Annotated in this window: 105 protein-coding genes, 1 tRNA gene and 2 pseudogenes (2 of these 108 cut by a window edge); 38 read left to right on the forward strand and 70 right to left on the reverse strand. The window is 68.4% G+C overall.

Annotated elements, in window-relative coordinates; genetic code table 11:
• The 3 genes from ABD156_RS27810 to ABD156_RS27820 all read right to left on the reverse strand — a co-directional run.
• Positions 1-347: the 5' end (the start) of a family 1 encapsulin nanocompartment shell protein gene (locus ABD156_RS27810; RefSeq protein WP_344279959.1), read on the reverse strand. It extends 451 nt beyond the left edge of the window; 347 of the gene's 798 nt are visible here — the first part of the coding sequence; the start codon lies at positions 345-347; its stop codon lies beyond the left edge, outside the window.
• Complete coding sequence (locus ABD156_RS27815; RefSeq protein ID WP_344279962.1) at positions 344-1,375, reverse strand: Dyp-type peroxidase; 1,032 nt, start codon at positions 1,373-1,375, stop codon at positions 344-346. The genes ABD156_RS27810 and ABD156_RS27815 overlap by 4 nt, the downstream gene beginning before the upstream one ends.
• A 95-nt stretch (positions 1,376-1,470) precedes the next feature.
• Positions 1,471-2,085, reverse strand: coding sequence for a TetR/AcrR family transcriptional regulator (locus ABD156_RS27820; RefSeq protein ID WP_344279965.1), 615 nt, complete (start codon positions 2,083-2,085; stop codon positions 1,471-1,473).
• Positions 2,086-2,208: 123 nt separating this feature from the next.
• Between ABD156_RS27820 and ABD156_RS27825 the strand changes: the two genes are divergently transcribed.
• The 3 genes from ABD156_RS27825 to ABD156_RS27835 are packed head-to-tail and all read left to right on the forward strand — an operon-like array spanning position 2,209 to position 5,729.
• Positions 2,209-3,012 (forward strand): SDR family NAD(P)-dependent oxidoreductase, encoded by an 804-nt coding sequence (locus ABD156_RS27825; protein ID WP_344279968.1) that lies wholly within the window; start codon positions 2,209-2,211, stop codon positions 3,010-3,012.
• A gap of 40 nt (positions 3,013-3,052) precedes the next feature.
• Positions 3,053-4,174 carry a DUF5938 domain-containing protein gene (locus ABD156_RS27830; RefSeq protein WP_344279971.1) on the forward strand — a complete coding sequence of 374 codons (1,122 nt, stop codon included), beginning with the start codon at positions 3,053-3,055 and terminating at the stop codon, positions 4,172-4,174.
• Positions 4,175-4,190: 16 nt separating this feature from the next.
• Positions 4,191-5,729 (forward strand): acyl-CoA synthetase, encoded by a 1,539-nt coding sequence (locus ABD156_RS27835; protein WP_344279974.1) that lies wholly within the window; start codon positions 4,191-4,193, stop codon positions 5,727-5,729.
• On the opposite strand, the gene ABD156_RS27840 is transcribed toward ABD156_RS27835, so the two are convergent.
• The 4 genes from ABD156_RS27840 to ABD156_RS27855 are packed head-to-tail and all read right to left on the reverse strand — an operon-like array spanning position 5,726 to position 8,003.
• Positions 5,726-6,463: an SDR family oxidoreductase gene (locus ABD156_RS27840; RefSeq protein WP_344279977.1), complete on the reverse strand. Its 738-nt coding sequence runs from the start codon at positions 6,461-6,463 to the stop codon at positions 5,726-5,728. The genes ABD156_RS27835 and ABD156_RS27840 overlap by 4 nt on opposite strands.
• Before the next feature lie 9 nt (positions 6,464-6,472).
• Positions 6,473-6,838 (reverse strand): DUF1707 SHOCT-like domain-containing protein, encoded by a 366-nt coding sequence (locus ABD156_RS27845; RefSeq protein ID WP_344279981.1) that lies wholly within the window; start codon positions 6,836-6,838, stop codon positions 6,473-6,475.
• Entirely contained in the window at positions 6,835-7,404 is a 570-nt protein-coding gene (locus ABD156_RS27850; RefSeq protein ID WP_344279984.1) for a phosphatase PAP2 family protein, read from the reverse strand. Before ABD156_RS27850 ends, ABD156_RS27845 begins: the two co-directional genes overlap by 4 nt.
• On the reverse strand, positions 7,401-8,003 hold the full coding sequence (locus ABD156_RS27855) for a DedA family protein (RefSeq protein ID WP_344279987.1): 603 nt from the start codon (positions 8,001-8,003) through the stop codon (positions 7,401-7,403). The genes ABD156_RS27850 and ABD156_RS27855 overlap by 4 nt, the downstream gene beginning before the upstream one ends.
• Positions 8,004-8,093: 90 nt before the next feature.
• Between ABD156_RS27855 and ABD156_RS27860 the strand changes: the two genes are divergently transcribed.
• Entirely contained in the window at positions 8,094-8,471 is a 378-nt protein-coding gene (locus ABD156_RS27860) for a BlaI/MecI/CopY family transcriptional regulator (RefSeq protein ID WP_116203718.1), read from the forward strand.
• Position 8,472: 1 nt separating this feature from the next.
• Positions 8,473-9,471, forward strand: coding sequence for a M56 family metallopeptidase (locus tag ABD156_RS27865; protein WP_344279991.1), 999 nt, complete (start codon positions 8,473-8,475; stop codon positions 9,469-9,471).
• Positions 9,472-9,627: 156 nt separating this feature from the next.
• Here ABD156_RS27865 and ABD156_RS27870 read toward each other — a convergent pair.
• Together ABD156_RS27870 and ABD156_RS27875 are read right to left on the reverse strand one after the other, a co-directional pair.
• Positions 9,628-10,071 (reverse strand): annotated as a pseudogene (locus ABD156_RS27870) (polysaccharide deacetylase family protein); the annotation flags it as partial.
• Positions 10,068-11,078, reverse strand: a complete 1,011-nt coding sequence (locus ABD156_RS27875) for a glycosyltransferase (RefSeq protein ID WP_344279994.1) — start codon at positions 11,076-11,078, stop codon at positions 10,068-10,070. The gene ABD156_RS27875 and the pseudogene ABD156_RS27870, both read right to left, overlap by 4 nt.
• Before the next feature lie 209 nt (positions 11,079-11,287).
• Here ABD156_RS27875 and ABD156_RS27880 point away from each other — a divergent pair, with 209 nt between their 5' ends.
• Positions 11,288-12,763, forward strand: coding sequence for an LCP family protein (locus ABD156_RS27880; RefSeq protein ID WP_344279998.1), 1,476 nt, complete (start codon positions 11,288-11,290; stop codon positions 12,761-12,763).
• A 490-nt stretch (positions 12,764-13,253) separates the two neighbouring features.
• Here the strand turns inward: ABD156_RS27880 and ABD156_RS27885 are convergent, their stop codons facing one another.
• Complete coding sequence (locus ABD156_RS27885; RefSeq protein ID WP_344280001.1) at positions 13,254-14,387, reverse strand: thioester domain-containing protein; 1,134 nt, start codon at positions 14,385-14,387, stop codon at positions 13,254-13,256.
• A gap of 308 nt (positions 14,388-14,695) precedes the next feature.
• Here ABD156_RS27885 and ABD156_RS27890 point away from each other — a divergent pair, with 308 nt between their 5' ends.
• Positions 14,696-15,532 carry a TIGR02569 family protein gene (locus tag ABD156_RS27890; protein ID WP_344280004.1) on the forward strand — a complete coding sequence of 279 codons (837 nt, stop codon included), beginning with the start codon at positions 14,696-14,698 and terminating at the stop codon, positions 15,530-15,532.
• Here the strand turns inward: ABD156_RS27890 and ABD156_RS27895 are convergent.
• Both ABD156_RS27895 and ABD156_RS27900 read right to left on the reverse strand, forming a co-directional pair.
• Entirely contained in the window at positions 15,525-16,418 is an 894-nt protein-coding gene (locus ABD156_RS27895; protein WP_344280006.1) for a 2-hydroxyacid dehydrogenase, read from the reverse strand. The two genes, ABD156_RS27890 and ABD156_RS27895, sit on opposite strands and share 8 nt — an antisense overlap.
• Positions 16,415-17,692, reverse strand: coding sequence for an MFS transporter (locus ABD156_RS27900; protein ID WP_344280008.1), 1,278 nt, complete (start codon positions 17,690-17,692; stop codon positions 16,415-16,417). The genes ABD156_RS27895 and ABD156_RS27900 overlap by 4 nt, the downstream gene beginning before the upstream one ends.
• 120 nt (positions 17,693-17,812) lie before the next feature.
• Between ABD156_RS27900 and ABD156_RS27905 the strand changes: the two genes are divergently transcribed.
• On the forward strand, positions 17,813-18,553 hold the full coding sequence (locus ABD156_RS27905; RefSeq protein WP_344280011.1) for an IclR family transcriptional regulator: 741 nt from the start codon (positions 17,813-17,815) through the stop codon (positions 18,551-18,553).
• Positions 18,554-18,556: 3 nt separating this feature from the next.
• Here the strand turns inward: ABD156_RS27905 and ABD156_RS27910 are convergent, their stop codons facing one another.
• Together ABD156_RS27910 and ABD156_RS27915 are read right to left on the reverse strand one after the other, a co-directional pair.
• A complete protein-coding gene (locus tag ABD156_RS27910; RefSeq protein WP_344280014.1) occupies positions 18,557-19,426 on the reverse strand; it encodes a S1 family peptidase in 870 nt (289 codons plus the stop codon).
• Positions 19,427-20,113: 687 nt separating this feature from the next.
• Positions 20,114-20,737 carry a TetR/AcrR family transcriptional regulator gene (locus ABD156_RS27915; RefSeq protein ID WP_344280017.1) on the reverse strand — a complete coding sequence of 208 codons (624 nt, stop codon included), beginning with the start codon at positions 20,735-20,737 and terminating at the stop codon, positions 20,114-20,116.
• Between the two features lie 96 nt (positions 20,738-20,833).
• Here ABD156_RS27915 and ABD156_RS27920 point away from each other — a divergent pair, with 96 nt between their 5' ends.
• Complete coding sequence (locus ABD156_RS27920; protein WP_344280020.1) at positions 20,834-21,355, forward strand: nuclear transport factor 2 family protein; 522 nt, start codon at positions 20,834-20,836, stop codon at positions 21,353-21,355.
• Between the two features lie 4 nt (positions 21,356-21,359).
• Here ABD156_RS27920 and ABD156_RS27925 read toward each other — a convergent pair whose 3' ends face one another.
• From ABD156_RS27925 to ABD156_RS27935, 3 genes are read right to left on the reverse strand one after another with little or no spacing between them, the layout of a single operon-like run.
• Positions 21,360-22,898: an amidase gene (locus ABD156_RS27925; RefSeq protein ID WP_344281212.1), complete on the reverse strand. Its 1,539-nt coding sequence runs from the start codon at positions 22,896-22,898 to the stop codon at positions 21,360-21,362.
• Between the two features lie 14 nt (positions 22,899-22,912).
• Positions 22,913-25,483: an ABC transporter permease gene (locus ABD156_RS27930; RefSeq protein WP_344281215.1), complete on the reverse strand. Its 2,571-nt coding sequence runs from the start codon at positions 25,481-25,483 to the stop codon at positions 22,913-22,915.
• A gap of 5 nt (positions 25,484-25,488) precedes the next feature.
• Complete coding sequence (locus ABD156_RS27935) at positions 25,489-26,229, reverse strand: ABC transporter ATP-binding protein (RefSeq protein ID WP_344280023.1); 741 nt, start codon at positions 26,227-26,229, stop codon at positions 25,489-25,491.
• A 149-nt stretch (positions 26,230-26,378) separates the two neighbouring features.
• Between ABD156_RS27935 and ABD156_RS27940 the strand changes: the two genes are divergently transcribed.
• The 3 genes from ABD156_RS27940 (at position 26,379) to ABD156_RS27950 (ending at position 28,479) form a co-directional block, all read left to right on the forward strand.
• The gene (locus ABD156_RS27940; RefSeq protein WP_344280026.1) at positions 26,379-27,578 is read left to right on the forward strand and encodes a sensor histidine kinase; all 1,200 of its coding nucleotides are present in this window, start codon (positions 26,379-26,381) and stop codon (positions 27,576-27,578) included.
• Positions 27,566-28,207, forward strand: a complete 642-nt coding sequence (locus ABD156_RS27945; RefSeq protein WP_344280028.1) for a response regulator — start codon at positions 27,566-27,568, stop codon at positions 28,205-28,207. Before ABD156_RS27940 ends, ABD156_RS27945 begins: the two co-directional genes overlap by 13 nt.
• Before the next feature lie 71 nt (positions 28,208-28,278).
• Complete coding sequence (locus tag ABD156_RS27950) at positions 28,279-28,479, forward strand: hypothetical protein (protein WP_344280031.1); 201 nt, start codon at positions 28,279-28,281, stop codon at positions 28,477-28,479.
• Here ABD156_RS27950 and ABD156_RS27955 read toward each other — a convergent pair whose 3' ends face one another.
• The 15 genes and pseudogenes from ABD156_RS27955 to ABD156_RS28025 form a co-directional block, all read right to left on the reverse strand.
• On the reverse strand, positions 28,480-29,643 hold the full coding sequence (locus tag ABD156_RS27955; protein ID WP_344280034.1) for a 4-hydroxybenzoate 3-monooxygenase: 1,164 nt from the start codon (positions 29,641-29,643) through the stop codon (positions 28,480-28,482).
• A 75-nt stretch (positions 29,644-29,718) separates the two neighbouring features.
• On the reverse strand, positions 29,719-30,492 hold the full coding sequence (locus ABD156_RS27960; protein ID WP_344280037.1) for an AraC family transcriptional regulator: 774 nt from the start codon (positions 30,490-30,492) through the stop codon (positions 29,719-29,721).
• Positions 30,493-30,743: 251 nt separating this feature from the next.
• Positions 30,744-34,052, reverse strand: a complete 3,309-nt coding sequence (locus tag ABD156_RS27965) for a serine hydrolase (protein ID WP_344280040.1) — start codon at positions 34,050-34,052, stop codon at positions 30,744-30,746.
• Positions 34,049-35,026, reverse strand: a complete 978-nt coding sequence (locus tag ABD156_RS27970; RefSeq protein ID WP_344280043.1) for an ABC transporter ATP-binding protein — start codon at positions 35,024-35,026, stop codon at positions 34,049-34,051. Before ABD156_RS27970 ends, ABD156_RS27965 begins: the two co-directional genes overlap by 4 nt.
• Positions 35,027-35,150: 124 nt before the next feature.
• A pseudogene (locus ABD156_RS27975) lies at positions 35,151-37,055 on the reverse strand (dipeptide/oligopeptide/nickel ABC transporter permease/ATP-binding protein); the annotation flags it as partial.
• Between the two features lies 1 nt (position 37,056).
• Positions 37,057-38,037 (reverse strand): ABC transporter permease, encoded by a 981-nt coding sequence (locus tag ABD156_RS27980; RefSeq protein ID WP_344280046.1) that lies wholly within the window; start codon positions 38,035-38,037, stop codon positions 37,057-37,059.
• Positions 38,037-39,629: an ABC transporter substrate-binding protein gene (locus tag ABD156_RS27985; RefSeq protein ID WP_344280049.1), complete on the reverse strand. Its 1,593-nt coding sequence runs from the start codon at positions 39,627-39,629 to the stop codon at positions 38,037-38,039. The genes ABD156_RS27980 and ABD156_RS27985 overlap by 1 nt, the downstream gene beginning before the upstream one ends.
• 10 nt (positions 39,630-39,639) lie before the next feature.
• On the reverse strand, positions 39,640-40,533 hold the full coding sequence (locus ABD156_RS27990) for a serine hydrolase (RefSeq protein ID WP_344280052.1): 894 nt from the start codon (positions 40,531-40,533) through the stop codon (positions 39,640-39,642).
• Positions 40,530-41,915, reverse strand: a complete 1,386-nt coding sequence (locus ABD156_RS27995) for a serine hydrolase (RefSeq protein WP_344280055.1) — start codon at positions 41,913-41,915, stop codon at positions 40,530-40,532. Before ABD156_RS27995 ends, ABD156_RS27990 begins: the two co-directional genes overlap by 4 nt.
• A gap of 119 nt (positions 41,916-42,034) precedes the next feature.
• Positions 42,035-42,922: a serine hydrolase gene (locus tag ABD156_RS28000; protein WP_344280058.1), complete on the reverse strand. Its 888-nt coding sequence runs from the start codon at positions 42,920-42,922 to the stop codon at positions 42,035-42,037.
• 172 nt (positions 42,923-43,094) lie between these two features.
• On the reverse strand, positions 43,095-44,747 hold the full coding sequence (locus ABD156_RS28005) for a PucR family transcriptional regulator (protein WP_344280061.1): 1,653 nt from the start codon (positions 44,745-44,747) through the stop codon (positions 43,095-43,097).
• Between the two features lie 77 nt (positions 44,748-44,824).
• Positions 44,825-45,931, reverse strand: coding sequence for an o-succinylbenzoate synthase (menC, locus tag ABD156_RS28010; protein WP_344280064.1), 1,107 nt, complete (start codon positions 45,929-45,931; stop codon positions 44,825-44,827).
• Positions 45,928-46,806: a GNAT family N-acetyltransferase gene (locus tag ABD156_RS28015; protein ID WP_344281218.1), complete on the reverse strand. Its 879-nt coding sequence runs from the start codon at positions 46,804-46,806 to the stop codon at positions 45,928-45,930. The genes menC and ABD156_RS28015 overlap by 4 nt, the downstream gene beginning before the upstream one ends.
• Positions 46,807-46,853: 47 nt before the next feature.
• Positions 46,854-48,011, reverse strand: coding sequence for a M20 family metallopeptidase (locus ABD156_RS28020; RefSeq protein WP_344280067.1), 1,158 nt, complete (start codon positions 48,009-48,011; stop codon positions 46,854-46,856).
• Positions 48,008-49,483, reverse strand: coding sequence for an amidohydrolase family protein (locus ABD156_RS28025; RefSeq protein ID WP_344280070.1), 1,476 nt, complete (start codon positions 49,481-49,483; stop codon positions 48,008-48,010). The genes ABD156_RS28020 and ABD156_RS28025 overlap by 4 nt, the downstream gene beginning before the upstream one ends.
• Before the next feature lie 151 nt (positions 49,484-49,634).
• Between ABD156_RS28025 and ABD156_RS28030 the strand changes: the two genes are divergently transcribed.
• The gene (locus tag ABD156_RS28030) at positions 49,635-50,027 is read left to right on the forward strand and encodes a VOC family protein (RefSeq protein WP_344280073.1); all 393 of its coding nucleotides are present in this window, start codon (positions 49,635-49,637) and stop codon (positions 50,025-50,027) included.
• Positions 50,028-50,083: 56 nt separating this feature from the next.
• Here the strand turns inward: ABD156_RS28030 and ABD156_RS28035 are convergent, their stop codons facing one another.
• The 7 genes from ABD156_RS28035 to ABD156_RS28065 all read right to left on the reverse strand — a co-directional run bounded on the left by ABD156_RS28035 (position 50,084) and on the right by ABD156_RS28065 (position 55,895).
• Positions 50,084-50,980, reverse strand: coding sequence for an MBL fold metallo-hydrolase (locus ABD156_RS28035; RefSeq protein WP_344280076.1), 897 nt, complete (start codon positions 50,978-50,980; stop codon positions 50,084-50,086).
• Positions 50,955-52,181: an MFS transporter gene (locus ABD156_RS28040; RefSeq protein WP_344280079.1), complete on the reverse strand. Its 1,227-nt coding sequence runs from the start codon at positions 52,179-52,181 to the stop codon at positions 50,955-50,957. Before ABD156_RS28040 ends, ABD156_RS28035 begins: the two co-directional genes overlap by 26 nt.
• Complete coding sequence (locus ABD156_RS28045) at positions 52,178-53,428, reverse strand: carboxylesterase family protein (protein ID WP_344280082.1); 1,251 nt, start codon at positions 53,426-53,428, stop codon at positions 52,178-52,180. Before ABD156_RS28045 ends, ABD156_RS28040 begins: the two co-directional genes overlap by 4 nt.
• A 115-nt stretch (positions 53,429-53,543) precedes the next feature.
• Positions 53,544-53,741, reverse strand: a complete 198-nt coding sequence (locus ABD156_RS28050) for a hypothetical protein (RefSeq protein WP_344280085.1) — start codon at positions 53,739-53,741, stop codon at positions 53,544-53,546.
• Positions 53,742-53,748: 7 nt separating this feature from the next.
• Positions 53,749-54,291 (reverse strand): RNA polymerase sigma factor, encoded by a 543-nt coding sequence (locus tag ABD156_RS28055; RefSeq protein ID WP_344280088.1) that lies wholly within the window; start codon positions 54,289-54,291, stop codon positions 53,749-53,751.
• A gap of 6 nt (positions 54,292-54,297) precedes the next feature.
• Complete coding sequence (locus ABD156_RS28060; protein WP_344280091.1) at positions 54,298-54,489, reverse strand: ferredoxin; 192 nt, start codon at positions 54,487-54,489, stop codon at positions 54,298-54,300.
• On the reverse strand, positions 54,489-55,895 hold the full coding sequence (locus tag ABD156_RS28065) for a fatty acid desaturase (RefSeq protein ID WP_344280094.1): 1,407 nt from the start codon (positions 55,893-55,895) through the stop codon (positions 54,489-54,491). Before ABD156_RS28065 ends, ABD156_RS28060 begins: the two co-directional genes overlap by 1 nt.
• A gap of 127 nt (positions 55,896-56,022) precedes the next feature.
• On the opposite strand from ABD156_RS28065, the gene ABD156_RS28070 reads away from it, so the two are divergent.
• The 8 genes from ABD156_RS28070 (at position 56,023) to ABD156_RS28105 (ending at position 65,454) form a co-directional block, all read left to right on the forward strand.
• Positions 56,023-57,264 (forward strand): PucR family transcriptional regulator, encoded by a 1,242-nt coding sequence (locus tag ABD156_RS28070; protein ID WP_344280097.1) that lies wholly within the window; start codon positions 56,023-56,025, stop codon positions 57,262-57,264.
• A 152-nt stretch (positions 57,265-57,416) separates the two neighbouring features.
• The gene (locus ABD156_RS28075) at positions 57,417-58,574 is read left to right on the forward strand and encodes an NAD(P)/FAD-dependent oxidoreductase (RefSeq protein ID WP_344280099.1); all 1,158 of its coding nucleotides are present in this window, start codon (positions 57,417-57,419) and stop codon (positions 58,572-58,574) included.
• Between the two features lie 17 nt (positions 58,575-58,591).
• Positions 58,592-60,295 carry a GMC oxidoreductase gene (locus ABD156_RS28080; protein WP_344280101.1) on the forward strand — a complete coding sequence of 568 codons (1,704 nt, stop codon included), beginning with the start codon at positions 58,592-58,594 and terminating at the stop codon, positions 60,293-60,295.
• A gap of 704 nt (positions 60,296-60,999) precedes the next feature.
• A complete protein-coding gene (locus ABD156_RS28085; protein ID WP_344280104.1) occupies positions 61,000-61,137 on the forward strand; it encodes a hypothetical protein in 138 nt (45 codons plus the stop codon).
• Positions 61,138-61,243: 106 nt separating this feature from the next.
• Entirely contained in the window at positions 61,244-63,082 is a 1,839-nt protein-coding gene (locus tag ABD156_RS28090) for an asparagine synthase-related protein (RefSeq protein WP_344280107.1), read from the forward strand.
• On the forward strand, positions 63,066-63,320 hold the full coding sequence (locus ABD156_RS28095) for a lasso peptide biosynthesis PqqD family chaperone (RefSeq protein WP_344280111.1): 255 nt from the start codon (positions 63,066-63,068) through the stop codon (positions 63,318-63,320). Before ABD156_RS28090 ends, ABD156_RS28095 begins: the two co-directional genes overlap by 17 nt.
• 53 nt (positions 63,321-63,373) lie before the next feature.
• Positions 63,374-63,751: a lasso peptide biosynthesis B2 protein gene (locus ABD156_RS28100; protein WP_344280114.1), complete on the forward strand. Its 378-nt coding sequence runs from the start codon at positions 63,374-63,376 to the stop codon at positions 63,749-63,751.
• Complete coding sequence (locus ABD156_RS28105) at positions 63,748-65,454, forward strand: ABC transporter ATP-binding protein (protein WP_344280117.1); 1,707 nt, start codon at positions 63,748-63,750, stop codon at positions 65,452-65,454. The genes ABD156_RS28100 and ABD156_RS28105 overlap by 4 nt, the downstream gene beginning before the upstream one ends.
• A gap of 91 nt (positions 65,455-65,545) precedes the next feature.
• Here ABD156_RS28105 and ABD156_RS28110 read toward each other — a convergent pair whose 3' ends face one another.
• Genes ABD156_RS28110 through ABD156_RS28125 form a run of 4 tightly spaced genes read right to left on the reverse strand, consistent with a single transcriptional unit; the run spans position 65,546 to position 69,094 of the window.
• Positions 65,546-66,181, reverse strand: coding sequence for a response regulator (locus ABD156_RS28110; protein ID WP_344280120.1), 636 nt, complete (start codon positions 66,179-66,181; stop codon positions 65,546-65,548).
• Positions 66,178-67,422, reverse strand: coding sequence for a sensor histidine kinase (locus ABD156_RS28115; protein ID WP_344280123.1), 1,245 nt, complete (start codon positions 67,420-67,422; stop codon positions 66,178-66,180). Before ABD156_RS28115 ends, ABD156_RS28110 begins: the two co-directional genes overlap by 4 nt.
• Complete coding sequence (locus ABD156_RS28120) at positions 67,380-68,222, reverse strand: ABC transporter permease (protein WP_344280126.1); 843 nt, start codon at positions 68,220-68,222, stop codon at positions 67,380-67,382. Before ABD156_RS28120 ends, ABD156_RS28115 begins: the two co-directional genes overlap by 43 nt.
• Positions 68,219-69,094, reverse strand: coding sequence for an ABC transporter ATP-binding protein (locus tag ABD156_RS28125; RefSeq protein ID WP_344280129.1), 876 nt, complete (start codon positions 69,092-69,094; stop codon positions 68,219-68,221). The genes ABD156_RS28120 and ABD156_RS28125 overlap by 4 nt, the downstream gene beginning before the upstream one ends.
• A gap of 845 nt (positions 69,095-69,939) precedes the next feature.
• On the opposite strand from ABD156_RS28125, the gene ABD156_RS28130 reads away from it, so the two are divergent.
• A complete protein-coding gene (locus ABD156_RS28130) occupies positions 69,940-70,902 on the forward strand; it encodes a hypothetical protein (RefSeq protein WP_344280132.1) in 963 nt (320 codons plus the stop codon).
• A gap of 432 nt (positions 70,903-71,334) precedes the next feature.
• Positions 71,335-72,018 carry a site-specific integrase gene (locus tag ABD156_RS28135; protein WP_344280135.1) on the forward strand — a complete coding sequence of 228 codons (684 nt, stop codon included), beginning with the start codon at positions 71,335-71,337 and terminating at the stop codon, positions 72,016-72,018.
• A 13-nt stretch (positions 72,019-72,031) separates the two neighbouring features.
• Here the strand turns inward: ABD156_RS28135 and ABD156_RS28140 are convergent.
• From ABD156_RS28140 to ABD156_RS28150, 3 genes are all read right to left on the reverse strand, one after another.
• Positions 72,032-72,105, reverse strand: a tRNA-Leu gene (locus ABD156_RS28140).
• Between the two features lie 80 nt (positions 72,106-72,185).
• Positions 72,186-73,514 carry an NAD(P)/FAD-dependent oxidoreductase gene (locus ABD156_RS28145; protein ID WP_344280138.1) on the reverse strand — a complete coding sequence of 443 codons (1,329 nt, stop codon included), beginning with the start codon at positions 73,512-73,514 and terminating at the stop codon, positions 72,186-72,188.
• A gap of 84 nt (positions 73,515-73,598) precedes the next feature.
• Positions 73,599-74,282, reverse strand: a complete 684-nt coding sequence (locus tag ABD156_RS28150) for a uracil-DNA glycosylase (protein ID WP_344280141.1) — start codon at positions 74,280-74,282, stop codon at positions 73,599-73,601.
• A 53-nt stretch (positions 74,283-74,335) separates the two neighbouring features.
• On the opposite strand from ABD156_RS28150, the gene ABD156_RS28155 reads away from it, so the two are divergent.
• On the forward strand, positions 74,336-75,826 hold the full coding sequence (locus ABD156_RS28155; RefSeq protein ID WP_344280144.1) for a S10 family peptidase: 1,491 nt from the start codon (positions 74,336-74,338) through the stop codon (positions 75,824-75,826).
• Positions 75,827-75,866: 40 nt separating this feature from the next.
• Here ABD156_RS28155 and ABD156_RS28160 read toward each other — a convergent pair whose 3' ends face one another.
• Together ABD156_RS28160 and ABD156_RS28165 are read right to left on the reverse strand one after the other, a co-directional pair.
• The gene (locus ABD156_RS28160) at positions 75,867-76,469 is read right to left on the reverse strand and encodes a response regulator transcription factor (RefSeq protein WP_344280147.1); all 603 of its coding nucleotides are present in this window, start codon (positions 76,467-76,469) and stop codon (positions 75,867-75,869) included.
• Complete coding sequence (locus ABD156_RS28165; RefSeq protein ID WP_344280150.1) at positions 76,466-77,605, reverse strand: sensor histidine kinase; 1,140 nt, start codon at positions 77,603-77,605, stop codon at positions 76,466-76,468. Before ABD156_RS28165 ends, ABD156_RS28160 begins: the two co-directional genes overlap by 4 nt.
• Before the next feature lie 136 nt (positions 77,606-77,741).
• Here ABD156_RS28165 and ABD156_RS28170 point away from each other — a divergent pair, with 136 nt between their 5' ends.
• From ABD156_RS28170 to ABD156_RS28190, 5 genes are all read left to right on the forward strand, one after another.
• Entirely contained in the window at positions 77,742-78,626 is an 885-nt protein-coding gene (locus ABD156_RS28170) for an ABC transporter ATP-binding protein (RefSeq protein WP_344280153.1), read from the forward strand.
• A gap of 22 nt (positions 78,627-78,648) precedes the next feature.
• Positions 78,649-79,368 carry an ABC transporter permease gene (locus ABD156_RS28175; RefSeq protein ID WP_344280156.1) on the forward strand — a complete coding sequence of 240 codons (720 nt, stop codon included), beginning with the start codon at positions 78,649-78,651 and terminating at the stop codon, positions 79,366-79,368.
• Positions 79,369-79,558: 190 nt separating this feature from the next.
• A complete protein-coding gene (locus ABD156_RS28180) occupies positions 79,559-81,082 on the forward strand; it encodes an alpha/beta hydrolase (RefSeq protein WP_344280158.1) in 1,524 nt (507 codons plus the stop codon).
• A gap of 124 nt (positions 81,083-81,206) precedes the next feature.
• The gene (locus ABD156_RS28185; RefSeq protein ID WP_344280160.1) at positions 81,207-82,724 is read left to right on the forward strand and encodes an alpha/beta hydrolase; all 1,518 of its coding nucleotides are present in this window, start codon (positions 81,207-81,209) and stop codon (positions 82,722-82,724) included.
• A gap of 27 nt (positions 82,725-82,751) precedes the next feature.
• Positions 82,752-84,269, forward strand: a complete 1,518-nt coding sequence (locus tag ABD156_RS28190; protein ID WP_344280162.1) for an alpha/beta hydrolase — start codon at positions 82,752-82,754, stop codon at positions 84,267-84,269.
• A 41-nt stretch (positions 84,270-84,310) separates the two neighbouring features.
• Here ABD156_RS28190 and ABD156_RS28195 read toward each other — a convergent pair whose 3' ends face one another.
• From ABD156_RS28195 to ABD156_RS28225, 7 genes are all read right to left on the reverse strand, one after another.
• Positions 84,311-86,026 (reverse strand): S8 family serine peptidase, encoded by a 1,716-nt coding sequence (locus tag ABD156_RS28195; RefSeq protein ID WP_344280164.1) that lies wholly within the window; start codon positions 86,024-86,026, stop codon positions 84,311-84,313.
• A gap of 83 nt (positions 86,027-86,109) precedes the next feature.
• The gene (locus ABD156_RS28200; protein ID WP_344280166.1) at positions 86,110-87,108 is read right to left on the reverse strand and encodes an ABC transporter ATP-binding protein; all 999 of its coding nucleotides are present in this window, start codon (positions 87,106-87,108) and stop codon (positions 86,110-86,112) included.
• Positions 87,101-88,126 (reverse strand): ABC transporter ATP-binding protein, encoded by a 1,026-nt coding sequence (locus ABD156_RS28205; protein WP_344280168.1) that lies wholly within the window; start codon positions 88,124-88,126, stop codon positions 87,101-87,103. Before ABD156_RS28205 ends, ABD156_RS28200 begins: the two co-directional genes overlap by 8 nt.
• A gap of 5 nt (positions 88,127-88,131) precedes the next feature.
• Positions 88,132-89,088, reverse strand: a complete 957-nt coding sequence (locus ABD156_RS28210) for an ABC transporter permease (protein WP_344280170.1) — start codon at positions 89,086-89,088, stop codon at positions 88,132-88,134.
• A complete protein-coding gene (locus tag ABD156_RS28215) occupies positions 89,081-90,007 on the reverse strand; it encodes an ABC transporter permease (RefSeq protein ID WP_344280172.1) in 927 nt (308 codons plus the stop codon). The genes ABD156_RS28210 and ABD156_RS28215 overlap by 8 nt, the downstream gene beginning before the upstream one ends.
• A 104-nt stretch (positions 90,008-90,111) precedes the next feature.
• Positions 90,112-91,740 carry a peptide ABC transporter substrate-binding protein gene (locus ABD156_RS28220; protein ID WP_344280174.1) on the reverse strand — a complete coding sequence of 543 codons (1,629 nt, stop codon included), beginning with the start codon at positions 91,738-91,740 and terminating at the stop codon, positions 90,112-90,114.
• A gap of 205 nt (positions 91,741-91,945) precedes the next feature.
• A complete protein-coding gene (locus ABD156_RS28225; RefSeq protein WP_344280177.1) occupies positions 91,946-92,899 on the reverse strand; it encodes a Ppx/GppA phosphatase family protein in 954 nt (317 codons plus the stop codon).
• Positions 92,900-93,077: 178 nt separating this feature from the next.
• Between ABD156_RS28225 and ABD156_RS28230 the strand changes: the two genes are divergently transcribed.
• Both ABD156_RS28230 and ABD156_RS28235 read left to right on the forward strand, forming a co-directional pair.
• Positions 93,078-93,818 carry an oxidoreductase gene (locus ABD156_RS28230; protein WP_344280180.1) on the forward strand — a complete coding sequence of 247 codons (741 nt, stop codon included), beginning with the start codon at positions 93,078-93,080 and terminating at the stop codon, positions 93,816-93,818.
• Positions 93,815-94,549: an SDR family oxidoreductase gene (locus tag ABD156_RS28235; RefSeq protein ID WP_344280184.1), complete on the forward strand. Its 735-nt coding sequence runs from the start codon at positions 93,815-93,817 to the stop codon at positions 94,547-94,549. The genes ABD156_RS28230 and ABD156_RS28235 overlap by 4 nt, the downstream gene beginning before the upstream one ends.
• Before the next feature lie 4 nt (positions 94,550-94,553).
• On the opposite strand, the gene ABD156_RS28240 is transcribed toward ABD156_RS28235, so the two are convergent.
• The 7 genes from ABD156_RS28240 to ABD156_RS28270 form a co-directional block, all read right to left on the reverse strand.
• Positions 94,554-95,447 carry a LysR family transcriptional regulator gene (locus ABD156_RS28240; RefSeq protein WP_344280187.1) on the reverse strand — a complete coding sequence of 298 codons (894 nt, stop codon included), beginning with the start codon at positions 95,445-95,447 and terminating at the stop codon, positions 94,554-94,556.
• Between the two features lie 75 nt (positions 95,448-95,522).
• Positions 95,523-96,662 (reverse strand): lytic transglycosylase domain-containing protein, encoded by a 1,140-nt coding sequence (locus ABD156_RS28245; protein WP_344280190.1) that lies wholly within the window; start codon positions 96,660-96,662, stop codon positions 95,523-95,525.
• Positions 96,663-96,751: 89 nt separating this feature from the next.
• Complete coding sequence (locus ABD156_RS28250) at positions 96,752-97,219, reverse strand: hypothetical protein (RefSeq protein ID WP_344280193.1); 468 nt, start codon at positions 97,217-97,219, stop codon at positions 96,752-96,754.
• Between the two features lie 441 nt (positions 97,220-97,660).
• Positions 97,661-98,182 (reverse strand): DUF501 domain-containing protein, encoded by a 522-nt coding sequence (locus ABD156_RS28255; protein WP_344281221.1) that lies wholly within the window; start codon positions 98,180-98,182, stop codon positions 97,661-97,663.
• 685 nt (positions 98,183-98,867) lie between these two features.
• Entirely contained in the window at positions 98,868-99,233 is a 366-nt protein-coding gene (locus ABD156_RS28260) for a septum formation initiator family protein (RefSeq protein WP_078870811.1), read from the reverse strand.
• A gap of 193 nt (positions 99,234-99,426) precedes the next feature.
• The gene (gene eno / locus ABD156_RS28265) at positions 99,427-100,713 is read right to left on the reverse strand and encodes a phosphopyruvate hydratase (RefSeq protein WP_344280197.1); all 1,287 of its coding nucleotides are present in this window, start codon (positions 100,711-100,713) and stop codon (positions 99,427-99,429) included.
• 115 nt (positions 100,714-100,828) lie between these two features.
• Positions 100,829-101,320 carry a VOC family protein gene (locus ABD156_RS28270; protein WP_344280200.1) on the reverse strand — a complete coding sequence of 164 codons (492 nt, stop codon included), beginning with the start codon at positions 101,318-101,320 and terminating at the stop codon, positions 100,829-100,831.
• Positions 101,321-101,390: 70 nt separating this feature from the next.
• Between ABD156_RS28270 and ABD156_RS28275 the strand changes: the two genes are divergently transcribed.
• Both ABD156_RS28275 and ABD156_RS28280 read left to right on the forward strand, forming a co-directional pair.
• Positions 101,391-101,795, forward strand: coding sequence for a tetratricopeptide repeat protein (locus ABD156_RS28275; RefSeq protein ID WP_067575623.1), 405 nt, complete (start codon positions 101,391-101,393; stop codon positions 101,793-101,795).
• A 206-nt stretch (positions 101,796-102,001) separates the two neighbouring features.
• Positions 102,002-102,184 (forward strand): hypothetical protein, encoded by a 183-nt coding sequence (locus ABD156_RS28280; RefSeq protein ID WP_344280206.1) that lies wholly within the window; start codon positions 102,002-102,004, stop codon positions 102,182-102,184.
• 637 nt (positions 102,185-102,821) lie between these two features.
• Here ABD156_RS28280 and ABD156_RS28285 read toward each other — a convergent pair.
• Positions 102,822-103,622, reverse strand: coding sequence for a lysozyme family protein (locus ABD156_RS28285; RefSeq protein WP_344280209.1), 801 nt, complete (start codon positions 103,620-103,622; stop codon positions 102,822-102,824).
• Positions 103,623-103,890: 268 nt separating this feature from the next.
• Here ABD156_RS28285 and efeU point away from each other — a divergent pair, with 268 nt between their 5' ends.
• The 5 genes from efeU (at position 103,891) to ABD156_RS28310 (ending at position 108,752) form a co-directional block, all read left to right on the forward strand.
• Positions 103,891-104,742 carry an iron uptake transporter permease EfeU gene (gene efeU, locus ABD156_RS28290; protein WP_344280212.1) on the forward strand — a complete coding sequence of 284 codons (852 nt, stop codon included), beginning with the start codon at positions 103,891-103,893 and terminating at the stop codon, positions 104,740-104,742.
• 2 nt (positions 104,743-104,744) lie between these two features.
• The gene (gene efeO, locus ABD156_RS28295; RefSeq protein WP_344280215.1) at positions 104,745-105,896 is read left to right on the forward strand and encodes an iron uptake system protein EfeO; all 1,152 of its coding nucleotides are present in this window, start codon (positions 104,745-104,747) and stop codon (positions 105,894-105,896) included.
• Entirely contained in the window at positions 105,893-107,167 is a 1,275-nt protein-coding gene (efeB, locus tag ABD156_RS28300; RefSeq protein WP_344280218.1) for an iron uptake transporter deferrochelatase/peroxidase subunit, read from the forward strand. The genes efeO and efeB overlap by 4 nt, the downstream gene beginning before the upstream one ends.
• 105 nt (positions 107,168-107,272) lie before the next feature.
• Complete coding sequence (locus tag ABD156_RS28305) at positions 107,273-108,337, forward strand: LLM class flavin-dependent oxidoreductase (RefSeq protein WP_344280220.1); 1,065 nt, start codon at positions 107,273-107,275, stop codon at positions 108,335-108,337.
• Between the two features lie 4 nt (positions 108,338-108,341).
• Complete coding sequence (locus ABD156_RS28310) at positions 108,342-108,752, forward strand: PPOX class F420-dependent oxidoreductase (protein WP_344280223.1); 411 nt, start codon at positions 108,342-108,344, stop codon at positions 108,750-108,752.
• 77 nt (positions 108,753-108,829) lie between these two features.
• Here ABD156_RS28310 and ABD156_RS28315 read toward each other — a convergent pair whose 3' ends face one another.
• The 7 genes from ABD156_RS28315 to ABD156_RS28345 form a co-directional block, all read right to left on the reverse strand.
• Positions 108,830-109,393, reverse strand: coding sequence for a hypothetical protein (locus ABD156_RS28315; protein ID WP_344280226.1), 564 nt, complete (start codon positions 109,391-109,393; stop codon positions 108,830-108,832).
• A complete protein-coding gene (locus tag ABD156_RS28320; RefSeq protein WP_344280229.1) occupies positions 109,393-110,739 on the reverse strand; it encodes a hypothetical protein in 1,347 nt (448 codons plus the stop codon). The genes ABD156_RS28315 and ABD156_RS28320 overlap by 1 nt, the downstream gene beginning before the upstream one ends.
• Positions 110,739-111,542, reverse strand: coding sequence for an ABC transporter ATP-binding protein (locus ABD156_RS28325; RefSeq protein WP_344280232.1), 804 nt, complete (start codon positions 111,540-111,542; stop codon positions 110,739-110,741). Before ABD156_RS28325 ends, ABD156_RS28320 begins: the two co-directional genes overlap by 1 nt.
• A 21-nt stretch (positions 111,543-111,563) precedes the next feature.
• Positions 111,564-112,352, reverse strand: a complete 789-nt coding sequence (locus ABD156_RS28330; RefSeq protein ID WP_344280235.1) for a zf-HC2 domain-containing protein — start codon at positions 112,350-112,352, stop codon at positions 111,564-111,566.
• 29 nt (positions 112,353-112,381) lie between these two features.
• Positions 112,382-112,936: an RNA polymerase sigma factor gene (locus ABD156_RS28335; protein ID WP_344280238.1), complete on the reverse strand. Its 555-nt coding sequence runs from the start codon at positions 112,934-112,936 to the stop codon at positions 112,382-112,384.
• 730 nt (positions 112,937-113,666) lie between these two features.
• Positions 113,667-114,581: a nucleoside triphosphate pyrophosphohydrolase gene (locus ABD156_RS28340; protein ID WP_344280241.1), complete on the reverse strand. Its 915-nt coding sequence runs from the start codon at positions 114,579-114,581 to the stop codon at positions 113,667-113,669.
• A protein-coding gene (locus tag ABD156_RS28345) for a SurA N-terminal domain-containing protein (RefSeq protein WP_344280244.1) crosses the window boundary here: on the reverse strand, positions 114,578-115,343 show its 3' portion. The gene runs 233 nt beyond the window's last position; the window shows 766 of its 999 coding nt (coding positions 234-999); its start codon lies beyond the right edge, outside the window — the gene reads right to left on this strand; its stop codon occupies positions 114,578-114,580. Before ABD156_RS28345 ends, ABD156_RS28340 begins: the two co-directional genes overlap by 4 nt.

Genomic DNA, 115,343 nt, shown 5'->3' on the forward strand with positions numbered 1-115,343 from the left:
TCCTCGGCGTACGCGATCTGCTGCGCGGCGTCCTTCACCGGCTGCCAGTCGGCGTCTTTCGCGCCCCACTCGACCGAATCGACTTCCTCGCGCGACACCGTGAACGGCACCCGCAGCTCCACAATCCGTTGCGCGGTGCGCAGGCTCGTCGCGACGCCGTCGAACTTGTCGCCGACACGCTCGCGACGTCCAGTGCCGATCGCGGCGAGCGCCGGGTCTCCGGTGACGACGACGTCGACCACTCGGCGCGCGGCGGCGAACTCGGCGAAGGTGCGCTTCGCCTCTTCCTCCAGGTCCGCCCACGCGGCGGCGGAGATCGGGGCGAGTTCGCGATGCAGGTTGTTCATGACCGAATGCTCCTTCGCAGGCTTCCGATGCCCAGCGACGTCCCGGCGGGCGTCGCGGCAGCCGGCGGTTCCGGCTCGGGCGGGGCGTCCGGCGGATCTTCCAGGAAGTCCGCTGTGGGCACGTAGAACAAAGCGCCGGTGAGGGGCGTGGAGAAGTCGAGAATCCGGTCGTAGTTGCCGGGCGGCGATCCGACGAACATGTTCTCCAGCATTTTCTCGATCACCGCGGGAGATTTGGTGTAGCCGATGAAATACGTGCCGAACTCGTCGTGCCCGGGACGGCCGAACGGCATGTTGTCGCGCAGGATGTCGAGCTCGTTGCCCTCGTCGTCGGTGATCACGTTGAGCGCGATGTGCGCGTCGGCGGGCTTTTCCTCGTCCGACAGCTCCACATCGGACAGTTTGCGCCGTCCGATCACCAGCTCCTGCTGCTCGGTGTTGAGCGCGTTCCAGGCCTGCATGTCGTGCAGGTACTTCTGCACGACCACGTAGCTGCCCCGGTCGAACGGCTCGTCGTCGTCCACCAGCACTGCCTGATTGACGCCGCCTCCGGTCGGATTCTCCGTGCCGTCGACGAAACCGAGCACGTCGCGCGCGTCGAAGTACCGGAAGCCCTGCACCTCGTCGAGCACCGTCACCGAACCGCGCAGCCGGTCCATGATCAGCGTTTCCAGCTCGAAGCACAGGTCGAGCCGTTCCGCGCGGAGGTGGAACAGCAGATCGGCCTCGGCGGTGAGGACGCTCGTGTGCTTCTCGCCGGCGAAGACCGGCAGTTCGTGCAGTTCCGCGGGCCGCGGACCGCCGTAGATCCGGTCCCATGCCGCGGACGAAATCCCGGCGACGCAGGTGAGCCCGGCGCTGGCGTCGCGGAAGCCGACCGCGCGCTGCAGCCCGGCCAGGTCGGCGAGGAGGTCTTTCGCGGTCTGCTCGGCACCGGCGTCGACGCTGACCATCAGGAAGATCGCCGCCCTCGTCAACGGCGCGGAAACGGCCTGCGGCTCAGGCGGTTCAAGGTCCCCCGCTTGCACGCTCGCGCACCCCTTCTCACCCGGTGACCGTCCGAGCGCATCCTAACCACGGACGGGCGCGCGCACCGGGCATCACCACTCGGGCGGGGTAACCGTCAGACGAAGTGCGTGAGCAGAGCCGCGACGTCGGCTTCCAAACGGTCCGCCGCCTCGTCCTGACCGGCGAGTTGCTGCAGGAGCGCCCGCTGGAACAGGCCGTCGAAGGCGGCGTACGCGACCTCCGGCGACACCTGAGCAGGCCGTTCGGTGAACTCGGCGTAGCGCCGCACGACCCGCCACACCATGTCCTGGCGCTGTTCGTCGATGTCGAGCACATCGCCGCGGAACGACTCCTCGAACAGGCTCTGGTTGCGCAGGTCGTACCAGAGGCGGTGCATCGCCGCGTCGGTCCGCAGCGTGGCGGCCATGGCCGCGCCGAAACCGTGTTTCAGCTCCTCAGCCGAGCCCGCCGCTGCCACCACGTCGTCGTAACGGGTCACGCAGACCTCTTCGAACTTGCGGACCGCGTAGGTGAGCAACTCGACCTTGTCGGCGAAGTAGTAGTGCAGGACGCCGTGCGAGAAGTCGGATTTCTGGGCGATTTCGCGCAGGCTCGTGCGGGCATAGCCCAGCTCGGCCAACGCCTGCAGCGCGGACTCGGCCAGCTGCTCGCGGCGCTGGGCGAACTTGTCCACGGCGCGGCGGGAGATGCGCTCCTTCGCCTGTGTCACACCCGGCAGTCTAGCGCGACAGCGTTTCTTGACGAGCGTCCAAGAAAATCTTGACGACTGTCCAAAATTAGCTACGGTGTGACCTACACCGCACCGGCGGCACGTCTCAAGGAGGAGATGTCGATGGGTTCCTACGACCTGACCGGGCGCACCGCGCTGGTCACAGGCGGCGCGCAGGGTCTCGGCCAGGGCATGGCCGAGGCGCTCGCGAAGGCAGGCGCGGCGGTGGTCATCGGCGACGTCCAGGAGGACCTCGGCCGCCAGACCGCCGACGCGATCAAGCAGAGCGGGGCCAGCAGCGGGTTCGTCCGGCTGGACGTGACCGACGACGACAACTGGGCGCAAGCGGTCGAGGCGGTGGTCGGCGAGCACGGCGGGCTCGACATCGTCGTGAACAACGCGGGTGTGGAGATCACCGGTCTCGTCGCCGACCTCAACCCGGCCGACGTGCGGAAGATGCTCGAGGTCAACGTGCTCGGCACCTCGCTCGGCGTGAAGCACGCGTTCCGCGCCATGCGTCCGGGCGGCGCGGCCGGACGCGGCGGTGCGGTCGTGAACATCGCCTCGGTGGCCGCGACCATCGCTTTCCCCGGTATCGCGGGCTATTCGGCCACGAAATCGGCGGTCGACCGGCTTACCCGCGTCGCGGCGATGGAGTCCGGGAAGCTCGGCTACGGGGTGCGGGTGAACTGCGTGTACCCGGGCCTCGTCCCGACGCAGATGGGCAACCAGCTCGCGATGGACGTGGTCGACGTCGGGCTGTTCCCGAGCGTCGAGGAGGCGATCGGCGCGGTCGTCGCGCAGACCCCGGCCGGACGGCTCGGCGAGGTCGCCGACATGGCCGACGCGGTCGTGTTCCTCGCCTCGGACGCCGCCCGCTTCATCACCGGCGCCGGCCTCCCGGTCGACGGCGGCATGGGCATGTGAACCCCTTCCAGCGCTCCGGCACTCCAAGAAAGGAAAACCAGTGACCAAGCCCGTCGTCGTGTACGGCGCGTCCGGCTACACCGGCCGCCTGATCTGCGAATACCTCCGCGAGTACAACGTGCCCTTCACCGCGGCCGGCCGGGACAAGGCCCGGGTCCAGGCGGCGCTCGACCACATTCCCGGCCTCGACACCGTGGACCACGAGGTCGTCGAGGTATCCCACGAAACCGGTCCGCTCACCGAGCTTTTCCGCGACGCGTCGGTGGTGTGCAACACCGTCGGCCCGTTCAGCGAGTACGGCCACGAGGTCGTCCAGGCTTGTCTCGAATCCGGAACGCACTACCTCGACACCACCGGCGAGCAGGACTGGCTGATCTCTGCCGAAGAGCGCTACGGCGCGGACATGGCCGCCAAGGGCCTGCTGCTCTCCCCCGGCATCGCGCAGATGTACACCACCGGCGAGATCGCGGCGAACCTCTGCCTGGAGACGCCCGGACTGGACACTTTGGACATCCTGGTGTTCTGGAAGGGTTACCCCACAGTCGCTTCCACGCAGACCATCCTGGTGAACGCCGCGCTGTCCGCCGCGTACTACTTGGAGCAGAACGAATACCTGCCTTGGCCAGCCGACGGCGGGCTGCAGGATGTCGCCGTGCCGGGGCATCACGAGATCGGGCTCGCGCTGCCGTGGGGCGGGACGTCGCATCCGGTGTGGTTCAAGAACGATCCGCGCGTCGCCAACGTGAAGGCGGTCGGCGGCGTGTTCGACCGGGCGTTGATGCAAGGCGTGCCGCAGATCGTCGCGGCCGTGCTGGAGCAGGTGAAAGACCTGCCGCTGGAAGAAAAACTCAAGGTGCTGCACGAACAGGCGGCCGCCGTCCGGGACGAAATGCCGCCCAGGGAAAACCAGCGGATCAACACGTCGCTGGACTCGGTGCACGCGTCCGGTCCGCTTGGTCGCGCGCACTGCGTGATCCACGGGACCTGCAACTACAAGCAGACCGGGCTGATGCAGGCGTACGCGGCGTATTCGCTGCTGCAGCAACCGCCGCGGCGGGCCGGGTTCGCTTCGGCCTGCCAGGCGTTCGGACACCGTGAGCTGCTCGGCGTGCTGCGGTCGTTCGGGCTGGTCTCGAATCCGGTTCTGACGGTGCAGTCCTGAGACTGGGAGACGAGCGGTGCGACTGACCGATTACCTCGACAAGGGCGCCTCGCTGGGCCCGTCCGCTCCGTGCTTGACCACGGACGGCGGATCGCTCAGCTACAGCGAGGTCCAGCAGCTGTCCTGGCGGGTCGCCCGGGCGCTCGCGCGTTCCGGCGTGCGGCCGGGCGACAAGGTGGCGATCCTCTCCGCCAACGACCCGGTGTCGTTCGGGTGCGTCTTCGGCATCAGCCGGGCAGGGGCGGTCTGGTGCCCGGTCAACCCGCGCAACGAGGCGGCGGAGAACCGGGAGCTGCTGGACCTGCTCGACTGCACGTGCCTGCTCGTGCAGGAGTCGTTCGCACCGCTCGTCTCCCGCATCGCCGATCAGCTGCCGAAGCTGGCCACGGTGGTGTGCCTCGACGGCTCGTTCCCCGGCGCGATCCCGCTGGCCGAATGGCTCGACGGGCTCCCCGAGACGCCGTGGCAGTCCGATCCGCCGGACGACACCGCGATGCTCGTCGGCACCGGCGGCACCACCGGACGGCCGAAAGGCGTGGTGCTGACCGGGCACAACGTCGAAACCATGTCAGCGCTGACGTTGATGAGCTACCCGTTCCAGCCGCGTCCGCGCTACCTCGCGCTGGCCCCGCTCACGCACGCCGCCGGGGTGCTGTGTTTCCCGGTGCTGGCCCTCGGCGGCGAAATCGTGGTGATGCCGTCGCCGGATCTCGGCCGGTTCCTCGCCCTGATCGAACGGCACCGGATCACCCACACCTTTCTGCCGCCGACGCTGATTTACCTGCTGCTGGACCATCCCGCACTGTCCACAACGGACTTCAGCTCGCTGGAATGCCTGTGGTACGGGGCCGCGCCGATGTCCGCCGCCCGGCTGGAGGAGGCGATCACCCGGATCGGGCCGGTGCTCGGACAGCTGTTCGGGCAAAGCGAAGCACCGATGATGATCTCGACGCTGGCCCCGGCCGACCACTTCCATCCGGACGGTTCGCTGGCCCGCGAACGCTTCACTTCAGCGGGCCGTCCGACGCCGTTGACGCAGGTGGCGATCATGGCCGACGACGGAACCCTGCTGCCGCGCGGCGAACGCGGCGAGATCGTGGTGCGCGGGCCGCTGGTGATGCCGGGCTACTACCGGAATCCGGAGGCGACCGCGGACGTCAGCAGACACGGCTGGCACCACACCGGCGACATCGGCTACCTCGACGAGGAGAACTTCCTGTACGTCGTGGACCGGGCTAAGGACATGATCATCACTGGCGGGTTCAACGTCTATTCGGCTGAGGTGGAGCAGGCGCTGATGACACATCCGGCCGTGCAGGATTGTGCGGTGGTCGGCCTGCCGCACGAGAAGTGGGGCGAGCAGGTGACGGCGGTCGTCCAGCTGCACCAAGGACGGACCGCTGCCGCCGACGAGCTGCGGGCCACGGTGAAGGAACTGCTCGGCAGCGTGAAGACGCCGAAGGAGGTCCTGCTCTGGCCGGATCTGCCGCGGTCGAAGGTCGGGAAGGTGCTGAAAACCGACGTGCGGACGCAGCTGCTGGCCGAGCGCTCTTAGAACTGGCCGCCGCCAGCGTGCACAGTCTGACCGGTGACCCAACGGGCCTGGTCTGACGCCAGGAAACCCACGATGTCCGCGATGTCGCCGGGTTCGGCGATACGGCCGAGCGGAGTCTGTTTCGCGCTGTACTCGACCACGCCCGGCGGGCCATCAGCGAGGAGTGCTTCGGTGCGGACCGCGCCCGGCAGCACGCTGTTCACCGTCACGCCGCGCGGGCCGAGTTCCTTCGCCAGCACCCGCACGAACTGGTCTCCGGCTGCCTTCGCGGCACCGTAGATCCCGGTGCCGGGCCGGGCCGTCGGGACCACACCGCTCGACACCACGACGATCCGGCCGCCGTCGCGCACGCGCCGGGCCGACTCGCGCAGGGCTACGAAGGTCGGCCGTAGATTAGTAGAGAAGATCAGGTCGTAGATCTCGTCGGAGGCCTCCGCGAGCGGCACGAACCGGGCAATCCCCACGTTGGCGACCACCACGTCGAGACCGCCGAATTCCTGTTCAGCGCGGTCGAAAAGGCCGCGCAGCTCAGCGTCGTCGGTCACGTCCGCGCGCAGGGCGGTCGCCTGCCCGCCGTCCGCGCGGATCTTGGCGACGACGGCCTCAGCTGCCTCCTGATCGGCGCGGTAGTTGACCGCGACCGAAAACCCGTCCGCACCCAGCCGTTCCGCGATCGCTCTGCCGATTCCGCGCGAACTTCCAGTGACTAAGGCGACGCCCGATTCCCTCTGCACCCCGCCAGTCTAGTGGTGTTCGAAGTGATGCCCCTCGCCGGCGAAGCCGTGCGCGGCAAGGAAAACCATCATCGCCACCGCGATCATCAGCAGCATCCCGACGGCCAGCTTCCGCCGCGCGGGCGCGCTGCCGAACTCCGTGACCAGCTGATGTCCGGCCAGCAGGAGCAACGGCTGCCAGCTCGCCCGTGCCGCCGGCACCGGCAAATCCGCGACCACCGCGTCCAGTTCGTGCCGATACTGCGCCGAATAGACGGTGGTGACCCGTTCTTCTACCTCAGCGAGGCTCAGCCGACCTTCGCCCGCCGCGTTGTTCAGGACTTTCGTCGTTTGCTCGCGTTCGGCGTCGGAGCAGCGGACAGGTTGATCGGTCATGCTTTCCTCCCGGATACGGCCGGAATCAGCCGAACCGCCACCTTCGCGAGCGGTTCGCGGACCACGATCCCGAGCAGCCCGACCCCGGCGCCGACCACGAACCCCGCGAGCACGTCGTGCGGGTAATGCGCCCCGACGTACACCCGCGAAATCCCCATCAGCACCGCGAAAACGAGTGCCCAGACTCCCCATTTTCGGTTGACCAGCAGCACTGCCACCGCGAACGCCGCGACGATGACCGTGTGGTTGCTGGGAAACGCGTAGTCGGTCGGCGGATCGCACGGCAGCAGCGTGTGCACGCCGGCGACCACGCGACACGGCCGGACCTCGGCGAACACCGACTTCAGCACGGTGTCCACGGCGAGCGCCACCGCGATCGCGATCGGCACCCACGCCGCGGCCGCCAGCGCCGCCGCTCCCCTGGTGCGCGCCCGCCAGAGCAGCGCGAGGATCACCGGCACCACCAGAAAAACTCCGTACTCGCTGAACGTCGTCGCGATTCCGGCCAGCCACTGCTGTGACCACGCGAAATCCGTTACGTCGCGATATAGCCCGGCATCGATCATCGCGCCGCGCTCCGGCGTGCGCGGACGAGCTCGATCAGCAGCGGGCTCAGCGAAAGCAGCACCACGACGGCGATGATCGGCAGCAGGTACGTGTCGATGTTCGGCACCGACGCGCCCAGCGCGTACCCGGCGAGCGTCACCCCGACTGTCCACAGCAGACCGCCGAGCACCTGCCACATCGCGAACTTCGCGGCGGGCATCCCGGCGATGCCGACGAGCGGGTTCAGCACGGTACGGACCACCGGGATGAACCGGGCCAGCACCACTGCCTTGCCGAGCCCGTAGCGGGTGAGCAGCGCCGATCCGCGCGCGACGCCCTCGTGCAGGTGCTTGCTGCGCACGCGGGCGAGCAGCGCGCCCCCGCCGCGCCGGCCGAGGATGTAGCCGGCCTGCGCGCCGAGCAGTGCTCCGGCCGCCGCGGCGACGATGACCGCCGCGAGCGGCAGGTGCAGCTTCGACGAGGCCGCCAGCACCCCCGCGGTGAACAACAGCGAATCGCCCGGCAGGAAGAAGCCCACCAGCAATCCGGTCTCGGCGAACATCACCGCGAAGACGCCGAGCGGGCCGAACGCGGCCAGCAGCCACTTCGGGTCGAGCATGCCCACCTCCAACTACTACACAACTGTCGAAATTCTACATGAACGTAGTAGTGAGCCGAGCGGCTTCGACAAACAGGTAGAATTTGGGTCATGCGGAACGGACGGGGCGAGAGCGCCCGGCGGGCTCCTGGCGAGCTGGAGGCCGAGGTGCTCGCGGTGCTGTGGGAATCCGACGAGCCGATGTCGGCCGCCGGCGTGCAGGAGCGGATCGGCGGCGGGCTGGCCTACACCACCGTCGTCACGATCCTGTCCCGGCTGTTCGAGAAGGGCGTGGCGACCCGCGAGAAGCAGGGCCGCTCGTTCACCTACCGCGCCGCCGACGACGAACCCGGGCTCGCCGCCCGCCGGATGAGCAAGGTGCTCGACGCCGAAGCCGACCGGTCGAGCGTGCTGGCGAAATTCGTGTCGAATCTGTCCGCCTCGGACGAGCGCGTGCTGCGCGATCTTCTGCGCCAGAACGGCGGCTGACGTGAACCTCGACCTGCTCGCTCCCCTGCTGCTGCCGCTGGCTTCCTGGCCGGTCGCGCGCTGGGTCGCGCCCCGGCTGTCGCCGCGGCTGGGCAGCTGGCTGCTCGCCGGGTCCGCGCTGGTGCTCGCCGTCGGCAGCACGGCGACGCTCGCGGTCCTGGCGGCCGCGGGTCTGGCGCAGCTGCCGTTCGTCGGCGAGCTGGGCGATTTCTCCGCGGTCGCGTTCCACGGGGCCGACGCGGTGAACCTGCCGCTGGCGATCGTCAGCGGGATCGCGCTCGTGGCCGCCGGGGTCGCGTTGACGCGCGCGGCGATTCAGTACGTGCGCTGGCACCGGAAGGTGCACGCCGAGCTGAACGCCCACACTCGCGAAGCTGGCTTCGTGCTGCTGCCGGGCGAGGAACCGGTCGCGTTCGCGGTGGCCGGAGGCGGCGGCCGGATCGCGGTGTCGAGCGGGATGCTGTCGGCTTTGGAGCCTCGGGAACGCCGCGCGCTGCTCGCGCACGAACGCGCGCATTTGCGGCTGCGGCACCACGTTTTCGCCGCGATCGTCACGGTCGCCACCACGGTCAATCCGGTGTTGCGGCCGCTCGGTTCAGCGGCCCGGTTCGCGCTGGAACGCTGGGCGGACGAAGCTGCCGCAGACCGCGTCGGCGACCGGAAGCTGGTGGCCACGGCGGTCGCGAAGGCCGCGCTGGCCAGCCGTTCTCAGCCGTCGCTCGCGCTTGCCGCGACTGGCGGGCCGGTGCCGCAGCGCGTGCGTGCGCTGCTGTCCGCCCCGTCGTCAGGCTCTCGGCGAAAGCCACTGGCGGCGGTCGCCGTGGCGGTCGTGCTCGGTGCTTGCGCCTGGTCGACGGCTTGCACACTCGACGCGGCCACCGATCTGCACACCGGCCTCGAGACCGCTCAGCAGGCCGCGTGCGTGGTCGCGCAAGGGACCCACGGCGAGCCCACGCTCCCGGCATTCCGACACCAGCACCGGGACTGCGCCGAGCGCTGACCGCCACGCTCCCGGCGCGGCGGCGACGTCGGAGTCGTGCAATAGGATCGTTCCGCCGCCGGTCAGCCTTCGGCACACAGTGCGCACGACCGAGCGCGGAGTGGCGCGGCTGGTCCAGTCGAATCCCCAGGTACTCCACAAAACGGGCCGAAGGCCGAGGATTCGGGCTGAGACCAAGGAACTTGCGCTGAACACTCCGTACGGCGCGCGCAGCCACTGCGGCCGGGTCCCGGTGACGAGTTCGATCAGGTCGACGGTGTGGGCCAGCTCGTCGTGCAGCGCCTTCGGGGAGCGGCGCAGGAAGCAGCGGTGATCCCAGCCGTGGACTGCGATCTCGTGCCCGGCCGCGGCGATCTCCCGGCCGAGTTCCGGCGCTGCCGCCAACTCGCGGCCCAGCACGAAGAAAGTCGCGCGGACGTCCAGCTTCTCGAGGATTCGGAGGAACTGCGGCGTGGATTCCGGGTTCGGGCCGTCGTCGAAGGTCAGTGCTACGTGGCCTGGGTCGCCGCGTCCGGCCAGGCGGGGCGGGCGCAGCTGCGGCACGAACAATGCCGCCGGTGCCACGTGCGCGACGGCCGCCGCGGCGAGTCCGCGGATCATCCGGCTGCCTTGACCGGCCGTCGCAGCAACCACTCCAGCGCTTCGGTCAGTTCGCTTGGCGAGTGGACCCACGGCACGATGCCGTCGTCGTGCAGCACCGCGGCGTTGGCACGACCGTGGCCCGGCAGGCAGCGGTAAGTCAGTACCGGCAGGCCGGTCGCGAGTGCTTCCGATGTGGTCAGCCCGCCCGCGTTCTGCACCACGACGTCGCACGCGCGCATCAGCTCCGGCATCTTGTCCACCCAGCCGAAGACGTGCCGGTGTCCGGTTTTCCGCAGCTTCTCGGCCAGTGCCTCGTTGCGGCCGCAGACCACGACTGGCTCGACGAGTCCGGTCGCGAGGAGGTCGTCCGCCGTCTGTCCGATTTGGCCGACGCCCCAGGATCCGGCGACCACCAACGCGAGCGGGCCGTCGTGCGGGAGGCCGAAGGCGAGCCGGAGCCGCAGCCGTTCGGTCATCCCGGTGGAAGGCCGGAACGCGGGCGCGACCAGCGGGCGCGAGACGAGAGTGCGGCCGGCTCCGAGCGCTTTGGCTTGGCGGGCGGCGGTTTCGTTCGGAGCGACGGTGAGCGTCGCGTCCGGGCTGACGCACAGCCGGTGCACCGACGGGTCGGTGAGGTAGACGACCAGGGGCGCGGTCAGTTCGTTCGAGCGCCGCAGCCGGGCGACCGCGTGCGTGGCGAGTGGATAGGTCGAGACGACGACGTCGGTGTTGTCGCCGAGCAGTTCCCGCAGCCTCGGGGTAGCGAGGCCGGCGAACCGGCGGGCGACTCCGGCCAGCGCCGGGGTGCCGAGTGCGCCGAGCAGCCAGTCCCAGCTGCGCGGGACCGTGTTGAGCTGCTGGTGGTACGCGCCGCAGAGCAGCTCGCCAAGCCTTCCCGGCAGCAGGTCCAGGAAATCGGCGCGGACGACGTGCGCGCCGCGATCGGCGAACCACCGGTCCAGCTCTCTGGCGGCACCGTCGTGACCTGCCCCGATCCGGGCGGACACGATCACCACGCGAGCCATCCGGCACCCCTTTCGACTTCTACACGACTGTAGTAAAACTACATCCCTGTAGAATGAGAGTCGAGACCGGACCCTCGGTGGAGGTACACCCTCGGTCCGACATTCCGGGCGCCGTCTCCGCAATTTGGGGTAAGCGGTAACCCGTCCAGGTGAGACGCCCGCTACCGTGGGTCTTTCGACCACCGGACGTGGCAGGAAGAGGAACCCCGATGCGTCGTCGCAAGACCACCAGCGCGCTCCGCGTCGCCCAGGTGCTTCTGGCCGTGGTTTCGCTGCTTGTCCTCGGCGGCACGGCCTTCGCGTGGTCGAAGCTGAACCAGATCACCGACGGACTGACCAGGTCCGACGTGATCGGCGCCGGGGCCGGTTCGCCGATGGGCGAGCAGAACATCCTGATGGTCGGCCTGGACACGCGCACCGACGCGGAGGGCAATCCGCTGCCCGAGGATGTGCTCGACCAGCTGCACGCCGGCGGCGCAGAGGACGGCGGGGATACGACTGACACGATGATCGTCGTGCATATCCCGGCCGGAGGTGGGAATGCTACGGCGATTTCTATCCCGCGTGACTCTTATGTCCAGCTTGCCGGGAAGTTCGGGAAGCACAAGATCAATTCGGCTTATACTTATGGGCAGACTGCCCGGAAGACCGAGTTGAAGGCTGCGGGGGAGTCCGGGGCGCAGCTGGAGACTGACTCGGCTCAGGCTGGGGCCAAGACTGCTATTGAGACTGTGCAGCAGTTGACCGGGTTGACTATTACGCATTATGCGGCTGTCAATCTGGCTGGGTTTTACTATGTCAGCCAGGCTGTTGGCGGGGTGCCGGTTTGCCTCAAGGCTCCGGTTAAGGATAGTTACTCCGGGGCTAATTTTCCGGCTGGGCCGCAGAATGTTTCCGGGGCGCAGGCGTTGCAGTTTGTTCGGCAGCGGCATGGGTTGCCCAATGGGGACCTGGATCGGATCAAGCGGCAGCAGGTTTTCATGGCCAGCATGGCCAAGACTATTCTTTCTGCTGGGACGTTGACGGATCCGGGGAAGTTGGATGCGTTGATTGGGGCGGTTAAGAAGGCTGTTGTTGTTGATACTAACTGGGATTTGCTCGGGTTTGCTCAGCAGTTGCACGGGATGAGTGCTGGGAGTATCAACTTCGTTACCGTGCCGGTGGTTAGTATTACATTGAAGACGCCTAATGATGGTGATGCCGTGCAGGTTGATCCTCAGCAGGTGCAGAAGTTCGTTCGGGAGCAGACTGGTTCCGCTTCTGCGCCGTCTTCTTCGGCTGGTGCGCCGCCGTCTTCTTCGGCTGGGGATCCTGCGTTGGCTGCTTATGTGGTTGATGTGCGCAACTCGTCTGGGGTGGATGGGTTGGCTAATCGGGTTGCGGACAAGCTTGCTGCTGCTGGGTATTCTCGGGGATCCGTTTCTAATAGCGCTACTCGGCGGACGTCCACTGTGTACTACGGGCGGGGGCAGCGTAGTCAGGCTGAGGTTATCGGCGAGAAGCTTGGCGGGGTGGCGGTGGCTTCGGATAATTCTCTCGAGAAGGATCATTTCCGGGTTTATTTGGGGCAGAAGTATTCGGATGATTCTGGGGTGCATCCGGCTTCTGCTCCGGCGGTTTTGCAGGGTCCTCCTGCGGGGAGTGCGCCGGATATTACTGCTGATGGGGTTACTTGCGTTAACTGACTGCTCGTGCTTCGCACATCGCTGGTCGGGTTGGGGGGGCACCCCGAAGCCTGATTGTGATGACGGTCTGGGGTGGCTTGTCAAGGCGGGAAAGATGCCTTGACAAGCCACCCCAGACCGCATTTTGGCTTCGTATCGGGGTGCGGGGGGTGTGGGTGCCTGGGTGCGCTGGCTGCGGTTTTGTGGGTGGACGGGTCCGTAAAAGGACTCCTTGAGGGAGGCTAAGTCTGTGAAGGGGACTCTCACAGCCAGCAGCTGTCCGTGAGGGGAACCCTGAGGGACTCAGAGTCCGTGAAGGTGGCCCTCACGGAGCTGGGCAAGGTCCCGGAGGTCCGTCCGGAGGAGCGGCGGAGGCTAGCGGCGGCGATCGCAAGCGGTGCAGCGGCGGCAGTGTCCTGGTGGGTGGTGCGGTTGCTGCGCGACATAGCAAAGCGGGCCAGTCCTCAAAGGACCGGCCCGCTCAGCTAGTGCGTATTACCAAAGGGGTAAATCAGGCGTTGCTCCGACGGCGGCGAACCACCAGGATCATCGCGCCGCCAGCAACGACAAGAGCCGCGCCGATGCCGATCGGCAGGGCGGCGTTCACGCCGGTGTTCGCGAGCGGGGTCTGGCCCGAGTTGTTGCCGCCGGCCGCGGGGGCGGTCGTCGCGGGCGCGGTGGTCACCGGGCCCGTTTCGGTCCAGGTGCCGGTCGCGGCGGCTTCGACGGTGCTCTTCTGCGACTGTGCCACGATCAGCGACTGCGCCGGCTTGTCCGCGTAGTTCTTGGCCACGAACAGGCGACCGGTGTTGACGTCACCAGCGGCCTTCACCGCGAGTTCGGCCGTGCCGGGCTTCGCGTCCTTCGGGACGTCCAGGAACAGCTTCGTGCCGTTCTTGATCGCCGAGGACTTGACCTCCTGGCCATTCTCGCCGACGACCTTCACGCCCTCGGGGAGCTTGCTCGTGAAGTCGGTGACGCTGCCGGTCGTCGCGACGGTGAACGGGCCGATCTTCGTGCCCGCTTCGCCGCTTGCCTTGGCCGGCGTGATGCTCAGCGTCGGCTTCTTCTCTTCGACGCCGGTGTTCGCGTCGCCGGTCAGGTAGTTGTACAGCGCGAGGACGTCGGCCGCTTCGTCCGCGGAGCCGTTGGCCAGCGGGTTTTCGGCGTCGAGGTCCTTGCCGTCGCTGTAGTGCCACACCGCGGCCTGCGTCGCGGTCAGCGCTTCCTTCGTGGACAGACCGTCGTGGAGCTTGGCGCCCTTGTCGGTCAGCGTCTTCTCGAGCGACGCCGCGTCCGTGGAGGGGTAGCTGTGGTGCAGCACCCAGTTGATGTTCTTGTTGTTCTTGCGGAACGGCGACTTCGCGTCGGGGTAGTCGTTCCAGGCGTGTTCGACCATCGTCTCGCCGAAGCGCGCGCCGACCTCGATCTGCACGCAGTACATCTTCGAGACGGCGCCGTCGGACAGCTTCAGGTTGAACAGCGTCGTCTGAACCGTGCCCTTGCCGGCGACGTTGACGTCGAAGCCCGAAGTGCCGCCGTGCTCCAAGGTGCCCGAGGCCGCGCCGCTGCGCGCCGTGGGGGCGTTGTCGTCGGCGAGGGCGACCGGCGCGGCGATCATGAGCGCCGCTGCCGCGGAAGCCACCGCGGCCCCTCCCCGGACCAGAATTGACCTGCCGTGCATGCTTTCTCCCATCCAGTCCCGAACCACGAACGACGGACCGCGTGAGACCACATCTCCCCGACCACGACGGCCACCAATTCGGGTGAAGAATCCACCCAGTCAAGCGATGGCGAAGCATACACAGGGCTCACATGTGCACTGTGGGTGGTCCCCTGAATGCGCTTTCATACCACCAGTCGGAGTCGTTCCTCCCCTTGCGTTGCTCTGGGTAGGTGTGCGCGGAGCTGCGGGAACACCGGGAAACGGCCCACGAGAAAGGACGCACAACGATGCTCACGCGACCCCCGGCGGACGTGCTGGCCGCGTTCGGCTGCGACGGCGATCCGGTTCGGCTGGAAGGCGGGAAAGGCGGGACTTGGCGCGCCGGGGACGTGGTGCTGAAACCGGTGGAGTTCGCTCCGGAAACGCGGTGGCGGGCGGAGGCGCTCGCGGCGGTGACCGGCTCGGCGGAGTTTCGGATTGCCCGGCCGGTGCGGACTCGCGACGGCGGCTGGATCGCCGGAGAGGGAGCCGACGGCCGGAATTCATCCGGCGGCAACCCGGTCGCGCAGGGGTGGGAGGCCAGCCGGCTGGTTCCCGGTCGCTTGGACACGTCCCGGCCCGACGACGCCATTCGGGCCGGGATCGCGTTTCATCAAGCGATCGCGCAGCTGCCCCGGCCGGAGTTTCTCGATCGCCGGACTGATCCCTGGGCGATCGGGGATCGGGTCGCTTGGGAGGAGTTGCCGCCCGATGCCTCGGCGGCCGCCCGACGCCTTCTCGACCCGCTGCTCGCTGAGCGGAAGCCGGTCGAACTACCCGCGCAGGCGGTGCACGGCGATCTCCCCGGCAACGTCCTCTTCGCACCGGGAGAGCCGCCCGCGGTGATCGACTGGTCGGTCTACTGGCGTCCCCCGGCCTGGGCCGCCGCCGTGGCGGTCGCCGACGCATTGTGCTGGTACCAAGCGACTCCCGGTCTCATCGACCGCTGGGCACAGCTGCCCGAATGGCGGCAGATGCTGATCCGCGCGCTCGTCTACCGGATCGTCACGCACGATCTGGCCGGACGCTGGACGCCCGACCAGATCGCCGCGTATCAGCCCGCCATCGCGGCCGTGCTCAGTTGACCAGGTTCTCCAGCGGCTCGCCCTTCGCGTAGTGCGCGAGCTGACGTTCGGCCAGCCGCTTCGCGCGCGGATAGAACGAGTCCGAACCGCCCGCGATGTGCGGGGTGATGATCGCGCCGTCGAGCGTCCACAGTGGATGGTCGGCGGGCAGTGGTTCCGGGTCGACGACGTCGAGCGCGGCGCGCAAGCGACCGGCGGAGACCTCGGCGGTGAGCGCGTCGGTGTCGACGGCGGTGCCGCGGCCGACGTTCACGACCAGGGCCGTGTCCGGCAGCAGAGCCAGCTCCGCGGCACCGAAGAGGCCCTGGGTCTGCGGGGTGTCGGGCAGGACCAGCACCACGATGTCCGCGCTCGGCAGGAGATCCGGCAGTTCGGCGATGCCGTGCACGCCGGAACGGGCGGTGCTGGCGACCCGGACCACCTCGGCCTCGCCTGCTTCCAGGTACCGCTCGATGGCGCGGCCGATCGAGCCGTAGCCGACGAGCAGGACGCGGCAGTCGGCGAGCGAGCGCGTGTGCACCCGGTCCCACGAACCGGCCTGCTGCTGCGCGAACCAGCGCGGGAAATACCGTTGTGCGGCAAGGATCAGCGCGAGCGCGTGCTCGGCGACGCTGAGGTCGTGCAGGCCCCGGCCGTTCGCCAGCTGCACCTCGGACGGGATGAGCGACAGCAGGTTGTCGTAACCAGCCGACAGCGTCTGCACCGCGCGCAGCGACGGCAGCTGCGGGATGAGCTTCGCCGCCGCCGGGCCCTGGTCGTAGGGAAGAACGTAGAACTCGACGTCGTCGAGGCCGTCCGGCGGGGTGCCGCGGCCGTCCCACACGACCGCGTTCAGTTCGGCCGGAACGGAAATGTCGGACCAGGGCACCAGTACACGCGCGGTCATGCTCGCCTTTCCTTCGTTTTCACCGGAACCGCGACGACCAGCACCGCGGCTGCGGCCATTGTCCCCGCCAGCATCAGGAACGCGGCAGCCGTGCTGCCGGTGGCGGATTCGAGCCAGCCGACCAGGTAGGTCCCGAGGAACCCGCCAAGCGCGCCGGCGGCGTTGATCACCGCGACCGCCACCCCGGCGGTCCGCTGCGGCAGAAGTTCGGAAATCAACGCGAAGAACGGGCCGTACGGCGCGTACAAGGCCACTGCGGCGATTGCCAGCAGGACGAACGCCCACCAGAAATGTTGTTTGCCCAGCAGATATGAACCGTAGAACGCGACCGCCCCGGCGAGCAGCCACGGCCAGACGTATCGGCGACGCACGCCGGATCGGTCCGAGCTGCGCGAGTTGATCAGCATCGCCACCACGGCGAACGCGTACGGAATCGCCGACAGCAAACCGGTCGCGCCGATTCCGGCGGACGAGCCCGCCTTGACGATCGACGGCAGCCAGAACACGAAGCCGTAGACCCCGATGCTCCACAATAGATACTGCGCGGACAGCAGCAGAACCGCCTTGGACCGCAACGCTTCCCGCACCGGACGATCGGCCGGTTCCGGAAGCTGCGCCTGTTCCGCGGCGATCGCGCGCTCGATCGCGTCACGACCGGCCGGGTCGAGCCATTGCGTGTCGGCGGGCCGGTCGCGGACCTGCGCGCGGAACACGAAAGCCCAGATCAGCGCCGGGATTCCCTCGATGATGAACATGCCGCGCCAGGACGTCGCCTCGATCAGATACCCCGACAACGCCGACAGCCACATCACCGTGACCGGGTTGCCGAGGATCAGGAAAGCGTTGGCCCGTCCGCGTTCGGCCTTCGTGAACCAGCGCGCGAGCAGCACGACGAGCGCGGGCAGCACCGCCGCTTCCACCGCGCCGAGCAGGAACCGCACCACGATCAGCACCGGCACCGAACTGAGCAGGCCCTGCGCGGTCGCCAGGACGCCCCACGCGAGCACCGACCAGAAGATCAGGCTCCGCACGCTGCGGCGGTCGGCGTAGAGGACGCCGGGGACCTGCAGCAGGAAGTAGCCGAGGAAGAACGACGCGCCGATCAGCCCGGACGTCGTGCTCGTGAGCTTCAGGTCCTCGGCCATGCCGCCCGCGGTCGCGATCGAGAAGTTCGACCGGTCGAGGTAAGCGAGGCTGTAGGTGACGAAGACGATCGGGATCAGCCGCAGCCACCGCTGCCTCCCGAGCGTGCCCGCCTGCTCGACGGTGTTCATCCGGTACTCCTGTCGCCGCTGACCCAAGTCCTTGACGCGCTTTCCGTAATATGGAAAGCTATTCCGCAATGCGGTGAGAGGCAGTGTGCGTCGCCGCGCCCGGGACGTCAAGGGGGTCCGATGGCGGACATGGTCGGCAAGGCTTTGCGGGTGCTGTCCCTGCTCGGCGGCTACCCCGAAGGCGTGCCGCTGTCCGAGCTCGCGCGCGCCGCCGGATACCCGGTGAGCACCACGCATCGGTTGCTCAGCTCCTTGCAGAGCGAGGGATTCGCGCGCAACGACCCGATTTCGAAGCGGTATTCACTGGGGCTCCGGCTGTTCGAGCTGGGCCAGTCGGTGTCGCAGGCGCGCGGGTTCGCCGGCGTCGCGCTGCCGGTTATGCAGAAGCTGTCCGCGGAGACCGGCGAGCCGACGCTGCTGGCGGTGCTGGACGGGCACAACCAGGTTTACGTGCACTCGGTGCAGGGGTCGCAGCGGCTGCAGATCCGCGGCGAGCCGGGGGCGCGGGGGCCGTTGCACTGCACGTCGATGGGCAAATGCCTGGTCGCGTTCGCGTCGAACCGGGACGAGCTGGTCGCTTCGCTGGAGCTGCCGGAGCTCGGCCCGCGCACGATCACCGCGCGCGAGGCGTTCGCGGCGGAGATCGCGGCGGTGCGCGAACGCGGTTTCGCGATCGCCGACGAGGAGCACGAGGAAGGCATCCGCGCGGTCGGCGTTCCGATCAGGACGCCGGACGGGACCGCGATCGCCGCGTTGTCCACCGCGGCGCCGGCTTATCGGCTGACTGTCGCGCAGCTGGAGGAGTTCGTGCCCGCTTTGCGTGCTGCGGCGAGGGAGTTGGCGGCGTTGCTGCCCCGGTGAGGACTATTCGCCGATCTCGCCCTTGATCCACGGCACGAGCTGATCCACGCGCGCCGCGGTTTCGGTGCCGGGCTGAGGACAGTCGGGGCCGAAGTTCTCGACCGCGATCAGCGTGTTCTTTCCCTTGATCGGCACGAAGAACGGCGAGCCCGAGTCGTCCGGGCACGGGCTGTTCTCGACGGTCCGCTTCTTCAGCGGCTCCAGGGTGATCTCGTTCTTGCGCACTTCGTCGACCTGGAAATCGCCGCGTTTGATGTGGTCGGTCTGCACGATGACCTTGGAGGACAGCGAACCCCAGCCGACGAAGGTCGTGTGCTGGCCCGGATCCGGCGGGCCGTCCGGAAGCGCGAGCGGTTCGATGTCGGTGACCGGCTCGGACAGCTTGGCGAGCGCGAGGTCGTTGACCGCGGACTGGCGCGCGTCGACGATCTTCAGCACGTGCCCGTGCGGGTCTGAATCGGTGAGCTTCCCGATCGCGGCGGTCATCGTGTAGTCGGGTTTGCCGCTGACGCGGGTGCCGTCGAGGTCGTGGAAGCAGTGTCCGGCGGTGACGATCCATTGCGGGGCGATCAGCGAACCGCTGCAGCCGCCGGTGCGGACGCCGCCGCCCTTCTCCGGAATGTCCTTTGAGGACAGCTTGACGCTGAACGGGGTCGGGTGGTCGGGCAGTGCGGGCGCGGACGCCTGCGAGGACGCCGGGGCCTTGCCGCCGGTGCCGCCGCTGACCGTGCTGCTGGCATTGCCCGCGCTGCCGCTGGCGCCGCGCGCGACGGCGACGTTCGACACCGGCTTGGCGGTCTCGGCCGCCGCGGTCCGCTGCAGGCCGACGTAAGCCCCGGCGAGCCCGGCCCCGAGGACCGTGGCGACGGCCACGGCACCCAGCCGAAGGCTCGCCCGCTGGGCGGAACGTGACTTTGCGTGCACCACGGGGTCCAAGATAGCGAAGTAGTTAACCCGAATGAGTGAGTGTGCCCGATTAATCCGGTGACCAGGGTAGAAACTGACGGCGTCGATACACCGGGTCGGGGCTTGGTCACGGAATGCTAACGGCGCGAGGGTGTTTTGCCTGGAGGCTGGGCCGTTCGGACGCCGGGGGCGAATTTCGGCGGTTGATCCCGATCAGCGGGACATTCGGCGGCGGTTTCGGCCTTGCGGCCGGGGCTGCTCCGCGCCGGGGTGACATTGGGTGCATGCCGCGCCGTCGAGGTGGCGTTCGGGGCGCAAGGGAAAGTCCGTGAAGGGAACCCCGAGGGACTCTGAGTCCCTCAGGGTTCCCCTCACGGACATCTGCAACATCTCGCACGCGGAGCGGGCGGGCGTGCGGGCACGCGGAGCGGGCGGAGCGTGCGGGCGTGCGGGCGTGCAGGCGTGCAGGCGTGCAGGCGTGCAGGCGTGCAGGCGTGCAGGCGTGCAGGCGTGCGGGCGTGCGTGCGGGCGGGCGGGCACGCGGAGCGGGCGGGCGGGCGGCTCGGGGCATCGCAGTGCGCCCGAACGGCTTTCGGCACGCGATCTCAGTCGTGCGGTATCGGATGAGTCTCGCGCACAGCCGTCGGGCGAGGCTTAGTTCAGCAGGGCGAGCCGGTCCACCAGAACTTCCAAAACGTCCTCCGGCCAGGGGAACATCGGGGCCGCCGGTCGTAGTTCGGCCAAGCCGTGCAGTCCGGCCCACAGCGCCGTCGCGTCGGAGAACGCGGAGGTGCTGCGCGACAGGCCAGCGTCCGCGCAGTCCTGCACCGCTTGCGCCAGCAGGGCGAACACTTCCTGTCCGATCTCCTCCGCCGCCGGGGCCATCTCCGGATTCTCGGCCGCCCGTGCGGCATTCCACACGCCGCCGAACAGGATGCGATAGCGCCTCGGGCGTTCGAGCGCGAAGTCCAGATACGTCGTGCACACCGAGCGCAGCCGCGCGTCCGGCCGGTCTGCCCTGGCCAATCCGGCTTCGATGCGTTCCTTCAGCTCGGCGAACGCGTCCTGCACCACGGCGAGCAGGATCTGGTCGCGGTCGGCGAAGTGCCGGTAGATGGACGGCGCCGCGATGCCGATCCGCCGGGCCACCGCGCGCAGGGTGACCGCGTCCTCCCCACCGCCTTCGTCGAGGATCTCGGCCGCCGCCCGCACGATCTCCTCCCGCAGCCGGGCGCCTTCGCCGCGGCGGTTCCGGGCGCGGCCTTCTGGTGCGTTCACGACCGCAAGCTTACAGCTGTTAGCGAGATGGGTTTACGGGCGTTAGGTTATGCATCTATGGTTACAGCTGTAAGTCGAACTCGGAGAGGAAACGTCATGAAGAAGATCCGCAACGTCGTCGTCGGTGGAGTTGTCGCTGTCCTGGCCGCGCTCACCTCGGGCAGCGTCGCTCAGGCCCAGGTCAGCCAGCGAATCCCGCACGTCGTCAAGGCCTGGGCAGACGCTTGGAACACCGGCGACGCCGCCAAGATGGCCTCGTTGTTCACCGACGACGGCACCTACCAGGACAACGCCTTCCAGGTCGCGATGAGCGGGCAGAAAGGCGTCGCGAACTGGGTCGAGATCACCGAGAGAAGCATCCGGAACGCACACGTCGACGTACAGGACGCGTTCCGCTCCGGCGACCGGATCGCGGTGCGCTGGACGTTCTCCGGCACCGACACCGGGGCCTTCGACAAGACCCGGCCCGCCACCGGCAAGTCCTTCCGCGTCCCGGTCAGCACGCTGATCGACCTGCGCGGCGAGCGGATCCGCCAGCTCACCGACTACTACAACCTCGCCGACGTCCTCCGCCAGGTCGGCCTCCCGGCGGGTCCGTGGACGCCGCCGGGAAGCTGACGGTCTATGCGGCGGGCAGGTACCGCGGCGCCTGCCGCGCGTGCGAAGCCTGCTCGTACGCGTAAGCGAAGCCCAGCAACTGCGCATCGTGGTATTTCGTGCCCACAAACGAAACGCCGACCGGCAGCTGGCCCGCGAATCCGGCGGGCACGGTGATGTTCGGGTAACCGGCGACGGAAGTGTTGCGAGTACTGCTCAGGAACCTCGCGTCGCCCGGGCGGTCCAGCGGCGAAGCGGGCAACCCGCTCAGGGTGACGATCGCGTCGAGGCCGTTTGACGCCAGCACGTCGTCGATCGAACGTTGCGCGATGCCGGTCGCGGCGGCGCGGTGGCGGCGGTAGGTCTGGTCGTTCAGGTTGCCGTCGGTCGCGTTCGCTTCGAGGAAGAGATTTTGGTCGAACAGCGGCATTTCGACGTCGCGGTGCTGGTCGTTGTAGGCGATCAGCTCGGACAGGTTCCGCGGGTGTTCGCCAGGGGTCGCGGCGAGGTAGGCGTTCAGGTCGTGCTTGAACTCGGTCAGCAACGCGGGCAGGAGATCCGGTTTGACTGACCACGAGATGTCCTCGACGTCTGCCCCGTCGACCACCGTCGCGCCAAGCGAGCGCAGAGTGTGCACTGTGGACTCGAAGATACGGTCGGCTTGCTGGTCGATGCCGGTGTGGCCCTTTCGCCAGACACCGATTCGCTTGCCGCGCAGGGCGTTGCGATCCAGGAGAATGTTCTTCGGGATCGCAGCACCGGCCGAGGCTGGGTCCGCGTCGGCGAGCACGGAGAGGGTGAGCGCGGCGTCGGTGACATTGCGCGCGATTGGGCCGGGGGTGTCGTGCTGGGCGGTGATCGGCACGACGCCGCTGCGGCTTACCGCGCCAAGGCTGGTTTTCACGCCGACGGTCGAGGTCGCGGCCGCCGGGCACACGATCGAACCGTCGGTCTCGGTGCCGATGGCGACTGTCGCGAGACCGGCTGCCGCAGCCACGGCCGAGCCGCTCGACGAACCGCAGGGGCTGCGGTCCAACGCATAAGGGTTGCGCGTCTGTCCCGAGACCCCGCTCCAGCCAGGGATCTGCGCGGTCGAGCGGAAGTTCGACCATTCCGACAGGTTCGTTTTGCCGAGCACCACCGCACCAGCGGCGCGCAGGTGCTGGACCAGGACGGCGTCTTTGGCCGGACGCGAGCCGAGCATCGCGGTCGAGCCGGCGGTGGTGGTCTGCCGATCCGCGGTGTCAGTGTTTTCCTTCAGCAGCACGGGAATTCCATCCAGGGCACCACGAGCGGAGTGCCGCCGGCGGCGGGCGTCGCTCTCCTTCGCCGCCGCCAGTGCGTCCGGATTGGTTTGCACGACGGCGTGCAACCGGGGGTTCAGCTCTTCGATGCGGCGCAGGTAGCCGCGCGTCAGTTGTTCCGACGTCAACTGCCGGCGGTCCATCGCGCGCTGCAGATCGGGAATCGTGGACTGGTCGAGGAAGCGGGCCGGCGAGGCGTCCGCCGCGGCGGGCAGGAGCAGGCCCGCCGCGGTGAGGACTGCCGCCGAAAGCTGTTTCAGCAAGGTTCTTCCTTTTATTCGCGGAGGCCGATGGCGTCGATGGGCTTGGCGCGCAAGGTGACCCGAGTGGACAGACCGAGCGAGACCAGGCTGAGCAGGAAAGCTCCGGCGATGATTCCGCCGAACACCGCGGGCGTTCCGGACGGCAGCGGTGTGCCGCGCGTCGCGAGATTCAGCAGTACCAACGGAATCGCCGCTACCACCGTGCCGAGCAACGCAGCGACTCCGGCGGTCGTCAACGCTTCCAGGCGCATCATCCGCACGACCTGGCCTCGCGTGGTGCCGATCAGCCGAAGCAGCGCGAATTCCCGCGATCGCTGCGCCGTGGTCATCACCAGCGTGTTGGCCACTGAGATCACCACATAGCCGAGGATCACGCCGACCGCGACCAGGTTCAGGTAGAACTGCTGCTGGCTCGCGGAGTTGGCCGCGGCGGACACCGTGGAGCCGGGCGCGACGGTCAGGCCTGGATAGCGAGTGCTGAGCTCGCGGAGCGCGGCGGTCATCGCGGCCGGGTCGGCATTCGGGTCTTGGCGCACCAGAACGGAATTGTCCATCCGGTCGCCGGTGTGCGAGCGGGCCAGGTCGGCAGGCAGGACGTACTCGCCGAACGCCTGGTTGTGCGTGTAGACCGCGACCAGTTTCACCTTCGCGGGGCGGCCGTCGGCGAACCAGAAGTCGACGTCGTCGCCGATTTTCTTGTCGTACCAATCGGCTTCGCCCTTGCTCATCGCGACGGTGTCGCCGCGCAGGTCGGCCAGATTCCCCGACACCACACCGAGATCGAGCACGCCGCGCACCTGGTCGCCGTCCAGCCCCTGCGCCGGGTACTTCATGACGCGCAGCCGCTTCTCCTCGGGGACCGTGGTGACGACGTCGGTGCGGACCACCGAGGTGGCCGCCGCGACGCCCGGGATCGCCCGTGCCGCCGCGGCGACTTCCGGGGACAGCGCACCGGTGGTGCTGGTCAGGACGTGGTCCGCGGTGGTCGACCGGACGGCCTGTTCCTGCCTGGCCGCCGCGGACGACGTCTGGCTGTAGAACATCGAGATCGCGAAGGCGACCGCCAGCATCACCGGAGTCACCGCCGACGCGAGCCGCCGGGCGTTGGCCTGGTTGTTCGCGGCGGCCAGGTATCCGCTGATCCGCGAGACGCCGGAGTAGACCGGGGCGATGATCCGGGTCATGAAGGCGACCACCTTCGGCCCGAGCACCGAGAGCCCGATCACGACCACCAGCGCGGACATCGAGGAGGCCGCGAGCGCACCGTCGCCGGTCACGTACATCGGGACGGTCGCGCCGCCGAAGCCGGCCAGCACCAGCAGCCACCCGATGAGGAGGCGGCTCCGGCCGAGTTCACGACGTTCGACAGCTGCCTCGCCGAGCGCTTCGATCGGGCGGATCGAGGACGGACGCCGCGCCGCCGACCAGGCGGCCAGCCGCGCCGCGCCCAACCCGAGCAGGAACGCGACGACGAGCGGGACCGGGCCGACCGCGAGGTCGAAGTCCGGCGGAATCACGCCGATCTGGGAGAAGGCGTTGCGCAGTCCGTAGGCCACGGCGACGCCCAAGCCCGCGCCGAACACTCCGGCGGTGACGGCGATCAGCATGGTCTCGGCGCTGATCAGCTTGCGGATCTGCTTCGGCGTGGCCGCGATCGCCCGCAACAGCGCGAATTCCCGGCGACGCTGGTTGATCACCAAGGCCAGCGTGCTCGACACGACGAACACCGCGACCAGGATCGCGAACCCGCCGAACGAACCCGCGAGGGCGAACAGCAGCACCCGGGTCTGGCTCACGTCGAGGAATTCGACGGTGCTGCGCCCGACGCCGGTCGTCACCGTGACCGGTTGCCCGCTGACCGCCTCGCTGATGCGGCTTTCCAAATCCCCCGTGGACACTCCGGGCGCGGCCAGCACGCCGATCGCGTGCACCTGCCCGGGTTTCCCGGACAGATCAGCGGCGCGCCCGGCGGAGAAGAACAAGGCCGACTGTCGCGGCAAGCCGTTGCCGGTTTTGGGCGCGGCGATGCCGGTGACGCGGAAGTCCATGGGCGTGGAACGGGTCGAGATCCGCACCGTGCTGCCGACGGAAACGCCGCCGCGGGCCGCCAACTCCGCGTCGAGAACGACCTCGTTCGACGCTTCGGGAGCGTGGCCTTCGCGCAACGAGAACGGGGCCAGCACGGCCGCGTCCCAGTTGTGCCCGCGCGACTGGGCGCCGTCCGGGCCGGTGAGCACCTGGCCGCCGGACGTCACGACGTTAGCCGGGAAGTCCTGCTCCGGCACCGCCTGGCGCACGCCGGGCACTTCGGCGATCTTGGAGATCAGCGTCTCCGGCACCGTGGTCTGTTCGCTGATCTGCTCGGACTCGCCGAAATCCGCGCCAGGCGGTTTCGTGGTCTGCGGACCGCCGACCACCACCGCGGCTTCGGCGTAGCGCTGGGTCGGGACTCCGGCGCGAAGACCGGATTCCATGAGGATTCCGCAGCCCGAGACGAGCGCGGTGCCGCACAGGATCGCGATGAACGCGCCGACGAACCCGCTCAGCCGGGCCTTCGTCGTCTGCAAAGCCAACGACCACATGGCGGTCACCACTCCCCGAGGTGGGTCATCCGCTCGGCGACCCGCTCCGGGGTCGGCTGCGGGAGATGGCCGGCGAGCTTGCCGTCGGCGAGGAACAGCACGCCGTGCGCGGCGGACGCGGCGACCGGGTCGTGAGTGACCATCAACACGGTCTGGCCCATCTGGTCGACGACCGTGCGCAACAGGTCGAGCACCTGGCGCGCGGTGCGAGTGTCGAGCGCGCCGGTCGGTTCGTCGGCGAGCACGACCTCCGGCCGGGTGATCAGCGCGCGGGCGATCGCGACGCGCTGCTGCTGTCCCCCGGACAGCTCCGCCGGGCGGTGCTCCAGCCGCTTCGCGATGCCGACCCCGTCGACGATCTCGCGCAGCCAGCGGGCATCCGGTTTCTTGCCCGCGAGGCGCATCGGCAGGGTGATGTTCTGCAGCACGTTCAGCGACGGCAGCAGGTTGTAGGCCTGGAAAATGAACCCGATCCGGGTCCGGCGCAATTCGGTGAGCGACCGCTCGCGGAGCCCGCCGAGCTCGGTTTCGCCGAGCAGCACCCGACCCGAACTCGGCCGGTCCAGACCAGCCGCGCAGTGCAGGAAGGTGCTCTTGCCGGATCCCGACGGCCCCATGACCGCGGTGAAGGAGCCCCGCTGGATCCCGACCGACACCCCGTCCAGCGCGGTGACCGCGCCGTCGCCGGAGCCGTAGATCTTGCGCACCGCTTCCAGCCTCAGGGCGTGTGTACCGCCTGTGTTCATCTTCGTGTCGCTCCTCGGACCAGCGGATTCTCTGTCGGTATCGAAGCTATGGCGGCGGGCGCGCGGAAACGATCCCGAGCGCGGGAGTCTTGGGGGTAGCGCAGGCACCACCACGCCCGGTGGGGAGGTCCTAATGGGACAATGCGGGAGTGAAAAACCGGCTGCGCTCGTGGTGGTCCGGACTCCGCTATCTGCTGGTGGGGGCCGCGACCTCGTTCCTCGCCATGCTGCTCTTTTTCGCGATGGCCATCGTGCTCGCGACGTGCTTGATCGGCGTCGGAATCCCGGCGCTCCCGGTCGCGCTGAAACTGATCCGCTACCCGCTGCGCTTCGAACGCCGCCGGGCCGGCCGCAGGCTCGGCGAGCCGATCGCCGAGCCGTATGCCAACGTTTCGCCGATCCGCGACCCGGCGAGCCTGCGGGATCTCGCGTGGCTGGCGGTGCATGCCGTGGTCGGCTTCATCGTCGGAGTGCTCGCGTTCAGCCTGCCGCTGGGCGGGCTGCGCCAGATCCTCACCGGCGTGTTCTGGTGGCTGGTGCCCGGCGGGATCCAGAGCTCGCTGGAATTCATGGTGAACTCCTGGCCGTCGGCCGCGCTCTGTGTTTTCAGCGGGATCGTCATGATCGCGCTCACCTTCTGGGCTTCGCCGCTGGCGCGCTGGCAAGCACTCGCGACGCGGGCGCTTCTCGGTCCGCGGCCCGGCGCCTCGCTGACCGACCGGGTCGTCGAACTGACCGCGACCCGCGCCGCCGCGCTCGAGGCGCACGGTGCCGAACTCCGCCGTCTTGAACGTGATCTGCACGACGGGACGCAGGCGCGGCTGTCCGCGGTCGTGCTGCAGCTCGGCGTCGCTGATCAGCTTTTCGAAGGGAATCCGGCCAAGGCCAGGGAATTGCTCGGCAAGGCGCAGGACGCGGCGACCGAAGCCCTCGCCGAATTGCGCACCGTCGTGCGGAGCATCCACCCGCCGCTGCTGACCGACCGCGGCCTCGACGGCGCGATCACCGCTCTCGCCGACCGGTGCGCGGTTCCGTGCACTGTGGACGTTCGCAGCAGCGCGCGCCGACCGGCCGCGGTGGAGGCTGCGGTGTACTTCATCGTCGCTGAAACGCTGGCGAACGTGACCAAGCATTCCGGCGCTGAACAGGCGTCGATTACGCTCGACGGCACCATCGACACCCTGCGGATCGAAATCCGCGACGACGGCCGCGGCGGCGCGGACGAATCCCAAGGCAGCGGACTCGCCGGGATCCGGAAACGCGCCGAGGCCTTCGACGGGACGGTCACGCTCACGAGCCCGCCCGGTGGACCGACAGTTCTGGAAGTGGAGTTGCCATGCGGGTCGTGATCGTCGAGGACGACGCCCTGCTGCGAGAAGGTTTGGTGCTGTTGCTGGACACCTCGGGCATCGAGGTCGCCGCCGCTTTCGACAACACCGGCGAGTTCCTCGCGTTCGTCCGCGAAGACCGCCCGGACGCGGTGATCACCGACGTCCGGCTGCCTCCGACGCACACCGACGAGGGCCTGCGCGCGGCCGTGGAAGCGCGGCAGCTGCACCCCGGGCTGCCGGTGCTGGTGCTGTCCGCGCACGTCGAGACCGGCTACGCGGCCGAACTGCTCGCGGACGGCAAGGGCGCGGTCGGCTATCTGCTCAAGGAACGGGTCGGCAAGGTCGCCAAGTTCCTCGACTCGCTGCACCGCGTCGTCGAAGGCGGCACGGCGATGGACCCCGAGGTGGTGACCCAGCTGCTGGCCCACCGCCGCGACCCGATCGACGCCCTCACCGCGCGCGAACGCGAGGTGCTCGGGCTGATGGCGGAGGGGTACAACAACGCCACGATCGCGGAACTGCTGGTGGTCAGCGACGGGACGGTGCTCAAGCACATCCGCAACATCTTCGCGAAACTCGGCCTGCCGGAGGACAGCGGACACCGGCGGGTGCTGGCGGTGCTGGCTTATTTGAACGGGAAGAGGTAGCGCAGGCGCTACCACGAAGTTGGGGGTCTACGGCGTGGTTGCCGCCCTCGTCGGTCCATAGTGTTCTCGGCATGGAGACTTCCCGAAGCCGCACCGCCGGCGGCCCTGTTGTTACTGCCTTGCTGTGGCTGGTTTTTCTCGCCGGTGCCGCCGCCAATTCGATCGGCCAGTTCGCCGGTCTGGAGGACACTTACCGGTACATCGGCGGCGGTATAGCGGGGGTGTGCCTGGTGTTGCTGCTGGTGCGTTTCCTGGCGCGGCGCAAGGATTGATCAGGCGAGCCCGGCGATGAACTCGCTCAGCAAACGGTTTGCCGGGCCGGGCTCGAACAACCCCTTCAACTCCGCACGCGCGGCTTGCCGTCGGAACTCACCTTGGCAGGAGGAGTCACCGGCATTGTGCACCAATTCGGTCCACCAGTTCGCAAAAGCCTGGTATTTCCAGACGTGCCGCAGCGCGGTAGCCGAATAACTGTCGAGCAGGCTTGAATCCTTTTCTTTCCGGTAGCGGACAACGGCGTCCGCGAACAACTCGGCATCGTGCAACGCCAGGTTCATTCCTTTCGCGCTCATCGGCGGAACGATGTGCGCGGCGTCGCCGAGGAGGTACAGGCGACTGTGATTCATCGTGCTGTGCACCACGCTTCGCAGCGGCACCAATTGGGTGCTGGCGATCGTGCCCCGGGTCATGGGTTCCTCGAAACGGGCTTCGATCTCGGTCCAGATGCGGTCGTCGGTCCATTCCTCGAGGGAGCTATCCAGCGGGCATTGCAGATAGAACCGGCTCGCTTGCGGGCCTCGGGCGAACTGTCCGGCAAAGCCACGGCGGTGGAGTGCCATCATGGATTGGTGCTTGGCGGGCACTTCCGCCAATACCGTCAGCCACGCGTAGCCGTATTCGTGGGTGTAGCGCGTGAGTTCGGGGATCGCGGCTCGGCTGACGCCTCGGTCTCCGTCGCATCCGGCGATGAACTCGCAGGCGATCGTTTGGTTTCCTGCGCAACGCACCAGCGGGCGGTCGAGATTCTCGATGGAAACCTCCGTGGAGAAGCGGAGATCTCCTCCGTCCGCGAGAAAAACTTCGATCAGGTTCCGGACCAATACCTGCTGAGGACAGAACCGTCCGTCGCCTTGGTCGTTCGTGTCCAGGGCGAGCGGGCGCGTTTCGCCGTCGATGCGGAAGTTCAGCACCGGCTGGGTCGGGACGCCGCCGACGACCCGGTCTTCCAGGCCGTGCGCACGGAACATCCGAGCGGCCCGGGTGTCGATGACTCCGGCTCGCTGGCGTTGTTCGACGTATTCCCGGCTGCGCTTCTCCACGATGACGCAGTCGATTCCGCTGTGCAGCAGGAAAATTCCCAGGGTGAGCCCGGCGACTCCGGCGCCCACGATCACTACGGTGGTCTTCTCGTCCACTTCGGACGGTGTTGCGGTCATGTCTCCAGGTTCGCAGGAACTCGGCCGCCAGCGGTACCAGCAGCCCGACTAGGTCTGCCGGAAACCCGCCAAACCTCACCGGTCGCCGCGGCGCAGTTCCTGCTGATAGCGGCCAGGCGTCTGGCCGACCACGGTGGTGAACGCTTCGATGAAGCTGGTGGGATTGGCCCACCCGAGCCGGGCGGCGGTGTCGATGACGGCGTCGCCCTCGGCCAGCCGGATGAGCGCGTGCTGCACGCGCAACAGGCTGCGCCATTGGTGAAAGCTCATCCCCAGCTCGGTTTGGAACAGGCGGCTCAAGGTCCGCTCCCCTGCCCCGACAGTGCGGCCGAACTCGGCCAGGGTCAGCGACGCCGCGGGGTTGGTGTGGAGGAGGTCGGTGACCGCACGCAGGCGGTCGTCGGACGCGGCGGGGAGGTACATCGCTTCGTCGGGGCCGACGACCAGCTCGTCCACGACCACGCCGCGCAACCGCTCCCGGGCCTCCGGGCGAAGGGTCCGGCCGCTGGTGAGGACCAGCAACGCCTCCCGCAGCAGCGGCGACACCTCGAACACGGTCGGCTGGTCCGGCAGCGACGCCGACAGTTCCCCGGAGAACTCCAGCACCCGGACTTCGGTCTGGCCGTACGCACGGTGATAGTGCTCGAAACCCGGCGGTGTCCACGCGACCCGGTTGGCCGGAGCGACCCAGGTGCCGCGCTCGGTCGTGGTGGCGAGGACGCCCGCCGACGGATACAGCAGCTGGCCCTGGACATGCCGGTGCGGCGCGATGCCGTCCCCGTGCGCGAGATGGCCCCGCTTCTCCACGATCTGCGCGACCACCGCGGGCCTCGGGCGGATTTCCGGCACGAGCCGAGCTTACTCGGAGTGACGCACCGGAATGCCCGGCTTGCGGCCATGTGGCTGGGTCCCGAAGTCCGTGAAGGGCTCCTTGAGGGAATCTGATTCCCTCAAGGAGCCCTTCACGGACCACAACCCGGCGTCCGCTCCCGGATCCGGGGCCTACGACGACCTGCGTTCAACCGGATCGAACCAGCTGAGCTGGGGAAACACGCCGAAAGCGTGTCCGCAGCACAGCCTTGAGGTCCTGGTATTGAGTGTCAGGCCACCTTGGGCGTCGCCCGCGCGCCGAAGTGCATGTATTGCTCGCCGGTCGGCAGCGTGTAGAACAGCACCGGCGTCCAGAACTGCCCGCCCGGCATCCGGAGCACGAAAAGCGTGTCCGAGACCGCCACCAGGTCGAACTCCTGGACCTTGTCCGGCATCAGCTCCGCCAGCGGCCCGGTGGTGGTGTACACGACGCGCAAACCGCCCTCGCGCTCCACCACCTCGACGTGCGCGCCGGCCCGTTCGTACACGCCCAGGTGCCGGCTCCCGTCCACGGTCACCGGCGTGGCCGGGGGTTCGAGCGGACGCGGCATGGCGACGTCGGCGAGTTCGGCGAAGATCTCCCGGTACAGCTCGGTGTACAGATCCCGCGCGTGGCCGCCGTTCGTCAGCAGCGTGACCGCGAGGCCCGCGTCCGGCAGCAGGCGCAGGAACGCCGACTGGCCGATCGTGTTGCCGTCGTGGCCGATGACGCGGCGGCCGTTCCAGTCGTCGCGGATCCAGCCGAGGCCCCACGAATCGCCGAGGGTGTGCTTGTCCGGGACGTCCGCCTGCTTTTCCGCCATCGCGGCAGCCGATTCCGCCGACAGGATCCGCGTGCCGTCCGCCGTCAGGCCGCCGGCCAGGTGCAGGCGGGCGAAGGCGAGGACGTCCGCAGTGCGCGCGGTGATCAGGCCGGCCGGTCCGGCCGAGCGCGGCAACTGCCAGGCCGGGGCCGGAGCCGGGTCCTCGCCGTCCGGCGCGACGTGGCCGACGGCGGCGCGGAACAGCAGCGCCTCCTCCGGCAGCGTGACGGTGCGGGTGAGGCCGAGCGGGGTGTACAGCTTGTCCCGCATCGCGGCGTCCCAGGTCTTCCCGGTGAGCTTCTCGATCACCCGGCCCATGAGGATGAAACCTGAGTTGCAGTAGGAGAAAGTCACGCCGAGCGGGTGGTTTTGCGCGGCGTCCTCCAGCAGGTCGACGTACTTCTCGACGCAATCGTCGCCGCGGCCGGTGTCGGTGAAGATGTCGCCGTCGATGCCGCTGGTGTGGGTCAGCAGGTGCCGCATGGTGACGCTCTTGGTCACCTCGGGATCGGACAGCCGCAGTTCGGGCAGCACGTCGAGGACCGGCGCGTCGAGGTCGAGCAGGCCCTCGTCGACGAGCTGCATCACCACGGTCGACGTCCACACCTTGGAGATCGAGCCGATCTGGAACAGCGAATCCTCGGTGACCTCGACGCCGGTCGCCTTGTTCAGCACGCCGTGGGTCGCGAACACCTCCTCGCCGGTGTCGACGCGCAGGATGCCCAGCGACGCACCGGGAACGTCGTGCTTGCGGGCCAGCTCCGCCAGGCGACGGCTCCAGTGCGCGGCGTCGATCGGCACCCGCGAACCGGCGTACTGCTCGACCCAATCGACCACGCGCTGGTTGTAGTCGGCGCGGTGCGACGGCGGACCGTCCAAAACGAACAGATGCGCGCCGCCCGGGTACAGCACCAGCCGGGACGGCACATCGCGCTCGCGCAGCGCGGTGAACCACTGCTCCGCCTGACCGACCGGGCACCGGACGTCTTCGCCGCCGTGGAGGATCAGCGTCGGCGTGCGGACCTGCTCGACCTGCGCGTGCGGCGAGGACTTCTCGTACTTGCCCGAGGAAAGCCCGGAGAATTCGTTGACCGCCATGTAATGGCCGCCGTCGGAGGTCCCGGCCAGGCTGGTCAAATCGCTGACCACGCCACCGGCGACGGCAGCGGCGAAGCGGTCGTCGCGGCTGGTGAGGTAGCAGGTCATGTAGCCGCCGTAGCTGTAGCCGGTGACGGCGAGGCGGTCCGGGTCGGCGAGACCTTCGGCGACGAGCTGGTCGATCGGTTCGAGGAAGTCCGGTGCGTCCGCGCTGCCCCACGCGCCGATCGCCGCGGTGAAGAACGCTTCGCCGTAGCCGTCGCTGGCGCGCGGGTTGATCAGCAGCACGGCCCAGCCGCGCGAAGCAAGGGTTTGGTGGTACAGGTGAATCGAGTCCGCCGCGCCGTTCCAGGAGTTGTGCGGGCCGCCGTGGATGTCGATCAGCAACGGCTGCGGGCCGGTGCGTTCGGTGTCGCGGATGAGCCAGCCCTGGACGACAGTGCCGTCGCTGATCGTGAATTCGCGCGACTCGCGGCCGAACAATTCCACTTCGGACACTGCGTCGCCGTGCTTCGTGCGCACGTCGACCGAACCCGTGGCACGGTCGAGAACGGCGACTTCACCGAAGGATTCGCTGGTAGCCAACACAATCGCGGCTCGGTCACCGACCAAGTCCACTCCGGACACCACGTTGCCGTCGCCCACCAGCACCGGACGCGGGTCTCCACCGGCAAGGTCCACTTCGTACAGATGCGTGCAGCCGCGGTCGCGGATCGCGAACAGCACGACGTCGCCTGCTTCGTTCAGCTGCGGCAGCGCGCCCGGGTAGCCGGGGCCGCCGGACATCACGTTGCGGTCGAGGCTGGCAGCGAGGTTGACCGTCTCGCCGCCGTCCAGCGGAACGCGCAGCAGACCGAGGTTCCCAGTGATGGTGTCGGTGCGGCCGACCACCAGCAGCGCCTTGCCGTCGGCGGTCCAGCCGACCGTGCCCGCCATGCCCTGGTCGGTGCCGACCAGCCGCGGTTCGGCGTTCCGCTCGGTGACGTCGAGGACGTAGGCGGAGGACCGGAAGGTGAGGTCGGCGTCGTCGTCCAGGGACGCGGTGAACGCGACGTGCTTGCCGTCCGGCGACCAGGCGGGCTGGCCCGCGTGCCAGTCGCCGAAGGTGCGCTGCTGGACTTCGCCGGTGGCGACATCGAGGACGTGGATGTGGCTGCGGAGGGTCTTCAGCAGACCGGGGCCGTCGGACTTGTAGTCCAGCCGCTCGGCGACGATCGGCGTGTTCGCCGGCGGTGCCTCGACAATCGCGGCGAGGTCGATCGCCGCGGAGAACGCGATCTTGCTGCCGTCCGGGCTCCACACCGGCGCGCCCGCGCCGAGCGGAAGCTTGGTGAGCTGCTCGGCCTCGCCGCCGTCTGCCGGGAGAACCCAGACCTGCGGCGGACCGTCCTGGGCGCGCAGGAACGCGAGCCGGGAGCCGTCCGGGGCCCATTTCGGTGCCGCGTCAGCGTTTCCGCGGGTGAGCTGGCGGGCCTCGCCGGAAGAAGTGCCGACCGTCCAGAGCGCGTCGACGTTCCGGTCCTCCTCCCGGTCCGCGGTCCGCAGCACGTAGACGATCCGGCTGCCGTCCGGCGACAGCGCGGGCTGGCTGGGCGCGGCGAGGTCGTACAGGTCATCGATGCCGAGACGGCGGGTCATACGCTGGCTCCTTGAGAAATCGCGGGCTCGTGGCCCTCGGATTCGCTTTCGCTGAAGTGGCAGGCCGACGCGTGCCGCCGGGGCGCGGAGTCCTCGGCCGGATCGGCCCGCAGGCAGATCTCGCGGTCGCTCCGCACGAGCGGGCCGACCGGGCAGCGCGGGTGGTACCGGCACCCGGCGGGCGGATGGTGCGGATCGGCCGGTTCCGCGTCCGCGGTCGCGCCGGGTTCGAGGTCGAACAGCGGCTTGTGCGCCGACGGGGCCGCGTCGAGCAGGTCGCGGGTGTAAGGATGCTGCGGATCGGTGAGCACCTGCTCGGCCGGTCCGGCTTCGACGATCCGGCCGAGGTACATGACTGCGACGAAATCGCTGAGATACCGGATCACCGCGAGGTTGTGCGAGATGAACAGCATCGACAAATCGAGTTGCCGCTGCACTTCACGCACGAGGTTGAGCACCGCGCCTTGCACCGAAACGTCGAGCGCGGAGGTGATTTCGTCGGCGATCAATGCTTCCGGCTGACCCGCGAGCGCCCTGGCGAGTGCGACGCGCTGCCGTTGGCCGCCGGACAGCTGGCCTGGCAGGTGCCCGGCCCGTTCCGGATCGAGGTTCACCAGCTCCAGCAGCCGGGCGACCTCCTCGCGGCGGTTCGTCCCGCGCGGCATGGCTTCGGCGATCGACTCGCCGATGGTCATCCGCGGGTTGAGCGAGGAGTACGGATCCTGGAACACCATCTGCAGCGGGCGTCGGCGCGGGAGTTTCCGCACGTCCACGCCGCCGAGCAGCACCCGGCCCGCGCTCACCGGCGACAGTCCGACGGCCGCCCGGGCGAGCGTCGATTTGCCGGAGCCCGATTCGCCGACGAGGCCGACGACCTTGCCCGCCGGGACGGTCAGCGATACGCCGTCCACCGCGGTGAGCCCGCGCCGTCCGCCGTATCGGACGCTGACCGAGTCGAAAACCAACTCGCTCATTCCGCTCCTCCCTCGTCCGGCCGTTGCCCCGCTCGGCGGTCCGTGAGGGGAACCCTGAGGGACTCTGATTCCCTCAGGGTTCCCCTCACGGACTTTGGCCGGCGGGCGTGAAACGAGGCGGTCATTCCGCGCCTCCCGCCACAACGAGTCCCGCCTCTTCCGACAGTGCCGCATCCGGATGCCAGCACGCCACCCGGTGTTCCGGTGCGAGCACGGTCAGTTCCGGGTCCTCCTCGCGACACTGGTCGGTCGCGAACGGGCAGCGGCTCGCGAACGCGCAGCCGGTCGGCATCTGGTCCGGTTCCGGCGGACGGCCGGGGATCACCGCGAGCGGCGCGTCCGGGTCGGTCTCCAGGTCGATCGTCGTGGCCAGCAGCGCCCGCGTGTACGGGTGCCGCGGCGTGATGTCCGGACCGGCGGCGGGCAGGTCCTCCACGATCCGTCCGGCGTACATCACCAGAATCCGTTCGCACGTCTGGGAGACGACCGCGATGTCGTGGCTGATCAGAATGATCGCGGTGTCCCGTTCGGCGCGGGTCTGGGCCAGCAGCCGCAGCAACTGCCGTTGCACGGTCACGTCCAGCGCCGTTGTCGGTTCGTCCGCGATGATCAGCCGCGGGTCGCCCATCAAGCCCATGCCGATCATCGCGCGCTGCCGCATCCCGCCGGAGAACTCGTGCGGGTACTGCTTCGCCCGCCGTTCCGCCGCCGGAATGCGTACCGCGCGCAGCCGGTCGACGGCCCGCTCGAACGCCTTCGCCCGCGAAAGTCCTTGGTGCTGTTCGGAAACCTCGGCGAGCTGACGGCCGATCCGTCGGGTCGGGTTGAACGACGTCATCGGGTCCTGGAACACCATCGCCAGCGACGTCCCGAGCAGCGTCCGCAATTCGCGTTCCGGCGTGGTGAGCACGGGAGTTCCGGCGAAGTCCAGCCGGTCCGCGGTCACCGAACCGGGCGCTTCGATCAGCCGGGACACCGCGAGGCCGGTCAAGCTCTTGCCGGAACCGGATTCGCCGACGACGCCGATCGCCTCGCCCGCTCGTACGGTGAAGCTCACGCCGCGCACCGGAACCGTCCAACCGGTCGGGCGGGGGAAAGCGACTTCGAGGTTTTCGACGACCAGCACAGCCTCGTCCGCGGCAGTCGTGTCCATTTTGGACTTTCGCAGCGCGCGAGGAGTGAGCCGCGGCAACCGAGTCCGCACGCCGATCACTCCGGCGACGGTCTCGCCGAAGAGGTTGAACGCGAGTCCCGCGAGGACCACCGCGACACCGGGCGCGAGCGCCGCCGCCGGGTTGACGTAAATGCCGTTGAGGCCTTCGTTGAGCAGCCGTCCCCAGTCGTAATCCGGGGCCTGCACACCGATCCCGAGGAACGACAGCCCGGAGAACGCGAGCAGCGAACCACCGGCGCCGATGGTGGCGTTGACCGCCAGCGGCTCGCCGATGTTCGGCAGAATGTGCCGGAACAGCAACCGGATCCGGCCCACTCCGGCCACGCGAGCGGCGGACACGAAGTCCCGTCCGGCCACCGAAGCCGACAACGTCTGGGTCAGCCGGGCGAACTGCGGGGCCAGCGCGAACCCGATCGCCATCACCGCGCCTTGGGTGCCCACACCGAAAATCACCGCGAAGAACAACACCAGCAGCAGCCCGGGGAACGCGACCGCGATGTTGATCGCCGCCGTCAGGAGTCTGCCCAGCGGACGCGGCAGTACCGCGGGCAGCATGCCGAGCACCAGGCCGCTCGCGACGCCGAGCGCCGCGGCGATCAGCGCCAGGACCACCGAAAGCCGCGTCGCCACCAGCACGCGATAGAAAATGTCGCGGCCCAGTTCGTCGGTGCCGACCAGGTGGTCGCCCGACGGGCCCTGGCCGATCGCGTTGGTGTCGATCGCCGAAGCCGCGTCCTGCCACAGGATCGGGCCCAGCACCGCCACCGCGACCACCAGCACGAGCAGACCGGCGGAGAACGCGCCGAGCGGGGTGCGCACGGCGGCCAGCCACTGTTGTCCGCGCCGTTTCGCCATCTCAGTTCTCCCGGATCGTCGAACGCGGATCGAGGACCGCCAGCAGGAGGTCCACGATGAGGTTCACCAGCAGCACGCCGATGCCGTACACGAGTACGATCCCCTGCACCAGCGGATAGTCCTTCTGCAGAATGGATTGCGAGATCGTCGAACCGAGGCCCGGCCAGGCGAACACGTTCTCCACCAGCACGGTGCCCGCGACCAGGCTGGTGAGCATCAGCCCGCCGAGCGTCAGGGTCGCGGTCAGCGCGTTCGGCAGCGCGTGGCGCAGGTAGACGATCCGGGCGGGCAGCCGTTTCGCCCGTGCGGTGCGGACGAAATCGTTGCCCAGCACGGAAAGCGTCTCCACCCGGACGATCCGGGACAGCGTCGAAGCCGGGCCGAGCGCCAGCGCGATGATCGGCAGCACGAGCGAACCCGCGCCCTCGTGGCCGGCCACCGGGAACCAGCCGAGCTGCACCGCGAAGAACGCCACCAGCGCCACTGCGACCAGGAACTCCGGGATCGCGGCGAACAGCACAGTGGTCGAGGTGAACCCGAGTTCAGCACCGCGGTGCCGTCCGCCGCGAGTCAGCACGGCGAAGGTCAGGCCGAGCGGGATCGCCAGCGCGATGACCACCACGAACGCCGGCAACGCCAGCTGCAGCGTCGCCGGGAGCCGGTCGGAGATGACGTCGCCGACCGGCTGCCCGGTCAGCATCGACGTGCCGAAATCACCGCGGAACAGCCCGCCGAAGTAGTCGAGGTACTGCTGCCACAGCGGATGGTCCAGGCCGAGCGCGGCGCGCCGGGCGTTGATCAGCTCGATCGGCGCGGTCAGGCCGAGCGCCGAGCGCACCGGGTCGCCCGGGATCAGCTGGATCATCAGGAACGCCATGGTCACCAGCACCCACAGCGACACCACGAACCGCCCGAGGCGGCGGGCGCCGAAGGTCAGCCAGGGGCTGACCTTCGGGCCCGCGACGGCGATCGCGCCGGTCATCAGGAGTACATCCGGATGGTGGTCGGCTTGAGGTAGCCGTTGACGATCTCGAACTTCGCGTTGCTGCCGTAGGTCGGCACCACCGTGTTCGCGAACTGCACGACGTCCTGCTTCTCGAACAGCGCCGATTCCGCGGCCATCCAGTCCGCGCAGCCCGCTTGCCCGGCCTGGGTGGACGCCTTGGCGACCAGCGTGTCGTACTGCGGGTTCTTGATGTGCGCGAAGTTCGTGCCCTCCGGCGGCTGCCCGCCGGACATGAACGGCACCAGCTGGCTGGGCAGGGTGAGGCCGAGCGGAGCCATCGAGATGTCCCACTCGCCGGTGGCGAACAGGGCCTGGCTGAGGCCGGGGCTGTCGACGCCCTTGAGCTGGACGTCGACGCCGATGCTCTTCCAGCCCTGCTGCATCAACTCCGCGCCGGGAGCCATCGTCGGTCCGGCCTGCGTGCCGTAGATCGCGATCAGCGACAGCCGCTTCCCGTCCTTGACGCGAATGCCGTCCGGCCCTGGTTTCCAGCCCGCCTGATCGAGCGCCGCCTTGGCCGCGGCGACGTCGAAGCCGGGGATCTTCCCGGTGACCGAATCGCCGTCGCAGGGCCGCGGCTCGATGGTGACCATGCCCTTGACCGGCGCGCTGCCGTCCCTGGTCAGCACCTTCGCGACCTGGGGGAGGTCAAGTGCCTGGATCAGCGCGCGGCGCATCGCCTGGTCGGCGCCGAACCGGCCGGGAGCCTGGTTGAAGAACAGCTCGCCGAACGGGGAAACGATGTCGGAGTGGTACAGCCGCTGCGCCTTGAGCCGCTGCTGGTCCTGCCCGATCACCGAGCCGGCGTTGACCTCGCCGGACAGCAGCAGGTTCGACATCGTCGTCATGTTCGGGACGACCCGGACGACGATCTTGTCCGGCAGGCCCTGCTGCTTCGGGTCGAACTGGCCAGGACCCCAGGTGTAGTCCTTGCGCCGGGTCAGGGTGTAGTGGTCGTTCGGGACGATCTCGGACACGGCGAACATGCCGGTGCCGTTCTCTCCCTTGGCGAGCGTTTTCCGGTCGGCCATTCCCTTGGCGCAGACGATCGGCAGACCGGCGATGTTGCGGAGCAGGAACGCGTCCGGCGCGCCGCTGGTGATCTTGACCGTGCCCTCGCCGGCGACCGCTTTGGTGCCGCTCTTCACCGTGACGCCCGCCAGCGGGGACTTGTTCGCCGGATCGCCGATGAAGTTGATGTTCGCCGCCACGTCGTTCGCGGTCAGCGGGCTCCCGTCGGCGCAGGTGACCCCCTTGCGCAGGGTGAACGAAGCGGTGGTCGTATCCGCTTCCCACTTCTCCGCGAGCGCCGCCTCCGGCTGGCCTTTGGAGTCGAGGTTGATCAGGGAGTCGTAGAGGAACCCGTCGATATTGCGGGCGACCGACAGCACGGTGATCGCCGGGTCGAGTGTTCCCGGGTCGGTCGGGATGGCATAGGTGAAAGTCTTGCCGTCGACCAGTTTCTGGTTCGCGGTCCGGTCCGTCCCGGATTGCGCTGATCCCCCGCACGCGCTCACGGTCAAGGCCACCACGCCCGCCATCGCGGCGGTGAGCCGGGCAGTTTTCATGGGATTTCTCCTACGGGGTCGCGCTCTGGAGGTGGTCGATCGCCAGCCGGGCGGCGGCGCCGATGGACGCGTCGACCGCGGGAAGGCGGTCTTCGAGAGAATGCGCGCGAGTGAACACCGCGACCGCGAACCGCCGGCCGTCCCCCAGGGTCACCACGCCTGCTTCATTGCGGATTCCGGGCAGCGTCCCGGTTTTCGCCGCGATCGCCACGCCGGAGGGAAAGCCCGACGACAGCCGGTGCGGCCAGATCTGCTGCGCCATGATCGTGCGAACCCGTTCGCACGCTTCGGGTTCGCCTGCCCGGTCGGTCCAGATCGCGTCGAGCAGCGTCGTGATCTCGCGCGGCGTGGACGACGTGGTGCGTTCCGGATCCCGGACCGACAGCTTGTCCATCTGCTCCGGCGTCGCTTCGCTGAAAAGAGCTTCGAGATCCGAATCCGGAGTGCCGCCGAGATCCGCGATGACGGACGCGAACAGGTCCTCGCAGCAGCCGATCAGCCGGGTGCGGGCCAGTCCGAGATCGGCCAGCACCCGGTCCACCGTTTCCTGGCCGAGCCGGTGATAAAGGACGTCGGTGGCGGCGTTGTCGCTCATCGTGAGCATGAAGTGCGCGAGGTCGCGCCAGCTCATCTCGACGTCGTCGGCGCAACCCGCGGTGCCGATGCCACCGATCCGGTACCGCGCGGTCACCTTGGTCCGTTCGGTGTCGTCAAGGCGTCCGGCGGCGACCTCGCGGGCATAGGCGAGCGCCACCGGGATCTTGAACACCGACGCGAGGACGACTGGAGCGTCCCCGCCCGCCGATACTTCCGGGCCTGCGACGCCGATCTCCCGAGCGTGCAGGAATCCTTCCGCGCCAGCGTCGGCGAAGACGGCCTCGATCCGTTCTCGGATCCCGCTCACTGGGAGACCCGTCGATCCGCGCGTCCAGTGTGGAGGAACTGCGCGCGGCCGTTGCCGTCGTCGCCGACGAACGCGTGTGCCATGTAGACACCCGGAAGCTGCTCGGTTTTGGCGACGAACGTGTCGCCCTGGCACGGCAGCAGTTCTTCCTTCCCCGAGGGCGCGCCGATCTCGGCGAAGATTCCCTTCGGGACGCGGCTCATCCAGAGCTTGCCGTCTTCCTCGGTGACGACGGTGTCGGCGACCATCGACGTGTACTCGCCCACGTACCGGGAAAAGTCGGCCGGAGCGGCGGCGGGATTCGGCTCGGGCCGCGCCGGAACGGTGACGTCCGCGAGTTCGTCCAGCAGCTTCGCGAAGATCTCCTCGTACGCGTTCATCGGCTGACCGCCGTTGGTCAGCAGCGCGACCGCCACGCCCTTCTCCGGGACCACGCGCAGGAAGGACGCCTGGCCGATGGTGCCGCCGTCGTGGCCGATCACCTTGCCGCCGTCCCAGTCGAAGAGCATCCAGCCGAGCCCCCACTGGTCGGACATGCCGAGGTAGGGCACGTCCACCTGCGGTTCGCGCATCGCGAGCAGCGATTCCGGCAGCACCACCTGGGTGCCGTCGTCGGCCTTGCCCTCGTTGAGGTGCATCCGGACGAACGTCAGCAGGTCGCGCGGGCGCATCGCGAGCGTCGAACCGGCGGGCGAGTTCGAGCGGGTGAGCGCCCAGATCGGCGCGGGCACCGGATCCTCGCCCGGTTTCGGGGAGACGTGGCCGATGGCGGCGCGGTAGCGGATCGCGTCGTACGGGCCGGACGCCGCGTGGGTCAGGCCGAGCGGCGCGAAGAGGTGGTCGCGCACGCAGTCGTCCCAGCACTTGCCGCGCAGCACCTCGATCACGCGGCCGAGCACGCAGTAACCGGCGTTGTTGTAGGAGAACCGCTCGCCCGGCGGGAAGAGCTGCGGCACATCGGACAGCGTCGCGACGAGCTTCTCCACGCAGTCGTCGCCGGGTCCGGTGTCGGTGAAGATGTCGCCCTCGAAGCCGGCGGTGTGACAGGTCAGCTGGCGGACGGTGATCACCGCCGCGGCCTCGTCGTCGCCGAGCACGAACTCCGGCAGGTAGTCGCGCACCGGCCGGTCGAGGTCCAGCTTGCCCTCGTCGACGAGCTGCATCGCCAGCGTGGTCGTCCACACCTTGGTGATCGACCCGATCTGGAACACCGAGTCCACAGTGGACTCCACGCCGGTGCCCTTGTTGAGGATGCCCGCCGCGTGGTCGATCACCTCGCCGTCGGCGAGCACCGCGATCGCGGCTCCGGGAACCTGATGCTTGGCCAGCAGAGCGGCGAAATTCTCCTGGAGCCAGGTCTCGATTTCGGAAATTTTCGACATGTGCACCTTCTGTCCGGGTGAGGGTGGACCGGCGTTTCGGAAATGCTAGGTCCGTGGCGGACGTCACTTGTTCGTCCGGACCGAGGAGAGCGAGGGGAAAGTTCCTCCGCTCCGACGAATCAAGCCGTGCGCAGGGACTCCACCGCCGTCGCGGCGGCGAAACCGATGAACGCGTCGCGCTCGGGCACCCGGGACCGGGAATCCTCGGCGCGGGTGAAGACGGCGACGGAGTAGCGGCCGCCGTCCGGGTATTCGACCACGCCGACCTCGTTGCGCACGGCGGGCAACGTCCCGGTTTTGCCGCTGGTGCGGATGCCGTCGTCCGGGAACCCGGAACGCAGGCGGTGCGGCCAGACCTGCAGTTCCATCCAGCGCCGGACGTCCGCGCACGCCTCCGGGGCGGCCGCTTCGTCGCGCCAGATCAGTCCCAGCAACCGGGTCATTTCGGCGGCGGTGGTGCGACAGGATTTTTCCGGTTGCAGCGCGCGCAACCCGGAAACCTGTTCGTAGGTCAGTTCGGCGAGCGCGCGTTCGTCGTCCTCGTAAGAGACTCCGAGATCCTCGCCGATGGTGGCGAGCAGTTCGCCGCAGTCCTGCGGCACGACGGTGTGCGTGAATCCGAGGCGCCGCAACGTGCTATTCACCGCGTCTTTGCCGACCTCGGCGAGAATCAGGTCAGTGGCAACGTTGTCACTGATTCCGATCATCAGAATCGCCAAATCGTGCCAGGACATCAGGACTTCGTGGCGAAAGGTGGCGAGGCCGTACGGGCTCGGCGTCGGATGCCCTGGCTTGACGGCGATGCGAGTGCCGAGATCAAGCTTTCCTTCGGCGGCCTGGCGGGCGAGTTCCAGCGCAATCGGGATCTTGAACACCGACGCGGGAACAACCGGAACGTCCTGTCCGATGCCGAGACTGCGGGTGCCGTCGACCTCGGCGGCGTGCAGCCGGACCTCGACGCCGACCTCCTCGGCGCGGCGGGCGATCGTTTCGGATGCGGTGGCCATGGCCCTCCTGTCTACTGTGGACTTCTCCGGCAGCAGGCAGGGAGTTCTTGGTGCGGTACGGGAACAGCGCTGGCCCGGCCTGCCGATTCCCCATTGTCTTGGGCTCGGCTGGGGCCGGGGTTGGTGCGATCGCAGGAAGGTTGCGGCCCGTTTCCCGTCAGGAGTGCAAGACTCAGGACTCTTCGGGTTTTTCCACCCGCGGCAGCAAGTGCAGCTGCACCATCGCCGCGAACCGATCCCCCGGATCGTCCAGATCGATTCCGCCGACCTCCGCGAGCCGGCGCAAGCGGTACCGGAACGTGCTCGGATGCACGTACGCCGCCGCTGAAGCCGCGCTGATGTCCCCGAACGAATCGAGCCAGCACCGCAGCGTGTGCACGAGCTGCGATTGATGTTTGGTGTCGTACTCCAGCAGCCGCGCGATCGGCCCGGTCGCGACGTCGCCGCGGGCCGCGGACAGGTCGGCCAGCTCCAGCATCAGCGCCTCGATGTGCGCGTCCTCGGCGGCGATCACCCGCTTCGAACCGCCGTTGGTGAGCAGCACCCGCAACGCGCGGTCGGCCCCGTCGCGGGACGCGCGCAGGCCGGATCCGTCCAGCGCCAGCGGGCCGATGCCGATCGCGGCGGCGACCCGGCGGCCGGTGCGTTCCAGGAAGGTCGACGCGACGCGCACCGAGCGTTCGCGGCAATCGCCGTGGTTCCCGGGCATCGGGACGATGCCGTACGCGACGTCGCCGACCAGCGCGACCGCCGATCGAGGCTGAACCGCGCTGAGGTGCATGGCGAACGCGTCGGCGACCCGCTGGCGTTCGGCGACCAGCCGGAGGTCGTCGTCGGGCGCTTCGATCAGTCCCATAGCGAGCACGATCGTCGGCTGCCCCAGCAACCCGAGGCGTGCGATGGCTTCCTGCGCGCCCGAGCCGCCTTCGAGCGCGGTGCTGACCAAGTCCGCGCGCAAGCGGCGTTCGACGTCGGCACCCGCGCGCAGCCGAAGCATATGCAGCGCAACGATTTTCGAAGCGTCGATCAAAGCCGCGGTACGTTCTTCGCTTAGCTCTTTGTCGACAGCTGCCCAAATCGACCCGAGTACCTCGTCACCGGCCCGGACCGCGAGGGCGGCGCGGATCATGACGATCTTCTTGTCGTAGCCGTCGCCCGGATAGACGTAAACCGGGCCTTGATCGCGATAGAGCCGCTCGAAAACGCCGTCCTTCTCCAGCTCGCGAGTGAACCGCTCGGGCACTTGGCGGCCGAGAATCGTCTCGACCCGCGAAGGGTCGGCTTCGTCCTGACGGCCGGAGAAAGCGAGCACGCGCGAGTTGCGGTCCTCGATGGTGACCGGTGCGTCAAGCAGCGCGGCGATGGCGTTGGCGAGCGCGAAAAGGTCGCCGGACGGCATCCCGCCGAGTGTCTGCGGGGAAACGTCGCCGACGTCGCCCTCCGCGAGCAACGTGCGGAGCATGGCGGCCAGCTGCGCCCACGACGCGCCGCTGGCGAGGCCGAGCAGCGCGACCCCGGAGGAATTGGCCGCCCGCACGAGTTCCGTCGAGGCGGCGACCGGCGCTCGCACGACCAGCGCGGTCGCACCGCGTGCGGCGACGGTGTGCAGGAGCTGCACGATCTCGTCGGATTCGCGCACGCCGACGCCGAGGACGACCGCCTGTGCCGGGAATTCCGCGTCGTCGTGCGGGTCGTGAATCACCACCCCGCCGAGCTGCCGCCGCGTGTCGCGGCCGACGGCGACCGGCTCGAGGAGCACGTCCCCGAGAGCTTCGAGGACACGTCCCAGACTCGTGTGCGGTTTGCTCGGCACCGGTGTCAGCACCCCCCGAAGGTAGATCCGGCCTCGTGCGGACCGGCTGGTCCGATCCGACCAAATCTACCTCCGGAATTCGTAGCGGGCTACGAACCGATCCACACCTTTGCCGTGGTCACCTCGTCCAGCAGCTCCGGAATCGGCGCCACGCCGAGGCCCGGTCCGGTCGGCACCGGGAGGTGGCCGCCGGAGAGCACGAACGGCTCGGTGATGTCGGTTTTGTAGAACCGGTCCGACGCCGAGGTGTCGCCGGGCAGGGTGAAGTTCGGCAGCGAGGCCAGCGCGACGTTCGCCGCCCGGCCGAGGCCGGTCTCGATCATCCCGCCGCACCACACCGGGATCCCGTGCGCCGCGCACACGTCGTGCACCCGCCGCGCTTCCAGGTAACCGCCGACGCGGCCCGGTTTGATGTTCACGATCTGGACCGCGCCCAGCTTGATGGCGTCCGCCGCCGCGCGCGCCGACACGATCGACTCGTCGAGGCAGATCGGCGTCTGGATCCGGCGGGCGAGTTCGGCGTGGCCGAGCACGTCCTCCTCTTCCAGCGGCTGCTCGATCAGCAGCAAGCCGAACGGGTCGAGCCGGGCCAGCTGCGGCGCGTCGCCGAGGGTGTAGGCGGTGTTCGCGTCGACCTGCAGCAGCACGTCGTCGCCGAAGCGTTCGCGGACCGCGCGCACCGGCTCGACGTCCCAGCCGGGTTCGATCTTCAGCTTGATCCGGACGTAGCCCTCGTCGAGGTATCCGCCCACGACGTCGAGCAGCTGCGGAATGGTGTCCATGATCCCGACCGAAACGCCGCACGGCACGGAATCGCGCACTGAACCCAGCTCGGCGGCGAACGACCGTTCGTGCGCGCGGAGTTCAGCGTCGAGCACGGCCATCTCCAGCGCGCCCTTGGCCATCCGATGGCCCTTGAACTTCGCCAGCAGCGGCGTCACCTTCGCCGCGGTGATGTCTTCCGCGGCCAGCAGCGCCGGGATCAAGTAGTGCTGCAGCACGTGTTCCGCGCCGTCGTTGTACTCCGACGAGTACAGCGGACCGGCCATCGTCACGCATTCGCCCCAGCCCTCGCCGGCCGGCGTGACCGCGCGCAGCAGCAAGAGCTCGCGGACCGACTGGGTGCCGAACGAAGTCCGGAACGGGGCGACGAGCGGCATCTGCACCCGGCGCAGTTCCACACCGCTGAGTTTCACTGCTCCTCCTTGGAGATCACGTAGAAGCCGGCTCGGTCGAAGCCGGTCACCCGGCCCCCGGCGGCCATCAGCCCGCCGAGCGATTCGCGCAGCGCGGCCCGCCACGCGTCCGCCTTGCCGAGATCGGTGGTGCGCAAGCCTTCGATGTCGGAAGGGACCGCGACGAGCACCACCGGGGCGTCCGCGGAACCGGCGGCCGGACCACCGTCATCGGCGACTTCAAGGGCCACCTTCGCTCCTTGGTCGAGCAAGGCCTTCGCGTCGGTGCGGATCGGTTCGCCGAACGCGGCGGTCCGCACGGTCGGGCTGGCCAGGTCCCAGGACACCATCAGCCGGTCGGTGTCGCCCGAACCGTTGATGCCGTCCGCCATCGGGCCGTAGAAATCCCGCAGATAACGCACCGGGAGCGCGCCGAGTTTGCCGAGGTTGAAATAGCCGTTGCGGCGCACCAGCGGGTCGAACGTCCATTTGATCGTCGAGACGTCCTGTCCGAGCGCCCAGCCGCGCTGATGCAATTTCAGCGCGTACCCGATTCCGCGTCCGGCACCGGCCTTCGCGACTCCGGCGATGTGACTGTGCAGACTGCCTTTTCCGGGGTTTCCGAAAAAGCCGACGCACGCACCGAGCAGTTCTCCGTCAGCGAACGCGCCTGCCACGTAATTCCCCGCCGACGACAGCGCGCGCAGCAGTTCCGTGGTCACCGGACGGGTTCCCGGCGCGGACCGCCAGATCGTCTCGAACAGCACTCCGACCGCGGTCATTTCCGCGATCTCGGTGATCTCCCGGACTTCGACCCCCGAGGCGGCGGCCGCCGCTTCAGCGGCCGCGACCGCCTCGTCGCACACTTCCGCCGCGACGGGTCTTTCCGTGTTCATCGCAAGATTCGTCACGGGATGATCCTTTCCCGGCTTCCCCACCGACGTCACCGTCGTGCTCGACCAGAATCGTCCACCGGATTCGTCGGAATCGACGGACTCCCCTTCGTCAGCACGTTCTCCACCAGAGCGGCCAGCAACGCGGTTCGCCGTGGCAATTCCTCGACCAGGACATGTTCGTGATCCGCGTGCGCGCCGCCGCCGACCGCGCCGAGACCGTCGAGCGTCGGCACGCCGAGGCCCGCGGTGTAATTGCCGTCCGAAGCACCGCCGACGGCCGCCTCGGTCAATTCCGGCAATCCCAGTTCCGCGGCCAGTTCCTTTGCCAGCCCGTACAACGCGGCTGACGAAACGGCGTCCAGCGGCGGACGGTTGATCCCGCCGGTGACCCGCACCTGCGCTTCGTCGAGGACCGGTTTCAACGCACGGACTTCACGGTCGACGCGGAGCTGTTCTTCCTCGTCCCACACGCGTACATCGACCTCGACCGCCGCCGCTGCGGGCACGGTATTCACGGTCGTACCAGCCGAAAGCACTGTCGGCACGACGCTGGTCCCACGCTCCGGACTGGCGAGCGCGGCGACGGCGAGCACCTGATGTGCGATCTCGATCCCGGCGTTGATCCCCTTCTCCGGTTCGAGCCCGGCGTGCGAGGCACGTCCGGTCACCTCGATCCGGTAGTGGGAAACGCCTTTGCGCCGAGTCTTGATCGCGCCGCCGTCCGCTGAGGCTTCCAGTACAAACGCCGCGGCGCAGCCCCGCGCCTCTTCCTCGATCAGCCCGCGCGACGAGGGCGAGCCCAGCTCCTCGTCGCCAGTGACCAAAATGGACAGTCCACTCCGGTCTGCCAGCGAAGCCGCGACGTGCAACACCATCACGACGCCAGTCTTCATGTCGAAGCAGCCGGGCCCGCGCAAAACCCCGTCCTGCACGGAAAACGGATGCGTCTCCAGCGAACCCATCGGCCAGACCGTGTCGTGGTGGCCGAGCAACAGCACGCGCGCCGGACCGTCGCCGAATCGCCAGCGCAGATGCGTCCGTCCGTCCAGGACAATCCGCTCCGGTTCAACACCAAGCAACGCCTTGCCGACGCCAGTCAGCACGTCAGCGCTGTGTGCAACCGCGTCCAGGTCGGACGATGGGGATTCGCAGCGCACCAACGTTTCGATGTCGGCGAGCAAAGCGTCCACAGAGAACTCGGTCATCGCGGTTCACCTCGCAGCGGCTGGCCCGGGAACGCGTCGGTGAGCAGTTGCCCGTCGCGCACCACCGGAGTGCCCGCGACAAACAGGTGCCGGACGCCGACTGCGGGCCGGGTAGCGTCGAAATACGTTGCGGTGTCAGTGATCGTGGCCGGATCGAGGACGACAATGTCCGCGTCCGCGCCGACGTTCAACCGCCCCTTGGTCCGCGCACCGGGCGCGACCTCGTCGAGCACCCGCGCCGGGAGGTAAGAACAGCGCCGGAACGCCTCCAACCAGGTCCAGACACCGGCCTCGCGCACCATCAGCCGCAGCGACTTCGAGAACGTCCCCGCCGTACGCGGATGCGTCGCACCGCCCGGAGGCAGCGGCCACTCGGTGGATTCGTTGGCGCCGTTTTGCCAGTACACCGGCATCGCGTCGCTCGCGACGATCGAGTCCGGGAAGGCAAGCGCCTGATGCAACAGCGTGCGGTCCGCCGGGTCGTCCTCGTCGAGGAACTCCAGGATGCACGGCGCACCCGGCGTCTCGGCGCGGACCTGCAGCAGCCGTCCCTCGTCCGCGATCCGCTCGCCGGTCTCCAGCAAGATCACGCGCGTCGGGTTGAGGCCCTTCATCTTCAGCCGCTCCGGCGAGATGAAAGCCGCGCCGACCGCGGTGCTGCCCGCGCCGTACGGATAAGCCTCGACCGTCACCCGCGACCCAGCGGAACGGCCCGATTCCAGCGCGGCGAGCACGCGGTCGATGTGCCGTCCGGAGGTGCTGTTGACGTGGCAGTGGTGCATCGCCGCGCCGGTCTCGGCCGCGACGATCGCGATCTCCTCGGACCCGTCGGCCGGCGTGCCCGGATCGACCTCGACCAGCTCGCGGACGTGCGTGTACGTCGGCGCTTCGGCCTGCTTGGCGAGCTTCGCCAGCGCCAGGAACTCGGCCGGATCGCTGGCCGGCGCGTACCCGAGCAGCACGCCGACGCCCAGCGCGCCCGCCGCCAGCTCGCCCTCCACCAGCGACAGCCACGCGGCCAGTTCGGTCTTCGACGAGGACCGCTGCCAGGCCGGATTGCCGAGCACGGAAAGCCCGGTGTTGATGTTCGCGTCCGGCTCGATGCCGGCGAGCACCTTGGCCCGCGCGGACCCCCACGAGGCCGAGAAACCGTAGTGCAGCGGACGCCCCGCCGCGGCGGCCTCGGCGTAGGCCCGCTCGACCGGCATCAGCCCGGCCTCCAGGTCGAGCGCCGTGGTGACGCCGTCCATGGCCTGCAGCCGCTGTCCCGCGATCGTGTGCACGTGGCTGTGCAGATCGATGAACCCCGGCCCGACGACGTACCCGGCGACGTCGATCTCGACCTGGTCGTCCGCACTCGGCAGTCCCGGTCCGACCGCGATCACCTCGCCGTCGGATACCAGCACGTCAGCTGTGCCGTCGAAGCCCGTAGCCGGGTCGATGACGCGACCGCCACGCAGCAGTGTCCGCATGCTTGCCTCCTCGCCTCGCTGCTGGCGACCCTAGGAGGTTTCCCGGGCACGACGTTCGTGCGCGCGGACGAATCCGGGGCGGCAGATCTATCCGCGCGCACAAACCGAAATCCGCTGGGCGCGAGTGTCCGGCGGCCCTAAGCTCGCGCGCATGGCCTGCCGGATCACCGAACTCGTCCTCGATTGCGCCGACCCGCGACGGATGGGCGAGTTCTGGTGCGAAGTCCTCGGCTACGTCGAACTCGGCTGGGACGGAGAAGACCTGGAGATCGGCCCTCCAGCCGGTTTCGGCGGCCCGCAGCCGACTTTGATCCTCAGCCGCAGCGCTGATCCGAAACCGGCGAAACTGCCGCTGCACCTGGACGTGAACCCGACCGACCGGAACCAGGACGCGGAACTGGAACGCCTCCTCGCCGCCGGAGCGCGGCCCGCCGACGTCGGGCAAACCGGGGAAGAATCGTGGCACGTGCTGGCCGACCCGGAGGGAAACGTGTTCTGCCTGCTCCGCCGCCGAGTCGACCCGATCACGGTCGACGGTCCGTGAGGGGAACCCTGAGGGACTCAGAGTCCCTCAGGGTTCCCCTCACGGACTTTGGCCAGCTACGCCAGCCAATCCCGGTAGCGGAACTGACCTGGCCGGAGCAGGTCGGCGGCGAACTGGAAGACGTACCCATCCTGACCACGCCGGACCCGGCCCGCCGACGGCGCCGGAAAGTGAGTCGGAAGGAGAACGGAGCCCAGCTCTTCCTCCAGCAGGCGGCTCCGGACCCGGGCCGCCTCCTCCGGATCAACGCAGTACCGAGTGCTCAGCTCCGGATGCCGGACCTGCACCCCGTGATGCATCGTGTCCCCGGCCAGCAGGACAGTCCCCGCGCTGCCCCGGACCCGGACGCACACATTCCCCGGCGTATGCCCAGCGGCGGGAACCAGCGAAGCATGCTTGCCCACCACCGCATCCGGCGCGACGAAACTCAACTGCCCGGCCTGCTCGATCGGCAGCACGCTGTCGGCGAGGTAGTCACCAGTCCGGCGCATGGCCTCCCCGCCAGCCTCGCTCGACCAATACCGGAACTCCTCCTCGACCACGAAGTGCGGCGCATCCGGAAAGACCGGTTCCAGCTGGACAGTGGCCGCGCCGACGTGATCGGTGTGCAGATGCGTGAACACCACCGCATCGACCTCCGAAGGCCGCAGCCCGGTCGCGAGGAACTGCTGCATCCACCGGTCCGGCAGCTGGTCGAACTCCGCGCGCCGACGGTCCTTCCCCGCCCCGACACACGCGTCCACCACCAGCACCTCGTCCGCCGAGCAGACGAGGAACGACTGGATGACGAAGACCAGCTTCCCCGCTGCCCGGTCGAACCACGGTTCCCGCGCGTACCAGTCGGCCAGGTCCGGTTCGAGTCCCGGGAAGAACTCCCCGGGCTCGATCAGCAGCCGGTCGTCCTCGACCAGCGGAACGACCGCGACGTCACCGAGATCGAACCAGTGCGCCATCGCGCTCCCTTTCAGCCTGCGCCCGCACCCGCCTCAACCCGACCGCGCAAGCGATTGCCACCAGCACGGGAACGGCGGTCGCCAGGACGATCGTCTGCGCCGACAATGCCAGCGCGAGCAGCAAGCCCGCGACGCCCGGTCCGACGATCGACCCGATCCGCCCGAGCGCCGCGGCCCAGCCGACGCCGGTGGTGCGAGTGCTCGCGGGATAGATCGAGACCGCGAGGGTCAGCTGCCCGATCTGCCCGGCCGTGACCCCGAACCCGGCCCCGGCCAGCAGCAGGAACAGCACAGTCTCGCCGACCGGCACCGTCGCGACGAGGACCATGCACACCGCCCCGATGGCGGGCATCAGGATCAGCGCCCGGGCGATCCCGATCCGCGCGGCCAGCGGGATGAGCACCAGCCCGCCCGCGATCCCGCCGAGAGTGAGGAACGCGAGCCCCAGCGGGGCCTTCCCGGCGGCGAAGCCGTATCCGGTGAGGAGCGTCGGAACCCAGGAGATCAGGACGTACGCGGTGATGAAGATCAGGAACGAGAACGCCCAGATGAGCGAGGTCGGCAGCCGCAAGCCCGGGCCGAACAGCCTGCTCACCTTGGCCTCCTGCTTCGCCGTGCTCGCGACCGCGGGCTCGCGAGCGGGCAGCACCATCGCCATGACCGCGGCCAGCACCAGCGGAGCCAGCCCGGCGACGTAGAAGACCCCGGCGGACCCCACGCTGTGCAGCAGTTTGCCGCCGAAGAACCCGCCGAGGCTGCTCCCGGAAGCGAGGCCGAGGGTCACCGCCACGGAGACCAACTCCCGACGCCCCTCCGCACTGTGTTTCGTCGCGAGCGAGACCCCGGCGGGCAGCACGAGCCCGAGACCGAGGCCGGTCACCAGGCGGGTCGCGGCGAAGACCGGCATGGATTTCAGGTGCAGGATCGCGGCGGTCAGCACCGTCGCGCCCGCGAAGATCAGGACGCCGGTGAGCACCACGGACCGCGCCTTCATCCGGGCGCCGACGTAACCCGCGGCCAGATATCCCACGACGACCCCGATGTTGGTCAGCACCAACGGCAAGGTGAAGGCGGCGGGAGCGGAACCCCATTCGTGCGACAGCGTCGGGATGGTGAACGACAGTGCGGCGGTGTCGAAACCGTCCAGGAGAACAGCGAAGAAGCAAAGCAGGACAACGGGCCAATGGATGCTCTTGCTCATGGCGTGTTCTCCAGTGTCTGAGGGGAATTCCCGATCCGGAAGCCGCTTCGCGGTCCCGGCGAACCCGACCGGGCGAATTCGGTCCACCACAAGCGCATCTGGGCGCCGAGACGTTCGACGTCGGCCCAGCTCGTGTCGCCCAGCATCGGGCTCCCCCGCCAGGATTCCGGGGTGCCCAGCAGGAAAGGCAGTTCGAGACAATGGATCGCGCCGTAGCCGCCGTGTTCCGGAGCCCAGGCGAACTCGTAGGAGTACGCGCCGTACTGCCGTGCCAAGTCACGCGCCGGGCGGCCGAAAAGCGGCTCGGTCTGGTCCGCGATCGCCTGCCGGATCTCGTCGTCCCGCACTCCGATCGCGAACGCCTCACACTCCTGCGCGGTATATCCGATCATCAAGTCCGGCAACGGATCGGACAGTCGCACGTCGAGGTCGACGATCCCGAACGGCGGGCGGGTCGACGTCGGGTCCTTCGCCGCGTTCCACCGGAGAGTCTGCCGTTGCGCGGCAAGCAACTGGTCGACGGAAGCGGTAACCGGGTCTCCGCCGACCGCGTCGACGAAATACCGGCCGATCTCCCGTGCTTTCGCGCGATCCTGGATGATCGCTGGATCCGGAGAGCTCTGGACGATCGCCCGCCGGATGAGCGGACGGCTGTCCGGCTTGGACAGCAAGGCGAGCGTCGAAAGCGCGCCCGCGGACTGGCCGAAGACGGTGACATTGCCCGGGTCGCCGCCGAACGCCGCGATGTTGTCGCGCACCCATTCGAGCGCGAGCGTCTGGTCCGCCAGGCCGAGATTGCCCTCGCTGACGCCGTCGTGGACCAGGTAGCCGAAGGCCCCCAGCCGGTAGTTGACCGACACGACAACCACGTCGCCGTCCGCGGCGAGCCGTCCGCCGTCGTACCAGGGAAGCGTGCCTCCACCGCTCAGGAAACCGCCGCCGTGCAGCCACACCAGCACCGGGCGGGCACCGGTCAGCGCGGGCGTCGCGACGGCAAGGTTGAGGCAGTCCTCGGACTGGGGCGGTTCATCCCGCGGCGGCCCCATCGCGGCCTCCAGGCGCGAGCCGAGCTGCGGGCAGATCGGCCCGGGCAGCACGGCGTCGGAGCGGGGCTCGGCTGGGCGCGGCAGCTGAAACCGCTCAGCGGTGCCGTACCGCACGCCGCGGAAACGCAGGACGCCGTCGCTTTGCGCGCCGATGACCGGACCGGGCGGCGGCTGAGCAGTGACAGGCTGGCATTCGGTCATCGCGGCTCTCCTTTGAGCGGGTGTCCGGCACCTTCGACCCGCAGTCAGGCTAAGAAAGTCCGGAATGCCTGACCAATGCTCTTTGCCGCCCGAGACATGCTTGCCCGGCTATATCTCACCGCGAAACGCGACTCCCCGCCTCGGCCGGTTCGGCGCGCACCACCCGCGGCGCGGGCTCGACCCGCTTGCCGCCGCCGGAGAAGAGATCCGCGAGCTTCCCGATCAGCATCCCCAGCAGCGGAAGCCAGATCGGGCACAGCATCAGGACCAGCAACGGCCCCATGATCTTGAAAATCTCCAGGAATCCGTGCATAACAGCCTCACACCTTCTCGGTCTCGGCCAGCAGCGTCGCGAGCGTGCGCACCGCGCGGTGCTGCAGCGCCCGGACACTGTTGGGGTTCTTGTTCATCGTTTCGGCGACCTCGGCGACGGAAAGACCGGCGAAAAACCGCAACCGCACACACTCGCGCTGCGGTTCGCTGAGGTCGGCCAGGCACCGCCGGAGGGCCGCGGCCTCGATCCGGGCCAGTGCGAGCCGGTCGGCTCCGCCCCGGACGTCCGGCCCGTCGTGGTCTTTCCCGTCGAGGAGTTCACGCCGGTAGCGGGCCGATTTGCGGTGGTCGCGCAGGAGGTTGTCGGCGATCGTGTACAGCCAGCCGGTGAACGAGCCGACGTCCGGGCGGAAGTCCGGCAGTTTCCGCCACGCGCGCAGGAACGCCTCGCTCGTCAGGTCTTCGGCGACGGTCGCCGTCGGCACCCGCATCCGCAGGTAGCGGAAGATCGGCGACGCGTGTTCCTGGTAGATGACGGCGAACGCGGCCTGGTCGCCAGACCGCGCTCGCCCTAGCAGCTCCGTCTCCACCGGGCCTCAACCCTGCAGCCGCAACGCGGCGACCGGGCACGCCTGCACCGCCGCGTCGACGAACTGCCGGTCCTCTTCGGGCGGAGTCTCGTCGAGGACCTGCACCACGCCGTCGTCCCCGACTTCGAAGAACTGGTCCGCCATCGCCTCGCACATGCCGAGGCCCTCGCATTTGCCGTGGTCCGCAACGATCTTCATCACGCCGCCTCCCGCACCACGGGCACGAAGTCGACCTTGTCGCGCACGCCGCAATCGGGGCAGGTCCAGTCGTCCGGGATCTCCGACCACGCCGTCCCAGCGGCGAAGCCCTCCAGTTCGTTGCCCTCCGCGACGCGGTAGACGTAGCCGCAGCCGGGGCACCGGGCGGCGTCCACGTCGTCGGCCAGCTTCGGCCGGGTGTCCGCGGCGGGCTCCTCTTCGGCAGCGGCGACGACCGGGTATTTCTTCAGCAGCGACGGCAGTTTGCCCGGCTGCACGTTCGCCTGCCGGATGTCGCCGTCGAAATGCCGGTAGACCCGCGGATCCATCACCTTGCGGAACCACGCCGGAACCAGCGCGACGACCATCATCCCGGTGTAGCCGGTCGGCAGAACGGGGCTTTCCTTGAAGTCGCGCAAAGTCTGGAACCGGCGTGTCGGGTTCGCGTGGTGATCGCTGTGCCGCTGCAAGTGGTACAGCAGCACATTCGTCGCGACATTGTTGGAATTCCAGGAATGCGCCGGAGTGACCCGCTCGTACCGGGTCTTCGCGCCATTGGTGACCTGCTTGCGCAGCATCCCGTAGTGCTCCATGTAATTCACGATTTCCAGCAGCGAGAACCCGAACACCGCCTGCACCACCAGATACGGCAGGATCCCGACCCCCAGCCAGGCGATCAGCCCGCCCCACAGCACGGCGCTCATCAACCAGGCGTTGAGCACGTCATTGCCCAGGTGGAACGGGTGGCTTTGCTTGCGGGCATAGCGTTTCCGCTCGACACCCCAGGCACTGCGCAGCGAACCAAAGACCGTGCGCGGCCAAAACCGGTAGAAGCTCTCGCCCAACCGGCTCGACGCCGGGTCCTCCGGAGTGGCGACGCGGACGTGGTGCCCGCGGTTATGCTCGATGTAGAAATGCCCGTAGAAGCACTGCGCCAGCGCGATTTTCGCCGCCCAGCGCTCCGTGCTTTCCCGTTTGTGGCCGAGTTCGTGCGCGGTGTTGATCGCGATGCCGGCGACCGTGCCCAGCGTGATCGCGAGGCCGATCTTGCCGCCGACGGACAGGTCGCCGCGCGCGAGCATCCACGCACCCGTCACGAAACCGGCGTATTGCAACGGCAGGAACAGGTAGGTGATCCAGCGGTAGTAGCGGTCCTCCTCCAGCACCTCCATCACCTCGTCCGGCGGATTGGTGTGGTCGTAGCCGGCGACGAGGTCGATCAGCGGGACGAGGACGAGCACGACGAGCGGTCCGAGCCACAGCACGGCGTCGGACCCGGTCGCGGCGTGCAACCCGATCGCGGCGAACGGCAGCAGCGGCACCACCAGCCCGAGCAGCCACAAGTGCCGCTTCCGGTCGTGCCAGGCGGTCTCGCCGTGAGCTCCGGCGAGGCGGTACTTCTTCATGGTGGCCTCCACGCGGTCTGTCGTTTTCCTGAAGGTAGGAATTCGCGGGCGGCGCGACACTGTGCGCGAAACCGAAACGCCCGGCTGCGTTGGGTCCCGGGCACGAACCGGGCGTACGGTGCTGCCTGTGACGTCGACGGCTGCCGCCACGCTGGCCAAGGTCGCGGACTCGGTCCTGGCCGAGCTCGCGGTGCTCTGCGCGCGGATCGTGGAGGAGATCGCCGAGGCGGTTCCGGTGCTCGCGCCGGACGCGCAGGCCTGGGAGCTGCTGGAAAGCTCGGTCCGGGAAAATCTCGTCGCCGCGCTGGGCGTGCTGAGCGGCGCGACGAATCCCGACGAAGTCGGTGCGCCGCCGGCCGCGCTGGAGTTCGCGCGGCGGCTGGCGCAGCGCCGGGTGCCGATCACCGCGATGCTGCGCGCGTACCGGCTCGGCCAGGCCGCCTTCCAGCAGGTGATGATCGCCCGGATCGCCGTCGAACCGGTGCAGACCGCGGAGATCTCGGCCGCCGCCACCGACCTGTCCCACGTCGCCTTCACCTATATCGACAAGATCTCCGAAGAGGTCGTCGAGGCCTACCAGCTGGAGCGCGACACTTGGCTGCGTCACCGCAACGCGGCGCGGCTCGCGAAGGTGCAGGCCGCACTGTCCGGCAAGCCTGTCGACACCGCCGACGTCGAGAAGACCCTCGGCTACGCGCTGTCGGACCGGCACGTCGGCGCGGTGCTGTGGTGCGGCCCTGAGCTGGACGAAAGCGCTCGGCTGACCACCCTCGAACGCCACGCGGCCCTGCTCGCGAACGCCCTCGGCACCACGTCGCTGGTCGTGGCCCCGGACGCCTCGACCGTCTGGGCCTGGTTCCCGACGGCGAGCCTCGACCTCGACGCGGTGTCCGCCGCGCTCGACGGCTCACCCGATCCGGTCCGCGTCGCGCTGGGCGACCCGGCGAGCGGATTGGCCGGGTTCCGCACCACCCACCAGCAGGCCCGGCAGGCCGAGGCCGTGGCGCAGATGACCGAGCGGACCCAGCCGCGGCCGGTCACCGCGGCTGCGCAGCTCGGGCCCTTGGCGCTGGTCGCGGCCGATCCGTCGGCGGTCGCGGGCTGGGTCCAGTCGGTGCTCGGCGCGCTGGCCGACGACGACGAGGGGCACCACCGGATGCGCGAGACGGTGTGGGCGTACCTGTCGAGCGGGAGCAGCCTGATGGTCGCCGCGCAGGAGCTGCACCTGCACAAGAACACCATCCAGTACCGGCTCCGCAAGGCCGAGCAGGAACGCGGCCGTCCGCTGTCCGAGGGGCGGATCGACGTCGAGGTGGCGTTGCTGGCGTGCCGCCTGCTGGGTCCCGCCGTGCTCCGGCCGGTCGACTGATTTTGTGCTCCGGGACCAGTCGGGTCCCGCTGTCCCGGTCCGCGGACCGATGCTCGCGCCCAGCCTCGCGGGAAGACTTCGGGCCAGCGTCGCCGGACGGTGCCCAATCGCCGTCCGGCGGCGTCCCAGATCCCGAGGGCGAGGACGGAGCCATGCGCGAGGCAGGACTGGTAGTCGTCGGGGCGGCGCTGGCCGGACTGCGTGCCGCCACCGCCGCCCGCCGGACCGGGTACGACGGCCCGGTCACGCTCGTCGGAGCCGAACCGCATCTGCCGTATGACCGGCCGCCGCTGTCGAAGGCGTTCCTGGCCGACCCGGACTGCGCGCCGCCCACCCTCGCCGACGCTGATGCTCTTTCGTCGCTGGGAATTGATCTCCGACTCGGCGAACCCGCGACCGGGTTGTCGGTTTCGCACCGTGAAGTCCTTATCGGACAGTCCACAGTGCCCTTCGATTCGCTGATCATCGCCACCGGCTGCGCTCCCGTCGCTTCGCCATTCGGCGGACACACTCTCCGCACGCTGGACGACGCCCGCGCGATCCGCGCCCGCATCCCGGCCACCGAACGGGCCGTCCTCGTCGGCGGCGGTTTCATCGGCGCGGAAATCGCTTCCGCCCTGCGCGAACGCGGCGCCGCGGTCACCATCGTCGAAGCCGCTGACGTGCCGCTCGTCCGCGCCGTCGGCTCGGAAATGGCTTCGGTGCTCGCCGACCGGCACCGCCGCAACGGGGTCGATCTGCGGTGCGGCACAACGGTTCAGGCCATCGATTCGAATAAGGTCACGTTGTCCGACGGCAGTGTCCTCGACGCCGACCTGGTGATCGTCGGCATCGGCGCCCGCCCGGCCGTCGGCTGGCTCGCCGACAGCGGCCTTCCGCTCGATGACGGCGTGCTCTGCGACGAAACTCTCCGCGCCGCCCCCGGAATCTACGCCGCCGGAGACGCGGCCCGCTGGCACAACCCGCTGTTCTCGACGACGATGCGGCTGGAGAACTGGACCTCCGCCGCCGCGCAAGCCGAAGCCGCCGCCCGCAACGCCGTCGGTCCAGTCGCGAGTCCATTCTCGACAGTGCCGTACTTCTGGTCCGACTGGTACGGCGACCGCATCCAAATGGTCGGCGTCGTGACCGACGACGTCACCCTGCTCGGTTCGCCTGCCGACGACTCCTGGCTCGCCCTCTACCGCGCGGGCGACCGGCTGGCCGGCGCGCTGGCGCTGAATCAGCCCGGACGAATCATGAAGTACCGCAATCGAATCACGCGTCGTGCCGCCTGGCAGGACGCCCTCGAATTCGCCACCGCGCGCTGACGCCTGCGAGGACAACAATGCATGACACCACCCGCGAAGAGACCGACGTCCTTGTGATCGGCTCCGGTTTCGGCGGTTCCGTGAGCGCACTGCGACTGTCCGAAAAGGGCTACCGCGTCACCGTGCTGGAAGCCGGCCCGCGCCGTACCGAAGAAACCCTGCCCAAAACCTCCTGGGACATCCGGAATTTCCTCTGGGCACCACGTCTCGGCTGCTACGGAATCCAGCGCATCCACCTGCTCCGCGACGTCGTCATCCTCGGCGGCGCGGGCGTCGGCGGCGGTTCCCTCAACTACGCCAACACCCTCTACGAACCGCCCGCGCCGTTTTTCGCCGATCCGCAGTGGGCGCACGTCACCGACTGGCAAAACGAACTGAAACCGCACTACGACCAGGCCCGCCGGATGCTCGGCGTCACGCAGAACCCCACCGTCACCACTGCCGACGAGGTGCTCCGCGACGTCGCCGACGACCTGGGCGTCGGCTCGTCCTTCCAACTCACCCCAGTCGGCGTTTTCTTTGGAGACAAGGACACTCCCGCCGGGACCGTCGTGCCAGACCCGTTCTTCGGCGGTGCCGGACCAGCCCGCCGAACCTGCACCGAATGCGGGTCCTGCATGACCGGCTGCCGCGTCGGAGCGAAGAACACGTTGGACCGCAACTACCTCTACCTGGCCGAACAACGCGGCGCGAACGTCCTCCCGATGACCACAGTGCTCGACGTGCGCCCCGCGGACGGCGGCTACATCGTCACCGCGGTCCGCACCGGAAAGTCGCCCCGCCGCCGCAAAAACCTGCGTACCTTCTTCGCGCGTGACGTCATCTTCAGCGCCGGCACCTACAACACGCAAAAGCTGCTCCACCGGGCCCGCGAAACCGGCTCACTGCCCCGAATTTCCGCCAGCCTCGGGCGGCTGACCCGAACGAACTCGGAATCCATTCTGGGCGCGAAATCGAAACGCAAGGACGTCGACTTCACCCACGGCGTCGCGATCACCTCGTCGATCCACCCCGACGCGCACACGCACATCGAACCGTGCCGCTACGGCAAAGGCAGCAATGCCATGTCGCTGCTGCAAACCGCGCTCACCGACGGCGGCAAGTCCGTCCCGCGCTGGCTGACCTGGCTCGGCGCGTTCGCCCGGAATCCTCGCAACTTCACCTGGTTCTCGCCGCGCCGATGGTCCGAACGCACCATCATCCTGCTGGTGATGCAAACGCTCGACAATTCCATCACCGTCTCCGGCAAACGCACCCGCACCGGACGGCACAAACTGACGTCCGCGCCCGGCCACGGCGAGCCGAATCCCACGTGGATCCCGGCCGGAAACGACGCTGCCCGCCGCGTCGCGGACAAAATCGACGGCATCGCGGGCGGCACCACCGGCGAGATCCTGAACATCCCGATGACCGCCCATTTCATCGGCGGCTGCGCGATTTCCGACGATCCGGCGGGCGGCGTCCTCGACCCGTACCAGCGCGTCCACGGCCACCCCGGCCTGCACGTCGTCGACGGCTCGGCGATCTCGGCGAACCTGGGTGTCAACCCTTCCCTGACGATCACCGCCCAAGCCGAACGCGCGATGTCCTTCTGGCCCAACCACGGCGAGCAAGACCGCCGTCCTCCGCTCGGCGCGCCGTACCAACGCATCGACCCGGTAGCCCCGCGCCATCCCGCGGTCCCGGCCGGCGCTCTCGGCGCACTCGAGCTCCCCGCATGAGTTCGACCGGCCGCCAAAGCCGGCGGGGCCGTCGAAGGCGATTTCGACGCCGTTCAGGCCAGACCTTCTGAAAACAATTCGGCAAGCGTTCATCACGCCCCGGTCGCTCGCACTAATTCTTCCACCGAACTGTCCGCCCGCTGCAGGTCGAACCGGACGACCGACCTCCAGCGGGCGAAGTGCACGGCTGCTCATGTATTTGATGAAAAACAAAAGCGGCCACCGGTCACCGACAGCAGATCTCGCCGCAGTTCCAGCGCGGCAACGCCGTCGGCCCAACTGATTCGACTGAACGCACGAGTGCCGGAGCAAGGCGGTCCTGCTAGCGTCTTCTGCGCGGGGTACTCCGCGCAGAACGAAAGTTCATTAGCGATCGCTATTCAACCCATAAGAAATGCTTTTCGAAAGAGCGAGTTGAGGAGGACTGGTTTTTGTGAAGACTCTTCCCGAGCGCTATCAGGCACCTGATGCCTCGTCTGTCGGCTGCTTCGCGACCGACACCCGCCGGCACCGCCGCGGCCCGCGTGACGGCCGCCGTCGCTCGCGTCGTCGTCGCTGAGCAAGCGATCCCCGCGGGCGGCACTGGTGCCCGCTGAGCTGAGCTGACGTGGCTGGAGGCCTGCTCAACCGGTCTTCAGCCACGTTCGTCGCCCCGTCGTTCACCGGAAAGACACGTTCACCGGAAAGGCAGAGGACTGGTTTCCGTGCAGACTGTGACGCTTCCCGAACGCTACCAAACCCCCGATTCGGCCTCCGCCGGCTGCTTCGCGACCGACACCCGCCGCATCCTTGTCGGCGGCCCGCGCGACAGCCGCCGCCGCTACCGTCGTCGCCGTCGCTGACCAAGCAATCCCCGCGGTGACAGCCAGACGTGGCTGAAGGCCGAGTCAACCGGCTTTCAGCCACCTTCGTCTTCCCGTCGTTCACTCGATCCAGACCGGTGGTCCGATGAACGCAGTGTCGAGCAGTCTTGTCGTGCTCCCGGATTCGCCGGGCGGAGCCGCGCTGCTGCCGAGAGTCCCTTACCAGCGACCGAGCGTCCTCTTCCATTCCTCCGGGCGGCCATGGCTGGCCGGCCGCTGGGAGCCCGGCGACCTCCGGGTGGCGATCGCGGGCCGGGCCCGCGTCGCCGTGTTCGGGTCCTGCCCGATGCCGGTCGAACGGCTGACCGCTTTCACCGCACGGCTGCGCACCGCGGCCGACGCGGACGCGCTCGCCCGGGTGTTGCCCGGCAGCGCGCACCTCATCGCCTCGGTGAACGGGCAAGTCCGGCTGCAGGGCACCCTGACGAACCTGCGCCGGGCCTTCCACACCCGGGTCGGCCCCACCGCGATCGCGGGCACCCGCGCCGACCTGCTGGCCGAGATGACCGGCGCGGGCGTTGACGAGGATCTCCTCGCCGCGCACCTGACCCAGATGCAGCTGCTGCCGCCGCTGATCGAGCAAAGCTGGTGGCGCGCAGTGCATTCCGTGCCACCGGATTCCTACGTCGCGCTCGCCGAGGACGGAACCGCGCGCACGATCCGCTGGTGGCGCCCGCCGGAACCGGTCCTGCCGATCCGCAAAGGCGCTCCGGCCGTGCGCGCCGCGCTGCGCGAGGCGGTCGCGGACCGGCGGCCGGCCAAGGGCAGGCTGTCGGCCGATCTGTCCGGCGGGATGGATTCCACCACGCTGTGCTTCCTCGCCGCCGAAAACACCCCCGCCCTGCTCACTTTCCGATGTACCGAAGGAAGCGTCGTCAACGACGATCCGTACTTCGCGGCCGAGGCGGCCCGGCTGCTCCCCCACGCCGAACACCTCAACCTGCTCGAAGCCGATTCGCCCGCGTTGTTCGCACCGCCCTACTCGACAGCCGATCTGGAAGCGCCGTGGGCGACGACCAGGGGCGTGAACAGTTCCGCGCACGGCATCCGCCTGCTCGCCGAACGCGGCACGGGCCTGCATCTGGCCGGGTACGGCGGGGACGAGGTCTTCAGTGCCTCGCCCGGCTATCTGCACACTCTGATCCGTCGTCGCCCGCTCACCGGATTGCGGCATCTCCGGGTCTACCGCGCACTCGGCCGCTGGTCGTGGCGGCGCACCCTGGCCGGCCTCGCCAGCAGTCAAAGCTGGGGCGACTGGTGGCGGGAGTCCGCGGACCACCTGACCGATCCGCTGCCGCGGCGCGGAACGCCGGAACTGGGCTGGGCCGACGTGGTCCGGGCCTCGCCGTGGGCCACCGGCGACGCGCTCGCGACGACCCGCCGGGTGCTGTACGAAATCGCAGGCGAGGTCACGCCGCTCGCGGCCGATCGCGGCCAGCACGAGGCGCTGACCAGCCTGCGCGCCGCGGGACCGCTGTCCCAGCAGGTTCAGCGCGAGTACGCCGCCGAAGGCGTGCCGCTCGAACTCCCGTACCTGGACGACCGGGTCGTCGAGGCCGCGCTCGCGGTCCGGACGGCCGACCGTTTCACGCCGTGGCGGTACAAACCGCTGCTCGCCGACGCGATGCGGGGACTCGTCCCGGACTTCATCCTCGACCGCACCACCAAGGGCGACTACCAGGACGACGACGATGCCGAGGCCCACCGCCACGTGCCCGACCTGCTCGACTACTTCGCCGATTCGACACTGGCCGCGCGCGGTCTGCTCGATCTCGACGCCTTCCGGGCCGCCCTGCTCGAGCCGCGACTGGACGACGAGATGGAAGCGCATCTGGAAACCGCGCTCGGCTGCGAGATGTGGCTGCGCGCGATCGCCGAGGCTCGGCCAACGACCGAACGGAGGACCCATGCACCTGCACCCTGACACCGCGCTCACCGACACTCCCGACGGCTCGGTCCTGCTCAACCGGCGCACCGGACGCTATTGGCAGGTCAACCGGACCGGCACGCACACCCTCGACCGCCTGCTGGCGGGCGAATCCGCCGACCGGATCGCCGCCGACCTCGCCGCGCGGTACGACATCGACGCCGCCCGGGTCCGCGCCGACATCGCGAAGATGACCGACAACCTGGTCGCCGCCGGATTGGTCGAACCGTCGTGAGCCAGCCTTCCGTGGTACCCCACCGAATTCGCCTTCCCCTGCACCGGAAGCTGGTGCCGCTGCTCACTGTCAGCGTCGCCACCGTGCTGATCTGGCTGTCTCCCAAGCATCTCTGCGCGATCCTCGAATTCGCCCGCCGAGGCGCCCGGCCCGCCACCTTCGACCAAGCCCGCGACGCGCGCCGATCAGTAGTCGCGATCAGCCTGCGCTGCGCGGGAGACGGCTGCCTGCTCCGCTCCGTCGCCACCGCACTGCTGTGCCGGGTGCACGGCACCTGGCCGACCTGGCGCACCGGCGTGCGCACGCAACCGTTCAGCGCCCACGCGTGGATCGAAGCCGACGGCCAGGTCGTCGACGAAATCCATCCGGCGGGCTATTTCGCTCCGCTGCTGACCGTCGCCCCATTGACTGCCGAGGACCGGGCCGAATGACCGTCACCGCCCCCGAGACCAGTACGCCCGCCGCCGAGGAACCCGTCCGGACCCGGGTCGGCCTGCGCCATCTGTTCGCGACGACCCGCGGGCACCGCAAGAACATCGCCGTCGCGCTCCTGTTCACCCTCGTCGGCGCCGGATTGGGGCTGCTGCAACCAGTACTGGCCATGGACACCATCGACGCGGTCGGAGCGGGCCGTGCGGTCGGCTGGCTGCTGGTCACGCTGATCGCCGTGTTCGTCGCCGAAGCCGTCACGGACACCATCGGCCGCTACTGGCTGGAACGCTCGGGCGAAGGCGTCGTGCTAGGCCTGCGAGTCCGCCTGGTCAGCCATTTGCTGCGGCTGCCCATGCGGCTGTACGACAAACACCGGATCGGCGACCTGCTCTCCCGGACCACCGCCGACACGACCCTGCTGCGCGACACCCTCGCCTACGACCTGGTCGAAATGCTCACCGGCAGCTTCGTAGTCATCGGCGGCACCGTAGCCATGCTCTGGCTGAGCCCCTTGCTGTTCGGCATCGTCGCCGTCATCGTCGGCGGCGTCGGCGGCGTCACGCTGTTTGTGCTGGCACGCATCCGAAACGCCACCGAAAACGCGCAAGACAACCTAGGCCTGATGGCTGCCGAATTGGAACGAGCCCTCAGCGCCATCCGCACCATCCGCGCCACCCGCGCGGAAGACCGGGAAACCGACCGCATCGGCCACTATGCCCGCACCACGTATCAAGACAACGTCCGAGCCGCGCGGTTGAATTCCATCGCGGCCCCCGCGGTAACCCTCTCCGCACACGGCGCCCTCATCGCGGTCTTGGTCGCAGGCGGAATCCAGGTCGCCAACGGCGCTCTCACCCTGTCCGAACTGGTCGCTTTTCTGCTCTACGTCAGCTACATCGCCGTCCCCAGCGCAGGCTTGTTCGAGCTGGCCGCCACCGTCCAAAAAGGACTGGCCGCGTTCCAGCGAGTCCACGACATGACCCAGCTCCCCACCGAAACCGACCACACGCCCCTCTCCCGCACCTCCGTGGCTTCCGCCCCAGTACTGGAATTGCGCGACGTCTGGTTCAGCTACCACCCCGACAGCCCAGTACTGCGCGGCGTCTCTTTCACCGTGCCGCACCGAGGCCACGTCGCCTTGGTCGGCCCTTCCGGAGCCGGAAAATCCACCATCCTCGCGCTGATCGAGCGCTTCTACGAACCGGATCGCGGAACCATTCTGTTCAACGGACACCAGCCGTCCATCGCTGAATGCCGCCAGAGAATCGGCCTGGTAGAACAAACGACCCCGATCCTGCACGGCACTCTGCGCGACAACGTCACCTACGCCGCCCCCGACGCGACCGACGAGCAAATCCGCGACGTGCTGGAGAAAACCAACCTGACCGAGTTCGTAGACCGCCTCCCCGCCGGCCTGGAAACCCCAGCAGGCGAACACGGCGGCATGCTGTCCGGCGGCCAACGCCAACGCCTGGCGATCGCCCGAGCCCTGCTGGCCCGGCCCGAATTGCTGCTCCTGGACGAACCAACGTCCCAACTGGACGCAGCAAACGAAGCCGCTTTCGCGCGGACGCTGGATCAGATTGCCGGGGAATGCGCACTGCTGGTGATCGCCCACCGCCCCGCGACGGTGCGGCGGGCGCGGACGGTGATCGCGTTGGAACAGGGGCGGATCAGCACGGACGTGGGCCTTGTTCCTTAAGCCCTGCAGCTATACCGACGACAGACCGACCAATGTCGCCATTAGCCCAGGTCCTGTTGGCAGGCAAGGAAAACAGTCGTCCCACACCCGGTCACTCTTCCACGGTGATCAGCCCGCGGTTGACCGCCGCCATCACGGCCGCAGTCCGATCGTTCACCTTGAGCTTGCCGAAGATGCGCAGCATGTACGTCTTCACAGTCGCCTCGCTGATGAACAGCCGAGCCCCGACCGCTGCGTTGGTCAGGCCTTGCGCGACCAGCCTGAGCACCTCGATCTCCCGCGCCGAAAGGTTCTCGGTCTTGGAGTTGCGCACTCGCCTGGTCAGCGTCTCCGCTACGGACGGTGCCAGCATCGTCTCGCCTCGGCCCGCGCCGCGGATCGCGGCAAGCAGGTCAGACCGTTCGGCGTGCTTGAGCAGGTACCCAGTCGCACCGGCTTCCACGGCGCGCAGTATCTCGTCGTCGGAGCCGTAGGTGGTCAGGATGAGCACCCGGCTCAGCGGCTTCTCCTGCGCGATCCGCGCGGTGGCCGCGGCTCCGCCACCGGGCATTTTCAGATCCATGAGCACCACTGTCGGGTCGAGTGCGTGCGTCATCGCCACCGCTTCGTCCGAGCTGCCGCCCTCTCCCACCACCTCGATGTCAGGTTCGTCGGCGAGCATGCCGCGCAGCCCCGCACGGACCACCGGATGGTCGTCCACAATCAAGACGCGGATCGTCCCCGTCACACCGGCACCTCCACCATCAACGTGGTCCCGTGTTCGGGCACACTGCGCAACTCGCAGCGCCCCGCCACCTGTTCTATCCGATTCCGCATCCCGACCAGTCCGTAGCCGGGCGAATCGGCATCCGGGTCGAAGCCGACCCCGTCGTCATGGACTTCCACCCCGACCTGTCCGCCCGCATAGCTCAGTCTCACTTCGACCTCGGCGGCCTTCGCGTGCTTTCGGACGTTGGCGAGTGCTTCCTGAGTGACACGCAAGAGCGCGACTTCCGTGGCCACCGGCAACGGCGCGGGCTCGCCCAGCAATTCGAAGCGGACCGGAACGCCAGTGTCCCGGTCTTCCTTGGCGGCAAGCCGCTGCAACGCCTCCGGCAGCGAAGAGGAGTCCAGCGCGCTTGGGCGCAGAGCCTCGATCAGGCCGCGGGCCTCGGCGAGCGCCTCCCGAGCGGTATCAGCGACGAGGTCGAGTTGACCGCCCGCCCGGGTCACCGCCTCAACCTGACCGCCGGAAAGGCCGTTGAGCTGACCAAGGGCGGCTTTGCTTGCCTGCACCAACATCACGATGCTGCTCAGGCTCTGCGCGATGGCATCGTGAATCTCGCCGGCGAGGCGTTCCCGTTCAGCTACCGCGCCTGCCTGCTTGGATACCGCGGCCAGCTCGCTCCGGGTGGATTCGAGCTCGGTGATCAGGTCCGCGCGTTCCCTGCTCTGCCCGATGATGCGGGTAGTCCAGGTTCCGACGATCGCCGAAAAGCTGATGATGGCCAGCGCCAGCGGCCCCTGCGCGATAACGGTCTGGACCACCGCGCCCGACTGGAAAGTACCGACCCCGATCGGGACCAGGCTGAACACCACTATCACGCCGGTGGCGTACAGCGGCCGCATGGTCCAGTACGCCTGAGGGATGATCGCCACCAGCGCGATGGAACTGGCCGAGGAGAAGGTCTCCGCTCCAATGAAGAATGCCAGTACGACGCCCAGATAGAGCACACCGCGCCAGCTTTCGTCGTCCGCTTTCATCAACGAGCGGCCGTAGACCGCGTACCAGACGCCGCAACACAGGAGCAGCACCGCTGCCAGTGGCTTGCTCTTGGCCGAGGCATCGTCGAGGGACAGGACGAAGACGATCGTGGCGGCGAACGCCACCAGGTAGTAGCAGTCCCAGATCAGGTAGCCGCGCAGCCATTCATGCGGTACGCGGATCAACCCTGCCTGCTGTTTTTCCACCGGAAGGTCAACAGGCACAGCAGCAGGCCGCCCACGCACCAGGCTCCCAGCATCGCCGCCGTTCTCCCCAGCTCCCATGATCCCGCCACCTCCTGGAAGGTCATCAGGTCCGGCAGGAAAACCGAGCGGAATCCCTGCGCCATCCATTTCATCGGGAAGAACGACCCGATTTCGACCAGCGGCGAGCCCAGATTGCGAATCGGGTTGAACAACACGCCGGAAATGAACTGTAGCGCGATGAACGGCAACAGGATGACCGCCGAAGCGCTCTTCGCCGTCCTGGGCAGGCTGCTGATCGCGATCCCCAGCAGGGCGGAGGCCACCACGCCGAGCAGGAACACCCAGCCGAACACCAGCCACTTGTCCATCGTGACCGGCAGCTTCAGGGCGAACAGCGCCTTGCCGATCCCCAGCAGCACCAGGACCTCTGCCACGCTGACCACCAGGACCAGCAAGATCTTCCCGATGAAGTACGACACGACCGGAGTGGGGCTGCCGTGCAGCCGTTTGAGGGTCCCGTCGTCCCGGTCCTGCGCGATCCCGGTGCCGAGGTTGACGAACGTGGTCGACATGATGCCCGCGGCGATCATGCTCGCGGCGAAGATCTGGCTCGCGTCGACGTCCGAACCCGGCACCTTGTCCTTGAAGATGCTCCCCAGCAGCACCAGCATCACCGCCGGCAGGGAGAAGGTGAACACGACCGCGTCACGTTCGCGGAAGAACTGCTTCAACTCGATCGCCCCGCGGGCAAATCCGACCTTGACAGCGCGGGGCGGCGCGGGCCTGCCGGGGCGCTTGCCTGCCTCTTGCACGGTCATACCGATTCCTTCCGAATCTTGGCCTCCGACGCGGAGCCGTCGATCAACTGGAGATAGATGTCTTCGAGACTGGGCCGCTGCACGGACAGGCCCGGCACGTTGCCGTCGTGGCGCTCGACGAGGTCCGCGACCAGCCGATCGGGAGTCGCGGTCTCCTCGACCTTGAGCGAGCCGTTCTCGCGCCAGCTCACCACCGCCTTGGCGCTGGCGCGCCCGCCGAGCGTGGCCGGTTCGCCGGTGATCTTGATCCTGCCGTCCGCGAGGATCGCGACCCGGTTCGCCAGTGCCTCGACTTCGTCGAGGTAGTGCGTAGTAAGCAGGATGGTGATGCCCTCGCCGGCCAACTGGCGGATCAACTGCCAGAACCGCACCCTGGCTTCGGGATCGAACCCGGTGGTCGGCTCGTCGAGGAAGAGCACGTCCGGGTCGCCGATGACGCCCAGCGCGACATCCACCCGGCGACGCTGCCCGCCTGACAACCTGCCGACCCGCTTGCGGGCACACTCGGCGAGCCCGACCTGCTCGATGACCGCCTCCGGGTCCCGAAAACGCGGATAGGTGCCCGCGAAGTGCCGGACGACCTCGCGAACGGTCAACTCGGAAGCGTCGGTCGCCGTCTGGGTGACGATGCCGATCCGGCTGCGCCAAGCACGTCCTGCTTTCTCCGGATCCTCGCCCAGTACCGAGACGGTCCCGCTGTCTCGTTTGCGGAAGCCTTCCATGATCTCGACCGTGGTCGTCTTGCCCGCACCGTTCGGGCCGAGCAGCGCGAAGACTTCACCTGCAGAGATCTCGAGAGCGAGCCCGTCCACTACCGTGTTGCCGCCGTAACGCTTGACCAGGTCTCTCACGCGGACTGCTGTTTCGGTCATGAGGAAATCGTGTCCTCGTCACCGGTGGACGAGTAGCGATCGGTGGACGGATCTTTTGTCGACCGATCGACGGACAGCGCGATTTTCGAACCAACAAATGCTGCCGAAGCTTCGCTTTCAGCGGTCGACACCGCGGGCAGATGCTCAATTCGAATTAATCGAACGACGTTGGTCCGGCCTTCGTCGAGAACAGTCGACCGCACTTTCGACGAGACGCGTGGCAACCGGCGGCAGCGGAGCCTGGACCTCCGAACCCTAGGAGCATGAGGCCGCGTTCCCGGTTGCCGGTCAGCTTGTGACGAACGCCAAGCAACCGCCGCACTCGAGACCCCTGCTCGATTGACGTCCAAGGTGACCGTCAAACCTCAAAGTGGGGCGTAAACGGGGCAGGATGCTCGTGCCAGCCGACCCGGTCAAGGTGCTGACCAGCCAAACCAGTGCCCCCGACGGGGTTCGAACCCGCACTGGGTCGATTTTCGGACGGCGGTGGGCGACGTTGATCGTCCACCGCCGTCCTTGTCTACCACCTGCGAGATTAGCAAACGCAACTGCTGGTTGATCGGTGTTACCGGTCATCGCTCGGCGTCGAAATCCGGGGGTAAACCGTGAATTGATACTCCCGCCACGCGTACTCGACCGACAAGACGGTGCGCCTCCGTCGTCGCTCGCTAGCGTGAAGCGAGCAGGATGCGCCCCCGGCACACAGAGAGCTCCGCGCGGTTTCAGTTTCAGACGGACGTCGGCCAAGTCTCCACCTGGTAACGATCTCTCACCCCTAGTAACAGGTCACGGATTTTGCGAGATCGAATATTACGATATTTCCGAACTTCGAGGAGTTGAGAAACTTGCCGACGGAGGGTGAACCATCAGGCGTTGTCGATGGCCGCTTGATGATAAAGTGGAAAACTGTCGGGATTGTCGGCGCTTTGAGCGGTATCGGCTGCCTCGGAGTTCTGATAACCGTGGTCAGCATCAAAGATATTGATTCACTCTCCACCGTGGCACTCGTTCTGGCGATCCTCGCTTTTGCGATACAAATAATGATTTTCATTGCGCAGACTGCAGCCTCGACCGAGCAGAGCAAATCTACTCTCGAAATCAATTCAGAAACTAAATCAATTCTGAGTGAGCTGCGTACGCGAACGCAGGCGACGAACGATGTACTGAATCTGCAATTCAATAAACTCCTTGACAAGATGTTGTTTGTCACGCAGGAGTCCGAGCAGAATGCGTCTGAGGATGCGACTGGCTCTCCCAGTGAAGGCTTCGAGGTCTACCTTCAAGAGATGAGGTCAGCGTTGATCGAGCTGAAGCGGGAGGTAAATAACTCCTCGAAAGCGAGGATGCAATCCGATAAAGATGTCTACGACGCGCCCGTTGAGGAACGAGCTTACAGGCGCAGGTTATTCGAAGCTCGGCAATGGCCAAATCGAAGGCTAGAAGAGGACTTGTGGACGGGCGGACTTGCCTCCCTCAGCAAGGACTCCGCGGTGCTGCTTGACCGTTTCGCAAGGGCCTACCTGCACAACAATGCAGGTGATAGAGTTCATTTAAGGCTAGACCCTAAGGAGCCTGCCGTTGCAGAATTGTTGAAAATTGAGGTAATTGAACCTGTAGCCCGTACTTCTAAGGTCTCGATTTACAGCCTAACAAGGAAGGGGCAATACGCGGTCCGCCTATTTCTTTCCTATCCTCCGCCGAGCGCTTTCAAAAAATTCCCATGGCTGCGCTACCTGCATCCAAATATTTCCGACTTGCCTGATGCGACTGATACTTCAGGCGAAGAAATCAATAAAACTACTGGATAAACAAGTGGGTGGCCTCTCCGGGGGCACCTTCCTGCGGTCTGCAGTGTGCCGGCCGAACTGCCCCCTTGACGCGGCGTGATAGCCCTCGGGGAGGTCGGCGAGATGGCGGCAGGTCACTCACGGACGCAACGTGCGCGCGGTCCCGACCATCTCGGAGACCTGCCCGTCCGGCGAGGACATTCTTTTCTTCTTGGCCGCGGCCCCAGGTGCAGCCGCCAGGCCGGGTGCGTGGGTGCCGGAGGCGGGCCCCGCGTGCCCGGCCCGAAAGCGGCGCGGCCCCGCAGGGGCCGCCTTGAACAGGAAAAGAAACTCTGAACACAGTGGTCACGCCGTGCGGGGCGGCAACTCGTACGCAGGGGTGAACTCGGAACCGCAGCGGTAGCACTTCGACGCGGAGTAGGAGACCTCTGTGCTGCCACACTCGGGGCAACCGTGCAACCGGGCTGGCGTAACTTCGCCGAAGTCAATGAGCAGAGTCGGGGTCTCGGCACCGTAGGGGTGCTCGTGATCGACAGTGCCGTCGGCGTTCGTGGCGATGGGTGCGTCGTCTGTTTCGGTGAGGCTCTCGCGGTCTTCTGGGAGGACGTCGACCTGGAGCGGCGCACCGTCCTGGTGGATTGGAAGGTCGTCCGCATTCGGGGAGCCGGCTTGCGGCGCGTGCAGCAGCTCAAGACGGACGACGGGGACCGCAAGCTGCCTCTGCCCGAATGGGCAGTGTCGATGCTGCGGGAGCGGTGGCGGATAGCGCAGGAGGACGGGCGCGAACGCGCCAGCGCGGTGTTCCCGGACTCGTTGGGCGGACTCCGCGATCCCTCGAACACCCGGCGGGACATTCGCAATGCCCGTGGCACTGACGAGTTCGCCTGGGTCAAGTCGCACGCGTTCCGGAAGACCACTGCTACCGTGCTGGACGATGCGAAGGCCAGTTCCCGGCAGATCGCGGATCAGCTCGGGCACAGCAAGCCGTCGATGACGCAGGACGTGTACATGGACCGCACCACGGTCTCTCCGGAGAACGCGGTCGCGTTGGAAAGCATGTGGCTCGACCCGGGCTCCGGCAATTCCGGGGATAAACCGGGGGTTGATCTTGAACGGGCCTCGGAAGAGTCGTCCTGACCAGCGGAAACGGTGCCCCCGACGGGGTTCGAACCCGCACTGGGTCGATTTTAAGTCGACTGCCTCTGCCAATTGGGCTACGGGGGCCCACCCACCCTAGCGAACCCACCTCAAGACACGACAAAGCCGGGCCGCCCCAAGACGACCCGGCTCCGTCAAAAAACCACTCAGCCCTTGCTAGCCCGGTTGAACTCTTCCTTCGGGTTGTTGATCTGCCCCAGCGAGATAACCTCACGCCGGAACAACCCGCCCAGCATCCAGTCGAACAGGATGCGGATCTTGCGGTTCCACGTCGGCATCGCCTTGAGGTGGTACGCGCGGTGGAACAGCCACGCCGGGAAGCCCTTGATCTTCAGGTTCAGCGCGTCGGCCACGCCCTTGTGCAGGCCGAGGCTCGCGACCGCGCCCAGGTTCTTGTGGAAGTAGTCCTTCGGCTGTCCGCCGCGGATCACCTTGATGATGTTCTTCGCCAGCAGGCGGGCCTGGCGGACCGCGTGCTGGGCGTTCGGCGGGCAGGTCGCGGTCGGGTCCTGTTCGGTGCGCGACAGGTCCGGGATGGCCGCGTTGTCGCCCGCGGTCCAGACGTCCGGGTGGCCGACCACCTGCATCGCCGCGGTGGCCTCGACGCGGCCGCGCTTGTCGAGCGGCAGGTCCGAGCCGGCGAGGACCGGGTTGGCCTTCACGCCCGCGGTCCAGATGATCGTGTCGGTGTCGAACTCGGTGCCGTCCGAGAGCACGACGTGGCCGTTTTCGAACGACTTCGCCGCGGTCGACAGGTAGACCTCGATGCCGCGCTTCTCCAACTGCTGCACCGTGTACACGCCCAGCGTCTCGCGCACCTCGGGCAGGATCCGCCCGGCCGCCTCGACCATCACCCAGCGGATGTCCGCCGGCTTGATGTTCGGGTAGTAGTTCTCGACCGCGAAGCGGGTCATGTCCTCGAGCTCGGCCAGCGCCTCGATGCCCGCGAACCCGCCGCCGACCACGGTGAACGTGAGCAGGCGCTTGCGCAGCTCGGGGTCGAGCGTGCTGGCGGCCTCGTCCAGCTTGGTCATGATGTGGTTGCGCAGGTAGATCGCTTCGCCGATGGTCTTGAAGGCGATGCCCTGCTCGGCGAGACCGGGGATCGGCAGGATCCGCGCGACGGCGCCGAGCGCGACCACGAGCACGTCGTAGTTCAGCGTCTCGATGTGGCCGTCGGCCGCCTCGACCGTGACGGCCTTGCGCTCGTTCTCGATCTTCGTGACCCGCGCGGTCAGCACGTGGCAGCGCTTCAGCACTCGGCGCAGCGGCACGACCACGTGCCGCGGCTCGATCGCGCCGGCCGCCGCCTCGGGCAGGAACGGGGCATAAGTCATGTGCGGCTGCGGGTCAACGACGGTCACGGAGGCCTCGTTGGCACGCAGCATCTTCTGAAGCCCGTACGCGGTGTACAGGCCGACGTATCCACCACCGAGGACGAGGATCCGAGTCGGTTCCGACTTCGCAGCAGCCATGTACCTATAGTCGCACTTCCGAAGCGGCTCCGCTCGGGTACCCCACCCCGCTGTGACCAGCATCGCCACGCTGGTTGTCACGATTCAGATGAGCCCGGCCGCCGAGGCCGCGGCGGTGAACGCGGTCACCACCATGGGCTGTGTCACACGACCGGTCTGGACATTGCGCGGTGACACGTGGTAGCAGCCGAACACCGCTAGGTCGCCGAGCTGCATCCGGGCGCCGTGCGCGAAGGCCGGCCGCGGTTTCGGCACCGGCCAGCCCGCGGCGGACAGCACGGGCAGCAATGCCTGCCAGCCGAACGCGCCGAGCACGACGATCGCGCGCAGGGTCGGCCGCAGCAGGTCCAGTTCGTCGGCCAGCCAGTGCCGGCAGGCGTCCCGCTCACCGGGGGTCGGCCGGTTCTCCGGCGGCGCGCAGCGGACCGGCGAGACGAGCCGGGTGCCGCGCAGCGTGAGCCCGTCGCCGATGGCCGTCGACACCGGCTGCGACGCGAGACCGACCTCGTACAGCACGCGAAAGAGAAAGTCGCCCGACGGATCGCCGGTGAACATCCGTCCGGTGCGGTTGGCCCCGTGCGCGGACGGCGCGAGCCCGACCACCGCCAGCGCGGCATCCTCCGCGCCGAAACCGGGAACCGGCCGCGCCCAGTACTCCTCGCCGGCGAACGCGGCCTTCGTGCCGGCCACGCCTTCGCGCCATTCGACCAGCCGCGGGCACGCGCGGCACTGCACCAGCTGCGCGTCGAGGCCGGCGAACGTGCGCATCGATCTCCTCCGCGTTGGTGTGCTGCCACGGTAACGCGGGATAGGTTGGGGCCATGGCCGACACCACCGCGGACGAGACCGCCGAGAAGACCAAGGACGAGGAAACCAAGGCGGCCGAGCCCGTCGACGACCTCGTCACGACGCAGCACACCCTCACCGTCAAGCGGCGCAAGCTCGCCTACACCGCCCAGACCGGCCGGATCGTGCTCCGCCAAGAGGTCAAGAAGGACGGCAAGTCCGAGGGCCACCAGGCCAAGGCCGAGGTTTTCCTCACCGCCTACACCTTGGACGACGCCGACCCCGGCACGCGGCCGGTCACCTTCGCCTTCAACGGCGGCCCCGGTTCCTCCAGCATCTGGCTCCACATGGGCCTGCTCGGACCGCGCCGGGTGCTCTCCGGCGACGTCGACGACCCGGTGCCGCCGCCCTACGGGCTCGAGGACAACCCGGAAAGCCTGCTCGCGCACAGCGACCTGGTGTTCATCGACCCGGTCCAGACCGGCTACTCGCGGGTGACCGAGGGCGGCGAATCCCAGCCGTACACCGGATTCCAGGGCGACGTCGAATCGATCGCGGAGATCATCCGGCTGTGGGTTTCGCGCAACGAGCGCTGGCTGTCGCCGAAGTTCCTCGCCGGCGAGTCGTACGGCACGCTGCGCGCCGCCGCGCTGGCCGGGCACCTGCAGGAGCGCTACGGCCTGTACCTCAACGGCTTGATGCTCATCTCGTCCGTTCTGGACCTCGGCACGCTGCGCTTCCACGAGGGCAACGACCTGCCGTACTCGCTGTTCCTGCCCACGTACGCGGCGATCGCGCACTACCACGGACGCCACGGCGACCGTCCGCTCGACGACGTGCTCGCCGACGCCGAGGACTTCGCCGCGAAGGAACTGCCGTGGGCGCTTTCCCGCGGCGCGCGGCTGTCCACTCAGGACCGGACCGAGGCAGTGCAGACGATCGCGTCCCTCACCGGGCTCAGCGAGTCCTATGTGGACCGGGTCAACCTGCGGATCGAGCACATCCGGTTCTTCACCGAACTGCTGCGCGACCAGGGGAAGACCGTCGGCCGGATGGACGGCCGGTTCACCACGTGGGAGCCGGACGGCGGCGTCGAGCACATGAGCGACGACCCGTCGGTGTCGCGGATCATCGGGGCCTACTCGGCCGGGTTCAACCACTACGTGCGCGCCGAACTCGGGTACGAGAACGACCTGCCGTACGAGATCCTGTCCACCGAGGTGTTCAAGGCCTGGTCCTACAAGGAGTTCGAGGGCCGTTCAGTGTCCGTTGTGGACACCTTGAGCGCGGCGATGCGGTCGAATCCGCACCTGCAGGTCCACGTCGCGTTCGGGCATTACGACGGCGCGACGGCGTACCACGCGTCCGAGTACGTGCTCTCGCAGCTGAAGATCCCGGAGGAACTGCGGGAGAACATCGACACGGCTTACTACCCGGCCGGGCACATGATGTACGTGCACGAACCGTCGCGGGTGCAGCAGTCGAAGGACCTGGGCAAGTTCGTGAAGAAGGCGTCCAACCGCTGACCTCGTGAGTGCCTATGCCGGTTCTAACCGGCATAGGCACTCACAACCAATCGTGCTCCCGCGCGTACCGCGCCGCCTCGTGCCGCGTTCGCGTCTGCGTCTTCTGCATCGCGTTCGACAGGTAGTTCCGCACAGTCCCCTCGGCCAAATGCAGCTGCGCGGCGATATCGGCGACCGAATAACCCTCCCGAGTCGCTCGCAGCACGTCTATCTCCCGCACGGTCAACGGACAGTCGTCCACCACCGCGAGCGCCGAGACGTCCGGGTCGATCCAGCGTTTGCCCTCGTCCAGCGTCGCGATCACCGACGCGATGTGCGCGGGTTCCGCTGCTTTGCTCACGAACCCCTGCACGCCGAGCTTCAACGCTTTGCGCAGCACTCCCGGCCGCGCGTGCCGGGTCAGCATCAGGATCACCTGCTCCGGCCGTTCCCGCCGGATCCGCGCGACCGCGCCCAGTCCGTCCACATTGGGCATCTCCAGGTCGATCACCAGCACGTCCGGCCGATGCTCCACAGTGGCCCGCACCGCGGCCTCGCCGTCTTCCGCCTCGGCGACCACGGTGATCTCGCCTTCCATCGGCAGCAGCGCGGCCATCGCCTTGCGGAGCAGAGCTTCGTCGTCGGCAAGCACCACGGTCGTCATCGCGACACCTTCTCCGCGAAGGCCGCCGCCGTCACGAACCGGCCGTCCTTCTGCTCCACTGTCAATTCTCCGCCCTGATCCGCCAGCCGATCCGCCAAAGTGGACAGTCCGCTCAGCACCGGCGGGTCACCGTCCGCGACGCCGTCGTTGACGATGCTGATCCCCGCTTCGGTCAACGTGATCCGCACCTGCCGGGCTTGCGCGTGCCGGAGGATGTTCGTGGTCGTCTCGCGCAGCACCTGACCGAGCAGCTCGTCCACTCCCGTGTGGACTTCCGCCCGCCGATCGATCCGCACGTGGATTCCGGCCGCCTCGAAGAGGTTCTTCGCGTTCTCCAGTTCCGCGGACAGATTGAGCCGACGCTGGGCGTAAGCGAGTTCCTTGGTCTGCACGATGGTGTCGCCGACCAGGGTGTGCACCTCGCGCAGTTCCTCTTGCGCCCGTTCGAGATCCCGATTCAGCAGCTTCTCCGCGAGCGCGACCTTCAGCTTCACCACGTGCAGCGTGTGCCCCTGGATGTCGTGCAGTTCGCTGGCGAACCGGACGCGTTCCCGGACCACCGCCAGCTCCGCCTCCTTCTCGCGCGACTCTTCTAGCTCCGCGACGAGGTCGTAGAGCCGCTGACTGGCGAACATCAGCAGGGTCGACAGCGCCGAGCCGATCGCCGGAGTCACCACATAGGCCAGCACCCGCGCGCCGAGATGGTCGTGATGCAGCAGCAAATTGGTCGAGCCGATCGCGCCGGTCAGCACGGCGAGGCCGACCAGCGCGGCGAACCTCCGCCGCGGCAGCGGCGGGATGAGGAACGACCCGACCATGCTCAGCCCGTAGAACGCCATGGGGCTGTTGCCCAGCGCGCCGGCGAGCCAGACGAACGCGGTCAGCACCAGGCTCGGGCGCGCGGTGCGGACGAAGTCGCCCGCGGTCCAGCGTTCGGCGGTGGCGGTCGCGGCCAGCAGCCCGATCACCTGGATGACGACGTGCCACCAGGTCTTCGCCGACAAAACCACCAGCAGCACCCCGACCACCAGCAGCGGCGGCATCACCGTGACGAGGTTGAGCCGCCGCAGCCGGTCCTGGACCGCGTCGCCGGACCAGGACATCCGGCGGGGCCGCGGCGGGCGGATCTCGGTCATGGTGCTCCAGGTTCGGCCGGGCGGTTCGGCCCCAGCATGCCGCAGCCGCCGAAGGCCCACCAGTGACACAGCGTCATGTCTTCGGCTGACGTGGCCGCACTACCGCGGACCTGGGAGAACCGGCTGGAATCGGAGCATGTCCACGACCCCAGTCATCGACGTCGACCACCTGAACCTCACCTACGGCGATTTCCAGGCCGTGCGCGACCTGTCGTTCCAGGTCGGCCGCGGCGAACTGTACGCGCTGCTCGGCACGAACGGCGCGGGGAAGACCTCGACCCTGGAGACCGTCGAGGGGCACCGGCCGCCCAGCTCAGGCACCGTGCGGGTGTTCGGCAAGGACCCGCGCGAGCGCGCCGCCGTCCGGCCGCGGATGGGGATCATGCTGCAGGAAAGCGGCTTCTCGCCGGATCTGACCGTGCGCGAATCGATCCGGCTGATCGGCAGCCTGACCCAGCGCAATGACAACGTCGAACGGCTGCTCGGCATCACCGACCTCACCCGCAAAGCCACGACGAGGGTCTCGCAGCTCTCCGGCGGCGAAAAGCGCCGGCTGGACTTCGCGACCGCCGTGTACGGAACGCCGGACCTGGTCTTCCTCGACGAGCCGACCACTGGTCTGGACATCCAGTCGCGCGACGCGCTGTGGAACGCGGTGGACCGGCTCCGTGAGGACGGCACCACCATCGTCCTCACGACGCATTACCTCGAGGAAGCACAACAGCGCGCCGACCGCATCGGCCTGATGCACCAGGGCACGCTCAACCGCGAAGGCACCGTCGCCGAACTGACCCGGACGCTGCCCGCGACCATCCGCTTCGGACTTCCGCCGCACGCGCCGATGCCGCCGCTGCAAGCGACCCGCGAGGAGGACGGCCGGTTCCTCATCGAGACCTTCGGCCTGCAGAAAGACCTGCACACCCTGCTCGGCTGGGCACAGGACAGCGCGGTGGAACTGGCCGAATTGGAGGCCGGCCCGACCCGCCTCGACGACGTCTTCCGCGCCATCGGCAACGCGTAACCCATTCCCGAAAGGCTTTCCCATGTTCTCCATCGCCCGCGGCGAACTGATCCAGCTCTTCCGAAACCGATTAGTACTGGTCACCTCGCTGATTCTGCCGGTCGCCTTCAGCGCTTTCTTCATCTCCCGGCACGAAACCTTCGCAAAGCTCGGCAGCCTCGGCTATATCGCGGCGCTGACGCTTTCCTTCATCACCGCGATCGGCCTCTACACCACCACCGTCACCACGCTCGCCGCCCGACGGCAGAACCTGTTCCTCAAGCGATTGCGGTCCACCGCGGCGAGCGACTCCGGCATTCTCGTCGGACTGCTCCTGCCGATCACGGTGATCACCACGATCCAGGTCGTCGTCATCCTCGCCGTGCTCGGCGCGGTCACCGGCCTGCCGAAGAACCCGCTGCTGCTGGTGGTCGCGGTCTTCGCGACCGTCGCCATGATGCTCGCGCTAGGCCTGGCCACCGCTGGCCTCACGAACTCGCCGGAGCACGCCCAGGTCACCACGCTGCCGGTCACCCTCGCCGTCCTCGCGGTGGCGAGTTGGATCGGAATCACCGGAACGGAACAGCTTTCCCTCCTGAAACGACTTCTCCCCGGAGGGGCGGCCACCGAACTCGTGTTGAATTCCTGGAATGGCGGAGCGTCGGTCGCCGACTCACTCGTCCTGCTCGGCCCGATCGCGGCGTGGCTGATTCTCAGCGTCACCCTGGCGACCCGACTATTCCGCTGGGAACCGCGCCGCTGAAACCCCTTCCGGCGCCGAGCAGATCGGAGTAATCTCGGCGGCGCTCTCGATCGTCGACGTGTCCGCGGCAGCGCGGCCGGAAGTCGGCCCCGACCGGCAGCCGAGCCGCGCTGCCCGCGAACAGCTCTGTTTCGTGCACTTTCCCTTCAGTTTCCTGAGTTCGCTTGATCTCGGCTAAGGATGGAAAACAGTGCGAAAACAATTGCTCGTCGTACTGGCGGCCGTCGCGCTGACGACGACCGCTGTTCCGGCGTACGCGACCCCCTCGAAGTCATCGGTGACCTGGGGTGCGTGCCCGGCTGACGTCGCTTCCCCGATCCTGCAGTGCGCGTCGCTCGAAGTGCCGCTGGACTACCGGCAGCCGGACGGAAAGAAGATCAGCATCGAGATCTCCCGGCTGCCCAGCACCGACGCCGCCAAACGGCGCGGGGTGCTGCTGTTCAACCCGGGCGGCCCCGGCGGTCTCGGACTCGCCTTCCCCCTCACGTGGGCGCGGCTCGGAGTCCCGTCGAGCGTGCTCGCCGAGTACGACCTGATCGGCTTCGACCCGCGCGGGGTCGACCACAGCAGCCCGGTGAGCTGCGACCTGAAGCCGGAACAGCTTTCTCTCGCCCCGAAGTACGCGCACGACCGCGAGGAAGTCGTCCAGGCTTCGGAGTCCGCGAAGCAGATCGCGCAGCAGTGCGCCGCTTCGGCCTCGGCCCCGATCCTGCCCTACATCACCACCGCGAACACCGCCCGGGACATGGACCAGATCCGGGCAGCGCTCGGCGAGCAGAAGATCTCCTACTTCGGCTTGTCGTACGGCACCTACCTCGGCGCGGTGTACGCCTCGATGTTCCCCGACCAGACCGACCGCGTCGTGCTCGACAGCGTCGTCGGATCGACCGGTGTCGACGTCACCACGGTGCGGCGATTCGGCGAGGGAATGCAGGACCGCTTCCCGGACTTCGCTAAATGGGCCGCCATCCGCCATTCGATCTACGGTCTCGGCGCCACTCCCGCCGAAGTCGCCGCGACTTTCTCGAAGCTCGCGGACCGGCTCGACGAGCAGCCCGCCTGGGGAGTCGACGGCTCCACCTTCCGGCTGGGCACGCACAGCCTGACCTACCAGACGCTGGCCTTCCCCGTGCTGGCGCAGGCGTGGCAGGCGCTGCTCAACAACCAGGCGCCTCCGGCGGGCTCGATGCGGCTGCCGGTCACCGGGCCGGAGCAGAGCCAGCGGGCCACCATGATTTCGGTGCTGTGCGGGGACAACGCGTGGCCCCGGTCGATTTCGACCTATCAGCGCAACGTCGCCGAGGACCGGGCCGCGTACCCGATGATCGGCGGCGCGACGGCGAACGTCTGGCCGTGTGCGCACTGGGCCGCCCAGCCGCTCGAACCGCCAGTGCAGTTCAGCGACCAGGGCCCGTCGAACCTGTTGCTGGTCCAGAACCTGCGCGACCCGGCGACGCCGCTGTCCGGCGCGCTGGAAACCCGCGAAGCGTTCGGCGACCGGGCTCGTCTGGTCACTGTGGACCAGGGCGGACACGGCGTAGGCCTCCCGTACCTGAACAGCTGCGGTTTCGGCGCCGTCATCAACTACCTGGTGAACGGAACCCGGCCGGACACCGACAAGTACTGCGGCGCCGAAGCGAACGCCACGCGATCGCTGACCGCGCAGCAGCAACAGGCCGCCGGCAAGGTGATGGACCAGCTGCGGCGATTCTGAACGGACGATGGGTGGGACGATGATCGGCGGTGGGGCGGGCTTTCCCGCCCCACCGTCGTTTGTCCTTTCCTCTGGTCTTCCGAGTCTGGTCTCCCGAGTCCGCTCTCGACGCAGGAAGGAAACCGTGCGAAAACAATTGCTCACCCTGCTGGCCGCCGTCGCGTTGACCGCGACGGCGGTTCCGGCTTCCGCCGCATCCGCTAGATCCGCGGTGAACTGGGGCACATGCCCGGCCGACGTCACGGCTCCATTACTGCAATGCACGTCCATCGAAGTACCGCTCGACTACCGGAATCCGGACGGCAAGAAGATCAGCGTCGAAATCTCCCGGCTGCCCAGCGGCAGTCCGGCGAAACGGCGCGGGGTGCTGCTGTTCAACCCGGGCGGCCCCGGCGGCACCGGCCTCACGCTCCCGCTGGAAATAGCCCAGGCCGGTCTGCCCACGAACCTGCTCGCCGAGTACGACCTGATCGGCTTCGACCCGCGCGGCGTCGGCCACAGCAGTCCGGTGAACTGCGGCCTGACCCCGGAGCAATTGGTGCTCGATCCGAAGTACGCGCACAACGATTCCGAGGTCGTCGCCGCCTCCGCGTTCGCCAAGGGGATCGCGCAGCGGTGCGCGGCCTCGGATTCCGCCCCGGTGCTGCCCTTTCTGACCACCGCGAACACCGCGCGGGACATGGACCGGATCCGGGCCGCGCTCGGCGAGGCCAAGATCTCCTACCTCGGCTACTCGTACGGCACCTACCTCGGCGGGGCCTACGCGACGCTGTTCCCGGACCGGACCGACCGGATGGTGCTCGACAGCGTTCTCGGACCGGGCGGGTACGACATCACCGAAGCCCGGCGCTCCGCCGAAGGCATGCAGGACCGCTTCCCGGACTTCGCGAAATGGGCCGCCGCCCGCGATGCCAGCTACGGTCTCGGCACCACCCCGGCCGCCGTCACCGCGAACTTCGGCAAGCTCGCCGACAAACTCGACGAGACCCCGGTGGCCGGCATCGACGGTTCGTACTTCCGGCTGGCGGTGTACGGCCTGACCTACCAGACCCGGTCCTTCCCGAGGCTGGCGCAGGCCTGGCAAACGCTCCTCGCGAACCAGGCGCCGCCGGGCGTGGCACTGCCGGCCCCGACGCCCGCCAAACAGAGCCAGATCGGCACCATGATCTCGGTTCTGTGCGGGGACAACGCGTGGCCGCGCACGATTTCGACCTATCAGGACAACGTCGCGCGGGACCGGGCCGCATACCCGCTGATCGGCGGCTCGACGGCGAACGTGTTGCCGTGCGCGCACTGGCCGAACCAGCCGATCGAAGCACCGGTCCGGCTCAGCGACCAGGGTCCGTCAAACCTGCTGTTGGTCCAGAACACACGCGACCCGGCGACCCCGCTTTCCGGCGCGCTGGAAACCCGCGCGCGGTTCGGCGACCGCGCCCGGATGGTCACCGTGGACCAGGGCGGCCACGGTGCCGGTCTCCCGTTCCTGAACAGCTGCGGGTTCAACGCCGTCACCGATTTCCTGGTGAACGGAACGCGTCCGGACACCGACAAATTCTGCCGCGCCGAAGCGAACGCTCGCGAGCTCAGCCAGCAGCAACAGCAGGCGGCCGACAAGTTGACGGACCAGTTGCGACAGTACTGAACCGACGATCGCCAGAAAAGGAGAACCGTGCGAAGAACATTGCTCGTCGTACTCGCCACCGCCGCGTTGACCGCGACGGCGGTTCCGGCGTCCGCCATTCAACCCGCACTGCACTGGGGCAAGTGCCCAGCGGATATCTCTGCTCCAGCACTGCAATGCGCGTCGCTCGAGGTACCCCTGGATTACCGGAACCCGGCCGGCACAAAGATCAGCGTCGAAATCTCCCGTCTCCCGAGCAGCGACCCGGCCAAACGCCGCGGCGTGCTGCTGTTCAACCCGGGCGGCCCCGGCGGCACCGGCCTCACCTTCCCGCTGGAAATGGCTCAGGCCGGTCTGCCCACCAGCCTGCTCGCCGAATACGACCTGATCGGCTTCGACCCGCGCGGCGTCGTCCACAGCAGCCCGGTGAGCTGCGATCTGAAACCGGAACAGCTCCTCACCATTGTGCCGAACTACGCGCACAACCCGGCCGAAGTCACCGCGGCCGCGACATCGGCTAAACAGATTTCGCGGCAATGCGCCACTTCGACGTCCGCGTCGATCCTGCCGTACATCAACACCGCGAACACCGCACGCGACATGGACCAGATCCGCGCCGCACTCGGCGAGTCGAAGATCTCCTACTTCGGCTTGTCCTACGGCACTTACCTTGGCGGGGTCTACGCGTCGCTGTTCCCGGAACGGACCGACCGGGTAGTACTCGACAGCATTCTCGGGCCGGACGGCTACGACATCACCGCGTCCCGTCGTTTCGCCGAAGGAATGCAGGACCGTTTCCCGGACTTCGCCAAGTGGGCCGCTGTACGCGATTCTTCCTACGGTCTCGGTGCCACTCCCGCCGAAGTCACCGCGAATTTCTTCAAGCTCGCCGACAAACTCGACCAGCATCCCACCGGAGGATTCGACGGTTCGCTCTTCCGGTCGGCGACGCACAGCCTGATCTACCAGACCTCGGCCTTCCCCCGGCTGGCGCAGCTGTGGCAGGCCTTCCGCACCGACCAGGCTCCCCCGGACGATTCGCTGCCGAGCACCAGCGGCCCGATCCAGAGCCAGGTGACCACGATGCTCTCGGTCGTGTGCGGGGATCACGCGTGGCCCCGGCAGATTTCGACCTACCAGCGCAACGTCGCGCACGATCGGGCCGCGTACCCGATGCTCGGCGGCGCGACAGCGAACGTCTGGCCGTGCGCCGCCTGGTCGTATCAGCCGAGCGAACCGCCGGTGCGGTTCAGCGACCAGGGTCCCTCCAACCTGTTGCTGGTCCAGAACTTGCGCGACCCGGCGACGCCGCTCTCCGGCGCGCAGGACACCCGCGAAGCATTCGGCAATCGGGCGCGAATGGTCACGGTGGACCAAGGCGGCCACGGCGTCGCGCTCCCGTACTTGAACAGCTGCGGCTTCAACGCCGTCATCGACTATCTCGTGCACGGTAACCGGCCGGGCACCGACAAATTCTGTGGCGCGGAAGCAAACGCCACTCGAAAGCTTACCCCGCAACAACAGCAGGTAGCCGACAAGATCACGGACCGGCTGCGGCAGTACTGAAATAGGCGGTGGGGCGGAACACCCGCCCCACCGCCGCGCGTTCAGCGCAGGAAAGCCGAACCCCGCGTCACCGCGGAATAGGCGTCCACGGAACCATGTCCGTAGAACCCGTTGAACGACGCGTCACCCAAGCAGGTCGCCGTGAACGAAGCGTCCCGGCCCTCCTTGAGGTAATCGACCGTCCGCGGCACCGGGCACGCGATCGGTGCCGCCGTGCCTTCCAGCACTCGCTGCACCGCGTCCGGATCCATCGAGACCGAATGCCCAGTCTTCTTGCCGTACTGGGAAATGATCAGCGCCGCCACCCCAGTCGCATGTGGAGCGGCCATCGAAGTCCCCTGCAGCCATTGGTAATAGCCGACCCGGCCATCCGCCGCCGTCGCCTTCTGCACGCCGAGCGCGACCCCAGCCGGGGTCACATTGCCTGCCGCGTCAATGTTTCCCGCCGCGACACCGACGTTGCGCGGATACGTGGACAGGATCTCGTTCTCGACTGTCCGGTACCAAGGCGTGCCGTAACCATCGCGGAAGAAGCCGCCAGGCGCGGAAACGGAGATCTGCTCGGTGCCGTAGTTGGAGTAGTCCGCCTTCGCCTGCGTCGGACCGAATGAGCCGACACCGATGGTGTGCGGGCCTTCGACCGGGAGCGAGAAACACGAAGCATTGTCGATCTTGCGCGGATGCGGCCCGTTCGCCGGGTAGTCCGGGCTCGTGACGTCATCGTGCGGCGCGGCCAATTCGTCGTGCTGGTTGCCGAGCGCGACCACCATCGTCACGCCCTTGCGGTGCGCGTAGTTCAACGCCCGTGTGGTCGCTTCGATGATCGTGCGCTGTTCCGCTTGTTCCGCGGCGGAATCCGCCGGATTCGAACGGCAGTTGTACAGCCACGGATCCACGTAGAAGCTCATGTTGACGACGTCGATTCCCGCGTCGCCGGAATACGTCAGCGCGTCGACGGTCGGCTGCAGGAAGAAGAACCCGGCGTCCTGTCCGGCGCGAATGTTCACCAGCGTCACGTTCGGTGCCACGCCCGAAACGCCGAATCCATTGGCAGCCGCGGCGATCGTGCCCGCGACATGCGTGCCGTGGCCGTTGTCGTCGTGGTCCACCGGGTCGACGCAGCCGCGGAACTCGCACGGCCCGTCGACCACGGTGCCGTTGACGTCCGCGACGATGTCCTTGGTGAAGTTGCGCGAATCGGCCTTGTCGAAGTTCGGCGCGATGTCCGGGTGACTGCCGTCGACGCCGGTGTCGATGATGCCGACCTTCACCCGCTTGTCGCCCGCCTGCTTGGTGCGCGCGAGGTCGGAGCGGGTCGATTTGAGGCCCCAGAGCTGGTCGTCCAGCGGATCGGTGCCGACCGCCTTGTTCGCCGCGGCCTTGCGCGACACACTGCCGCGGCCTTCCTTCTCGACCGCGTCCGGCTTCTCCTTCTTGCCCGCCTTCGGCGCGCTGCCGATCGCTTTCGCCTTCGCCGCGCCGAATACCGCACGGTTGGCCGAAACCCGCTCAGTGAAGCCAGTCGCGGGCGCGGTGGCGGTGATGAGCCCAACGGCGGTGTTGGTCGCGACGATCGTGCCGCCGGCGTCGCGCACGGCCTGTTGTGCGGCGGCGACGCTCTGGCCGTCCCGCGCCAACACGCTGAATTCCGTCAGCGGTCCGGCCGGTTGGGCCGTCGCCGCCGGAAGGGCGACGACGGACACCACACCGAACAACGGCACCGCGAGCGCCGCAGCGAGCAATCTTGGTCTTTTCACGAGTCCTCCTCACGAAAACCGACAATGCAACGTACATAGCGGACACTGCGTGCGGCAATCGGCAAACCGGAGGAATCGCCTGGTTACGGAACCACCGACTTCACCTCGGCGAAGTGACAAGCCGACAGATGCCCGTCCGTCCGGGGTTCCAGCTTCGGAGCCTCGGTCGCGCAAATGTCCGCGGCTTTCCAGCACCGCGTGCGAAAACGGCAGCCGGACGGCGGATCGATCGGGCTGGGCACGTCGCCTTCCAGCCGGATCACCTGCCGCTGCCCGCGCACGGCCGGGTCCGCCACCGGCACCGCGGACAGCAGTGCCTGGGTGTACGGATGAGACGGTCGCTCGTAAATCTCGTCCTCAGTCCCGATTTCGACGATCTTGCCCAGGTACATCACCGCGACCCGGGTGGACAGATGCCGCACCACCGACAGGTCGTGCGCGATGAACACATAGGACAGTCCGAACTCGCCCTGCAGTTCCCCGAGCAGGTTCATCACCTGCGCCTGAATCGAAACGTCCAAAGCGGACACCGGCTCGTCGCAGATGATCACCTTGGGCCGCAACGCCAGCGCCCGCGCGATGCCGATGCGCTGGCGCTGTCCGCCGGAGAACTGGTGCGGATACCGGTTCACGTGCTCGGGATTGAGCCCGACCACCTCCAGCAGTTCCTGCACCTTCTTCGCCCGCGAACCCTTCGGCGCGACGTCGGTGTGGATCTCGAACGGCTCGCCGACGATGTCGCCGACGGTCATCCGCGGATTCAGCGACGTGTACGGGTCCTGCAGCACGATCTGGATCTCCCGGCGCATCCGCCGCAGTTCCGCACCGCGCAGCTTGAACAAATCGCGGCCCTCGAACGTCGCCGCCCCGCTGGTCGGCTCCTCCAAGCGCATCAGCACCTGGGCGAGCGTCGACTTGCCGCAGCCGGATTCGCCGACCACGCCGAGCGTTTCGCCGGGCTGCAGGTCGAAGGACACGCCGTCGACGGCCTTCACGTGTGCGATGGTCCGTTTGAACAGCACACCGTCGCGCACCGGGAAGTGCTTCACCAGATCGCGGACGCTGAGAATCGGCTCACCCACGGCTCTCCACCACCTCCTCGGCGAAGTGACACGCACTGACCCGGCCGAAGCCGAGCGCGTGCGAGGACGGCCGCTCGTCGCGGCACCGTTGCTCGGCCCGTTTGCAGCGCGGATGGAACGGACATCCGGCCGGAATGTCGAGCAGGCTCGGCGGCAGGCCCTTGATCGTCTCCAGGGTCTGTCCTTTGAGGTCCAATCGGGGCAGCGAATCCATCAACGCGGCGGTGTAGGGATGCCCGGGCGAGCTGAACAATTCCCGCACGTCGGCCTGTTCCACGATCCGCCCGGCGTACATCACCGCGATCCGGTCCGCGACCTCCGCGACCACGCCGAGGTCGTGCGTGATGAGGACGAGCCCCATCCGCCGTTCCCGCTGGATGTCCGCGAGCAGGTCCATGATCTGCGCCTGCACGGTCACGTCCAGCGCGGTCGTCGGCTCGTCCGCGATGAGCAGATCCGGGTCGAGCGCAAGGGACATCGCGATCATCGCGCGCTGCCGCATGCCGCCGGAGAACTGGTGCGGGTAATCCTTGACCCGCCGTGCCGCGGCCGGGATGCGCACCAGGTCGAGCAGTTCGACCGCGCGCTTGCGTGCGTCCTTTTTGGACATGCCAAGCCGGACCCGCAGCTGTTCTTCGATCTGGAACCCGACGGTGAACACCGGGTTCAGCGCCGAAAGCGCGTCCTGGAAGATCATCGCGATCTCCGCGCCGCGCACCTGCCGCCGCCGATCCTGCGACGCGGTGAGCAGATCCTCGCCGCGATAGCGGATCGACCCGCCGGTGATCACCCCTGGCGGGGTGTCGAGAATTCCCATGATGGTCTGCGCCGTGACGCTCTTGCCGGAGCCCGATTCGCCAAGCACGGCAAGCGTTTCCCCGGCATGCACGGAATAGCCGACGCCGTTGAGCACGTTGGCCACGCCGTCGGAAGTGCGGAATTCCACGTGCAGGTCTTCGACCTCGAGCAGCAGCTCGTTCTCGGCTGCCGGACCTGGAGCATTGGACACTGTGGACATCGCGGCTACCTCGACTTCGGGTCGAGCGCGTCGCGGATACCGTCGCCGAGCATCACGAACGCGAGCACGGTGATGGTGACGAACGCACCGGGGAACAGGAGCATGTGCGGGACCGCGCGGAAATAGTCGCGGGCGTCGCTGATCATGACGCCCCACGACACCACCGGCGGCCGCACTCCGATGCCGAGGTACGCCAGCGTCGCCTCAGCTCCAATCGCCGCGCCGAGCGCGATCGTGGCGTACACGAGCACCGGCGCGAGTGTGTTCGGCAGCAGGTGCCGGAACACGATCCGCGGCGTGCTGGCGCCGAGCGCGCGGGCCGCCTTCACGTAGTCCAACTGCTTGGCCACCAGCGTCGCGGACCGCATGATGCGCATCGCCACCGGCCAGGTCAGCACCGCGATCGAGCACACCACCTGAACGATGATGGTGACCTGCCCGGGATTCGTGCCCGGCGCGTTGAACGTGGTGAGGATGACGATCGCGCCCAGCACGAACGGGAGGCCGGCGAAAACGTCGCCGAGCCGGGACAGCAGGCTGTCGATGAGGCGGCCGTAGTAGCCCGCGACAATGCCGATCAACGATCCGAAAAGGACAGTCAGCAGCGTCGCGAAAACACCGACCAACAGCGAAGCCCTGGCCCCGTAGATGGTCCGCGCGTAGACGTCGTAACCCTGGTTGTCGTAGCCGAACCAGGCATCCGCGGACGGGCCTTCGTTGGCGTGCGTTAGATCGCTGTAGCCGGCGTCGCGGTGCGAGAACAGCCCCGGCGCGATCGCGATCAGCACGACCAGCAGGATGATCAGCGCGGAGATCACGAACGCCGGCTTGCGGCGCAGCTGCCGCCACGCGTCGCCCCACAGACTGCGCGGCTTCTTCGGACCGGCGTCGGCCGAGCTGTCCACATGCGACAGCTGTGCCGCGTCGACTCCTCCGCCGCCGACGAGATTCGGGTCAGTCATAACGGATCCTCGGGTCGAGAACGGCGTAGAGCAGGTCCACGATCAGGCTCATCAGCAGATACACCAGCACCAGCAGCACGACGACGCCGACGACGGTCGCGCTTTCCCGGTTCTGGAGGCCGCGGAAGATCAGGCCGCCGAGACCGTTGATGTTGAACACGCCCTCAGTCACGATCGCACCGCCCATGAGCGAGCCGAGGTCGGTGCCGAGGAAGGTCAGCACCGGGATCACCGAGTTGCGCAGCAAATGAATGCCGATGACGCGACTGTTGGGCTGCCCCTTGGCAATGGCGGTGCGAATGTAGTCGGCGTGCCGGTTTTCCGCGATCGACGTTCTCGTCAATCGTGCGACATAAGCCATCGAGAGGCTTCCGAGCGCGATGCCGGGGACGATCAACTCGCCGAAACTCGGATCGTCCGACACGCTGGCGTCGATGATGCCGAGGTTCACGCCGAGCACGATCTGCAGCACGATCGCGGTGACGAACACCGGCAGCGAGATCAGGAACGTGGTCGAGACCAGTACCAGATTGTCGAGGAAACCCTTGCCGCGCAAGCCGGTCAGCACGCCGGCGGTGAGGCCGATGACCGCTTCGATGAGCACCGCGACGAGCGCGAGGCGCAGTGTGATCGGGTAAGAGGTGGAGATCAGTTCGCCGACCGAGGAGCCGTTGAACGTCTCGCCCCAGTCGCCGCTGAACAGGCTTCCGAGGTATTTGAAGTACTGGACGAACAGATTGTCGTTCAGGTGGAACTTCTGGGTCATCAGGTCGATGTAGGCCTGCGGGCAGGCTTGCTGACCGCATTTGCCGGAGAACGGGTCCCCCGGCACGGCCCACACCAGTGCGTAGATCAGGAAAGTGGTGCCGAAGAACACCGGGATCAACTGCAGCAGACGACGCAGGATGTAACGAATCATGCGTGGTTCCTAGGAGTGCGCGCCGGGCCCGTGAGTGCCCGCGCCGGCTTTTGGCCTGCGCGAACACTCACGAGCCGCGTGGTGGGAACGGACGAGTCAGCGCATCACTTCTTGAGGACCTCGACCGAGGAGTAGTCCGCGCGGCGGCGGAAGTCGAGGACCACGGTCTTGGTGTGCTTCGACTTGGCCGCGACGCCCTTCTCGTCCCACACCGGGATCGAGGGCAGGTCCTTCGCGATCAAGTCCTCGGCCTGCTGGTACAGCTTCACCGCGGCGTCCTTGTCCGCCGTCGAATCGGCCTGCTTCAGCAGAGCGTCGACCTGCGGGTTGGAGTACGTCGAGTCGTTCGACGAGGCCCCGGTCCGGTAGAGCGGGTTGAGGAAGTCCTCAATGGACGGATAGTCCGCCGACCAGTCGGAACGGCCCATGCCGGTCAGCTTGTGCCCGGTCACGATGCTGCGCCACTGGCCGAAGTCGGTCGCCGGAACGAAATCGCATTCGACGCCGAGGGTGTTCTTGATGCTGTTGCACGCGGCCACGAGCGGTTCCTTGCGGCCGCCGTCGGCGTTCGAGGCGATGGTGAGCTTGCCCTTGAACCCGGACTTCGCGAAGAGTTCCTTGGCCTTCGCCGGGTCGAACTTGCAGAACTCGCCGCACACGCCCGGCCGGTAGCCCTGAATGCCCTGCGAGACATAGCCGTCGGCCGGGATGTAGGTGTCATGCATGACCGTCTTGGTGATCTGCGTGCGGTCGATCGCCATCGAGATGGCCCGGCGCAGGTCGAGGTTGTTGTAGCCCTGCACGTAGTACGGCACCGCGATCGTGCTGATCCCCAGCAGGTGCCCGGTGACCAGGTTGTCCTTGAGGTCGGCCTTGTACTTGTCCGCGGTGAGCGCGGACGGCGGCAGCGTCTCGATGAAGTCGAGCTTGTTGCTCAGCAGGTCCTGGTACGCGGTTTCCTGGCTGGCGTAGATCTTGTCGTCGAGGTCCTTGAACTTGACCTTGTCCGGCCCCTGGTAGTCGTCGAACCGGGTCAGCTTGATCTCGACGTTCGGCGTTCGGCTGACGAACTTCATCGGGCCGTTGCCGATCGGGTGCTTCGCGAAGGCCGCGGGGTCCTTGAAGAAGGAGTCCGGCAGCGGCGCGAACGCGGTGTAGCCGACCTTGGTGGTGAAAACGGAGAACGGCGCTTCCAGGGTCACCTGGAACTCGTAGTCGCCCTTCACGACCAGGCCGGACATCTTGTCCGTGGTCGGCTTCGCCGTCTTGTCGGCGGGGTGGACGTCGGAGTAGCCCTGGATGTTCTCGAAGAACGTGCTGTTGATCTGGCCGTTCGCGGAGTTGGCCCCGTAGTTCCAGGCGTCGACGAAGTTCTTCGCCTTGACCTCGGTGCCGTCGTGGAACTTCCAGCCGTGCTTGATCTTGATGTCGAAGACCTTGGAATCGGTCGTGGTGATCGACTCCGCCATCAAGTTGTACGGCTCGCCGTTTTCGCCCTTGTACGCGACGAGTCCGGAGAACATCGGGTCGACGGCCTTGGAACCGCCGAGTTCGTTGGTGTTCGTCGGGATCAGTGTGTTCTGCGGTTCCGTGCCGTAGACCGTGAAGGTCCCGTTCGGATCCGCCTCCCCCGACGACCCGCTGCTGGATCCGCCGCCCCCACAGGCAGTCATGAGCAGTGACAAGGTTGTCACGACTGCGGCCGCGCTCCAGAGCCTGGATGAACCCCGCATGTCCCCTCCGTTTCTAGCGTCCGAATAGCGAGATGGAGGCTAGCGTGATCGGCCCTTCGTAACCGGATCACCGGGTTGCACATGAATAACAACGCCGACCGTCACCCAGTCAGCCCACAACGAAGTGAGGTAGATGACTTTCGGTCATTTTGATACGGGTCCGGACGCGGGGTGCGCGCGTGGTCACCGGGGCATCGCGGAGCGTTCAGGCGAGTGCCAAAGCGATGCCGTCCAGGATGTCGTGCTCGCTGACGACCAGCTGGTCCGGACCACCGCGCGCGGCGAGTTCCTCGGCGAGCACCTGCACGACGACCGCGCCGCCGCCGATCACGTCGACCCGGCCGGGGTGGATCACCGGGTTCGCGGCGCGGGTCTCGCGGTCGGCCGCGAGCAGGTTCCGCGCGACCCGGTCGATCTCGCCGTGGGTCAGTTTCGACAGGTGGATGCGCTCGGAATCGTACTCGGGCAGCCCCAGCGAAACCGCTGACAACGTGGTCACGGTGCCGGCCACGCCGATCCAGGTGCGGGCCTTCGCGACGTCCACGACGTCGAACGCCTCGGCGAGGATGCCGCGGGCCAGCTCGCGGGCGGCGGCGACCTCGTCGGCGGTCGGCGGGTCGCCCTTCAGCGCGCGCTCGGTGATCCGGACGCAGCCGATGTCGACGGATTTCGCGGCGATCACCTCGGCCTCGCGGCCGTTCCAGGTGCCGAGCACGAGTTCGGTGGAGCCGCCGCCGACGTCGACGACCACGAACGGCCCGTCCTCGGGGTCCTGCTCGCCGACCGCGCCGGTGAAGGACAGCCGGGCTTCCTCGTCGCCGCTGATCACCTCGGCCTCGACGCCGAGCGTCTCGCGGGTCATCGCGAAGAACTCGTCGCGGTTGCTCGCGTCGCGCGTCGCCGAGGTGGCGACCATGCGCACCTTCTCGACGCCCTTGCGCCGCGCTGCGACGGTGTAGTCCGCGAGCGCCGCGCGGGTGCGCTCGAGCGCTTCCGGCGCGAGCCTGCCAGTGGCGTCGACGCCCTGGCCGAGCCGCACGATGCGCATCTCGCGGTGCAGGTCGCGCAGGTCGACCGTGCCGTCGTGGCGCGGCGTCAACTCGGCGACGAGCAGACGGATGGAGTTGGTCCCACAGTCGATCGCAGCTACCCGAGGCATGCCTCCGACTTTACTTGGTCCGCGGCGCTTCGCAGCCAAGGCGGGCATAGGCGGGTCCTATGCCCCCTCGCCGACATTTGGTCTTTGCCTTTCCCGCTTTTCCGGCCGTACGGTTGACGTGTTCGCCGCATTTCGTTTCGCGGCGGTTTTCTTCTTCTTTTATCGAGAGGTTATTGGCATGCCCGATTACGGGATAGCGGGAAAACGCGCGGTGGTCACCGGCGGTTCCCGCGGAATCGGCGCGGCAATCGTGGCGCAATTGCTGGCCGCGGGCGCGACGGTGCTCACCACCGCCCGCTCGGCCGGCCCGGTGCCGGAAGGCGCGTCCTTCGTCGAGGCCGACGTCCGCACGCAAGCCGGGGCACAGACGATCGCCTCCGCCGCGCAAGAGGTACTCGGCGGCGTCGACCTGCTGGTCCACAACGCGGGCGGCGCGCGCCCGCACCCCAGCGCGCTGGAGATCCCCGACGACGAATGGCAGGACGCGCTGTCGGTGAACCTCCTGGCCGCGGTCCGCCTGGACGCGCTGCTGGCCCCCGGCATGCGGGAGCGCCGATCGGGCTCGATCGTGCACATCTCCACCGCCGCGATCCGCCCGCCGTTCCCGCCCTTCCTGCACTACGTCGCGGCGAAAACGGCCCTGGAGGCCTACAGCCAAGGCCTGGCCGCCGAACTGGCGCCCGCCGGCGTCCGCGTCAACACCGTGTCCCCCGGCCGGACCGCCACCCCCGGCGGCCTGGCGACGCGGGAGCAGTGGGCGAGCCTGTCGTCCGGCAGTCTCGATCTCCCCGGGGTCCCGCTGGGCCGGGACGGCGACCCCGACGACATCGCCAACGCCGTGCTCTTCCTGTTGTCCGACCAAGCGAACTGGCTCACCGGAAGCGGTCTGTCCGTCGACGGAGGCGAATACCCGCGATGAATGCTTATCAGGACAAAACTGTCGTCGTCACCGGCGGCAGCACCGGAATGGGTTTCGCCACCGCGAAATTGTTCGCCGACGGCGGCGCTCGCGTAATCATCACCGGCCGTTCGCAGTCTCGCCTCGACGCCGCTTTGGCCCAACTCGGTGACCGCGCGACAGCCGTCCGCGGCGATGTGGCGTCGCTCTCCGACCTGGACACGCTGGCCGCCCAGGTCCCCGGCCCGGTCGACGCCCTGTTCGTCAACGCCGGGATCGCCCGGACGGCACCGTTCGAGTCGGTCAGCGAGGAACAGTTCGACGAGCAGTTCGCGGTGAACGTCAAGGGCGCGTACTTCGCCGTGCAGAAGCTCGCGCCCCTGCTGCGCTCCGGCGCGGGCGTCGTCCTGACCACCTCGACCGCGAACGTCATGGGCCTTGCCGAAACCAGCGTTTACTCCGCGGGCAAGGCCGCGCTCCGATCAATGGCCCGCACGCTCGCCGCCGAGCTGCTTCCGCGCGGCATCCGGGTGAACGCGATCAGCCCCGGACCCATCGACACCGAGATCCTGGAAGCCGGAATGTCGGCCGAGGAGGCCGCGCGATTCAAGGCCGCCCGAGCCGCGGCCAACCCCATGAAACGGCTGGGCACCCCGGTGGAGATCGCCCGTGCCGTCGCGTTCCTGGCCTTCGACGCCACCTTCACCACCGGCATCGAACTGGTCGTAGACGGAGGCGACACGCAACTCTGACGCTTCAGGCGGCCGGAGCCTCGGACTGGTACCAACTCTCCTGCCGCAGAAACTCGAGCAACGCCATCTCCGCGGGCCCGGCCCCGGGCCGCACTGCCGCGACGACGGGCTGGGCCACGACCGGAAACACCGGCCGCACGAGGTGCTCATGCCCCTCCGGCACCGCCGACGCCGGAACAAGCGTCACGCCCAGCCCGTGCGCGGCCCACCGCACGGCCGTCGAGGTCTGAGACACCCGCGCAACCGCGGTCGGCTCCAACCCGTTGTCGCGCAACACTTCTGTTAGGTGCCCGTCCAGCGCGCTGTCCGGATCGAACCGGATCCAGTGCTCTTCTTCCAGCTCCCGCAACGCGATCCGGTCCTTCTTGAGCAACCGATGCCCCGTGCCGAGGACGACCACGAACTCCTCGTCGCCGAGGTGATGCCCCTCGTACAGCCCTTCGTCACACGCCGACCCGAGCAACGCGAGATCCAGCACCCCACGCCGAGCCAGCTGCTCCAGCTCCGCCGGATTCGGCTCCTCGAAAACGGTCACCGCCAACCGGGGAAACCGCCTCCGCAACGCAGCCAACGCGCCCGGCAACTGCCGAGTCCCCAACCCCATCTGCGCCGCGACGAGCAACTCGCCGGCCAGCTCGTCCGCGCCCGCCCGCGCCGTCGCCTGCGCCCGCCGCGCCGCCCTTACGGCGACCTCGGCGTCCTTGAGAAACGCCCGCCCCACGACGGTCGGCACCAGCCCCGTGGGCGTGCGGGAGAAGAGCTGCACGCCGAGTTCCCGCTCAAGCCCCCGAATCTGCTGCGACACGGACGGCTGGGCGACGTGAAGCAGCTCGGCCGCAGCAGTCACCGACCCCGCCTCGGCGACCGCCAAGGCGTACTCGAACTGACGAAGACTCATCGGCTCCCCTGCGGTAATGGTGTAATCGAGGTTACCGGAGGAGATCACGTTGGCGGTTTCGCTGGTTTCGCTGGGTCAGCCAGCAGCCGACACCCCGCTGCTCGCCTGACTGCTGCTCGACGAGGTGCAGGTCTCCGTCGGTGTCGTAGTGGTCGTAGTCGTGGTGCTGGTGGCGGATCCGCACGTCGAACTGGTCGACGTTTCAGTCGGACTGCCCGACGGCGACCCGGACGGACTGCCCGGCAGCGAGGTCCCGGTAGGCGTCACGGACGGAGCCCCAGTCGAGACCGGCGGCAACGACGTCCCGGCTTGCGGCGGCCGCGGCCCATTCGCCGGATTCGCCGTCGGCGCGACACTGGAGGTCGTCGGCCCAGGCGCCGCCCCGACCGGAACCGGACTGTCCGGCACCTGCGCGACGCCCTTCCGGTAAGCCTCCGCCCAGAGGATGACCGTGGTGACGTAGGCGTCGGAGTTGTTGTAGCGATAGATCGCAGTTCGCAACTGATCCGGATTGGCCAGGTCGAGCCCGCCGGAGCAGAGGTAACGCGCCGCCGCGAGCGAAGCGTCGAAGAGATTGCTGGGATCAGCCTTGCCGTCACCGTTGCCATCGGCTGCGTAGATCCGCCAAGTCGCCGGAATGAACTGGAACGGCCCGACCGCCCGATCCCAAACCGGGTCGTGGTCGAGCACTCCGTGATCAGTGTCCGGAATCGCCGCGTACGGCCCAGTCCCGTTGAGCTGAGGCCCGAGAATCGGCTGAAGCGTCGTCCCGGCAGCGTCGACGTACCCGCCGCGCGCGTGATTCGACTCGATCCGCCCGATGCTCGCGATGAGCGCCCAGTCGATATGACATCCCGGCTGCTCTTTCCCCAAGACCTCCGCCGCATGCCGATACGCGACCAGCGCGGTAGCCGGAATCCCGAGCGGCCCGTCCGGAAGGTCGTATCCCGGAAGGGGAATCGGCGCGGGCGCGTCAGGCAATCGCCCGTCGACCGCGACGCCGCGAATCCCCGGGTCATACCCCTGATCAGGCATAACGTCCGCCGTATGCACCACCGGCATCCGCCCGGCCCACCCGGCGACCACCCCCGCGCCGACGGCCGCCGGAAGCACCCCGAGAACCCCCGCGAGCACCGCGACGGCCGTCCGATGCCGCGAAGCCACCCGCCGAGCCCGATAACGCCCCCGCCGCGCCCGAACCCTCGCCCGCCCCACCCACCGCACCTTCTCCAGCGGCGGCCCCACCAACACGGCGGCTCTCGCGGTTCCGGCTGGACCAGTGGTGGTTTCGGCGTCTTCGCCCGCTACTTCAGCATCAGTTGCGTGATCATCGGCGTGATCTCCGTCGGCTGTCTCGCTGACGGTTTCGGTGCCACCCTCGCCGTTCTCGCCGATCTTGTCCCCGATCTCGTCGCCGCCAGCTGCATCGCCGCCAGCAGCGGTCCCGCTATCAGCCACAGCGACAACCGCGCGATCGCCAATCCCGCCGCCGACAACAGTCCCCTCGACGACCCCGTCACCGGTCGCATCGGCAACCCCGCTGTCAGCACTGGCCCCGCCACCCGCCGCGATCCCGTCACCGACGGCATCGCCAACCCCGCCATCAGCAGCGGCCCCGTCCACACCCCCGCCACCGACCGCATCGCGAACCTCGCCATCAGCAGCGGCCCCGTCCACAACCCCGCCACCGACGACATCGCCAACCCCGCCATCAGCAGCGATCCCGTCCACAACCCCGCCACCGACCGCACGACCATCGGCCTCGGACTCACCGACCGCCTCGTGGCCCGCGCCGGGCTCCCCGACCGCCCCACGCTCCGCACCGAAATCCCCGACCGCCGACCGGCCCGCACCGGAATCCCCGACCGCCCCACGGTCCACACCGAAGTCACCGGCTTCCGCCCGGTCCGCACTGAACTCGCCGACCGCGTCGCCAGCTACTTCATCGCCAGCACCCACCTCACCGCCAGCACCCCGGTCACCCGCACCGTCCACCACCGGCTCGACCCGGCCGTCCGCACCAGGAGACGCTTCAGCGCGCACCGACCGCCGAAATCTGCGTGGCACCCGCACTTTCCGCCCCTCCCCAGCGCGCCCGGCGGTGCACTCGGGCTCGCCTGCTCGGTGTCCTGCTCCGATGCGCCGCCGCGAAGCATTCCCACCCAGGCAGGCACCGGCCTCTGCACTGCCTATCCGCGCCCGAGACCGGAGCGTTACCCGGCGCAGTCGCCCGTCGGCCAGCCCTGCTCGCGGACCCAAGCGAGGGTCTCGTCGCCGAACGGGTTCACGCCCGGGCCGGCCGCGAGCGTGTGCGCGAGGTGGACGTGCAGGCATTTCACCCGCCCGGGCATCCCGCCCGCGGTCACCTGGGTCCCGAGGGACTCGATGGCGTCCCGCTCGGCGAGGTACGTCTCGTGCGTGCGCTGGTAAGTCGCCGCGAGTTCGGGATCGGTGGTGAGCCGTTCGGTCATCTCTTTCATCACGCCGGACGCCTCCAGCGTGCCCACCATCGACGACAGCCGCGGGCAGGTCAGGTAATACAACGTCGGGAACGGCGTTCCGTTCTCCAACCTCGGACTGGTCTGGACCACCGAGGGATGCCCGCTTGGGCACCGCGCGGCCACCGCCCGCAACGCCCGCGGCGGCCGTCCGAGCTGCTGCGCGATGACCTCCCGGTCGGCATCGGTGACGGGCTCGAATCGGGGTGTCTCCGTGCTGCTGTTCACGCTCTCCAGGCTAATGCCGCCGTCCGTCCGACCCCTCGCGACCTCCGCCGAAACGGCCGAGTTGTCCACAACCCGCACACCGTGTGGACAACTCGCCGCAGCCGCCTCCGGGGCCCTTGCGATGTGGTTAACGTGGATGGCAGCCGAAGCTCCGCCACGAAATCAAGACGCCGGAAAGAAAGGACGACTACGCCATGTGAAACAGAACCCCAGAACCGCACAGCCTCAGCCGCCCAGCGTCAGCCGCCCAGCCGAGAACCACCGAAACTCACAACCTCGAGGAGACGCCTACAGCCCAACCGCCAAGAATTGCACGCTCCGCGCGCAAGAACCGGCACTCGCCGCCGCAACCGCACCCGGTCGGCAATCCCGCCGGATCAGGCACTCGCTCAGCCAGCAACCGCACCGGGCAGCCCCTACCCGACCAGGAACCTCGCCCGACCGGAAACCTCGCCCGGCCGTCAATCGCACCCAGCCGACGACCTCACCCAGCCGTCAACCGCACTCAGCCCACGACCTCACCCAGCCATCAACCGCACCCGGCAGAGATCCGGCCTGACCAGCAGCCCCGCCCAGCCATCAACCTCGCCAGCCGACAACCTCACCCCGCAGAGATCCCGCCTGACCTACAGCCCCGCCCAACCCGGAACCTCGCCCGACCAACCCCCAGCGAGCAACCCGCCAGCCAAGAACCTCAACCCCCGGAAACCTGCGCCCAAAGGTTCTCGTACCAAGGCGCCTGCGGAGCAGGCTGCTGCCCAGGCTGAGCAGCCGTCGGCGAACCAGGCTGGTCCTCCGGCAGCTGGACCATCCACGGGGTCTCGCCAGGCTTCACGTACCGGAGCCGGCGGCGGGCTTCCGCCTCGATCTGGGCCGGGTCGCTCAGCTGGGCTTTGCGGTCGCGCAGCTGGGCGACCTCGTGCTGGAGCTGAGCGAGCTGCGCTTCCTGGTCGCGGACCTCGGAACGCTGGGAAAGGTAGGTGCGCAACGGGACCGCGACGGTGAACGCCAGCGCGCACACCACGATCGCCACCACGGCGGCGCGCCGGGTGGTCGACATGCCGAGCACCTTGGCCGCACCGGAGGCGCGTTTCGCCGCCAGGCCGCGACGAAGCCGGGCCCTGGTCGTCTCCGTCGTGCCCGCGCCGGTGCGGCGCCGGGCCGAAGCGGGACGCCGGGCCCTGCTGGACCCGCTTCCCTCGGCCCGGCCGCCGCGGCGGCCGCGCGCCCTCCCCCGGTCGGCCATGTGCCCCTCAGGCCTCCGCGCTGAACCGCGGGAAGGCGAGGTCGCCGGCGTAGCGCGCGGCGTCCGCGAGGGTTTCCTCGATGCGCAGGAGCTGGTTGTACTTCGCGATCCGCTCGCCGCGCGCCGGGGCTCCGGTCTTGATCTGGCCGACGCCGGTGGCGACCGCGAGGTCGGCGATGAAGGTGTCCTCGGTCTCGCCGGACCGGTGGCTCATCATCGACTTGTAGCCGTACGACGTGGCCAGCGACACCGCGTCCAGCGTCTCCGACAGGGTGCCGATCTGGTTGACCTTCACCAGCAGCGCGTTCGCCGCGCGGCGGGTGATGCCCTCCTCGAGCCGGTCCGGGTTGGTGACGAACAGGTCGTCGCCGACGAGCTGGACCTTGTCGCCGATCTCGGAGGTCAGCTGGACCCAGCCGTCCCAGTCGTCCTCGCTCAGCGGGTCCTCGATGGAGACCAGCGGGTAGTCGCGCAGCAGTTCGCCGTAGTACGCGGACATCTGCTCGGCGCTGCGCTTCGAGCCCTCGAAGGTGTAGGCGCCGTCGGAGTAGAACTCGGTCGCGGCGACGTCCAGCGCGAGCGCGACGTCCCGGCCCGGCGCGTAGCCCGCCTTCTCGATCGCGGCGAGGATCAGGTCAAGCGCCTCGCGGTTGTTGGCGAGGCTCGGCGCGAAACCGCCCTCGTCGCCGAGGCCGGTGGCCAGGCCGCGGCCCTTCAGCACGGACTTCAGCGCGTGGTACACCTCGGTGCCCCAGCGCAGCGCCTCGCGGAACGACTCCGCGCCGATCGGCGCGATCATGAATTCCTGGATGTCGACGTCCGTGTCGGCGTGCGCGCCGCCGTTGAGGATGTTCAGCATCGGCACCGGCAGCACGTGCGCGTTCGGCCCGCCCAGGTAGCGGAAAAGCTCCAGCTCGGCCGATTCCGCGGCGGCCTTCGCGACGGCAAGCGAAACGCCGAGGATCGCGTTCGCGCCCAGCCGCGACTTCGCCGGCGTGCCGTCGAGGTCCACCAGCTTCTGGTCGACGATCCGCTGGTCGACCGCCTCGACGCCGACCAGGTCCGGCCCGATCTCGTCGAGCACCGCGGCGACCGCGCGCTCCACGCCCTTGCCGTTGTAGCGGCCGGTGTCCCCGTCGCGCAGCTCGACCGCTTCGTGCTCGCCGGTCGACGCCCCCGACGGGACCGCAGCCCGGGCCAGGGTGCCGTCGTCGAGCGCCACCTCCACCTCGACGGTCGGGTTCCCGCGCGAATCGAGAATCTCGCGCGCGCCTACCTGCTCGATGAGAGCCACGCTCTGCTCCTTGGTGGGTCGTGCCTGCGGTGACGCCGCCCAGAGTAACCGCCCAGCGGGTTCACCCGTTGGAGGCCAGGCCGGTGCGGGGCCGTTCCGCTGCGTGTTCTCCAGCTCAGCCGGGCACTTCGCCGGTCTCGCCGGCCGCCTGGTCCTCCGGCCGGACCTCGCGCCACCCCGACGGCAGCTCGACCTGATCGGTCACCTGCTGCCAGAACGTCCAGCTGTTGCCGCCGGGGTCGGCCACGGTGAAGATCCGCGCGCCGTAAGGCTGGTCCTGCGGAGGCTCCGGGGCCGCGTCCTCGCCGAGCGCCGCGGACACGCGCTCGTGCTGCGCGTCGACGTCGGTCACGTACACGACGTTCAACTGCCCGACCGGCCCCTCGACCCCCTTGGCCTCCCAGTATTCGGGACCGACCCCGGCCAGCTGGAGACGCGCGTCGCCCGCGAGGAGCGTCGCCTGGAAGACCTCGCCGGCCCCGTCCTCGAAGCGGACTTCCTCGGTGAAGCCGAACACCCTGGTCAGCCAGGCGAGCGCGGCGGTCGCATCGCTGTAGTAGAGGTACGGCGCCAGTCCCACATAGCCGGGTTCCTGATCGCTGCTCATGGCGGAACAGTCCATCACGACTCGTCTGACGGTCGTGCAACGCCCTCCGCGCCGGTATCGTGAAGCGACCATGACGGACGCCGCAGCAGCCCCCGAACCCGACGGCGAATCGCGCTTCCGCAGGTTCCGCAACGCCGAGCATCTGGTCGCCCGGCGACGCCCGCTCGACGCGCTCAAAGAGCTCGAACCCCTGCTCGCCGACGAGCAGGACAAGCCGAGCGTGCAACTGCTCGCCGGCCGCGCGTACTTCCACTCCGCCCAGCTGCGCCGCGCCGAACGCGCCTTCACCCGCGTGCTGGAACTCGACCCCACCGACCACTACGCCCGGTTCGTGCTCGGCCGCACCCTCCAGCGCCTCGGCCGTTTGGCCGAGGCGCTCGCGCAACTGCGGATGGCGTCGGCGATGAACCCGGTGCCGGAGTATCTCGAAGCGATCAGCGAGGTCAGGGCAAGGATCACGCTGAGCGACCGCTGAGCCCGCGTGACCCGAACGTGCACCCGCGGAGGCACTCCCGTGCAACCGCCGGATCCAGCACGGTCCCGGCGCGTCTTCTGAAGTGAACAGGGCAGCGGGGAAGCCTGGCCATCCGGCGACGCGGCTCGGCCGGTCGGCCGATCCGGGCAGACCGGGCGAAGAGCGATCCTTGGTGTCATCACAGAGAGCGACTAGAGGAGGCCGACATGACCGCGCTGACCGTGATCGGAGCGACCGCCGGGCTGATCGTGCTGGTGCTGATGGCGCTGGCGCCGACGCTCGTCGAATTGAACGAACGCCACCCGGTCCAGCCGCGCAAGCAGCCGATGCGCGCCGAGGGCGTGGCGCAGAAGCCGGTGCGAGTGAGCGCCGCGCTGACGACCCACTGACTGCTGGCCTGGCTGGATCGGGGCGCAGCCGACCGCATCAAGTCAGAGCATCTCAGCTGGTCAGGCTGGGTGCCACGGCAGTCGCCCCCTCGGCCAGAAGCAGATCGGGCAACCGAGTCGGCGACTGGCCGAACGGGATCGTCCGCCATGCGGAGCAGCCGCGAGCCGAACCGGCGCAAGTCATCGCTCGCCCGCTCACGGACCGCCCCACGCACCAGCGGGCCACCGGCCGGATCGCCACGGCGCGCCGCGCTGATCAGCGACACCGATCAACCACAAGCCGAACCGGCCTAAGCCGCCACGCGCCCGCTCACAAACCATGCCACCGCACCAGCGGTTACCGGCAGAACGACATTGCGTTGCGCGGAGCCGAATCGGCCCAAGCCGCCGCGCAGGCCGTGCTCCGCGCGCCGCCGCACCGGCTAGCCGCACCGCGACATTGCTGACTGCCCACCGCCGAAAAGCCAAGCACCGCAGCAAAAATCGGCCGCAGTCGAACACCGAGCCAAGCCGCCGTCGCTGACCAACCAGCTCAGGCCACCCGCCAACCGGGTGAGGTCGACTCGCTGACCGGCCGCTGGCCAACCCAGCCGACCAAGTCAGGCCAACTCCTCCACCAGTCGCTGGCCAAGCCCGCTCACGGCGCCACACTCTGCGCCGCATACGAATCCGCTGCGGTGAAGACGTCTTGCGCGTAGTTCACGGCCGGGTTGTAGAGCAGCATCGCTTTCCACCAGCCTGCCGGAGTGCCCAGGTCGTCGTCGCCGGAGCAGAGGTCGCGGGCGGCGGTGAAGGCCGCGTCGTCGAGGTTGCGGGGGTCGGCGGGTTTGCCGTCGCCGTTTGCTCGTTGGGCGTGTTTGTGCCAGGCGGCGGGCATGATCCGCAGCGGGCCGACGCGGTGGTCGGCGGTGCGGTCGCCATCGAGTTTTCCTTCATCGGTGTCCGGGGCTTCCGCTCGGCCGGGGTCGACCTTCATGGTGCCGTCGGGGCCGGGTTTTTCCGTGCCGAAGGCCAGGTTTCCGATCGCCGCGAGCGTCGCCCACGACAGGTGGCACGACGGTTTTTGCCGCTGCATCCACATTTCCGCGCGTCCGTACGCGGCGAGCACTCGCGCGTCCAGCCGGGTTTTTGCGGCGACTCGGGTCGCCCAGGCGTCCAACTCCGCTTGATCGGATACCAGTGGGCGGTCCGGCGGGGCGGCCAGGCCGACGCGCGGGGCTTCGGCGCCGGGTTGCGGGCGGGGTTCCGCTTTCGCCGAGACCGGCGGCGGTGCGGCCGCGGCGGGAGGGGCGGGCGGGTTCGGGTTCCGGATTCCGATGGTCGCCACCAGCACGACCCCGGTCAGCACCAGGCCCAGCGCGAAGGCGATTCGGCCCGGGTAGCGGCGCGGCGGGCCCGCCGGAGACGGGGCGATGGTCGGCTGAGTGGTATCGGCCACCCGGACAGGTTACTGATGAACCCGGGCGAGGGACGCTGGACTGGGCGAATGGCAAGCGGATGGTTAACTCGACGCCTGAGCCGCCCAGGTCACACAATTCGTTACGTGACTTCTCGGCGACGCTCTGACCTGCGGTTACCCTAACCTAACTCCCCGCAGAACGTCGTTTTGCGCGTTTTGCCGGACCCGTTCAGCGAAACTCCCTCTGGACTTACAGGCAAGCCTTACCTAAAAACATCAGGTCAGGTAGTCGAAGGAGGACTGAACAGTGGTGTTTTCGAGCGCGCTCATCGGGCTGCGCGAAGGCCTCGAAGCCGCGCTTGTGGTGAGCATCCTGGTCGCCTTCCTGGTCAAAACCGATCGACGGCAGGCGCTGCGGTTCGTGTGGCCCGGGGTCGGCGCGGCTGTGCTGCTGTCGGTCGGCGTCGGCGCGATCCTCACCTACAGCACCGCGCAGCTGAGTTTCGAGCATCAGGAACTGCTCGGCGGTTCTCTTTCCATCGTCGCGGTCGTCTTCGTCACCGCGATGATCTTCTGGATGCGTAAGGCTTCCCGGCACATCGCAGCCGAACTGCGCGGCAAGATGGAGGACGCGCTCAAGGTCGGTCCGGCGGCGGTGTTGCTGCTGTCGTTCCTCGCGGTGGGCCGCGAGGGGCTCGAAACCGCCGTCTTCTTCTACTCGGCCGTGCAGACCGCGCAGTCCGACACCCTGCAGCCGCTGGTCGGGTTCGTGATCGGGATCGCCGCCGCGATCGTGCTCGCTTACCTGCTCTACCGCGGCGCGGTGCGGTTCAACCTGGCGAAGTTCTTCACGATCACCGGCGTGCTGCTGGTGTTCGTCGCCGCCGGCGTCCTCGGCTACGGCCTGCACGACCTGCAGGAAGCCGGGTTCATTCCCGGCCTGACCACGCTCGCCTTCGACGCGTCGAGCACGCTGCCGGAAACCTCGTGGTACGGCGCGCTGCTCAAGGGGATCTTCAACTATTCGCAGCAAACCACTGTGCTGCAAGCGATCGCGTGGGTCGTCTACGTGGCGATCGTGCTGCCGCTGTTCCTCAAGCCCGCCCGCAAGACCAAGACCGAGGCAGCTTCGGCCGCCCCGGCCGCCGCCAAGGAGTGACCGTGTCCCAGTTCCGCAAAACCTCGACGGCTGTGCTCACCAGCCTCGGCGCGCTCGTCGCGCTGACCGCCTGCGACAGCACGAACTCCGCGTCCGGTCCTTCCGGCGCGGCCGCGGGCGGGCCGATCAAGGTCGAGGCGTCCGACACCGCCTGCTCGGTGTCGGCGACGACCGCGGCCGCGGGCAACCTGACCTTCGAGATCGCCAACAAGGGCAGCAAGGTCACCGAGTTCTACCTGTACGCCGAGGGCGACCGGATCATGGGCGAGGTCGAGAACATCGCGCCGGGGCTGAACCGGCGGCTCATCGTCGAGGTCCCGGACGCGGGCAAGTACCAGACCGCGTGCAAGCCGGGCATGGCGGGCAACGGCATCCGCGGCGACTTCACCGTCACTGGCGGCGCGCAGGGCCAGAGCAACGCCAGCGCGCAGAAGACCGCTGCCACCAAGAGCTACGCGACCTACGTCGAGAACAACAGCTCGGCGCTGGAGACCGAAACCGCGAAGTTCGTCGCCGCGGTGAAGGCCAACAAGGCTGACGAGGCGAAGGCCGAGTACGCGCGCACTCGCGTGTTCTACGAGCGGATCGAGCCGGTCGCGGAGAAGTTCGGCGACCTCGACCCGTCGATCGACGCCCGCGAGGCCGACGTCGAGCCGGGCCAGCAGTTCACTGGCTTCCACCGGCTGGAGAAGGACCTGTGGACCACCGGCCTGAAGCCGGACAGCCCGCAGATCGCGGACAAGCTGCTGACCGACGTCAAGGCACTCGTCGCCAAGACCAAGACGCTGCAGCTGAGCGTGCTGGACCTGGCCAACGGCGCGAAGGGCCTGCTCGACGAGGTCGCGACCAAGAAGATCACCGGCGAGGAGGAGACCTTCTCGCACACCGATCTCTGGGACTTCCAGGCGAACCTCGACGGTTCCAAGGGCGCGATCGCGGCGCTGCGGCCGATCCTGCAGGAGCGCGACGCGACCCTGGTGTCCACTTTGGACAAGGAATTCGCGAACGTGCAGGGGCTGCTGGACAAGACCCGCTCCGGCGACGGTTTCAAGTACTACAACGAGCTCTCCCAGGACCAGATCAAGGCGTTCGCCTCAGCGGTCGACGCGCTGAGCGAGCCGCTCAGCAAGGTCGCGGAGGTCGTAGCGCGGTGACATCTCAAGCAGGGACCGAAGAGGGAACTCAGGTTTCCCGCCGGAAGCTGTTCGGGCTGGCCGGCGCGGGGGTCGCGCTGGCCGGCGCGGGCGCCGCGGCCGGCGTCGGCTTCGACCGGCTCGGCGGCGACACCCCTGCCGCGGCCGCGACGTCCAAAGTCGACTTCCACGGCGAGCACCAGGCGGGCATCGTCACCCCGGCGCAGCCGAACCTGCATTTCGCCGCGCTCGACGTGACCACGAAGGACCCCAAGAAGCTCCGCGAACTGCTGCGCACCTGGACTGCCGCGGCACGGCGGATGACGGCGGGCCAGGAGGTCGGCCCGAACGGCGCGCTCGCCGGGTCCGCGCAGGCCCCGCCGGACGACACCGGCGAGGCGCTCGACCTGCCCGCCTCCGATCTGACGCTGACGATCGGCTTCGGCCCCTCGCTCTTCGACGACCGGTTCGGCCTCGCCGCGAAACGCCCGCCGCAGCTGATCGACCTGCCAGCGTTCCCGAAGGACAAGCTCGACCCGGCCCGCAGCGGCGGCGACCTGTGCATCCAGGCCTGCGCCAACGATCCGCAGGTCGCGGTGCACGCGGTGCGCAACCTGGTGCGGCTGGGCTTCGGCGTCACCGAGGTGCGCTGGTCGCAGCTCGGGTTCGGCCGCAGTTCCTCGACGTCGCGCTCGCAGCAGACGCCGCGCAACCTGTTCGGCTTCAAGGACGGCACCAACAACGTCAAGGCCGAGGACACCGACGTGCTCCGCGACCAGGTGTGGGCGCAGGCCGGCGACGGACAGGCCTGGATGGCGGGCGGCACTTACCTGGTGGCGCGCCGGATCCGGATGCACATCGAAACCTGGGACCGCGAAACGCTCGCCGGACAGGAGCAGATCGTCGGGCGCTCCAAGGGAACCGGTGCGCCGCTCGGGCAGACCGGCGAGTTCGACCAGGTCGACCTGCAGGTCGGCGGCGCGGGCGGGACCCCGCTGATCGCCGAGGACGCGCACGTCCGGCTGGCCTCGCGCCAAACCCTCAAGGGCGTGCAGATCCTGCGCCGCGGCTACAACTTCGTCGACGGCTCCGACGGCGTCGGGCACCTCGAGGCTGGGCTGTTCTTCCTGGCGTTCAACCGGGATACGCGCACGCAGTACGTCCCGATGCAGCAGGTGCTGTCGTCGAAGGACGCGATGATGGAGTACCTGCAGCACACCGGTTCCGCGCACTTCGCAATCCCGCCGGGCCTCGCTCCCACCAGCAACTGGGGCGACGGACTCTTCGCCTGACCAGTACAAACCTCGCCGCCCCGCCACTGCGTGGGACCGGTTGCCGGTGCCTTCCGGGCAAGCGACGGTGACCGCGTTCATCCGCGCGAGGTGAGGAGTTCGGTCGTGGTCGCTGTGGCACAGCCGCGGTTCGGGGTGTGGGCGGTCGTCTACGGGTCGTGGGGCCCGTTCGATCATCCGGACGATCCGGTGGACGCAAGCTGGGAACGCAACCGGCGGCTGATCGTCGAGGCCGACCGGCTCGGTTTCGATTCGACGCTCATCGCGCAGCACGTGGTGAACCCGTTCGGCGACGAACTGGACCAACTGGAGACATGGACGTCCGCGGCGGCGCTCGCCGCGCTCACCGAGCGGATCGAGATCATCGCGGCGATCAAGCCGTATCTCGTGCACCCGGTGGTGCTGGCCAAGCAGGCGCTGCAGATCCAGGAGATCAGCGGCGGCCGGTTCGGGCTGAACCTGGTCAACGCCTGGTTCAAACCGGAGCTGGCACGAGCTGGCATCCCGTTCGCCGAGCACGACGAACGGTACGAGTACGGCCGCGAGTGGATCAGCGTCGTGCGCGGACTGCTGGCCGGCGAGCGGGTTTCGTTCGAGGGCAAGCATTTTCACGTCGACGGGTACCAGCTGCGTCCCGCTGGTTCGTCGCCGACGGTGTATGTCGGAGGCGAGTCGGACCCGGCGCGAGCGCTGGTGGCGGACAAGGCCGACGTGTGGTTCATCAACGGGCAGCCGCGGGAGAACGTCGCCCGGTTGATCGAGGACGTCGCGGCCCGCCCGCGCGTCGGCCCGCCAGTCCGATTCGGACTGTCCGCGTTCGTGGTCGCTCGCGAAACCGACGCCGAGGCGGAAGCGGAACTGGCGGCGTTGTGGGAACTGGCCGAGGCGGGCAAGGCGCGCTGGGAGGCGCTGGTGGCGGACGCCGATCCGAAGGCGGTGATGTTTCAGACGTTCGCGAAGTACCCGCACATAGGCACGAACGGCGGCACCGCAGCCGGTCTGGTGGGCAGTTACGACACCGTCGCGCAGCGGATCCGCGAGTGGGCTGACCTGGGAATCGAGACGTTTATGCTGCAATTTCAGCCCTTCGAAGCGGAGATGCGGCGGTTCGCCGAGCACGTGATCCCCCGCGTGCGCTTGACTTCAAGCAAGCTTGAACTTGCACGGTAGGTGCATGTTCACCGACGCAGAACTCAGCTACCTGGCCGACCAGCCGCTCGCCCGGGTCGCCACGCAGCAGCCGAACGGAACCCTGCAGGTCAGCCCGGTCGCGTTCTCCTGGAATCCGGAGACGCGGACCATCGACGTGTCCGGGTACAACCTGACCAACAGCAGGAAGTACCGCAACGTCGAGGCCAATGGCCAGGTCGCCATCGTGATCGACGATCAGCCCTCGACGAAGCCCATGCGCATCCGCTGCTTGGAGATCCGGGGCCGCGCGGAAGCCGTGCCGGACGCTTTCGCACCGGACGGCCACCTCGACGGCGCGGTCATCCGCATCTACCCGCAGCGCATCATCAGCATGGGCATCGACGACCCGGACCGCGAACCGCTCGAGGTGAAGCCGAACAACCGGAACGTCTGAAGGCACGCCAGTCCGCAGTCCCGCCCCTGCCCGGGGGAGGGGCGGGGCTGCGCCTGGCTTCACCGATCCACTGGCTCTCAACGACGAGCACCCGCCACCGTGTACGCCGCTGTGCCCGCCGCGAACAGCAGCCCGGCCGTCCACCACGCCGCGGTGGAATCTGCTGCCGCCATCGGCCAGGCCACGATGTCGTGGGCCTGTCCGGCGGTTCTCGGAACAAACACCGCTGTCATCGCCCAGACCAACGGCAGCGTCCAGCCGAACTGACCGCCGAACAGCGTGGCCGCCAGCCCGGTGAGGCCGAGGAGCCCGGCCGCGTTGCGGAGGATCCAACCGGATTCCATCGGGTGTTCGACAAAGCCTTGTGCCGCAAGCATTACTCCTCCGGCCACCGCACCGATCAGCAGGAGGTGCACTAGCCGTCGGGGCGGCCAGCGGAAGGAGGCCGTGCGGTCCAGGTCGAGGTCTTGCCCGCTGAGGCCCACGCCCGCCACCGCGACCGCGGCGCCGAGGCTGATGGTCGCGAAGAAGTTCGACCAACTATCGCCCAGCAGCGGCGGGAGAACGGCGGCGCAGAGCAACACCGCCACCAGTGCCACCGCGAGGTGGCGCGAACGCACGTACAGCGCTGTCCACCGCATTAGCGCGCACCGTCGGTGAGAATCTTCAACGGGTCGCCGGTGCAGGTCAGCTCCGCCTGCCGAGCCGCGCCGATCCGTGCGGTCTGCTCCGCCTCCGGCACCGCCTTCAAGGCCGCCCACGCTGAGTCCGTCGAGGGCTTCAGCGGAGGCTGCCGCTGCGAAGACGGCGGCGCGTACGAGCCGACCAGCCACTGCGCCATCACCCAGCGCGCAGCGTCCTCCCGGTCGTTCTGCTCGCCGCCGTAGGACGCGGCGTGGCAGGGCATTGTCCCAGCGCCGCTCAGCAGCACCATGGTGAGACTCGGGCCGCTTTCGTGCCACAGCGCATAGGAGTCCTTCTGCATCAGCAGCCGGGACGGATCTCGCGGGCCGACCTTGGTGTTCCAGAACGACTCCGCCGACTCCTCGATCCGGGTCGGATGGTTCGGCAGTTTCTCCAGATACCGCAAGGCTTCCTTGCCCGGACCGGCCACAGTGGACAGCCAATCCTCGTGCAGGCGCGTGACGCACACCGGGCCGTCGCAGACGAGGGCGGATGCCGTCTTGTCCGGGACGTAGTTGTCCGTCGACCAGGCGGGGAAGAGCGGCAACGCCACCGCCAGCCCGGCCGCCACCGGGAGCAGCGCGAGCACCTTGGTGCGCGCCGAACCGGCCAGCAGCAACAGGATTCCCGCGACGGTGAGCCCGAGCAGCCAGCTCAGCTGTCCGAGTTCCACCGCGGGGCTCGGCAGGTCGAACGGACCGTGCGGCTGCACTTGCCCGATCCCCAGCAGCACCATCGCGTTCGGTCCCGCTCCGTTCATGCCCGACACCTGCGCGAAGAGCCCGCCTGCCAGCGCGAGCACGGCGAGCACCGGGGCGGTGATCGGATACGGCAGGAGACGTCCGAGGCCGAGCCCCAGCGCCACGCCGGCCACCACGGACAGCACGCCGAGCACCAGTTGCATCACCCACGACGTGGTGAACAGCCCGTCTTTCGCGATCACCTGCCCGACCCCGGCCGCGACGAGCACCAGATAGCCCGCCACCGCGCTGAGCCCGAGGGCGAGACCGAGCGTGGCGGCTCGCTGCCCCGCGGGCCGGGGCGTGGAGCCGAACAGTTCGCCGACCCCGGCACGGGCGTCCCGCATGCCCTGGATCGCCGCGGCTCCGACGATGATCGGCCACATCAGCACCAGCAGGTAGCGCGGCCACCGCACCGCGGTCAGCCACGTCGCGTTCCAGGCCGCGGAATTGGAGCTCCACGGTCCACGCGAAAACAGGAGCAGACTAAGGCTCACCGCCAGCATCGCGACCGGCACCCAGGGAGCGATGGTGCGCCGGAGTTCGATCCGGAACACGCTCATCACCAGGCCCCCTTCCCCTGTGCGTGGCCGAGCAGGGCCGAATAGCCGCGCTCGATCGGGCTGTCGCCGACGTCCGCCTCGCTGCCCGCCCCGGCCAGATCGGCTGGCGTGCCCTGGAAAACCAGCTTTCCGTCGGCGAACAGGACGACGTCCGAGCACGCCGCGGCGACGTCTTCGACCAGATGCGTGGACACGACGACGCACGCGTCCCGGCCGATTTCCTGCAGCAGTACCCGGAAACGCAGGCGCTGCGCCGGATCGAGCCCGGCGGTGGGTTCGTCGAGCAGCAGGAGCACCGGGTCGTTCACGATCGCCTGCGCGATGCCGACGCGGCGGACCATGCCGCCGGACAGGGTCTTCATTTTGTCTTCGGCGCGCTCGGCGAGACCGACCCGCTCGATCGCGCGCTGCACCGCACCAGGCACCTCACGCTTGGGCATTTCCTTGAGCCACGCCAGGTACTCGACGAACTCGCGGACAGTGAACCGCTTGTAGTACACGAAGGTCTGCGGCAGGTATCCGATCCGCCGACGCAGGCCGCGCTGCTCGAAGTGCCCCCCGATCGGCTCTCCGAGCAGCGTCAGCTCGCCTTCCGTCGGCCGCAGCACCGTGGCCAGCGTGCGGATCAAGGTGGTCTTGCCCGCGCCGTTCGGCCCGAGCAGCCCGTGCACCCCCGTGCCGAGCGCCAGGTCGATGCCGTCGACCGCCATTTTCTTGCGGCCGACCCGTACTTTGAGCGCCTGGGCTTGGATTTCCCAGGCGTAGGTCGCTGGAGCGACCTCGGCGGCTTCCACAGCCCGCATCGGTGTCCCCTCTCGTTTCCGTCAGTGATGCGCAGCAAGCTGCGTGAAGGTGTTCCGGCGAAGCACTACGAACACGGCCGCGACGGCGGCGGCCGCCAGCCAGCCCGGCCAGGCGGCGACCTCCAGCAGTGCCGAGCCCCCGAACGCGACGCTCGGCACCACCAGTGCGCCGAGCCACAGGCCGATCAGGATCGACGCCGCCCAGGCGACGCCGATGAACGTGCCGAGTGCGAGGGTCCCCGTGGTGAACGCGAGGCTCGGCAGCAGCCCGAGCCCCATCCGCGCGCCGACCAGCCATCCGGCGAGGAACAGCCCCGCGAGCACCGGCACCACGACCGCGGTGGTCCGCCGCAGGATCAGCTCCAGCCCGGCCCGCGGGGTGGCCGCGGTGAGTTCGTACGACGGATCCAGCCCGCGCGACCACGCCGCCGCCACTCCGAAGACCGGCAGCACAGGGGAAAGCAGCTGCACGAACGACAGCCTGTCGTGCAGTGACCGGTCGAGGTAGACCGACAGCGCGCCGACCACGAGGACCATCAGCAGCCACGGCACCATCACCGGGGTCGCCCAGCAATGCAGCGATCTCGCGACCCGGCGCGGCATCGGCTGCGGTGCGTGCGCCAGGTCCGGCTCCAGCCCGGCCCAGACAGTGTCGAGGAGACCCGCTACCTCAGCGGTGGACGCGCCGGCGAGCCGCGCCCGGCAGTGCGCGCACTTCTCCAGGTGCCCTTCGATCGCCCATGCCTCGTCCCCCGGCAGTGCGCCACCGGCGACGTAACCGGCGAGCATCCGGTCGGATACGTGGTTCATGGCTTGACCTCCTCCGGCCAGTCCTGGTTTCACGACAACGCCTCCCGCATCGCGATCCGGGCGCGGCGGGCCCGGGTTTTGACCGTGCCCTCCGGCAGGTCCAGCAGGATCGCGGTCTCCCGGACCGACAATCCGTCGAGCACCATGGCTTGCAGGACCTCGCGCAGCTCCGGCGCGAGGCTGCGCAAAGCGTCGCCCACCGAATCGCCGACCGTGCCGGCCAGCGCCTCCTCCTCGGCAGCCGGCGCGGACAGCGCCTCCTGCGCCGCGGGAGGCGGATGCGCGTGGTGCGCGCGCCGCCGGTAGGCGTCGATGAGCCGCCGCACCGCGATCGTCCACACCCAGCCCACGGCAGAGCCGCCAGCGACGACGCCCGCGAACGAACCCGCGGCGCGCCACACGGCGAGGTAGGTCTCCTGCATCACCTCCAAGACGATCTGGTCGTCGGAACAGCGGTGCCGCAGGCGAATCGCGAGCCACGGCGACGTGCGGCGGTAGAGCTCCTCGAACGCCGCACGGTCACCGCGGGCGGTGCGCCGGAGGAGATGCTCCTCGTCCGGCTCCCTGGGTGGCTTGTGTCTCACACCCGGCAAGACGCCGCCTCCACGCTTTCGGTTCTCAGAAATGAGTGACGTGGGTCACATTTGCGAACTCGAGGTGATTCGGGCATCGGAGCAATCGTGCCCGGGGGACGCGGGGTGTGCGGGTGGATGGGTGGGGGCTCCGTCCATCGAGTGAGGACTGCGGGGTGTGCGAGGCAGGTCATAAAGCCGCGTGGCGGAGGCACGGGACGGGGAACGCGCTGCGGAAAGCGTCGAGCAGTTGGGGCGGCCAGGACGGAGGCCAAGCAGGCACCGGCAATGAGCGAAGGGCCAAGCGCAGAGCCTCGGTGCAGCGCGAACACACGAGAGCCGACAGCAGGGGCAATCGCGCTTGAGAGACAGCGGGAGTGGGGCCTGCCCGTCAATCGGATGAAGTGGCTGCACGGCGCGCAAGACGGCGCGGCGGAGACACGGGCGCGAGAGCCAGCGGACGAAAGTTCGACCGGAGTGGTGAGCGTGAACGGGTCGAGAGAACGCTCAGCACCGGCGCGGGCGATGAGCAGGACAGCGCGAAACGTGCAAGAAGCGTCCGCCACCGCCAGGAACGACGGTGAGCGCGAGTGCATGACGCACCGCAAAACGACTAGCGCAAAGCGCAGTGACACGCGGAACATGGGCGACAAGCGCGGACTCGACGTCGGCCGAGAAGGCAAGCAGCAAGTCAGAACTTCAGGCAGCCGTCAACCCAGCGCGCGACAGAAACCCAAGCAACTCAAGCCGAAGGCCAGAACTTCCGCCAGCCCTCAGCCTCCAACGTCGCCGGTTCCACCCCGGCCTTTCGCGCCGCGGTCTCCGCCGCCCGGATATCGCGGGCGAACTGCTTCGCCACCGCCCGCAGTTCACCCTCCGGGTCCAATCCGCCTCGACGCGCGGTCGCCGCGGTCCGGAACAGCTGGGCGGGGGCCGAGGTGTCCTGCGGGAACAGGTCCAGTGGGATTCCGGCCCGGCCGCTGCGCTGGCCCAATTTCCCGGCAAGGGCTACGGCGGGCTGACCAAGAGCAACACCGTCCACAATGGACTTACGCTGCTTCTCGGCCTGCTTCAGCTCTTCCCACTTCAGCTCTTGGTGCTCGGCCGTCGCGATGCGGGCCGCGTCGGCGAAGACGTTGGGGTGGCGGCTGACGAGTTTGTCTACCAAGTCGCCCGCGACGTCGTCGATGGTGAAGGGCGCGCGGCCGTGTTCGGCGGCTACGCGGGCGTGGAACAGGACCTGCAGCAGGACATCGCCCAACTCCTCGCGCAAGGCCGCGCGGTCGTTGTCCTCGATGGCTTCCAGCAGTTCGTACGTTTCCTCGACCAGGTACTGCCGCAGGGATTCGTGCGTTTGCCGGGCGTCCCAGGGGCAGCCGCCCGGGGAGCGCAGGCGGTCCATGACCTCGACCGCTTCCACGAGCGGGGGCACGGGCGTTTCGATCAGCCGCGCGCCGGCGGCGAGCATCGCGGCGGCAGTCGGTTCCGTGCGGGAAGCGGCGAGCAGCACGATGTCCGCGAAGGACTGGCCTACCGGCGGGACGCCAAGCTGCGCAGCATCGACGTCGGTCGCGGCGTACACCGCACTGGTGCGAAGCAGGGGCAAGGCAGCCGCGGGCAGGGTCGCGCCGTGGACCAGGACGACGGTGCCGGTCACTGCTGCGCCGGGGCACCGCCGTGCAGCGGCACGGCCACGCCCGTGACCTCGGCCGCGCTCGGGGCGAGGTTCATGCCGACTGCGTCCCACACGCCGTAGCGCGGGTTGATTTTGAAGTCCACGTTGCCAACATACGGCTGGAGCATCCGCACACCGATCGCACCCAGCTGGGCCGCGGTCGGCTGCTGGACCTGGTCGGTGGCGACCTTCGAGTCCGTCGTCCGCTTCCGCACCACGGCGGTGACCCACCAGGTCGGCGCGCTCGCCGGGTTCGGCTGGAACGCGATCGCGGTGTTCGCGGGGACGCCGAACAGCACGGTCGCGGCGTCCTGCGGCGAGGACAGCGCGGGGGCCTGCTGGCCCATGTTGCCCTGGGCGCCGCCGCGGATGTCGGACTGGATCGCGCCCGGGTTGGCCGCGTACTCCTCGGCCTTGGCGATGGCCTGGCTGCGCGCGGTCTTCGGGTCGATCGACGGGGCCTGGCTCTCCGAGGTCGGCGCGCCGATGCTGGTGAAATCGAAGTTCACCGCGAGCGTCGGCAGGTACTTCAGCGCGATCCGCTGCTGCAGATACTGATCGGTGACGGCCTCGCGGTGATCGCGCAGCCGCCAGACGAGCTGGGTGACGGCCGCGGACTGGTCCTGCGTGACGGCCTCGGGCACCGGCGACGCGAGCGGATCTTGTTGCATGGCTTCGGTGACGGTGGCCTCGTCGACCGAAATGCCTTCCTTCTGCGCGGCCTTCACGACGACCTCGTGCAGC

Origin of the sequence: Amycolatopsis albidoflavus (assembly GCF_039525725.1) — a bacterium.
In the GTDB taxonomy this organism is placed as follows: domain Bacteria; phylum Actinomycetota; class Actinomycetes; order Mycobacteriales; family Pseudonocardiaceae; genus Amycolatopsis; species Amycolatopsis albidoflava.

Bases quoted from the DNA above. Each gene is read 5' to 3' on its own strand.
- ABD156_RS27890 (WP_344280004.1), top strand. From the start codon at position 14,696: ATGCTCACGCGACCCCCGGCGGACGTGCTGGCCGCGTTCGGCTGCGAC.
- ABD156_RS27970 (WP_344280043.1), bottom strand. From the start codon at position 35,026: ATGAGCGAGTTGGTTTTCGACTCGGTCAGCGTCCGATACGGCGGACGG.
- ABD156_RS27825 (WP_344279968.1), top strand. From the start codon at position 2,209: ATGGGTTCCTACGACCTGACCGGGCGCACCGCGCTGGTCACAGGCGGC.
- ABD156_RS28175 (WP_344280156.1), top strand. From the start codon at position 78,649: ATGTTCTCCATCGCCCGCGGCGAACTGATCCAGCTCTTCCGAAACCGA.
- ABD156_RS27930 (WP_344281215.1), bottom strand. From the start codon at position 25,483: ATGTGGTCGTTGGCTTTGCAGACGACGAAGGCCCGGCTGAGCGGGTTC.
- ABD156_RS27860 (WP_116203718.1), top strand. From the start codon at position 8,094: ATGCGGAACGGACGGGGCGAGAGCGCCCGGCGGGCTCCTGGCGAGCTG.
- ABD156_RS28000 (WP_344280058.1), bottom strand. From the start codon at position 42,922: ATGGCCACCGCATCCGAAACGATCGCCCGCCGCGCCGAGGAGGTCGGC.
- ABD156_RS28230 (WP_344280180.1), top strand. From the start codon at position 93,078: ATGCCCGATTACGGGATAGCGGGAAAACGCGCGGTGGTCACCGGCGGT.
- ABD156_RS28225 (WP_344280177.1), bottom strand. From the start codon at position 92,899: ATGCCTCGGGTAGCTGCGATCGACTGTGGGACCAACTCCATCCGTCTG.
- ABD156_RS28210 (WP_344280170.1), bottom strand. From the start codon at position 89,088: ATGACTGACCCGAATCTCGTCGGCGGCGGAGGAGTCGACGCGGCACAG.
- ABD156_RS28215 (WP_344280172.1), bottom strand. From the start codon at position 90,007: ATGATTCGTTACATCCTGCGTCGTCTGCTGCAGTTGATCCCGGTGTTC.
- ABD156_RS28075 (WP_344280099.1), top strand. From the start codon at position 57,417: ATGCGCGAGGCAGGACTGGTAGTCGTCGGGGCGGCGCTGGCCGGACTG.
- ABD156_RS28105 (WP_344280117.1), top strand. From the start codon at position 63,748: ATGACCGTCACCGCCCCCGAGACCAGTACGCCCGCCGCCGAGGAACCC.
- ABD156_RS28220 (WP_344280174.1), bottom strand. From the start codon at position 91,740: ATGCGGGGTTCATCCAGGCTCTGGAGCGCGGCCGCAGTCGTGACAACC.
- ABD156_RS28090 (WP_344280107.1), top strand. From the start codon at position 61,244: ATGAACGCAGTGTCGAGCAGTCTTGTCGTGCTCCCGGATTCGCCGGGC.
- ABD156_RS27980 (WP_344280046.1), bottom strand. From the start codon at position 38,037: ATGACCGGCGCGATCGCCGTCGCGGGCCCGAAGGTCAGCCCCTGGCTG.
- ABD156_RS28240 (WP_344280187.1), bottom strand. From the start codon at position 95,447: ATGAGTCTTCGTCAGTTCGAGTACGCCTTGGCGGTCGCCGAGGCGGGG.
- ABD156_RS27965 (WP_344280040.1), bottom strand. From the start codon at position 34,052: ATGACCCGCCGTCTCGGCATCGATGACCTGTACGACCTCGCCGCGCCC.
- ABD156_RS28065 (WP_344280094.1), bottom strand. From the start codon at position 55,895: ATGAAGAAGTACCGCCTCGCCGGAGCTCACGGCGAGACCGCCTGGCAC.
- ABD156_RS28165 (WP_344280150.1), bottom strand. From the start codon at position 77,605: ATGACCGAGATCCGCCCGCCGCGGCCCCGCCGGATGTCCTGGTCCGGC.
- ABD156_RS27895 (WP_344280006.1), bottom strand. From the start codon at position 16,418: ATGACCGCGCGTGTACTGGTGCCCTGGTCCGACATTTCCGTTCCGGCC.
- ABD156_RS28015 (WP_344281218.1), bottom strand. From the start codon at position 46,806: ATGAACACGGAAAGACCCGTCGCGGCGGAAGTGTGCGACGAGGCGGTC.
- ABD156_RS28315 (WP_344280226.1), bottom strand. From the start codon at position 109,393: ATGCGGTGGACAGCGCTGTACGTGCGTTCGCGCCACCTCGCGGTGGCA.
- ABD156_RS28325 (WP_344280232.1), bottom strand. From the start codon at position 111,542: ATGCGGGCTGTGGAAGCCGCCGAGGTCGCTCCAGCGACCTACGCCTGG.
- ABD156_RS28330 (WP_344280235.1), bottom strand. From the start codon at position 112,352: ATGAACCACGTATCCGACCGGATGCTCGCCGGTTACGTCGCCGGTGGC.
- ABD156_RS28045 (WP_344280082.1), bottom strand. From the start codon at position 53,428: ATGACCGAATGCCAGCCTGTCACTGCTCAGCCGCCGCCCGGTCCGGTC.
- ABD156_RS28125 (WP_344280129.1), bottom strand. From the start codon at position 69,094: ATGACCGAAACAGCAGTCCGCGTGAGAGACCTGGTCAAGCGTTACGGC.
- ABD156_RS28155 (WP_344280144.1), top strand. From the start codon at position 74,336: ATGGCCGACACCACCGCGGACGAGACCGCCGAGAAGACCAAGGACGAG.
- ABD156_RS28020 (WP_344280067.1), bottom strand. From the start codon at position 48,011: ATGACCGAGTTCTCTGTGGACGCTTTGCTCGCCGACATCGAAACGTTG.
- ABD156_RS27905 (WP_344280011.1), top strand. From the start codon at position 17,813: ATGGCGGACATGGTCGGCAAGGCTTTGCGGGTGCTGTCCCTGCTCGGC.
- ABD156_RS27950 (WP_344280031.1), top strand. From the start codon at position 28,279: ATGGAGACTTCCCGAAGCCGCACCGCCGGCGGCCCTGTTGTTACTGCC.
- ABD156_RS28060 (WP_344280091.1), bottom strand. From the start codon at position 54,489: ATGAAGATCGTTGCGGACCACGGCAAATGCGAGGGCCTCGGCATGTGC.
- ABD156_RS28030 (WP_344280073.1), top strand. From the start codon at position 49,635: ATGGCCTGCCGGATCACCGAACTCGTCCTCGATTGCGCCGACCCGCGA.
- ABD156_RS28095 (WP_344280111.1), top strand. From the start codon at position 63,066: ATGCACCTGCACCCTGACACCGCGCTCACCGACACTCCCGACGGCTCG.
- ABD156_RS28310 (WP_344280223.1), top strand. From the start codon at position 108,342: ATGTTCACCGACGCAGAACTCAGCTACCTGGCCGACCAGCCGCTCGCC.
- ABD156_RS27935 (WP_344280023.1), bottom strand. From the start codon at position 26,229: ATGAACACAGGCGGTACACACGCCCTGAGGCTGGAAGCGGTGCGCAAG.
- ABD156_RS28150 (WP_344280141.1), bottom strand. From the start codon at position 74,282: ATGCGCACGTTCGCCGGCCTCGACGCGCAGCTGGTGCAGTGCCGCGCG.
- ABD156_RS28080 (WP_344280101.1), top strand. From the start codon at position 58,592: ATGCATGACACCACCCGCGAAGAGACCGACGTCCTTGTGATCGGCTCC.
- ABD156_RS27880 (WP_344279998.1), top strand. From the start codon at position 11,288: ATGCGTCGTCGCAAGACCACCAGCGCGCTCCGCGTCGCCCAGGTGCTT.
- ABD156_RS28035 (WP_344280076.1), bottom strand. From the start codon at position 50,980: ATGGCGCACTGGTTCGATCTCGGTGACGTCGCGGTCGTTCCGCTGGTC.
- ABD156_RS28040 (WP_344280079.1), bottom strand. From the start codon at position 52,181: ATGAGCAAGAGCATCCATTGGCCCGTTGTCCTGCTTTGCTTCTTCGCT.
- ABD156_RS27955 (WP_344280034.1), bottom strand. From the start codon at position 29,643: ATGACCGCAACACCGTCCGAAGTGGACGAGAAGACCACCGTAGTGATC.
- ABD156_RS28025 (WP_344280070.1), bottom strand. From the start codon at position 49,483: ATGCGGACACTGCTGCGTGGCGGTCGCGTCATCGACCCGGCTACGGGC.
- ABD156_RS28270 (WP_344280200.1), bottom strand. From the start codon at position 101,320: ATGAGCAGCGATCAGGAACCCGGCTATGTGGGACTGGCGCCGTACCTC.
- ABD156_RS28205 (WP_344280168.1), bottom strand. From the start codon at position 88,126: ATGTCCACAGTGTCCAATGCTCCAGGTCCGGCAGCCGAGAACGAGCTG.
- ABD156_RS28260 (WP_078870811.1), bottom strand. From the start codon at position 99,233: ATGTCGACCACCCGGCGCGCCGCCGTGGTGGCGATCGTGGTGTGCGCG.
- ABD156_RS28275 (WP_067575623.1), top strand. From the start codon at position 101,391: ATGACGGACGCCGCAGCAGCCCCCGAACCCGACGGCGAATCGCGCTTC.
- ABD156_RS28170 (WP_344280153.1), top strand. From the start codon at position 77,742: ATGTCCACGACCCCAGTCATCGACGTCGACCACCTGAACCTCACCTAC.
- ABD156_RS27900 (WP_344280008.1), bottom strand. From the start codon at position 17,692: ATGAACACCGTCGAGCAGGCGGGCACGCTCGGGAGGCAGCGGTGGCTG.
- ABD156_RS28235 (WP_344280184.1), top strand. From the start codon at position 93,815: ATGAATGCTTATCAGGACAAAACTGTCGTCGTCACCGGCGGCAGCACC.
- ABD156_RS27850 (WP_344279984.1), bottom strand. From the start codon at position 7,404: ATGATCGATGCCGGGCTATATCGCGACGTAACGGATTTCGCGTGGTCA.
- ABD156_RS28050 (WP_344280085.1), bottom strand. From the start codon at position 53,741: ATGCACGGATTCCTGGAGATTTTCAAGATCATGGGGCCGTTGCTGGTC.
- ABD156_RS27985 (WP_344280049.1), bottom strand. From the start codon at position 39,629: ATGAAAACTGCCCGGCTCACCGCCGCGATGGCGGGCGTGGTGGCCTTG.
- ABD156_RS28280 (WP_344280206.1), top strand. From the start codon at position 102,002: ATGACCGCGCTGACCGTGATCGGAGCGACCGCCGGGCTGATCGTGCTG.
- ABD156_RS27845 (WP_344279981.1), bottom strand. From the start codon at position 6,838: ATGACCGATCAACCTGTCCGCTGCTCCGACGCCGAACGCGAGCAAACG.
- ABD156_RS27920 (WP_344280020.1), top strand. From the start codon at position 20,834: ATGAAGAAGATCCGCAACGTCGTCGTCGGTGGAGTTGTCGCTGTCCTG.
- ABD156_RS28160 (WP_344280147.1), bottom strand. From the start codon at position 76,469: ATGACGACCGTGGTGCTTGCCGACGACGAAGCTCTGCTCCGCAAGGCG.
- ABD156_RS28145 (WP_344280138.1), bottom strand. From the start codon at position 73,514: ATGGCTGCTGCGAAGTCGGAACCGACTCGGATCCTCGTCCTCGGTGGT.
- ABD156_RS28120 (WP_344280126.1), bottom strand. From the start codon at position 68,222: ATGACCGTGCAAGAGGCAGGCAAGCGCCCCGGCAGGCCCGCGCCGCCC.
- ABD156_RS28320 (WP_344280229.1), bottom strand. From the start codon at position 110,739: ATGAGCGTGTTCCGGATCGAACTCCGGCGCACCATCGCTCCCTGGGTG.
- ABD156_RS27995 (WP_344280055.1), bottom strand. From the start codon at position 41,915: ATGTCGAAAATTTCCGAAATCGAGACCTGGCTCCAGGAGAATTTCGCC.
- ABD156_RS27875 (WP_344279994.1), bottom strand. From the start codon at position 11,078: ATGGCTCGCGTGGTGATCGTGTCCGCCCGGATCGGGGCAGGTCACGAC.
- ABD156_RS27945 (WP_344280028.1), top strand. From the start codon at position 27,566: ATGCGGGTCGTGATCGTCGAGGACGACGCCCTGCTGCGAGAAGGTTTG.
- ABD156_RS27855 (WP_344279987.1), bottom strand. From the start codon at position 8,003: ATGCTCGACCCGAAGTGGCTGCTGGCCGCGTTCGGCCCGCTCGGCGTC.